Annotated in this window: 100 protein-coding genes, 7 tRNA genes, 1 other RNA gene and 1 pseudogene (1 of these 109 running past the window's edge); 62 read left to right on the top strand and 47 right to left on the bottom strand. The window is 74.7% G+C overall.

Annotated features, from left to right (window positions below):
- The 11 genes and pseudogenes from LGQ04_RS07755 to ssrA form a co-directional block, all read left to right on the top strand.
- Positions 1-399, top strand: partial view of a pilus assembly protein gene (locus LGQ04_RS07755; RefSeq protein WP_229243130.1) — the 3' portion only. Its footprint begins 84 nt before the window's first position; 399 of the gene's 483 nt are visible here — the last part of the coding sequence; the start codon falls outside the window, past its left edge; the stop codon is at positions 397-399.
- Between the two features lie 80 nt (positions 400-479).
- Positions 480-905, top strand: coding sequence for a pilus assembly protein TadG-related protein (locus LGQ04_RS07750; protein WP_229243129.1), 426 nt, complete (start codon positions 480-482; stop codon positions 903-905).
- A 175-nt stretch (positions 906-1,080) separates the two neighbouring features.
- Positions 1,081-1,740, top strand: a complete 660-nt coding sequence (locus LGQ04_RS07745; protein WP_229243128.1) for a hypothetical protein — start codon at positions 1,081-1,083, stop codon at positions 1,738-1,740.
- 131 nt (positions 1,741-1,871) lie between these two features.
- Positions 1,872-3,089 (top strand): DUF916 domain-containing protein, encoded by a 1,218-nt coding sequence (locus LGQ04_RS07740; RefSeq protein WP_229243127.1) that lies wholly within the window; start codon positions 1,872-1,874, stop codon positions 3,087-3,089.
- A gap of 81 nt (positions 3,090-3,170) precedes the next feature.
- Positions 3,171-4,283 carry a peptide chain release factor 2 gene (prfB, locus tag LGQ04_RS07735; RefSeq protein WP_229243126.1) on the top strand — a complete coding sequence of 371 codons (1,113 nt, stop codon included), beginning with the start codon at positions 3,171-3,173 and terminating at the stop codon, positions 4,281-4,283.
- Positions 4,284-4,456: 173 nt separating this feature from the next.
- Positions 4,457-5,137, top strand: a pseudogene (gene ftsE, locus LGQ04_RS07730) (cell division ATP-binding protein FtsE); the annotation flags it as partial.
- 199 nt (positions 5,138-5,336) lie between these two features.
- Positions 5,337-6,248: a permease-like cell division protein FtsX gene (gene ftsX / locus LGQ04_RS07725; protein WP_229243125.1), complete on the top strand. Its 912-nt coding sequence runs from the start codon at positions 5,337-5,339 to the stop codon at positions 6,246-6,248.
- 1 nt (position 6,249) lies between these two features.
- A complete protein-coding gene (locus tag LGQ04_RS07720) occupies positions 6,250-7,689 on the top strand; it encodes a peptidoglycan DD-metalloendopeptidase family protein (protein WP_229243124.1) in 1,440 nt (479 codons plus the stop codon).
- Between the two features lie 137 nt (positions 7,690-7,826).
- The gene (gene smpB / locus LGQ04_RS07715) at positions 7,827-8,297 is read left to right on the top strand and encodes an SsrA-binding protein SmpB (protein ID WP_229243123.1); all 471 of its coding nucleotides are present in this window, start codon (positions 7,827-7,829) and stop codon (positions 8,295-8,297) included.
- A gap of 136 nt (positions 8,298-8,433) precedes the next feature.
- Entirely contained in the window at positions 8,434-8,847 is a 414-nt protein-coding gene (locus LGQ04_RS07710) for a hypothetical protein (protein ID WP_229243122.1), read from the top strand.
- A 128-nt stretch (positions 8,848-8,975) separates the two neighbouring features.
- Positions 8,976-9,342, top strand: a transfer-messenger RNA (tmRNA) gene (gene ssrA / locus LGQ04_RS07705).
- Between the two features lie 99 nt (positions 9,343-9,441).
- Here ssrA and LGQ04_RS07700 read toward each other — a convergent pair.
- Both LGQ04_RS07700 and LGQ04_RS07695 read right to left on the bottom strand, forming a co-directional pair.
- Positions 9,442-9,774, bottom strand: coding sequence for a hypothetical protein (locus LGQ04_RS07700; protein ID WP_229243121.1), 333 nt, complete (start codon positions 9,772-9,774; stop codon positions 9,442-9,444).
- An 85-nt stretch (positions 9,775-9,859) separates the two neighbouring features.
- Complete coding sequence (locus LGQ04_RS07695; RefSeq protein WP_229243120.1) at positions 9,860-10,855, bottom strand: DUF4349 domain-containing protein; 996 nt, start codon at positions 10,853-10,855, stop codon at positions 9,860-9,862.
- Positions 10,856-10,963: 108 nt separating this feature from the next.
- On the opposite strand from LGQ04_RS07695, the gene LGQ04_RS07690 reads away from it, so the two are divergent.
- The 9 genes from LGQ04_RS07690 to LGQ04_RS07650 all read left to right on the top strand — a co-directional run bounded on the left by LGQ04_RS07690 (position 10,964) and on the right by LGQ04_RS07650 (position 20,914).
- The gene (locus tag LGQ04_RS07690) at positions 10,964-11,950 is read left to right on the top strand and encodes a PfkB family carbohydrate kinase (protein ID WP_229243119.1); all 987 of its coding nucleotides are present in this window, start codon (positions 10,964-10,966) and stop codon (positions 11,948-11,950) included.
- 99 nt (positions 11,951-12,049) lie between these two features.
- A complete protein-coding gene (locus LGQ04_RS07685) occupies positions 12,050-13,210 on the top strand; it encodes an ROK family transcriptional regulator (protein WP_229243118.1) in 1,161 nt (386 codons plus the stop codon).
- 204 nt (positions 13,211-13,414) lie between these two features.
- Positions 13,415-14,713: an extracellular solute-binding protein gene (locus LGQ04_RS07680; RefSeq protein ID WP_229243117.1), complete on the top strand. Its 1,299-nt coding sequence runs from the start codon at positions 13,415-13,417 to the stop codon at positions 14,711-14,713.
- A 153-nt stretch (positions 14,714-14,866) separates the two neighbouring features.
- Positions 14,867-15,823 carry a carbohydrate ABC transporter permease gene (locus LGQ04_RS07675; RefSeq protein WP_229243116.1) on the top strand — a complete coding sequence of 319 codons (957 nt, stop codon included), beginning with the start codon at positions 14,867-14,869 and terminating at the stop codon, positions 15,821-15,823.
- Positions 15,820-16,749 (top strand): carbohydrate ABC transporter permease, encoded by a 930-nt coding sequence (locus tag LGQ04_RS07670; protein WP_308016377.1) that lies wholly within the window; start codon positions 15,820-15,822, stop codon positions 16,747-16,749. Before LGQ04_RS07675 ends, LGQ04_RS07670 begins: the two co-directional genes overlap by 4 nt.
- Before the next feature lies 1 nt (position 16,750).
- On the top strand, positions 16,751-17,785 hold the full coding sequence (locus LGQ04_RS07665) for an ROK family protein (RefSeq protein WP_229243115.1): 1,035 nt from the start codon (positions 16,751-16,753) through the stop codon (positions 17,783-17,785).
- Complete coding sequence (gene nagB, locus LGQ04_RS07660) at positions 17,785-18,567, top strand: glucosamine-6-phosphate deaminase (RefSeq protein ID WP_229243114.1); 783 nt, start codon at positions 17,785-17,787, stop codon at positions 18,565-18,567. Before LGQ04_RS07665 ends, nagB begins: the two co-directional genes overlap by 1 nt.
- A 173-nt stretch (positions 18,568-18,740) precedes the next feature.
- Entirely contained in the window at positions 18,741-19,076 is a 336-nt protein-coding gene (locus tag LGQ04_RS07655; protein ID WP_229243113.1) for a DUF3039 domain-containing protein, read from the top strand.
- Positions 19,073-20,914, top strand: coding sequence for a DEAD/DEAH box helicase (locus tag LGQ04_RS07650; protein ID WP_229243112.1), 1,842 nt, complete (start codon positions 19,073-19,075; stop codon positions 20,912-20,914). The genes LGQ04_RS07655 and LGQ04_RS07650 overlap by 4 nt, the downstream gene beginning before the upstream one ends.
- 48 nt (positions 20,915-20,962) lie before the next feature.
- Here the strand turns inward: LGQ04_RS07650 and LGQ04_RS07645 are convergent, their stop codons facing one another.
- Complete coding sequence (locus LGQ04_RS07645; protein WP_229243111.1) at positions 20,963-22,327, bottom strand: nicotinate phosphoribosyltransferase; 1,365 nt, start codon at positions 22,325-22,327, stop codon at positions 20,963-20,965.
- Between the two features lie 120 nt (positions 22,328-22,447).
- Between LGQ04_RS07645 and clpS the strand changes: the two genes are divergently transcribed.
- From clpS to LGQ04_RS07615, 6 genes are all read left to right on the top strand, one after another.
- Complete coding sequence (gene clpS / locus LGQ04_RS07640; protein WP_229243506.1) at positions 22,448-22,735, top strand: ATP-dependent Clp protease adapter ClpS; 288 nt, start codon at positions 22,448-22,450, stop codon at positions 22,733-22,735.
- The gene (locus LGQ04_RS07635) at positions 22,732-23,382 is read left to right on the top strand and encodes a DUF2017 family protein (protein WP_229243110.1); all 651 of its coding nucleotides are present in this window, start codon (positions 22,732-22,734) and stop codon (positions 23,380-23,382) included. The genes clpS and LGQ04_RS07635 overlap by 4 nt, the downstream gene beginning before the upstream one ends.
- 101 nt (positions 23,383-23,483) lie before the next feature.
- On the top strand, positions 23,484-24,287 hold the full coding sequence (gene murI / locus LGQ04_RS07630) for a glutamate racemase (protein ID WP_229243109.1): 804 nt from the start codon (positions 23,484-23,486) through the stop codon (positions 24,285-24,287).
- Positions 24,287-25,117, top strand: coding sequence for an MBL fold metallo-hydrolase (locus LGQ04_RS07625; protein ID WP_229243108.1), 831 nt, complete (start codon positions 24,287-24,289; stop codon positions 25,115-25,117). Before murI ends, LGQ04_RS07625 begins: the two co-directional genes overlap by 1 nt.
- A 91-nt stretch (positions 25,118-25,208) precedes the next feature.
- Entirely contained in the window at positions 25,209-25,970 is a 762-nt protein-coding gene (gene rph, locus LGQ04_RS07620) for a ribonuclease PH (protein WP_229243107.1), read from the top strand.
- Positions 25,967-26,668, top strand: coding sequence for a non-canonical purine NTP pyrophosphatase (locus LGQ04_RS07615; protein WP_229243106.1), 702 nt, complete (start codon positions 25,967-25,969; stop codon positions 26,666-26,668). The genes rph and LGQ04_RS07615 overlap by 4 nt, the downstream gene beginning before the upstream one ends.
- A gap of 16 nt (positions 26,669-26,684) precedes the next feature.
- On the opposite strand, the gene LGQ04_RS07610 is transcribed toward LGQ04_RS07615, so the two are convergent.
- Positions 26,685-27,143: a DUF3054 domain-containing protein gene (locus tag LGQ04_RS07610; RefSeq protein WP_229243105.1), complete on the bottom strand. Its 459-nt coding sequence runs from the start codon at positions 27,141-27,143 to the stop codon at positions 26,685-26,687.
- A gap of 40 nt (positions 27,144-27,183) precedes the next feature.
- Here LGQ04_RS07610 and LGQ04_RS07605 point away from each other — a divergent pair, with 40 nt between their 5' ends.
- A complete protein-coding gene (locus LGQ04_RS07605; protein WP_229243104.1) occupies positions 27,184-28,824 on the top strand; it encodes an ATP-binding cassette domain-containing protein in 1,641 nt (546 codons plus the stop codon).
- A 351-nt stretch (positions 28,825-29,175) separates the two neighbouring features.
- On the opposite strand, the gene LGQ04_RS07600 is transcribed toward LGQ04_RS07605, so the two are convergent.
- From LGQ04_RS07600 to LGQ04_RS07590, 3 genes are read right to left on the bottom strand one after another with little or no spacing between them, the layout of a single operon-like run.
- Positions 29,176-29,745, bottom strand: coding sequence for an NUDIX hydrolase family protein (locus LGQ04_RS07600; RefSeq protein WP_229243103.1), 570 nt, complete (start codon positions 29,743-29,745; stop codon positions 29,176-29,178).
- Between the two features lie 50 nt (positions 29,746-29,795).
- Positions 29,796-31,439 carry a pyridoxal phosphate-dependent decarboxylase family protein gene (locus LGQ04_RS07595; RefSeq protein WP_308016376.1) on the bottom strand — a complete coding sequence of 548 codons (1,644 nt, stop codon included), beginning with the start codon at positions 31,437-31,439 and terminating at the stop codon, positions 29,796-29,798.
- Positions 31,402-32,862, bottom strand: a complete 1,461-nt coding sequence (locus tag LGQ04_RS07590; RefSeq protein ID WP_308016375.1) for an MFS transporter — start codon at positions 32,860-32,862, stop codon at positions 31,402-31,404. The genes LGQ04_RS07595 and LGQ04_RS07590 overlap by 38 nt, the downstream gene beginning before the upstream one ends.
- 110 nt (positions 32,863-32,972) lie before the next feature.
- On the opposite strand from LGQ04_RS07590, the gene trxA reads away from it, so the two are divergent.
- Entirely contained in the window at positions 32,973-33,353 is a 381-nt protein-coding gene (trxA, locus tag LGQ04_RS07585; RefSeq protein ID WP_229243102.1) for a thioredoxin, read from the top strand.
- 250 nt (positions 33,354-33,603) lie between these two features.
- Here the strand turns inward: trxA and LGQ04_RS07580 are convergent, their stop codons facing one another.
- From LGQ04_RS07580 to bcp, 3 genes are all read right to left on the bottom strand, one after another.
- Positions 33,604-36,591, bottom strand: coding sequence for a glycosyl hydrolase (locus tag LGQ04_RS07580; RefSeq protein WP_229243101.1), 2,988 nt, complete (start codon positions 36,589-36,591; stop codon positions 33,604-33,606).
- A gap of 155 nt (positions 36,592-36,746) precedes the next feature.
- Positions 36,747-36,828 (bottom strand) — tRNA-Leu (locus LGQ04_RS07575).
- 110 nt (positions 36,829-36,938) lie between these two features.
- Positions 36,939-37,415 (bottom strand): thioredoxin-dependent thiol peroxidase, encoded by a 477-nt coding sequence (gene bcp / locus LGQ04_RS07570; protein WP_229243100.1) that lies wholly within the window; start codon positions 37,413-37,415, stop codon positions 36,939-36,941.
- 117 nt (positions 37,416-37,532) lie between these two features.
- On the opposite strand from bcp, the gene LGQ04_RS07565 reads away from it, so the two are divergent.
- From LGQ04_RS07565 to LGQ04_RS07525, 9 genes are all read left to right on the top strand, one after another.
- A complete protein-coding gene (locus LGQ04_RS07565) occupies positions 37,533-37,829 on the top strand; it encodes a GroES family chaperonin (RefSeq protein ID WP_229243503.1) in 297 nt (98 codons plus the stop codon).
- Between the two features lie 96 nt (positions 37,830-37,925).
- Positions 37,926-38,001: transfer RNA gene (locus tag LGQ04_RS07560), tRNA-Lys, on the top strand.
- A gap of 105 nt (positions 38,002-38,106) precedes the next feature.
- A tRNA-Lys gene (locus LGQ04_RS07555) sits at positions 38,107-38,179 on the top strand.
- Between the two features lie 211 nt (positions 38,180-38,390).
- The gene (locus LGQ04_RS07550; protein ID WP_229243099.1) at positions 38,391-42,191 is read left to right on the top strand and encodes a metallophosphoesterase; all 3,801 of its coding nucleotides are present in this window, start codon (positions 38,391-38,393) and stop codon (positions 42,189-42,191) included.
- Between the two features lie 101 nt (positions 42,192-42,292).
- Positions 42,293-43,153 carry a tRNA (guanine(46)-N(7))-methyltransferase TrmB gene (trmB, locus tag LGQ04_RS07545; protein ID WP_372470006.1) on the top strand — a complete coding sequence of 287 codons (861 nt, stop codon included), beginning with the start codon at positions 42,293-42,295 and terminating at the stop codon, positions 43,151-43,153.
- Positions 43,154-43,320: 167 nt separating this feature from the next.
- Positions 43,321-43,671, top strand: coding sequence for a DUF485 domain-containing protein (locus LGQ04_RS07540; RefSeq protein ID WP_229243098.1), 351 nt, complete (start codon positions 43,321-43,323; stop codon positions 43,669-43,671).
- Positions 43,668-45,314 (top strand): monocarboxylic acid transporter, encoded by a 1,647-nt coding sequence (locus LGQ04_RS07535; protein WP_229243097.1) that lies wholly within the window; start codon positions 43,668-43,670, stop codon positions 45,312-45,314. Before LGQ04_RS07540 ends, LGQ04_RS07535 begins: the two co-directional genes overlap by 4 nt.
- 56 nt (positions 45,315-45,370) lie before the next feature.
- Positions 45,371-46,906, top strand: a complete 1,536-nt coding sequence (locus tag LGQ04_RS07530; protein ID WP_229243096.1) for a dihydrolipoyl dehydrogenase family protein — start codon at positions 45,371-45,373, stop codon at positions 46,904-46,906.
- Between the two features lie 51 nt (positions 46,907-46,957).
- Entirely contained in the window at positions 46,958-47,875 is a 918-nt protein-coding gene (locus LGQ04_RS07525; RefSeq protein WP_229243095.1) for an ATP-grasp domain-containing protein, read from the top strand.
- Positions 47,876-48,326: 451 nt separating this feature from the next.
- On the opposite strand, the gene LGQ04_RS07520 is transcribed toward LGQ04_RS07525, so the two are convergent.
- From LGQ04_RS07520 to LGQ04_RS07490, 7 genes are all read right to left on the bottom strand, one after another.
- The gene (locus LGQ04_RS07520; RefSeq protein ID WP_229243094.1) at positions 48,327-49,244 is read right to left on the bottom strand and encodes an ABC transporter substrate-binding protein; all 918 of its coding nucleotides are present in this window, start codon (positions 49,242-49,244) and stop codon (positions 48,327-48,329) included.
- Between the two features lie 28 nt (positions 49,245-49,272).
- Positions 49,273-50,010: an ABC transporter permease gene (locus LGQ04_RS07515; RefSeq protein ID WP_229243093.1), complete on the bottom strand. Its 738-nt coding sequence runs from the start codon at positions 50,008-50,010 to the stop codon at positions 49,273-49,275.
- A complete protein-coding gene (locus LGQ04_RS07510) occupies positions 50,007-50,648 on the bottom strand; it encodes an ABC transporter permease (RefSeq protein WP_229243092.1) in 642 nt (213 codons plus the stop codon). The genes LGQ04_RS07515 and LGQ04_RS07510 overlap by 4 nt, the downstream gene beginning before the upstream one ends.
- The gene (locus tag LGQ04_RS07505) at positions 50,645-51,466 is read right to left on the bottom strand and encodes an ABC transporter ATP-binding protein (RefSeq protein WP_229243091.1); all 822 of its coding nucleotides are present in this window, start codon (positions 51,464-51,466) and stop codon (positions 50,645-50,647) included. Before LGQ04_RS07505 ends, LGQ04_RS07510 begins: the two co-directional genes overlap by 4 nt.
- Positions 51,467-51,628: 162 nt before the next feature.
- Positions 51,629-51,701 (bottom strand) — tRNA-His (locus tag LGQ04_RS07500).
- Positions 51,702-51,759: 58 nt separating this feature from the next.
- Positions 51,760-52,413 (bottom strand): oligoribonuclease, encoded by a 654-nt coding sequence (gene orn / locus LGQ04_RS07495; RefSeq protein ID WP_229243501.1) that lies wholly within the window; start codon positions 52,411-52,413, stop codon positions 51,760-51,762.
- Positions 52,414-52,635: 222 nt separating this feature from the next.
- Complete coding sequence (locus LGQ04_RS07490; protein ID WP_229243090.1) at positions 52,636-52,785, bottom strand: hypothetical protein; 150 nt, start codon at positions 52,783-52,785, stop codon at positions 52,636-52,638.
- 263 nt (positions 52,786-53,048) lie between these two features.
- On the opposite strand from LGQ04_RS07490, the gene LGQ04_RS17700 reads away from it, so the two are divergent.
- Genes LGQ04_RS17700 through LGQ04_RS07475 form a run of 3 tightly spaced genes read left to right on the top strand, consistent with a single transcriptional unit; the run spans position 53,049 to position 55,689 of the window.
- Positions 53,049-53,783, top strand: a complete 735-nt coding sequence (locus LGQ04_RS17700) for a phosphatase PAP2 family protein (RefSeq protein ID WP_229243089.1) — start codon at positions 53,049-53,051, stop codon at positions 53,781-53,783.
- Positions 53,784-53,830: 47 nt separating this feature from the next.
- The gene (locus LGQ04_RS07480; RefSeq protein ID WP_229243088.1) at positions 53,831-54,490 is read left to right on the top strand and encodes an ArsR/SmtB family transcription factor; all 660 of its coding nucleotides are present in this window, start codon (positions 53,831-53,833) and stop codon (positions 54,488-54,490) included.
- The gene (locus tag LGQ04_RS07475) at positions 54,487-55,689 is read left to right on the top strand and encodes an MFS transporter (protein ID WP_229243087.1); all 1,203 of its coding nucleotides are present in this window, start codon (positions 54,487-54,489) and stop codon (positions 55,687-55,689) included. Before LGQ04_RS07480 ends, LGQ04_RS07475 begins: the two co-directional genes overlap by 4 nt.
- A gap of 16 nt (positions 55,690-55,705) precedes the next feature.
- On the opposite strand, the gene LGQ04_RS07470 is transcribed toward LGQ04_RS07475, so the two are convergent.
- From LGQ04_RS07470 to LGQ04_RS07450, 5 genes are all read right to left on the bottom strand, one after another.
- Positions 55,706-56,314: an energy-coupling factor transporter transmembrane component T family protein gene (locus LGQ04_RS07470; protein ID WP_229243086.1), complete on the bottom strand. Its 609-nt coding sequence runs from the start codon at positions 56,312-56,314 to the stop codon at positions 55,706-55,708.
- Positions 56,311-56,997, bottom strand: coding sequence for an energy-coupling factor ABC transporter ATP-binding protein (locus tag LGQ04_RS07465; protein WP_372470005.1), 687 nt, complete (start codon positions 56,995-56,997; stop codon positions 56,311-56,313). Before LGQ04_RS07465 ends, LGQ04_RS07470 begins: the two co-directional genes overlap by 4 nt.
- 146 nt (positions 56,998-57,143) lie before the next feature.
- Positions 57,144-58,334 carry a thiolase family protein gene (locus LGQ04_RS07460; RefSeq protein WP_229243085.1) on the bottom strand — a complete coding sequence of 397 codons (1,191 nt, stop codon included), beginning with the start codon at positions 58,332-58,334 and terminating at the stop codon, positions 57,144-57,146.
- Positions 58,331-59,734, bottom strand: a complete 1,404-nt coding sequence (locus tag LGQ04_RS07455; protein WP_229243084.1) for an AMP-binding protein — start codon at positions 59,732-59,734, stop codon at positions 58,331-58,333. The genes LGQ04_RS07460 and LGQ04_RS07455 overlap by 4 nt, the downstream gene beginning before the upstream one ends.
- 4 nt (positions 59,735-59,738) lie before the next feature.
- The gene (locus LGQ04_RS07450; RefSeq protein ID WP_229243083.1) at positions 59,739-60,383 is read right to left on the bottom strand and encodes a biotin transporter BioY; all 645 of its coding nucleotides are present in this window, start codon (positions 60,381-60,383) and stop codon (positions 59,739-59,741) included.
- A gap of 350 nt (positions 60,384-60,733) precedes the next feature.
- Here LGQ04_RS07450 and LGQ04_RS07445 point away from each other — a divergent pair, with 350 nt between their 5' ends.
- Positions 60,734-61,225, top strand: coding sequence for an Hsp20/alpha crystallin family protein (locus tag LGQ04_RS07445; protein ID WP_372470002.1), 492 nt, complete (start codon positions 60,734-60,736; stop codon positions 61,223-61,225).
- Positions 61,226-61,234: 9 nt separating this feature from the next.
- Here LGQ04_RS07445 and LGQ04_RS07440 read toward each other — a convergent pair whose 3' ends face one another.
- The 11 genes from LGQ04_RS07440 to LGQ04_RS07390 all read right to left on the bottom strand — a co-directional run bounded on the left by LGQ04_RS07440 (position 61,235) and on the right by LGQ04_RS07390 (position 75,274).
- On the bottom strand, positions 61,235-62,056 hold the full coding sequence (locus LGQ04_RS07440) for a double zinc ribbon and FHA domain-containing protein (RefSeq protein ID WP_229243082.1): 822 nt from the start codon (positions 62,054-62,056) through the stop codon (positions 61,235-61,237).
- Positions 62,053-63,333, bottom strand: a complete 1,281-nt coding sequence (locus LGQ04_RS07435; protein WP_229243081.1) for a vWA domain-containing protein — start codon at positions 63,331-63,333, stop codon at positions 62,053-62,055. Before LGQ04_RS07435 ends, LGQ04_RS07440 begins: the two co-directional genes overlap by 4 nt.
- Before the next feature lie 71 nt (positions 63,334-63,404).
- Positions 63,405-64,616 carry a protein phosphatase 2C domain-containing protein gene (locus tag LGQ04_RS07430; RefSeq protein ID WP_229243080.1) on the bottom strand — a complete coding sequence of 404 codons (1,212 nt, stop codon included), beginning with the start codon at positions 64,614-64,616 and terminating at the stop codon, positions 63,405-63,407.
- Positions 64,613-66,943 (bottom strand): serine/threonine-protein kinase, encoded by a 2,331-nt coding sequence (locus tag LGQ04_RS07425; RefSeq protein ID WP_229243079.1) that lies wholly within the window; start codon positions 66,941-66,943, stop codon positions 64,613-64,615. The genes LGQ04_RS07430 and LGQ04_RS07425 overlap by 4 nt, the downstream gene beginning before the upstream one ends.
- Complete coding sequence (locus LGQ04_RS07420) at positions 66,940-68,046, bottom strand: hypothetical protein (RefSeq protein WP_229243078.1); 1,107 nt, start codon at positions 68,044-68,046, stop codon at positions 66,940-66,942. Before LGQ04_RS07420 ends, LGQ04_RS07425 begins: the two co-directional genes overlap by 4 nt.
- On the bottom strand, positions 68,043-69,068 hold the full coding sequence (locus tag LGQ04_RS07415; RefSeq protein WP_229243077.1) for a glutamate ABC transporter substrate-binding protein: 1,026 nt from the start codon (positions 69,066-69,068) through the stop codon (positions 68,043-68,045). Before LGQ04_RS07415 ends, LGQ04_RS07420 begins: the two co-directional genes overlap by 4 nt.
- The gene (locus tag LGQ04_RS07410; protein WP_229243076.1) at positions 69,065-70,408 is read right to left on the bottom strand and encodes a GlnX family signal transduction membrane protein; all 1,344 of its coding nucleotides are present in this window, start codon (positions 70,406-70,408) and stop codon (positions 69,065-69,067) included. The genes LGQ04_RS07415 and LGQ04_RS07410 overlap by 4 nt, the downstream gene beginning before the upstream one ends.
- Positions 70,405-72,021: an AAA family ATPase gene (locus LGQ04_RS07405; RefSeq protein WP_229243075.1), complete on the bottom strand. Its 1,617-nt coding sequence runs from the start codon at positions 72,019-72,021 to the stop codon at positions 70,405-70,407. Before LGQ04_RS07405 ends, LGQ04_RS07410 begins: the two co-directional genes overlap by 4 nt.
- Entirely contained in the window at positions 72,018-72,590 is a 573-nt protein-coding gene (locus LGQ04_RS07400; RefSeq protein WP_229243074.1) for a hypothetical protein, read from the bottom strand. The genes LGQ04_RS07405 and LGQ04_RS07400 overlap by 4 nt, the downstream gene beginning before the upstream one ends.
- 65 nt (positions 72,591-72,655) lie before the next feature.
- On the bottom strand, positions 72,656-73,867 hold the full coding sequence (locus LGQ04_RS07395; RefSeq protein ID WP_229243073.1) for a toxic anion resistance protein: 1,212 nt from the start codon (positions 73,865-73,867) through the stop codon (positions 72,656-72,658).
- Positions 73,868-74,014: 147 nt separating this feature from the next.
- Positions 74,015-75,274 (bottom strand): MFS transporter, encoded by a 1,260-nt coding sequence (locus LGQ04_RS07390; RefSeq protein ID WP_229243072.1) that lies wholly within the window; start codon positions 75,272-75,274, stop codon positions 74,015-74,017.
- A 30-nt stretch (positions 75,275-75,304) separates the two neighbouring features.
- On the opposite strand from LGQ04_RS07390, the gene LGQ04_RS07385 reads away from it, so the two are divergent.
- Positions 75,305-76,339, top strand: a complete 1,035-nt coding sequence (locus tag LGQ04_RS07385) for a LacI family DNA-binding transcriptional regulator (protein WP_229243071.1) — start codon at positions 75,305-75,307, stop codon at positions 76,337-76,339.
- 48 nt (positions 76,340-76,387) lie between these two features.
- Here the strand turns inward: LGQ04_RS07385 and LGQ04_RS07380 are convergent.
- A tRNA-Arg gene (locus LGQ04_RS07380) sits at positions 76,388-76,460 on the bottom strand.
- Positions 76,461-76,559: 99 nt separating this feature from the next.
- On the opposite strand from LGQ04_RS07380, the gene LGQ04_RS07375 reads away from it, so the two are divergent.
- From LGQ04_RS07375 to LGQ04_RS07345, 7 genes are all read left to right on the top strand, one after another.
- On the top strand, positions 76,560-78,251 hold the full coding sequence (locus tag LGQ04_RS07375; RefSeq protein ID WP_229243070.1) for a GTPase: 1,692 nt from the start codon (positions 76,560-76,562) through the stop codon (positions 78,249-78,251).
- Positions 78,248-79,834: a P-loop NTPase family protein gene (locus LGQ04_RS07370; RefSeq protein WP_229243069.1), complete on the top strand. Its 1,587-nt coding sequence runs from the start codon at positions 78,248-78,250 to the stop codon at positions 79,832-79,834. Before LGQ04_RS07375 ends, LGQ04_RS07370 begins: the two co-directional genes overlap by 4 nt.
- A 44-nt stretch (positions 79,835-79,878) precedes the next feature.
- Positions 79,879-80,364: a single-stranded DNA-binding protein gene (locus tag LGQ04_RS07365; RefSeq protein ID WP_229243068.1), complete on the top strand. Its 486-nt coding sequence runs from the start codon at positions 79,879-79,881 to the stop codon at positions 80,362-80,364.
- A gap of 118 nt (positions 80,365-80,482) precedes the next feature.
- Positions 80,483-82,165: an energy-dependent translational throttle protein EttA gene (gene ettA, locus LGQ04_RS07360; protein WP_229243067.1), complete on the top strand. Its 1,683-nt coding sequence runs from the start codon at positions 80,483-80,485 to the stop codon at positions 82,163-82,165.
- Positions 82,166-82,526: 361 nt separating this feature from the next.
- Positions 82,527-84,557: a dynamin family protein gene (locus tag LGQ04_RS07355; protein ID WP_229243066.1), complete on the top strand. Its 2,031-nt coding sequence runs from the start codon at positions 82,527-82,529 to the stop codon at positions 84,555-84,557.
- Complete coding sequence (locus LGQ04_RS07350) at positions 84,554-86,287, top strand: GTPase (protein WP_229243065.1); 1,734 nt, start codon at positions 84,554-84,556, stop codon at positions 86,285-86,287. The genes LGQ04_RS07355 and LGQ04_RS07350 overlap by 4 nt, the downstream gene beginning before the upstream one ends.
- A 42-nt stretch (positions 86,288-86,329) precedes the next feature.
- A complete protein-coding gene (locus tag LGQ04_RS07345; RefSeq protein ID WP_229243064.1) occupies positions 86,330-86,830 on the top strand; it encodes an acyl-CoA thioesterase in 501 nt (166 codons plus the stop codon).
- Positions 86,831-86,927: 97 nt separating this feature from the next.
- On the opposite strand, the gene LGQ04_RS07340 is transcribed toward LGQ04_RS07345, so the two are convergent.
- From LGQ04_RS07340 to ptsP, 5 genes are all read right to left on the bottom strand, one after another.
- Positions 86,928-88,475, bottom strand: coding sequence for an SDR family oxidoreductase (locus LGQ04_RS07340; RefSeq protein ID WP_229243063.1), 1,548 nt, complete (start codon positions 88,473-88,475; stop codon positions 86,928-86,930).
- On the bottom strand, positions 88,472-89,455 hold the full coding sequence (locus LGQ04_RS07335; RefSeq protein WP_229243062.1) for a DNA topoisomerase IB: 984 nt from the start codon (positions 89,453-89,455) through the stop codon (positions 88,472-88,474). The genes LGQ04_RS07340 and LGQ04_RS07335 overlap by 4 nt, the downstream gene beginning before the upstream one ends.
- An 85-nt stretch (positions 89,456-89,540) precedes the next feature.
- Positions 89,541-90,419, bottom strand: coding sequence for an acyl-CoA thioesterase (locus LGQ04_RS07330; protein ID WP_372470036.1), 879 nt, complete (start codon positions 90,417-90,419; stop codon positions 89,541-89,543).
- A 129-nt stretch (positions 90,420-90,548) separates the two neighbouring features.
- On the bottom strand, positions 90,549-90,965 hold the full coding sequence (locus tag LGQ04_RS07325) for a globin (RefSeq protein WP_229243497.1): 417 nt from the start codon (positions 90,963-90,965) through the stop codon (positions 90,549-90,551).
- 130 nt (positions 90,966-91,095) lie between these two features.
- Positions 91,096-92,793 carry a phosphoenolpyruvate--protein phosphotransferase gene (gene ptsP, locus LGQ04_RS07320; protein WP_308016373.1) on the bottom strand — a complete coding sequence of 566 codons (1,698 nt, stop codon included), beginning with the start codon at positions 92,791-92,793 and terminating at the stop codon, positions 91,096-91,098.
- Positions 92,794-92,942: 149 nt separating this feature from the next.
- Between ptsP and LGQ04_RS07315 the strand changes: the two genes are divergently transcribed.
- Entirely contained in the window at positions 92,943-93,269 is a 327-nt protein-coding gene (locus LGQ04_RS07315; RefSeq protein ID WP_267494630.1) for a PTS sugar transporter subunit IIB, read from the top strand.
- 31 nt (positions 93,270-93,300) lie between these two features.
- The gene (locus LGQ04_RS07310) at positions 93,301-93,765 is read left to right on the top strand and encodes a PTS sugar transporter subunit IIA (RefSeq protein ID WP_229243060.1); all 465 of its coding nucleotides are present in this window, start codon (positions 93,301-93,303) and stop codon (positions 93,763-93,765) included.
- Here LGQ04_RS07310 and LGQ04_RS07305 read toward each other — a convergent pair.
- Positions 93,732-94,835: a mechanosensitive ion channel family protein gene (locus LGQ04_RS07305; RefSeq protein ID WP_229243059.1), complete on the bottom strand. Its 1,104-nt coding sequence runs from the start codon at positions 94,833-94,835 to the stop codon at positions 93,732-93,734. The two genes, LGQ04_RS07310 and LGQ04_RS07305, sit on opposite strands and share 34 nt — an antisense overlap.
- A 72-nt stretch (positions 94,836-94,907) precedes the next feature.
- Between LGQ04_RS07305 and malQ the strand changes: the two genes are divergently transcribed.
- Complete coding sequence (gene malQ / locus LGQ04_RS07300; RefSeq protein WP_372470001.1) at positions 94,908-97,088, top strand: 4-alpha-glucanotransferase; 2,181 nt, start codon at positions 94,908-94,910, stop codon at positions 97,086-97,088.
- Positions 97,089-97,337: 249 nt separating this feature from the next.
- Here malQ and pepN read toward each other — a convergent pair whose 3' ends face one another.
- Positions 97,338-99,929, bottom strand: a complete 2,592-nt coding sequence (gene pepN / locus LGQ04_RS07295) for an aminopeptidase N (protein ID WP_229243057.1) — start codon at positions 99,927-99,929, stop codon at positions 97,338-97,340.
- 158 nt (positions 99,930-100,087) lie between these two features.
- Here pepN and LGQ04_RS07290 point away from each other — a divergent pair, with 158 nt between their 5' ends.
- Together LGQ04_RS07290 and LGQ04_RS07285 are read left to right on the top strand one after the other, a co-directional pair.
- Positions 100,088-100,774 carry a mycothiol-dependent nitroreductase Rv2466c family protein gene (locus LGQ04_RS07290; protein WP_308016372.1) on the top strand — a complete coding sequence of 229 codons (687 nt, stop codon included), beginning with the start codon at positions 100,088-100,090 and terminating at the stop codon, positions 100,772-100,774.
- A gap of 396 nt (positions 100,775-101,170) precedes the next feature.
- Positions 101,171-102,076: a hypothetical protein gene (locus tag LGQ04_RS07285; RefSeq protein WP_229243056.1), complete on the top strand. Its 906-nt coding sequence runs from the start codon at positions 101,171-101,173 to the stop codon at positions 102,074-102,076.
- A gap of 189 nt (positions 102,077-102,265) precedes the next feature.
- Here LGQ04_RS07285 and LGQ04_RS07280 read toward each other — a convergent pair whose 3' ends face one another.
- Complete coding sequence (locus LGQ04_RS07280) at positions 102,266-104,320, bottom strand: M13 family metallopeptidase (RefSeq protein ID WP_229243055.1); 2,055 nt, start codon at positions 104,318-104,320, stop codon at positions 102,266-102,268.
- Positions 104,321-104,380: 60 nt separating this feature from the next.
- Here LGQ04_RS07280 and LGQ04_RS07275 point away from each other — a divergent pair, with 60 nt between their 5' ends.
- Both LGQ04_RS07275 and LGQ04_RS07270 read left to right on the top strand, forming a co-directional pair.
- Positions 104,381-104,842, top strand: a complete 462-nt coding sequence (locus tag LGQ04_RS07275; protein WP_229243054.1) for a ribose-5-phosphate isomerase — start codon at positions 104,381-104,383, stop codon at positions 104,840-104,842.
- Between the two features lie 73 nt (positions 104,843-104,915).
- Complete coding sequence (locus tag LGQ04_RS07270; RefSeq protein WP_308016371.1) at positions 104,916-105,845, top strand: Fpg/Nei family DNA glycosylase; 930 nt, start codon at positions 104,916-104,918, stop codon at positions 105,843-105,845.
- A 6-nt stretch (positions 105,846-105,851) separates the two neighbouring features.
- Here the strand turns inward: LGQ04_RS07270 and LGQ04_RS07265 are convergent, their stop codons facing one another.
- The gene (locus LGQ04_RS07265; RefSeq protein ID WP_229243052.1) at positions 105,852-107,219 is read right to left on the bottom strand and encodes a GNAT family N-acetyltransferase; all 1,368 of its coding nucleotides are present in this window, start codon (positions 107,217-107,219) and stop codon (positions 105,852-105,854) included.
- A 97-nt stretch (positions 107,220-107,316) separates the two neighbouring features.
- Here LGQ04_RS07265 and LGQ04_RS07260 point away from each other — a divergent pair, with 97 nt between their 5' ends.
- Positions 107,317-107,745 carry an MGMT family protein gene (locus tag LGQ04_RS07260; protein WP_372470000.1) on the top strand — a complete coding sequence of 143 codons (429 nt, stop codon included), beginning with the start codon at positions 107,317-107,319 and terminating at the stop codon, positions 107,743-107,745.
- Positions 107,746-107,796: 51 nt separating this feature from the next.
- Here the strand turns inward: LGQ04_RS07260 and LGQ04_RS07255 are convergent, their stop codons facing one another.
- From LGQ04_RS07255 to LGQ04_RS07240, 4 genes are all read right to left on the bottom strand, one after another.
- Positions 107,797-108,846 (bottom strand): LLM class F420-dependent oxidoreductase, encoded by a 1,050-nt coding sequence (locus LGQ04_RS07255; RefSeq protein WP_229243051.1) that lies wholly within the window; start codon positions 108,844-108,846, stop codon positions 107,797-107,799.
- A gap of 176 nt (positions 108,847-109,022) precedes the next feature.
- The gene (epsC, locus tag LGQ04_RS07250) at positions 109,023-109,658 is read right to left on the bottom strand and encodes a serine O-acetyltransferase EpsC (RefSeq protein ID WP_229243050.1); all 636 of its coding nucleotides are present in this window, start codon (positions 109,656-109,658) and stop codon (positions 109,023-109,025) included.
- Between the two features lies 1 nt (position 109,659).
- On the bottom strand, positions 109,660-110,595 hold the full coding sequence (cysK, locus tag LGQ04_RS07245) for a cysteine synthase A (protein ID WP_229243049.1): 936 nt from the start codon (positions 110,593-110,595) through the stop codon (positions 109,660-109,662).
- A 557-nt stretch (positions 110,596-111,152) separates the two neighbouring features.
- Positions 111,153-111,223, bottom strand: a tRNA-Gly gene (locus LGQ04_RS07240).
- Positions 111,224-111,368: 145 nt separating this feature from the next.
- On the opposite strand from LGQ04_RS07240, the gene LGQ04_RS07235 reads away from it, so the two are divergent.
- From LGQ04_RS07235 to LGQ04_RS07215, 5 genes are all read left to right on the top strand, one after another.
- Positions 111,369-111,442 (top strand) — tRNA-Pro (locus tag LGQ04_RS07235).
- A gap of 176 nt (positions 111,443-111,618) precedes the next feature.
- On the top strand, positions 111,619-113,001 hold the full coding sequence (tig, locus tag LGQ04_RS07230; RefSeq protein WP_229243048.1) for a trigger factor: 1,383 nt from the start codon (positions 111,619-111,621) through the stop codon (positions 112,999-113,001).
- 223 nt (positions 113,002-113,224) lie between these two features.
- A complete protein-coding gene (locus LGQ04_RS07225) occupies positions 113,225-113,872 on the top strand; it encodes an ATP-dependent Clp protease proteolytic subunit (protein ID WP_229243047.1) in 648 nt (215 codons plus the stop codon).
- Between the two features lie 38 nt (positions 113,873-113,910).
- Positions 113,911-114,627, top strand: a complete 717-nt coding sequence (locus tag LGQ04_RS07220) for an ATP-dependent Clp protease proteolytic subunit (protein WP_308016370.1) — start codon at positions 113,911-113,913, stop codon at positions 114,625-114,627.
- 229 nt (positions 114,628-114,856) lie between these two features.
- Positions 114,857-115,343: ClpX C4-type zinc finger protein (locus tag LGQ04_RS07215; RefSeq protein WP_229243046.1), on the top strand; the 487-nt coding region annotated here is incomplete at its 3' end.

Genomic DNA, 115,343 nt, shown 5'->3' with positions numbered 1-115,343 from the left:
GGTCTCGCCCTGGTCCTGCTGCTGCCGGTGATGTACCTGGTGCTCACGCTGGGCCGGGTCCAGGCGGCGACGTTCGCGGTGGAGGGCGCGGCCCGGGAGTCGGCGCGCGCGTTCGTCACGGCGTCGTCGTCGGCGGACGGCGCGGAGCGTGCCGTGGTGGCGGTGGGCCTCGCGCTCGCCGACCAAGGTTTCGACGAGGCGGACCCGGGCAGCGCGCTCGGCGTCTCGTGCTCGGCCGCCGGGTGCCTCGCCCCGGGTGGCTCCGTCGAGACCGTGGTGCGGCTCGACGTCCCCCTGCCGTTCGTCCCCGGGTTCGTCCGGGACGCGGTGCCGTTGTCCGTGCCGGTGGAGGCGCGGCACGTCGTGGACGTCGACGAGTACGCCGCGAGGCGACCGTGAGCGGGCGCCCTGCTCGGCTCCGTTCACGGTTCCGGTCGGATGTCCGGTCTCGGGTCGGGCAGCGCGAGGACGGGCAGGTCATGCTCCTCACGTCGGCCTTCGTCGCCTTCGCCCTGCTTCTCGTGACGGTGGTCGTGAGCGCGACGCAGGTGCACCTGGAACGCAAGCGACTCTTCGACCTGGCGGACTCGCTCGCGCTCACGGCGGCCGACTCGATGACGCACGAGACGTTCTACGTCGGGGCCGCGTCCGTACCCGAGGAGGGCGCCGTGCTCACGCTCACGGACGCCGACGTCCGGGTCGAGGTCGCGACCCATCTGGCGCAGCATCCTGCGGCTCTGGCGGGTCTGACCGACGTGCGGGTCGTGGACGCCTCCACCCCCGACGGCCGGACCGCGGAGGTCGTGCTGACCTCCCGGGCGCGACCCGCGATGATCAGCTGGGTGACGCAGCTCTGGTCAGATGGCATCATCGTGCGTGCGGAGTCTCGCGCGAGAGCGTGGTGAGCCGTCGATCCGTTCGACGACGAACGACCGAAAGAAAGGAACCGGTACGGGGTGCGATGACGCACGCCCCAACCATTCGTTTACTTTCTTAACATTGGTTGACCACTTCTCGTGTCTCTCTGTCAAAACCCATGGTTCGCCGCTATGGTGATCCGGTCCGACAACAACTCCAACGATGGAGAGCAACAACATGAACGCACGAGCAAGGAAGCAGCTCGTCGCCGGGGGTGCCCTCGGTGCGATGCTCATCGGCACGGTCGCCCTGTCGTCCGCCGCCGTCGCAGACCAGGTGGGCGACGACGCGAACGTCGACGTCTCCGTCGAGATCGAGTCCACGGTCGAGCCGGGCAACCTCGCCATGAGCGTGGCCGCCGACGCGACGACGCTGGAGGAGGTCGACTCCTCGGTCGAGGGCACCCGTCAGTTCGACGGCACGCTCCCGGGCGTCACGGTCACCGACACCCGCACCGCGGAGGAGATCCCCGAGGGCAGCGCGTGGTACGTGCTGGGCAGCGCGAGCTCCTTCGTCAACGAGAACGGCGACGAGATCGGTGCCGAGAACCTGGGCTGGACCCCGGCGCTCGTCTCCGAGTCCGAGTCCGGCCTCGTCGACGTCGGCCTGGGTGTCGACCCGGTTCTCGAGGGTGACGGGGGCGGCGACGACGTCGGCCTCGTCGACCAGGACCTCCTGGTCTCCACCTGGGACTCGTCCCTGGCCAACCCCGAGGGTATGTGGACCGCGAACGCCGACCTCACGCTGCGTACGGCTGAGGACGTCGAGGCCGGTTCCTACTCCTCGACGATCACGCTGTCCCTCTTCGAGGACGTCGCCTGATCCGACTCGACGTGTCGCGGCCGGTCACCCGGCCGCACGCCGAGCAGCTCCACGGCGGGTCGCCCCGGCGCCCGGGGTCCCCCCGGGCGACGGGCGGCCCGCCGTCGTCGTGACAGAAGGAAATGCACCCCGTGACCACAGCACGCCACCCCGCGGGCACCTGCGCCGCCGGAACTGCACCACGCCGCCGTCGGGGCCTGCCGCCGCGACCGGTCCGCCGCGGTCTCGCGGCAGTGGCGGCGACGCTCGTCGCACTGCTGCCCGCGGCGACGTCCACCGCCCTCCCCGTCGCGGCCGACGCCGCTGCGGTTCCGAGCAGCACGAGCCTCGCCGCCCATCTCCCGGCCGACACCGAGGACGTCATCACGTGGAGCGTCACGCCCGCGGACGAGGACGGGCCCGACGGCCGCCGCTGGGTCGACCTGGAGGCGGACCCGGGCGCGACCCTCACGGAGCACCTCGCGGTGACGAACTTCGGCGACGTCCCGGCCACCTTCGCGCTCACCGCGGCCGACGGCTACCTGACCGCCAACGGACGGTTCAACATGCTGCCGTCGGACCAGGAGTCCACGGCGGCGGGGACGTGGTTCACCGTCCAGGACGAGGTCGAGGTCGACCCCGACGAGACGGTCGTCGTGCCATACACGATCGCGGTCCCCGCGAACGCGACACCGGGTGACCACCCCGCCGGGGTCGCCGCGTCGATCCGCAGCACCAGCACGGGGGAGGGGGGCACCAACCTCGGTGTCGAGAGCCGGGTCGGCTTCCGCGTGACCACCCGCGTCACGGGCGAGGTGCAGCCCGTGCTCGTGGTCGACGACGTGCGGGCCTCCTACACGCCGTCGTGGAACCCGTTCGCCGCGGGCGACCTGCGGGTGTCCTACGACGTCGTGAACGAGGGCAACGTCCGCCTCGGGGCGGACGGCACCGTGGAGGCGTCCGGCCTGTTCGGGCTGCTGTCGCGGGACGCTGACGCCGAGCCGCTCACGGAGGTCCTCCCGGGCGGCTCGCTGGCGAGCACGGTCGACGTCGACCAGGTGTGGCCGCTCGGGCCCGTGACGACGACGGTCACGCTCACGCCCGTCCCGGTCGCGGACGACGAGATCGAGGCGGCGCTGGACCCGGTGACCGTCTCGGTGACGACGTGGGCGATCCCGTGGCCGCAGCTGCTCCTCGCGGCGATCGTCGTGGTGATCGTCCTCGGCGTCCGCGACGAGCGGCGCCGGCGGCGCAAGCGTCTCGACGCGATGCTGGCCAGGGCCCGGGACGAGGGGCGCCGGTCCGCAGGGGGCGACGACGCGCCGTCGGGCACGTCGGTGAGCACGGGGACGGGCGGCCCGGGCGCCTGAGCGGGCGGCGCGCCGTCGGGCACGGGGTCGCTCCTGCCCGACGGCGCCCGGCACCCGGGTGGTCGCGTAACCTTGAACCTCGTGGCCACCATCGACTTCCCGACCGAGATCAAGGCGCTGCGGAGCACGCTCCAGTCCATCGAGAGCGTGAGCGACCCGGAGGCGCTGCGCGCGACGATCGCCGACCTGTCGGAGAAGGCGTCCGCGCCGGACCTGTGGGACGACCCGGAGGCCGCGCAGAAGGTGACGTCGGCCCTGTCGGCGGCGCAGTCGGAGCTGGACCGGGTGAAGAAGCTCGGGCAGCGCATCGACGACGTCGAGACCCTGGTCGAGATGGGCCAGGAGATGGAGGACGAGGACACCCTCGTCGAGGCGGAGACCGAGGTCGCCGCGATCCGCAAGGATCTCGACCAGCTCGAGGTCCGCACCCTGCTGGCCGGTGAGTACGACGCGCGCGAGGCCGTCGTGACGATCCGCGCGGGCGCGGGCGGCGTCGACGCGGCCGACTTCGCCGAGATGCTCCTGCGCATGTACCTGCGCTGGGCCGAGCGGCACGGGTACGCGACGACGGTGCTCGACACGTCGTACGCCGAGGAGGCGGGCCTGAAGTCGGCGACGTTCGAGGTGAAGGCGCCCTACGCGTTCGGGCACCTGTCGGTCGAGGCGGGCACGCACCGCCTCGTGCGCATCTCGCCGTTCGACAATCAGGGTCGCCGGCAGACGTCGTTCGCCGCGGTCGAGGTGATCCCCCTGATCGAGCAGACGGACTCGATCGAGATCCCGGAGTCGGAGATCAAGGTCGACGTGTTCCGCTCCTCCGGGCCGGGCGGGCAGTCGGTCAACACGACGGACTCGGCGGTGCGCATGACGCACATCCCCACCGGCATCGTCGTGTCGATGCAGAACGAGAAGTCGCAGATCCAGAACCGTGCGGCGGCGCTGCGCGTCCTGCAGTCCCGCCTGCTGCTCGTGCGGCAGGAGGAGGAGAACGCGAAGAAGAAGGAGCTCGCGGGCGACATCAAGGCGAGCTGGGGCGACCAGATGCGCTCCTACGTGCTGCAGCCGTACCAGATGGTCAAGGACCTGCGCACGGAGCACGAGGTCGGCAACCCGTCGTCGGTGTTCGACGGCGACATCGACGACTTCATCGAGGCCGGCATCCGGTGGCGCCGGGGAGCGCAGCAGGCGAGCTGACCCGCGTGAGGCGCACGCGAAGGCGCACGCACGAGCGACCGGGCGGATGACTCGGGCAACGGTCCGATGCGCGATGGTGCGGCGTGTCCGACGCGGCCGCGCGCGAGGGGATGCCTAGTCTCGGGATCGTCCGGCGACTCGTTTCGCTCCCTGACCCGAGAGTTGTGCCTGCCGTGATCCGCTTCGAGAACGTCACCAAGGTCTACGCGCGCGGCGCCCGGCCCGCCGTGGACGACGTGTCCCTGGAGGTCCGGCGCGGCGAGTTCGTGTTCCTCGTCGGCGCGTCCGGCTCGGGGAAGTCCACGTGCCTGCACCTCGTGCTGCGCGAGGAGCGTCCGACGTCGGGCAAGGTGTTCGTCGCGGGCCGCGAGCTCGGGGCGCTGTCGAGCTGGAAGGTGCCGCACCTGCGCCGCCAGATCGGGGTCGTCTTCCAGGACTTCCGGCTCCTGCCGAACAAGACGGTGTTCGAGAACGTCGCGTTCGCGCTCCAGGTGATCGGCAAGAAGCGTCACACCATCGCGATCACCGTGCCGGAGACGCTGGAGATGGTCGGTCTGGCCGGCAAGGAGAAGCGGCGGCCCCACGAGCTGTCCGGCGGCGAGCAGCAGCGCGTCGCGATCGCGCGCGCGATGGTGAACCGGCCGCCGATCCTCCTCGCCGACGAGCCGACGGGCAACCTCGACCCGACCACGTCGCTCGGCATCATGCGGCTGCTCGACCGCATCAACCGCACGGGCACGACGGTCGTCATGGCGACCCACGACCACGAGATCGTCAACCAGATGCGGCGCCGCGTCGTCGAGCTCGACACCGGCCGCCTCGTGCGCGACCAGGCGCACGGCGCCTACGGCGCGCGGGGTCAGGTGATCCCCGACCCGACGGTCCCGCCGGCGCAGGACACGCCCGACGGCGTCCCTGAGCCGCCGCTCGACGGCGAGCCGGAGGAGACCGCGCAGCCGGACGCCCCCGTGTCGACGCCGACGGCGGTCGTACGCCGCGAGAGCGCCCTCAAGGCGCGGCGGCACGCCCGCGCGACGGCGGGGGAGTGACGCCGTGCGCCTCCAGTTCATCCTCACCGAGATCGGGCAGGGCCTGCGTCGGAACCTGTCGATGACGGTCTCGGTCGTGCTGGTCACGTTCGTCTCGCTGACCTTCGTCGGCGCGTCGCTGCTGCTCCAGACGCAGATCGACAAGCTCAAGGACGACTGGTACGACAAGGTCGAGGTGTCCGTCTTCCTGTGCCCCACGGGTTCCGCCGAGCCGACGTGCGCGGGCGGCGAGGCGAGCCCGGAGCAGATCGCCGGGCTGGAGGACGTGTTCGAGGGCGAGCTCGGAGACGAGATCGAGACGGTGTACTTCGAGTCGAAGGACGACGCCTTCGCCGCGTTCACGGAGCGCTACCCCGACGGCTACCTCGGCACCCAGCTCACCGTCGAGGACATGCAGGCCTCGTTCCGGCTGAAGCTCACGGACCCGCAGAACTACGAGGTCGTCAACGACGTCCTCACCGGCCGGGCCGGGGTCGAGGTCGTCGAGGACCAGCGACGCATCTTCGACTCGCTCTTCCTGGCCCTCAACCGGGCGTCCCTCCTGGCCGCAGGACTGGCCGCCGTGATGCTGCTCGCCGCCGTGCTCCTCATCACGACGACGATCCGCCTGTCCGCGCTGAGCCGGCGGCGCGAGACGGGCATCATGCGGCTCGTCGGCGCCTCGAACCTCTTCATCCAGCTCCCGTTCCTGCTCGAGGGGGCGATCGCCGCCGTCGTGGGGGCGCTGCTCGCCGTCGGCGGCCTGTGGGTGGGGGTGAAGTACCTCGTGACGGACTGGCTCTCGCAGTCCGTGACGTGGGTCGCGTACGTCGACGAGGCCGACGTCCTGACGATCGCGCCGGTGCTCGTCGGCATCGCGTTCCTCCTGGCGGCCATCTCCTCGGTCGTCACGCTCAACCGCCACACGAGGGTGTGACATGACCTCCACGCGTCCCGCGCGCACCGGCGCGCCCCGTCCCGCACGCTCCCCGCGCCGCGTCCTCGCGGCGGTCCTCGCCACCGTGGTCCTCGTGACCGCCGGCGTCACCGGGGCCAGCGCGGACGACATCGACGACCGCCGTGCCGCCGCCGAGCGCCGCCAGCAGGAGATCCTCGGCAACCGCGAGACGCTGCAGGCCGAGCTGGAGGGCACCGACGCCCAGCTGCAGCAGGCGGTGCTCGACCTGCAGGAGATCGAGGCGCGGCTCCCCGTCGCGCAGGCCGAGCTCGAGGCCGCGCAGGCGGAGGTCGAACGCACGCAGCGCGAGGCCGAGCTGCTGGCCCAGCGGCTCGAGGACGCGCTCGTGCAGGAGGCGTCGATCAGCCAGGAGATCCAGCAGAGCGCGACCGAGGTCGACGACGCGCGGGCGAGCATCGCGGAGATGGCCCGCAGCGCCTACCGCGGCGCGGGCGACGTGTCGAGCCTCGGCGTCGTCACCGGTGCCCAGAGCACGGAGGAGTTCATCGAGGAGTACGCCGTCTCCACGACGGCGGCGCGCAGCCAGGCCCGCACCCTGCAGGACATGCAGGAGGCCGAGGCCGTGGCGCGCAACCGCGAGGCGCGGCTCACCGCCGTGCGCGAGACGATCGCCGACCTCAAGGCGCAGGCCGACGCGAACGTCGTCGAGGCGGAGGCGGCGCGCAAGGAGGCGGCCGACCGCAAGGCCGAGGTCGAGCAGCTCATCGTCGAGCAGGAGGCGAAGAAGGCGACGATCGAGGACCGCAAGGCCGCGGCGCTCGCCCAGATCGAGCAGAACGAGGCGGACCAGGCCGCGTTGCAGTCCGAGCTCAAGGGCATCATCGCCGAGCAGGCGGAGCGGGACCGGCGGCTCGCGGAGGAGGCGGAGAAGCGGCGCCAGGAGGAGGAGCGGCGCCGCCAGGAGCAGCAGAACCAGGGCGGCGGCTCGGGCAGCGGTTCCGGCGGGAGCTCCGGAGGAGGCAGCGGCGGGGGAGGCGGCGGGACCACCGCGCCGCCGACGTCGAGCGGGTTGTCGTACCCCACCGCCGTCCCGCACATCACGTCGAACTACGGCATGCGCCTGCACCCGACGCTCGGCATCTGGCGACTGCACGCCGGCACCGACTTCCGCGCCTACTGCGGGACGCCGATCATCGCGTCCGCGTCGGGCACCGTCCTGTTCGCGCGCCGCTACGGGGGCCTCGGCAACCAGGTGCTCGTCAACCACGGCATCATGGGGGGGCAGAGCGTCATGACGAGCTACAACCACCTGTCCCGGTTCGCGGTCTCACCGGGGCAGCGCGTCAACAAGGGCGACACCGTCGGGTACTCGGGCAACACCGGGACCTCGAGCGCGTGCCACCTCCACTTCGAGGTGTACGTGGACGGCAACACCGTCGACCCCATGAGCCGCCTCTGAGCGACGGGTTCGCCCGCGGGATAATCGGTACCGGGCGCCGTCGGGCACCCGTACGCTGGTGGGCCGGCGCGCACCGCGCAGCACGCACCACCCTGCCCGGGGACGCGGGCCGAGGACGACGAGGACGGTAGGACGAGATGGCGAAGGACAGCGGCCGCAAGGTCGTCGCCAGCAACCGCAAGGCACGCCACGACTACGTCATCGAGGACGTGTACGAGGCGGGGATCGTCCTGTCCGGCACCGAGGTGAAGGCGCTCCGCATGGGGCGGGCGTCGCTCGTCGACGGGTACGTCGGCGTCGACCGGGGCGAGGCGTGGCTCGAGAACGTCCACATCCCCGAGTACACCGAGGGCACGTGGAACAACCACGCGCCGCGCCGCAAGCGCAAGCTCCTGCTCCACAAGGAGGAGATCCTGCGGCTCGAGGCGAAGGTCCGCGAGAAGGGCCACACGGTCGTCCCGCTGCAGCTCTACTTCCTCGACGGGCGCGCCAAGGTCGAGATCGCTCTCGCCCGCGGCAAGAAGGAGTACGACAAGCGTCAGGCGCTGCGGGAGAAGCAGGACAACCGCGAGGCGCAGCGTGCCATGCGCCAGCGCGAGATGCGCTGACCCGCTGCTGCTCGTCACCGCACCGGACGCGGCCCGGGCGCGCCCGTACCGGGAGTGGTGGGTACGGACGCGGCGTCGTACGGTCGGTGGGTCCGCCCGGCCGGGCGGCCCTCCCCACCGCCGACAGGAGCACTCGATGGTCTCGCTGCGCCAGTACCTCCCGCGTCTCGCCGCCGGGGCGTTCATCCTCAACTCGGGCCTGAGCAAGCGCGGCGCCGACGACGAGACGGCGCGCGGCATCCACGGGATGGCCGCGGGGACCTACTCGTTCCTCGGCGACGTCGAGCCCCAGCAGTTCACCCGGACCCTCTCGACCGCCGAGATCGCCCTGGGTGCCGCCCTCGTCACGCCGTTCGTGCCGACGGCGCTCGTCGCCCCCGCGCTCGGGGCCTTCTCCGCCGGGCTCGTCGGCATGTACCTCAACACCCCCGGGATGACGCGGGAGGACGGAGTCCGGCCGACCGAGCAGGGGACAGGGCTCGCCAAGGACGTCTTCCTGCTTGGCATCGCGGGCGGGCTGCTCGCCGACGTCCTCGGCCGGAAGAAGTAGCCGGACGCGCACGGCCCCGTTCGCCCGCGGAAAAAACCGCGCGACCTGCGCGGTACATCACGTAGGCTGGACCTGCTGCCGCACCACCGGGTCCGCCCGACGGGACGGCAGTGGTTGACAACTGCACAGGGGGTGATCGGTTTCGACGGTGGTCGTGCTTCGAGGAGAAGCGGGCCGAGGATGCAGGCTTATCTCGTTAACGATGTCTGCGAACCACAGGTGCCGATAACAAGCGCACCGACTTCGCCCTCGCCGCCTGAGCGAGCCCCGAAGTCCGTCAGCCCGGGCTAGCTTCCGTCCCGGATCCTGGCGTCATCCAGGAAGCCACTGCTCGTAGCCCTCGTCATCGGGGCTGCGGGGACTTCTAGGTGACTGAGCCCGTCCGCACCTTGTCCGTGTGAGTGCGGGGGCCGAGAAAAACGACAGCGGACTGCGCCCGGAGAAGTCCTCGATCGGCGTCACCGGACCGGGGTTCGATTCCCCGCACCTCCACCAGCGGCACGGCCCGCACCCCGCCCGGGGTGCGGGCCGTCGTCGTCCCCGGCCCTCGCCACGAGCCGGGGACGACGAGCGTCGGCACCTGCCGCGCGCCCGTCACCATCCGTGCCGCGCCCTGACGGCCTCCGCCTCGGCCCCGTCGAGCCACTGCAGGACCAGCGCCCGACCCCCGAGGACCGTGCTGGTCGTCCCGCGGCTCACCGCGGGAGCGTCGGGGTCGTCGCAGTACACGTCCTCGTCACCCGGCGCGTCGAAGCACGCCCGCCACTGCAGCCGCGGCTCGGGGTTGACGTGCCGGGGGAAGGCGTGCGGGCCGACCGTGTCCCAGTGCGTGCAGACCCGCGTCACCAGGTGCCCGACGGCGCGCGCCCCCTCGGTGCGTGGGTCCCCGACCCACAGGCGGGCCACGTCGCCGGGCCGGCTCCGCATCGGGTCCGACGCAGAGGCCGTCGCAGAGGCTGTCGGAGCGGCCGTCGAAGAGGCCGTCGGAGTGGCCTTCCGAGCGGTCGGGGTGTCAGTCACGGTCCGCGCCCACGAGCGGCGGTGCCCCGCGCGCGGGCACGCCCTGCTCCTGCGCCCCGTCGGCATCCGGGTGGACCGGGCCGTCCGGACGCGCCGGGTCGTCGCCCGTCCCGCGCCCCCCGCCTGCGGCACCGCGCCGGGACCGCCGCACCCACCGCACGACGAGGAGCACGACCCCGGCGACGACCAGCCACGGGAGGAGGGCGCCCAGCCCGACGACGAGACCGTTCAGCGTCGAGAGCAGCGCGTTCCACCCGTTCTGCAGCCCACCGAGGAAGCCGCCGGGCGAGAGCTGCTCGACCGGCGTGACCGCGACGACACTCACGTGCAGCGTCGACATCGCGACCTGCTCGCTGAGCGCAGCCCGCTGCGACTGCAGGGACTCGAGGTCCGCCTGCCGCGACGTGAGCTCCTGCTCCGCAGCGAGCAGGTCCTCCGTCGTCGTCGCGTCACCCATCAGGGTGCGCAGCCGGTCGACCGACGTCGACAGCGCCTCGATCCGCGCGTCGAGGTCCCGCGCGGTGCCCGTGACGTCGACCTCCTCGACCGACAGGTCGCGCACCTCGCCGACCTCGCCCAGCGCGTCGATCGTGGCCGTCGTCCGGTCCGCCGGGACCCGGATCGTCATCTCGGCGCTCGCGGGCGCGTCGCCGTCGGCCGCGCTCTGGTAGCGGGACTCCACGCGGCCGCCGGTGCTCTCCGCGAGGCTCGCGACCTCCTCGACCGCGGCGAGCGGGTCCTCGGCGACGACGGTCGCGGAACCGGTGGTGATGACCTCACGGTCCGCCTCGGCCTGGTCGCTCGCCGCGGAGTCGGCGAGACCCGCGCCGTCGTCCTCGGCGACGGACTCCTCGACGCCCCGGTCGTGGGCCGTACCGACGACGGAACCCGCCTCGGCGTCGGACGCCCCCGAGGTGCAGCCCGCGAGCAGGGCGCCGCCGAGCAGGAGGGCGGCGACGACGGAGAGAGGGTTCGGTCGGCGGTGCATGCTGCGAGCGTAGGGGGCCAACACCGCGAAGCGGACACGTCGTGCCGCATCGTGACCGTGTTGTGAACTGGCCGTGATCTGGCGGTCACCGGCGGGCATGATGGGAGCGTGCTCGTGTGCTGCGGACTGCTGACGCTCGACGTCGTGCAGGGGGTCGACCGACTTCCCGGACCCGACGAGAAGATCGTCGCGCGCAGCCTCGACGCGGCCTTCGGCGGCCCGGCCGCCAACGCGGCGGCGACGGCCGTCGCGCTCGGGGTGCCCGCGCGGCTCGTGGCCGCGGTCGGGACCGGGCCGCTCGCCGACGCCGTCCGCGCCGACGTCGCCGCGGCAGGCGTCGAGCTCGTCGAGGCGCTCGGTCCGGAACGAGCGCGTACCGCGGCACCGGCGGTCTCCACGGTGCTCGTCACCGCGTCCACCGGGGAGCGCGCCGTCGTGAGCACGAACGCGAGCGCGCTGGGGCCCGCGGACGTCGTCGACGACCCGGTGGCGCTCCTCGGCGCCGTCGGCCCGGGCGACGTGCTCCTGCTCGACGGGCACCTCCCCGCGGTCGCGGTCCCGCTCGCGCGGCGGGCCCGGGACGTGGGGTGCGTCGTCGTGCTCGACGCCGGCTCCTCCAAGCCGCGCACCGAGGAGATCCTCGCGCTGTGCGACGCCGTCGTGGCCTCCGCGGACTTCGGGCTCCCCGGCGTGGGGGAGGCGGACCTGCTCGACGCGCTCGCCGCGGCGGGACCGGCGTTCGTCGCGCGCACGCACGGGCCCGACCCGGTGGAGGTGCTCGACGACGGCGTCCGCTGCGTCGTCCCCGTGCCGCCCGCACGCCGGGTGGTGGACACGCTCGGTGCGGGCGACGTGGTGCACGGCGCCTTCGCGGCGTCGCTCGCCCAGGGCGCCGGCCCGCGCGAGGCGCTGGAACGCGCCGTCGTCGTGGCCGCGCGGTCGGTGGAGCACGCGGGGGCTCTCGGGTGGGCGCTCGGAGAGTCGCTCGGAGAGTCGCTCGGAGGGGCGCTCGGAGGGGCGCTCGGAGGGGCGCTCGAGAGGGCGCACGGACGGGCCCGCGACGGGTCGGCAGGGACGTTCGGCGACCGGGGCTGAGGACCTCGGTCCCGGCCGGGGGAACGCTCGGCAACGTTTCGGTAACTCCCGTGACGAGCAGGTTGACACCGTCTTAGTAAAGGCGGTCTACTAACAAACATGACGACGGCAGTCACAGGGAACGGCGCACCGCGCCGACGCCTGAGCACAGGGCTCAGGCCGACCGCGAAGGTGCTCCCCGAGCACGCGCGGGCGCACAACCGCTCCCTCGTGCTGCAGCACCTCTTCCACGAGGGCCCCACGTCGCGTGCCGACCTCGCCCGGGCGACCTCGCTCACGCGGGTCACCATCTCCGACCTCGTCTCCGTGCTCATCGCCGAGGGACTGGTGGAGGAGCTCGGTGTCCGTCCCGGGCAGCGCGTCGGCAAGCCCGCCATCCTCGTCGGGATGCGCACGAGCGCCTACCAGATCGTCTCCGTCGACCTCACGGACGACGAGGTCATGCGCGGCGCGGTCCTCACCCTCACGGGCGACTTCGTGGTCCGGCAGAGCCTGGCCGTCGACGGTCGCACGGGCGACGAGCTGGTCGACCTGCTGACCCGGTTCTGCCGCGGCCTCATCGCCGCGGGCACGCAGCCCGTCATCGGCGTGGGCATCGGCTCCCCCGGTGTGGTCGACGCGGACGGCCGGGTCGTCGAGGCGCCGAACCGTCGCTGGTACGACGTCCCCCTCGCGGAGCAGCTCACCGAGCGGCTCGGCCTGGCGGTCCACGTCGCGAACGACGCCAACATCGCCGCGCTGGGGGAGTTCACGTTCGGCGGTGCGTCCGGCACCGGCCTGCTCGTGCTCACCGTGGGCGAGGGTGTCGGCGCGGGCATCATGGTGGACGGCTCGCGCATCCACGGCCACGGCGACGCGGCGGGCGAGCTCGGCCACGTGACCGTCGTCGACGACGGCGACCTCTGCGCCTGCGGGCGCCGGGGCTGCCTGGAGACCGTCCTGTCCGTCCCGGCGCTGCGGCGTGCGGTCGACGGGCTCGACACCGAGGCTGCCGACGCCGCGCTGGCGTCGGTCGGCAGGACGCTGGGCATCGCCCTGGCTCCTGTCGTGAGCGCCCTCAACCTCGCGGAGATCCTCGTCAGCGGTCCGGCGGACCTGCTCGACGGGTCCCTGCGGGAGACGGCGTTCGAGACCATCCGTGCCCGCACGATGCCGGCGATCGGCCGTGATCTGCGGGTCCGCATGGCGACGCTCGACGAAGACGTGGTCCTTGCCGGGGCCGCCGTCCTCGTCCTGTCCGGACAGCTGGGGGTCTCATGAGACCTCGTCGAACCTGACCCCCCTGCCCGACCGGGAGGACCGACCCACGCGGTCCGACCGATCACCACGAACCCCCGGGCACCCCAGTGCAGCACCCGCCCGGTCCGCAGTACCCCTGCACACCGTGAATTACGCAGGGCCCCTGCCACACCTCGGGTGGCGTCACCGACGCCGCCACACAGAAACACCGAGAGGAAGCACCCAGTGAAGAGGAACCGCCTCGTCGCCACCTCCGTGGCGTCGACCATCACCCTGGCACTCGCGCTGACCGCCTGCGGCTCCGGCTCCGGCACGGACGACGACAACGGGTCCGGCGAGGAGACCGCTGCGAGCGGCGAGGTCCGCGTCTGGCTCGTCGGCTCGGACACGCCCGACGCCGCGCGCGAGTACCTCACGACGACGTTCGAGGACGCCAACCCGGGCAGCACGCTCACGATCGAGGAGCAGTCCTGGACGGGCCTCGTCGACAAGCTCACGACCGCGCTCTCCGGCTCGGACAGCCCCGACATCGTCGAGGTCGGCAACACGCAGTCCGCCGCGTTCACCTCGGCCGGCTACTTCCGTGAGATCACCGCCGAGGAGTTCGAGTCCTACGGTGGCGACGACCTGCTCCCCGCGTTCGTCGAGGCCGGCACCTGGGACGAGAAGCACTACGCCCTGCCCTACTACGCGGGCTCGCGCGTCGTGTTCTACTCCCCGCAGGTCACGGGTGACACGCCCGTGCCGACGACGCTCGACGAGTACGTCGACAACGCCAAGGCGATGACGACGGACTCGGTCTCGGGCCTCTACTGGCCGGGCCAGGACTGGTACAACGCGCTCCCGTTCGTCTGGGAGAACGGCGGCTTCATCGCCGAGCAGGCCGAGGACGGCACGTGGGAGGCGGGCTTCTCCTCGGAGGGTGGCCTCGCCGGTCTCGAGCAGGTCGCGGACCTCATGAAGAACGCGTCGCTCGCGCCGAAGGACGGTCAGGAGACCGACCTGCAGGTGCCGTTCTGCGAGGGCAAGGTCGGCTACCTCTCGGCGCCGACGTGGATCCAGTGGTCCATCAAGGCTCCTGAGGACGCCGAGACGCCGGGCTGCGAGTCGACCTACGGCTCCGACCTCACCGCGATGCCCCTGCCCGGCAAGGACGGCGGCACGGCCACCGTCTTCGGTGGTGGCTCGAACCTCGCCGTCGCGTCGAAGTCGAACAACCCGGAGCTCGCGGTCTCGGCCTACGAGATCATGATGAGCGACGAGTACCAGACCATCCTCGCGGAGAACGGCCTCATCCCGGCCAAGACCTCGCTCGCCGAGAAGGTCCCCACGGACAACCCGATCGCCCAGGCCGGTGTCGAGGTGTCGAAGAACACGAAGGTCACGCCCGTGTCGCCCCGCTGGGCCGACGTCGAGGCGCAGAACGTGCTCCAGACGGCGTTCACCCGCATCGCCAACGGTGACGACGTGAAGGCCGTCGCCGAGGAGCTGGACGCCAAGATCGAGGAGATCCTCAACAGCTGAGCCGCCCGGTGCCGCCGCGGGACCCTCGGGGCGGCACCGGACGCTCGGTCCGTCAGGGGTGGGTGCTCCTCCCGGAGCCCCCACCCCTGCGCATGACGCGACCCGTTCGCGTCGCCCGCGCACCACCCGCGCACCCCTCGACGGAGTGAGGAAATGAGCTCAACCACCCTCGAACCCCGGACCGCGTCGCCGCGCGCGGACTCGCGGAAGAAGTCCACGCGGCGCCCTCCGGTCCTCCCGTGGGGCCTCCTCGTCCCCAGCCTCGTCGTGCTGGGGGTCATGGTCGGCTACCCCCTCGTCCGACTGTTCGTCATGTCCTTCCAGGAGTACGAGCGCGCTCAGCTGATGGGCGTGCCGGCGGAGTGGGTGGGCTTCGACAACTACGTCGAGGTCCTCACGGACGTCGACGGCTTCTGGACCGTCCTGCTGCGCAGCTTCGTGCTCATGGTCGTGTGGGTGGCGCTCACCCTCCTCCTGGGCACCCTCGTCGCGCTGCTGATGATGCGCCTCAACAAGGGCTTCCGGACGCTCGTCTCCGTGGGCCTGCTGCTGGCCTGGGCCATGCCGCCGCTGGCCGGCACGATCGTCTGGGGCTGGCTCTTCGACACCGAGTACGGCGTCGTCAACAACCTGCTGACGAAGATCACCGGCGACAACTGGATGGGCCACTCGTGGCTCCTCAACCCGATCCAGTTCTTCCTCATCCTCACCCTGATCATCGTCTGGGGTGCCGTGCCCTTCGTCGCGTTCACGCTGTACGCCGGCCTGACGCAGATCCCTGGCGAGGTCCTCGAGGCCGCGCAGCTCGACGGCACGTCCCCGCTGCAGCGCTTCCGCCTCATCATGGTCCCGTACGTGCGCAGCATCTACACGGTCCTCATCGTCCTGTCGATCATCTGGGACCTGCGGGTGTTCACCCAGGTCTACGCGCTGCAGGGCATCGGCGGTGACCGCGAGAAGACGAACACCATCGGCGTGTACATCTACCAGATGGGCATGGCCCAGGGGCACTACGGCGTCGCCGGCGCGATCGCGGTGATCTTCGTGTTCATCATGCTCGGCATCTCGTTCTACTACGTGCGCCGGACCGTCCGGGAGGAAGAACTGTGAGCACCATCTCCACCCCGGCCGCCCCGGTGCGGCACGCGGCGACCCCCGTGCGGGACGTCCCGCGGCGCAGCAAGGACACGCAGCGCAAGAAGACGGCGAACGTCCTCTACTCGATCCTCGCCGTGATCGTCTTCATCGCGTCGATCTTCCCGGTCTACTGGATGATCAACACGTCGTTCCTGCCGACGAACCTCATCCGCGGAACGGACCTGCACTTCTTCCCGACGCCCGACGTCTTCACCACCGCGAACTACGTGAACGTGTGGACGGACGACTCCCGTGCACCGCTCCCGCCGGCCCTGGGGAACTCCATCGGGGTCACCTTCATCACCCTCGTGGTGACGATGGTCCTCGGCTTCCTCGCCTCCCTCGCCATCACGCGCTTCTCCTTCAAGGGCCGCAAGGCGTTCATCGTCGCGATCCTCGTGGTCCAGATGATCCCGGGCGAGGCCATGATGATCTCGATCTTCCGGATCATCGACGGCTGGCAGATGCTCAACACGATCATGGGTCTGGCGATCATCTACATCTCGGCGGTCCTGCCGTTCACGATCTGGACCCTGCGCGGGTTCGTGCACGGCGTCCCGGCGGAGCTCGAGGAGGCGGCCATGATCGACGGCTGCTCCCGGCCGAAGGCGTTCTGGAAGATCACCTTCCCGCTCCTGGCCCCCGGCCTCGTCGCGACCGGCGTGTTCGCCTTCATCCAGGCCTGGAACGAGTTCCTCATGGCGCTGATCATCATGCAGCGTCCGGAGTCGATGACCCTGCCCGTCTGGCTGCGCACGTTCCAGCAGGCCACGCAGGCGACCAACTGGGGCGCGCTCATGGCCGGCTCGGTGATCGTCGCCATCCCGGTGGTCATCTTCTTCGTCATCGTCCAGGGTCGTATGACCGGTGGTCTCGTCTCGGGTGCGGTGAAGGGCTGACGTGAGCGATCTGAGCACGGCCGCCTCGCTCCCGGGCGAGGTGGCCGGTCCCGGCACCGCCCTGCCCGTGGCACCGACCCCCCGCACCGCGGTGCGGGGCCGGTCGGTGCCGGGGTGGACGGCAGGCCTGGACATCGGGGGCACCAAGGTCCTGGCGACGCTCGTCGACCCGGACGGCGCGTCGCACGAGGCGGTCCGGATTCCCACGACGCTGGGACCGGAAGGCGTCGTGCGGAGCGCCGTCCGCGCGATCGGCGAGGTCGCGCGGCGCGTCGGCGCGGACCCGACGACGCTCGAGGGCGTGGGCATCGGGGTACCGGGTCTCGTCGACCCCGAGGACGGGTCGGTCACGCACGCGGTGAACCTCGGCATCGAGGGGGGCCGCTACCCGCTCGCCGAGCACGTGTCGCGGGAGATCGGCGGCGTCCCGGTCCGCACGGACAACGACCTCAATGTCGCCGCGCTCGGTGCTTCGCACCTGCGGGGGGCCGACGGGTCGGACCTCGCGTTCCTCGCGCTCGGCACCGGGCTGGCGGCGGGGATCGTCCTGGGCGGCGAGCTGCGGCGCGGCGTGAGCGGCGCGGCGGGGGAGATCGGGCACATCCCGATCGACCCGCGCGGACCGCTCTGCGCGTGCGGGCAGCGCGGGTGCGTCGAGGTCTACGCCTCGGGCTCCGCGCTCAGCGCCCGGTGGCCTTCGCGCCACGGGCGTCCCGCCCCGGCCGAGCTGTTCGAGGCCGCCGCGGCCGGTGACGTCGAGGCGCAGCGCATCAAGGACGAGTTCGCGTCCGCGGTGGCGAGCGCGGTGCGGATCCTCGAGCTCACCGTCGACGTCCGGCACGTCGTCCTGGGCGGCGGCGTGTCCGCCCTGGGCGAGCCGCTCCTTGACGCAGTGCGCGCCGCCCTCGTGGCGCAGTCGCGCACGTCCCCGTTCCTGTCGTCGTTGCAGCTCGCGGACCGCGTGTCCCTGGCGCCGCACGACGTCCCCGTGGCCGCGGTGGGTGCCGCCCTCGTCGGCCGTCGAAAGGAGTTCTGATGGAGGTCGTGATCGCCCCGGCGGGCGAGCTGGCGGTGCTGGCTGCGGATGCGATCGAGTCGTTGGTGCGGTCGCGGCCGCAGGCGGTGCTGGGTCTGGCGACGGGTTCGTCGCCGTTGAAGGTGTACGACGAGCTGGTGCGGCGGCACGAGGAGTCGGGTCTGAGCTTCGCGCGGGCGCGGGCGTTCATGCTGGACGAGTACGTGGGTCTGCCGGCGGAGCACCCGGAGCGGTACCGCAACGTGATCGAGACGGAGATCGCCTCGCGGGTGGACTTCGCCCCGGGTGCGGTGCAGGGTCCGGACGGTAACGCGGGGGACCTGGTGGGTGCGTGCGCGGCGTACGAGGCGGCGATCGCGGACGCGGGGGGTGTGGACCTGCAGATCCTGGGGATCGGGACGGACGGGCACATCGCGTTCAACGAGCCGGGGTCGTCGTTGGCGTCGCGCACGCGGATCAAGACGTTGACGGCGCAGACGCGTGAGGACAACGCGCGGTTCTTCGGTGACGACGTGGACCAGGTGCCCCAGCACTGCCTGACGCAGGGGTTGGCGACGATCATGTCGGCGCGGCACCTGGTGCTGCTGGCGACGGGCAAGGGCAAGGCGGAGGCGGTGCACCAGCTCGTGGAGGGTCCGGTCAGCGCGTTGTGGCCCGCGACGATCATGCAGATGCACCCGCACGCGACGGTGCTGGTCGACGACGCGGCGGCCTCGCGCCTGCAGCTCGCGGGCTACTACCGCCAGACGTACGCGTCCAAGCCTGCCTGGCAGGGCCTGTAACCGACGAACCGTTCCTGCGTCGTGCTGTTCCGCACCGGTCGGCCGACGTGCACCCAGCCGCCCGCCGGGCGCCGTGCTCCGCTGCCCCTGGAGCGCAGGCCCCGGCGGGCTCGTGCGTTCGCCGGGACGCTGCGGCCCACGCGTCGTCACCGGCGCGACGTAGACTGCGGACCATGACCGAACTCCGCGCGAGCACGCCCCCCGGGGGTCCCGAGGACCCTTTCCGGAACCCGTCGACCGAGCCCTCCACCGGTACCTCGACGGGCGTCCTCGAGCGTGAGGAGACCCACGAGCAGACCGAGCCGGGCGACCACGAACGCTTCGCGCACTACGTGCGCAAGGAGAAGATCATGGAGTCGGCGATGTCCGGCAAGCCCGTGATCGCGCTCTGCGGGAAGGTCTGGGTCCCGGGCCGCGACCCGAACAAGTTTCCCGTCTGCCCGACGTGCAAGGAGATCTACGACGGACTGCGCGACCCGCAGGACGGCGAGGGCGACTCCGGCAAGTGAGCGGCACTCCCCACCCGTCCGCACCCCGCACGTCCCGTCCCGGCCCGTCGACCGGATCGCCCCAGAGCCCGTCGTCGGCGGCGGCCTCCCACCTCTCTCCGGCCTTCCCGCGCCGCGCCCCCTGGGGTGCGGCGTCGAAGCTGCGCGCGTGGCAGGCGGAGGCGCTCGAGCTGTACCGCACCCGTGAGCCGCGCGACTTCCTCGCGGTGGCGACGCCCGGTGCGGGCAAGACGACCTTCGCGCTGCGCGTCGCGACCGAGCTCCTGGAGCGGGGCGTGGTGCGTCGTGTGACGGTGGTCGCGCCGACGGAGCACCTGAAGCACCAGTGGGCCGACGCCGCGGCGCGGGTCGGTGTGCGCATCGACCCGAACTTCCGCAACAGCCAGGGGCGGCACGGCGCGCACTACGACGGCGTGGCGCTGACGTACGCGCAGATCGCGGCGAAGCCGGCCCTGCACGCGGCGCGGACGACGGCGGAGCGCACGCTCGTCATCCTCGACGAGGTGCACCACGGCGGGGACGCCCTGTCGTGGGGCGAGGCGGTGCGCGAGGCGTTCGAGGACGCGACCCGGCGGCTGAGCCTGACCGGGACGCCGTTCCGGTCGGACACGGCACCTATCCCGTTCGTCGAGTACGAGCGCGGTCCGGACGGCATCCGCCGCTCCCGCGCGGACTACACCTACGGGTACGGCGACGCGCTGCGCGACCACGTGGTCCGTCCGGTGCTCTTCCTCACGTACTCGGGGCAGATGCGGTGGCGGACGAAGGCAGGCGACGAGGTGAGCGCCCGTCTCGGGGAGCCGCTCACGAAGGACATGACCGGCCAGGCGTGGCGGACCGCGCTCGACCCGAACGGCGAGTGGGTGCCGTCGGTGCTCGCGGCGGCGGACAAGCGCCTCACCGAGGTGCGCCGTGCGATCCCGGACGCCGGCGCGCTGGTCATCGCGACGGACCAGACGGACGCCCGCGCCTACGCGGGCCACCTGGCACGCATCACGGGCACCTCGCCGACGGTCGTCCTCTCGGACGACGACGGCGCGAGCGCGCGCATCGAGGAGTTCTCCGACGGCGACCAGCGGTGGATGGTCGCCGTCCGCATGGTCTCGGAGGGGGTGGACGTGCCGCGCCTCGCGGTGGGGGTCTACGCGACGTCGACGTCGACGCCGCTGTTCTTCGCCCAGGCCGTGGGCCGGTTCGTCCGGGCGCGCAAGCGAGGGGAGACGGCGTCGGTGTTCCTGCCGAGCGTCGGACCGCTCCTCGAGCTCGCGAACGGGCTGGAGATCGAGCGGGACCACGCGCTGGACCGACCGCTCACGGCGGAGGAGCAGGGGGAGGGCTTCGACCCGGAAGCCGCCGAGCTCGCCGCGGCAAATCGGGAGGACAAGGCGTCGGGCGAGCTCGTCCAGGGCAGCTTCGAGGCGCTGGAGGCGCAGGCGTCGTTCGACCGTGTCCTGTTCGACGGCGGCGAGTTCGGCACCGGGGCGGACGTCGGTTCGGACGAGGAGCTCGACTTCCTCGGTCTGCCGGGGCTGCTCGACGCAGACCAGGTGACGACGCTCCTGCGTCAGCGGCAGGCGGACCAGATGTCCGCCCGGTCGAAGAACGGCGCGGCGGCGGAGCGGCAGCGCTCCGAGCTGGAGCACCGTCGGGCGGCCGAGCTCCGCAAGGAGCTCCAGCAGCTCGTCTCGGCGTGGGCGCGGCGCAGCGGGCAACCGCACGGCACGGTGCACAACGAGCTGCGTCGGCGGTGCGGCGGGCCGGAGGTGCCGCTCGCCACGGCGGAGCAGCTCGACGCGCGGGTGAGTCTCGTCCGCGGCTGGTTCGTCGGCCGCACGTAGCCGCCCGGGACGTCTCGGCCGACGGGAAGTCTCGGCCGACGGGAAGCCTCAGCCGACGGTGTGCACCACCGTGGGGATCGCGGGGTCGCCGGCGGACAGGCGACGGGCGCCGCGGGGGAGCTCGGCGCGCGCCTCGAGGTGACGCTGGGCGGCGTTCTGCACGCCGTAGGAGCCGAGCCACCGGGAGTCCACGGCGCCGTCGACGACGAGGGGGACGAGGAGGGGGCGGACGTCGCCCTCCTCGGCCTCGGGGTCCCAGTCGCGCACGGCGAGGTCGTGCCCGGTGACGACGACCTCCTCGACGGCGCGCCCGTCGTCGCCGTAGCGGCGTGCGCCGACCTTGCGTCCGCCGGAGCTCGTCTTGGCCGTCGAGGCCTTGGCTACGGGTTGCAGCACCCCACCGGAGTTCTCGCGCGCGACGAGCTTGTAGACCATCCCGCAGGTCGGCGCGCCCGACCCGGTGACGAGCGCCGTCCCGACGCCGTACGTGTCGACGGGTGCGGCGGCGAGCGCGGCGATCGCGTACTCGTCGAGGTCGGACGTCACGGTGATGCGGGTGCCGCGGGCGCCGAGCGAGTCGAGCTGGCGTCGCACCTCGACGGCGAGCGCGCCCAGGTCGCCGGAGTCGAGGCGCACCGCGCCGAGCCCGGTCCCGGCGGCGCGCACGGCGTTCGTGACGCCGCGACGCACGTCGTACGTGTCGACGAGGAGCGTCGTGCCGGGCCCCTGGGAGGCGACCTGGGACGCGAAGGCCGACTCCTCGTCGTCGTGCAGCAGGGTGAAGGCGTGCGCGGCGGTGCCGATGGTGGGCAGGCCGTACCGGCGCCCGGCCTCGAGGTTCGACGTCCCGGCGAAGCCCGCGACGACGGCGGCGCGGGCGGCGGCGACGGCGGCCTCCTCGTGCGCGCGCCGGGCGCCCATCTCCAGGCACGGGCGGTCGACGGCGGCGCTGGTCATGCGCGACGCGGCCGACGCGACGGCGGAGTCGTGGTTGAGGACCGACAGCACGAGGGTCTCGAGCACGACGGCCTCCGCGAAGGTCCCCTCGACGACCATGACGGGGGACTGCGGGAAGAACACCTCGCCCTCGGCGTACCCGGAGATCGACCCGGTGAAGCGGTAGCCGGCGAGGTAGTCCAGGGTGCGCTCGTCGACGACCCCGCGGTCGCGCAGCCAGTCGAGCTCGGCGGTGTCGAAGCGGAAGTCGGCGAGCGCCTCGAGGACGCGGCCGGTCCCGGCGAGCACGCCGTACCGCCGGCCGGCGGGCAGTCGCCGGGTGAACACCTCGAAGAGGCAGTGGCGGTGGGCGGTGCCGTCGGCGAGTGCGGCCTGCAGCATGGTCAGCTCGTAGCGGTCCGTGAGGAGCGCGGTCGAGCGCCGGTGGGCGCCGCTGCCCGGGGCGGGGAGGCTCATGCGGACCAACCTAGGGCACGGCTGCGTCGTGACGGGTGGTGGCGTGCCCACGAATACAGTGGTGGCGTGACCGTGCTGCCCCCGACCTCCCGTCCCGGCGTCCCGTCCGCGTCCCTCACGGTGCCCGACGAGGCGACGCACGTCGACGCGGGTCTCGACCTGGCCGCCGACCGTCCGTGGGTGACGCTGGTGTGGAACGACCCCGTGAACCTCATGAGCTATGTGGCGTACGTCTTCGAGTCGTACTTCGGGTACGCGCCGCCGCGCGCGAACGAGCTGATGATGCAGGTGCACCAGGACGGCCGGGCGGTGGTGTCGTCGGGGCCGCGGGAACGGATGGAGGTCGACGTGCAGGCGATGCACTCGTTCGGGCTGTGGGCGACGATGCAGCGCGAGGACGCGGCGTGAGGCCGTTCCGCGCGGAGTCGCGCGGGTACGTGGCCGAGCTGGAGCCGTCGGAGCGGATCGTGCTCGCGCAGCTCGCGGGCGACGTCGCGCAGATGCTGCAGACGGAGGTGCCGGACGGGCCGGGTGCCGGTCCGGTGCCCGACGGCGCGTGGGTCCCGCCGGGCTGGACGGGCCCGGTCCCGTCGGCCGCGGGGCAGGGGCCGGTGCCGCAGGACCCGGCGGTGCGCCGCCTCCTGCCGGACGCGTCGGACGAGGACGAGGTCGCGCAGGAGTTCCGTCGGCTCACGCAGGACGACCTCGCCGCGCAGAAGGTGGGGCGCCTGGTCCTGCTGGGGCAGATGCTCGTGGACGGCGAGCCGGCGTCGGCGGCGCCGTTCGTGGTGCCGCGCGACGCGGCCCGGCGGGTCGCGGGCGCGCTGACCGACGTGCGTCTCGTGCTCGCCGAGCGGCTCGGCCTGCGCACGGACGCGCAGGTCGAGGGCCTGTACGACGAGCTGGACGCGGAGGGCGACGACGGCCCGGACCTCGACGGCGACGTGGAGGGCCGTGCCGCGCGCCGGTTCCTCGTGAGCGTGTTCCTGCTCTCGGGGCTGCTGCAGGAGTCGCTGGTGGACGGCATGCTGGCGGACCTGAGGGCGGGTCGGTGAGGCGCGTCGCCGTGGCGCGCCGGGGCGTTGTGGGCGCTGCCACACCGTGACGTCGGCCGCACGAGCGGTCGTCGCGTCCGGCCAGCACTAGGCTCGGGCGCGTGAACGACGCTCCCATCGGCATCTTCGACTCGGGCGTGGGCGGTCTGACCGTGGCGCGCTCGGTCCTCGACCAGCTGCCGAACGAGTCCCTGCTGTACATCGGGGACACCGCGAACGGGCCGTACGGGCCGAAGCCGCTCGCCGCGGTCCGGGCGATGGCGCTCGCGATCATGGACCAGCTCGTGGACGACGGTGTGAAGATGCTCGTCATCGCGTGCAACTCGGCGTCGTCGGCGGTGCTGCGCGACGCGCGGGAGCGGTACACGCAGCGGCACGGGCTGCCGGTGGTCGAGGTCGTCCTGCCGGCCGCGCGGCGCGCCGTGGCCGCGACGCGGTCCGGGCGCATCGGCGTGATCGGCACGCGCGCGACGATCACGTCGCGCTCCTACGAGGACGCGTTCGCGGTCACGCCCGGGCTGCACCTGACGACGCAGGCCTGCCCGGAGTTCGTGTCGTTCGTCGAGCGGGGGGTGACGTCCGGGCCCGAGGTGCTGGCCGTGGCGCACGAGTACCTCGACCCCGTGAAGGCCGCCGGGGTCGACACGCTCGTCCTCGGCTGCACGCACTACCCGCTGCTCACGGGCGCGATCTCCTACGTCATGGGCGAGGACGTCACGCTCGTGTCGAGCGCCGAGGAGACCGCGAAGGACGTGTACCGCACGCTCGTCGCGCACGACCTCGAACGGTCGCGCGACGCCGGCCCCCCGGCCCATCGCTTCCTCGCGACGGGCAGCGCGGCGCCGTTCGAGCACCTCGCGCGCCGCTTCCTCGGCCCCGAGGTCCTCACCGTGGAGGCCGCCTGATGCGCCTCGTCACGGTCGGCTGCTCGGGGTCGTTCGCAGGCCCGGGCTCGCCCGCGTCGTCGTACCTGGTCCAGGTGCCTGCGGCGCTCGCGGCGGCCACGGGCCACGAGGAGCGCGACTGGAGCGTCGTGCTCGACCTGGGCAACGGGGCGCTGGGCGCGCTGCAGCGGTTCGTCGACCCGCTGGACCTCGACGCGGTCGCGCTGTCCCACCTGCACCCCGACCACTTCGTCGACGTGTGCGGGCTGTACGTCTACCTGCGCTACCACCCGGAGCGCGGCTCGGCGCGCACGGGCGTGCCGTCGCGGCTGCCGCTCCTCGGCCCCTCGGGCACGGCGCGGCGTGTCGAGGAGGCGTACGGTGCCGAGCCGGGCGACGGGATCACGGGTGAGCTGGCCGTGCGGCCGTGGTCGCCCGGGTCGCCCGTGACCGTGGGGCCGCTCACGCTCGAGCCGTTCCGGGTGCTGCACCCGGTCGAGGCGTACGGGGTGCGGGTCACGGGCCCGTCGTCGGTGCGCCCGGGGGAGCGTGCCGTGCTGGCGTACTCGGGGGACACGGACGCGTGCGACGGCGTGGTGGACGTCGCGCGCGACGCCGACCTGCTCCTGTGCGAGGCCGCGTTCCACGAGGGTCGGGACGACGGCGTGGAGCGCGGCATCCACCTCACGGGTCGTCGGGCGGGGGAGGTCGCGACGGCGGCGCGCGCCCGCCGCCTGGTCCTCACGCACCTGCCGGCGTGGAACGACCCGCAGCGCTCGCTGGCCGAGGCGCGTCGGACGTACGCCGGCCCGGTCGACGTCGCGACGACGGGCGCCGAGTTCCTCGTCTGACCGTGGGTGCGGGGGATTCGTCGTCCCGCCCGCCCCCCGACGACGAATGCCCCGCACTCAGCGGGGAGGGGGTGCTCGGTAGGGTGGGCGCATGACCACCCCCGCACCCTCCGCGCCGGTCGCGCGCGCCGACGGCCGCACGCCCGACCAGCTCCGCCCCGTGACGATCACCCGCCACTGGCTCGACCAGGCCGAGGGCAGCGTGCTCGTCGAGTTCGGCCGCACGCGCGTGCTGTGCGCGGCGTCGTTCACCGAGGGCGTGCCGCGCTGGCGCAAGGGCTCCGGCGAGGGGTGGGTGACCGCCGAGTACGCGATGCTGCCGCGCGCCACGAACGAGCGCAGCCAGCGCGAGTCCGTCAAGGGGAAGATCGGCGGGCGCACGCACGAGATCTCGCGCCTGATCGGGCGCTCGCTGCGCGCGGTCATCGACGTCTCCGCGCTCGGGGAGAACACGATCGTCCTCGACTGCGACGTCCTCCAGGCCGACGGCGGCACGCGCACCGCCGCGATCACCGGCGCCTACGTCGCGCTCGCCGACGCCGTCGCGTGGGGCCAGCGGCACGGTCACGTGAAGTCGGGCGGCAAGCCCGTGCTCACCGACTCCGTCGCGGCCGTCAGCGTCGGGATCGTCGACGGCGTCCCGCTCCTCGACCTGCCGTACGTCGAGGACGTGCGCGCCGAGACCGACATGAACGTCGTCGTCACGGGCTCGGGGTCGTTCGTCGAGGTGCAGGGCACGGCCGAGCACGCGCCGTTCGACCGCGCCGAGCTCGACGCGCTCCTCGACCTCGCCGTGGGCGGGACCGCGCAGCTCACCTCGATCCAGCGCGCCGCGCTCGCGGCGGACGCGTGAGCACGGCGAGCACCGGGCCCGACGCCGCCCGGTCGCCCGAGGGCGCGCGCCTCGTCCTCGCGACGCACAACCGGGGCAAGATCGCCGAGCTGCGCGCGATCCTCGCGGCCGAGCTCGGCGCCCACCCGGGGGTCGCGCTCGCGCCGGACCAGGTCGTCGGCGCGGGGGACGTCGGTGCCCCCGAGCCGGTCGAGGACGGCGTGACGTTCGCCGAGAACGCGCTCATCAAGGCCCGCGCGCTCGTCGCCGCCACCGGGCTGCCGGCCGTCGCGGACGACTCGGGCCTCGCCGTCGACGTCCTCGGCGGCGCGCCGGGCATCTTCAGCGCCCGCTGGGCCGGCCGGCACGGCGACGACCTCGCCAACCTCGAGCTCCTCCTCGCCCAGCTGCGCGACGTGCGACCCGAGCACCGCGGCGCCGCGTTCGTGTGCGCGGCGGCGCTCGTGACCCCCGACGGGCGCGAGGTCGTGCGCACGGGCGAGATGCGCGGCGTCCTGCTCGACGCGCCGCGCGGGACGAACGGGTTCGGCTACGACCCGATCCTCGAACCGCTGGAGCAGCCGGGTGCGACCGACGGGTCCGCGGTGCCCCGCCGCTCCGCGGCCGAGCTCGACCCGGCCGAGAAGAACGCGATCAGCCACCGCGGCACGGCGTTCCGGGCGCTGGCACCGCACGTGGTCGAGGCGCTCGCCAGGTAGTGCCCGGGGCCGCGTCTCAGCGGCCGCCGAGGTCGCGGGCGCGCCGACGGCGCTCGGCGGGGCTCAGCACGTCCACGAGGGCGACGACGCCGCGCCACCCGAGCATCGTCGCCGCGAGGAAGCCGAACGACACGAGCTGGAACGCCGGTGCGACGCCCTGACCGGTGAGGACGCGCAGCAGGATGCCGAGCGCCCACGCGCAGCCCCAGACGACGACGCCCGTGGGCCACACCCGCCACGGGCGTCGCCACGCCCGCGTCACGGCCCAGCCCGCGGCCGCGCCCGCCGCGAAGGGCCACGCGACGTAGAGCAGGCGGACGACCCCCTCGCCCGGGGTGTGCGCGGCGAGACCGCCGGTCGCGAGCGCGAGGACGCACGCGGCGTCGGCCAGGACGGCGAGCAGCACGAGCGGGAGCCGCGGCCGACGCGACGGGGTGCGCGCGGCGGGGGCGAGGGGGCCGGGTGCGGTGCTCATGCCGTGACCGTACCTCTCCCGCGCGGCCTAGGGTTGACCCGTGCACCTCGCCGCCGACGACCTCGCCTTCGCCTACCCCGGTCGCCCCGTCCTCGACGGCGTGACCGTCCGCGTGGCGGAGGGCACCCGGCTGGGGGTGGTCGGCGAGAACGGGACGGGCAAGACGACGCTCCTGCACGTGCTCGCGGGCGACCTCGTCCCGAGCCGCGGCGAGGTGCGGCGCGCGGGCGACCTGGCCGTCGTCGAGCAGGAGCTCTCGGTCGGGCCGGGGCAGACGGTGGGCGACCTCGTGGGGACGACGCTCGCGGGCCTGCGCGCCGTCGCCGCGGCACTCGACGCCGCCGCACGCGACTTCGACCACGACGCGGGCGACCTCGCCGAGCTCACGGCGATCCTCGCGCGCGCCGAGCACCTCGCGGCGTGGGACGCCGACCGGCGGGTCGACGTCGCGCTCTCGCGCCTCGGGGCGTGCCGGGACCGCGACCGCGAGCTCGCGACCCTCTCGGTGGGGGAGCGGTACCGGGTGCGGCTCGCCTGCCGGCTCGCCGAGCGTGCCGAGCTGCTGCTGCTCGACGAGCCCACGAACCACCTCGACGCCGGGGGGATCGACTTCCTCACGGGCGAGCTCGTCGCGTGGCGCGGCGGCGTCGTCATGGTCACGCACGACCGCCGGCTCCTCGACGACGTCGCGACGCAGATCCTCGACCTCGACCCGGCGATGGACGGACGCCCGGTGCTCTACGGGCAGCCGGGCTACCTGTCCTACCGGTTCGCGAAGAACCAGGCCCTGCACCGGTGGCGGCAGCGCTACCGTGCGGAGCAGAAGCGCGCGCAGCAGCTCGCGGCCGTCCTCGACGCCTCGTACGAGGGGCTCTCCGACGAGTGGCGCCCCCCGAAGGGCAGCCAGAAGCACCGCCGCGCCACGCGCGCCCGCATCCACGTCAAGGCGGCCGACCGCCGCCTCCAGCAGCTCGAGGCCGAGGCCGTCGAGGTGCCCGTCCCGCCGCTGCAGCTCGTCTTCCCCGAGCTGCCCGCCATGTCCCCGGGCTGGGACCCGGCCGAGCCCGTCCTCGAGCTGCGCAGCCCCCGCGTCGGCGGGGGGCAAGGTGGCGGGCCGCGCCTCGACCTCCCGGGCACACGCGTCGCGCTGCCGCCGTCGGGCCGCCTGCTCGTCACCGGCCCGAACGGCGGCGGGAAGTCCACGTTCCTCGCGGCGCTCGCGGGGCTCGTCGGGCTGGACCGCGGCACGCGGTCGGTGGTCGACGGCGCGCGGCTGGGCGTCGTCGCGCAGGAGGGCCCCGACCTGCCGCCGGGCGCGGAGGACCGCACCGGGTTCGACGAGTACGCGCGCGAGGCGCTCGACCTGCTCGACGCCGGGCGTCTCGACCCGGACCACCTCGTCCCCGTCGCGTTCCTCGGCCTGCTCGACGATGCGGACCTCGACCGTCCGCTGCGGGAGCTGTCCGCGGGGCAGCGCCGCCGGTTCGACCTCGCGCGGGCGCTGCTCGCCGCGCCGCACGTGCTGCTCCTCGACGAGCCGACGAACCACCTGTCGATCGACCTCGTCGACGAGCTCACGCAGGCGCTGCGCGTGACGCCCGCGGCGGTCGTCGTGGCGACGCACGACCGCCGCATGCGCGAGGACCTCGACGACTGGCCGCGGCTCGAGCTCGGGGGCTGACCCGGCGCCCGCTCCGGGGCGACCGAGAGGGGGTTCCCGAGGTCAGGTGGTCGCCCGGCCCGGCGTCGGGACGAGGGCCTCCGCGAGACCGCGGCCCCAGGCGCGGGCGCGCCCCAGCTCGCCGTCGTCGAGCGGACCCTCGACGTCGCCGACGGAGAAGGACGCGGGGCCGTGAGCAGCCGGAACCCCGCGCGACGGGCCGCGTCGCCCTGCCGCGGCACGGCCCCCACCCACTCGCGCAGTCCCGTCCGCCGGTGCGACACGTCGCCCGTGGCACGCTGCACCGCGTCGGCGCGCGTCGCCGGGCGCGTCATCCCGAACGCGTGCCTCCGGGGCCGGCGGTGCCGCGGGTCAGGGCAGCCGGCCGACGAACGCCATCGCCTGGCGCAGCAGCACCCCCTGGCCGCCGCGCATCTCCAGCTGGACCTCGTCGCTGCACACCTGCTCCGGCGTCAGCCACGCGAGCTCCAGGGCGTTCTGCTGCGGGCGGCAGTCGCCCGACACGGGCACGACGTACGCGAGCGACACCGCGTGCTGGCGCGCGTCGTGGTACGACGTGATGCCCGGGGTGGGGAAGTACTCCGCGACGGTGAACGGCTGCGGCGACGCCGGGACCTGCGGCAGCGCGACCGGTCCCAGGTCCTTCTCGATGTGCCGCAGCAGCGCGTCCCGGATGCGCTCGTGGTACATGACGCGACCGGACACGAGCGCACGCGTCATCATCCCGTCGGGCGCCACCCGCAGCAGGAGCCCGACGGCGACGACGTCGCCCGAGTCGTCCACCCGGACGGGGATCGCGTCGACGTAGACGAGCGGGAGCTGTGCGCGGGCGGCCGCGATCTCCTCGGGGCTGAGCCACCCGGCGGGCCGGGGGTTCTCGTGCGAGAAGTCGTCGGGCGGAAAGTCGGCGGTGTCCGTCACGCCCCTGTTCTACCCCGCGACGAGGCTCGGGGCGAGTCCGCGACGGGGTGTCACGCCGACGGCTGAACCCCGGCCCGCCCGGTGGAGGACGGGTCGGCGACACGCGCGACGATCTCCACGAGCAGGCGCTCCGCCCGCGCCGCCGGCAGCACCTCCATGAGCGCCATGAGGGGCGCGAGCCGGTCGGGCAGCACCGACCCGGACGACGACCCGGACGACCCGGCGCGCTCGTCCCCGCCGGCGCCGGGGGAGAGGACCGCGAGCAGCCCCGCCCAGAGCGCGTCGGACGACGGCGGCGTGCCGGGGTCCGCCGACGCGGCGAGAGCGCCGACCACCGCGGACACGTCCGGACGACCCGTGCCGCGCACCGCGTCCGCGCCCGCGACGAGCGCCGGGACGAGGCCGTCGAGGCCGGACGCCGTCACCGGGGTCACCGTGAGGTGCGTCGTGTGCGGCAGGCGCGTGCCGTCGTCCTGCACGAGCCCGGGCTGCGGCTGGAGCACCCAGCCGCGCGTGCGCACCTCGTCGGCCCACACGTGCGGGTCGACACGACGCGCGGGCGGCACGTCCTCGTCGGTCGCGACGGCGACCAGCGGGCCCGTCGGGTCGCCGACCACGCGCAGGCCCTCGATGCCCTCGACCGCCTCGTGCAGCGCCCGGGTGGCGCGCACGCACCGCGCCGTCAGCGCCGTGTACCCCGGGGTGCCGAGCGCCTGCGACACGGCCCACGCCGCCGCCAGGGGCGCGGCCGAGCGCGAGCCCGACATCCCGGCGTTCACCACCGGGTACCCCGGCCAGCCCGTCGTCGCGAAGAACTGGCGGCGCTGACGGTCGCGCCCGCGCACCAGCAGCACCGACGTGCCCTTGGGGGCGTAGCCGTACTTGTGGACGTCCGCGGAGATGCTCGTCACGCCCGGGACGGCGAAGTCGAACGGCGGCACCCCGCCGCCGCCCGCCGCCTCCCAGAACGGCAGCACCCACCCGCCCACGCACGCGTCGACGTGCACCGGCACCCCGCGCGCGGCCGCCAGGGCGGCGACCTCCGTCACGGGGTCCACGACCCCGTGCGGGTACGACGGCGCGGACACCACCACGAGCGCGACGTCACCCCCGTCCCCGGGCGCCGCGCCCGCGCGGTCGAGCTCGGCCGCGAACGCCGCCGGGTCCGGCAGACCCGACGCCGGGTCCACGGGCAGGGACGTGAGCTCGACGTCGAGGTACGCCGCCGCCTTGCGGAACGCCGCGTGCGCGCTCACCGGTGCCACGACCCGCGGCCGCACACCCGGACGCCGGGCCACGAACGCCTCGCGGGCGATCTTCACCGCGAGCAGGCAGCTCTCCGTCCCGCCCGACGTCACCGACCCCACCACCACGTCCGGGCCGTCCGCCGGCCCGTGCAGCATCTCGCGCGCGAACGCGACGAGCTCGCGCTCCATCACCGCGACGGACGTGAACGTCGTCGGGTCCAGCCCGTTGACCGGCTGCACCGCGCGCGCCGCCGCCGCCGCGAGCTCGTCCAGCTCCGCCACGTCCGGGTCGTACACGTACGACAGCACCCGCCCGCCGTGCGTCGGCGCGTCCGCCGCACGCAGGCGCGCCAGCCGGTCGAGGATGCCGTCGCTGCGCACGGGAACGGGCGGCACGGCCTCGGGAAGGTCAGTCGCGCGGTCGGCGGGCAGGGGCGGTTTCGTCACGGGGCAGCTCCGGTGCTGGGTCGTCGATGTCCCCCCTGCGCAGACCGTACCGCACCAGCGGGACGAGGCTCACGAGCACCAGGACCGCCGGGACCAGCGAGAACGACAGCGCGATGCCGTCGACCGCGCTCCCCGGCTGGGTCGCAGTCTCGCCCGCGCGCGTCGACACGTACCCCGTCACGCCGAGCACCACGGACAGCACCGCGGGACCCAGCGCCATCCCCGTCGTCTCGCCCGCCGTCCACACGCCGCTGAACGCCCCGCCCCGTCCGCCGGTGGTCCGCGCGTCGTGCGCGATGACGTCCGGCAGCATCGCCAGCGGCAGCGCCTGCATCCCCGCGTACGCGACCCCCGCGAGCGCCGTCGGCACGTACAGCCACGGACCCGGCGCCCACAGCATCGGCACCATGCCGAGCGCCGCCGCCGCGAACAGCACCGTCGCGACGACGAACCCGCGCTCCTTCCCGCGCCGCCGTGCGACCCGGGTCCACAGCGGCATGCACAGCAGGGCCGGTGCGATGAGCGCCGCGAAGAGGTAGCTCACGGCCGCCTCGTCGCGCAGCACGTACCGCGCGACGTAGGCCGCACCCGCCAGCATGAGCCCCGTCGCGACCGCCTGGAGGACGAACGTGCCGAGCAGCGCGCGGAACGGGCGCGAGCGCCGCAGCGTGTCGCCCGCCTCCCGGACCGCCGCGAGCCACGCGCCGCCCGACCCGTCCGGCGCGTCCGACCCGTCCGTCGCCGGAGCCGGTGCTGCCTTCGACGGCGCGACCCGTGTCGCCACGAGCATCCCCGCACCGATGACGACGCCGGACACCACCCCCATGACCAGGTACCCCGAGAGCGACTCGCCGTCACCGCGCAGCGCGGGCCCGCCCGCACCGAACAGCAGGATCGCGAACGCCAGCGCCGCCACCCGCCACGCGAGCAGCCGCGTCCGGCCGTCGTACGACGGGACGATCTCCGCGGGCAGCGCGATGTACGGCACCTGGAACAGGCTGAACGCCGTCGCCGCGAGGAGGAACGCGACCAGGACCCACAGCGCCGCCGCCGTCGGGCCCGCCGCCCCCGGCACCGCGAACGTCACGGTGAAGAACACCGGCAGCGCCAGCGCACCCACCGTCATGAGGCGCCGCCGCGACCCCCTCCGCGCCAGGTCACGGTCCGAGGCGCGCCCGATGAACGGGTCGATGACCACGTCCCACACCTTCGCTCCCGTGACGATCAGACCCGCCACCGCCGCCGGCACCGCGAGAGCGTCCGTGAGGTACACCAGGAGCACCAGGCCCGGCAGCGTCGCGAAGCCCCCCGTCCCCACCGACCCCGCGGCGTACCCCGCGATCGTGCGCCGGGTCAGGGACGGCGGCGCCGCGCGGTCGGCGTCCCGGTCGGCGTCGTGCGGGTCGGCGGTGGCTCTCGTCACAGCGCCAGCGTAGGCGGTACCGCCCCGTTCCCCGGCGCGCCCACGGGGAATACCCACGGCGCGCCGGTTGCTGCACCCGATGGAACCCCGACCCCCCAGGAGGACCCCCCATGGCCACGCAGACCCTCACCGAGTCGACCTTCGAGCAGACGATCACCGAGAACGACATCGTCCTCGTCGACTTCTGGGCCGACTGGTGCGGTCCGTGCAAGATGTTCGCCCCCGTCTTCGAGGCGTCGTCGGAGGAGAACCCCGACGTCGTGCACGGCAAGATCGACACCGAGGCCGAGCGCGGTCTCGCCGCCGCCGCGAACATCACGTCCATCCCCACGCTCATGGCGTTCCGCGAGGGCATCCTCGTCTTCTCGCAGCCCGGCGCCCTCCCCGCCCCCGCGCTCAAGCAGGTCGTCGACGCCGTGAAGGGCCTCGACATGGACGACGTGCGCCAGCAGATCGCCGCCGCGGGCGACGGGGAGGCGCAGGACGCCTGACGCTCGTCTCGGGTCGGCGGCACCGGTGCGCGCGTCGGGTCCGGTCAGGGTGCGGGACGGCGCGCGCGGTCGACCATCCGCCGCTCGTGCCTCGCGGCTCCCGCCAGACCCGCCACGACCGCGCGCGCCGTCCCGCACCCCGCCGTCGGCGGTCGGGTCAGTACCGCGACCGCACGCCCGGTCGCCCGAATGATCGGACCGACGAACGGCCCGGCACCTCCGCGAGGTGCCGGGCCGTCGTCGTGCCGGATCAGGTGAACGGGACGATGAGCGTGGCGTCGGGGCCCGTCGTGACGACGGGGCGTGCGGTGCCGAGCACGCTCCAGAGCTCGAGGCGGACGGTGCCGCCGTCGAGGTCGCCCAGGGTGCCCGACGTCGTCACGGGACGGCCGGTGCTCGTGTACGTTTCCGGGCCCGGGACCGGGTCCGTCGCGAAGTAGGCGTACGTCTCCGTGCGCTCCCACGTCCCGTCGCCCGTGAGGTCGTAGCTCACGCGCGCCTGGACGGCGAGACCCACCGTGGTGCCCGCGTCGACGGGCAGCGCGAACGCCGTCGCCCCGCCGTCGTACGACCCCGTGACACCCCGCACCGTGAGGACCGACGGGTCGTGCGGCGTCCCGTCTCGCGTGGCGCCGCCCGCGGACGCGAGCGTGAGCGTCCCCGCCGGTCCCGGTGCGGCGTCGAGCGTCCCCGCCGCGGTCACGTGCAGCACCGGGAAGAGCTCGCCCGGCGGGTCGGTGGGATCGGTCGGGTCAGTGGGATCGGTCGGGTCGGTCGGGTCGGTCGGGTCGGTCGGGTCGGTCGGGTCGGTCGGGTCGGTCGGGTCGGTCGGGTCGGTGGGCGTGCCCGGGCCGCCGACCGCGCTCCCGCCGCTCCAGGTCGTCGCGCCCGTCGTCGCGGTGGCGCCCGGAGCGACGTCGAGGGTCGTGCCGTCGGAGAACGTCACGGTGAGGTCCTGCGCGGACACGTTCGACGCCACGTAGGTCCGGGCGCCGTCGCGCACGAACGTCGCCGCGAGCGGGTGGTCCGCCGTGACGTCCGCGTCCACGGTCCCGAGACGGGCGAGGTTCGCGACCCAGTGGAACGTGTGGGCACGGGACTCGCCCTCCTCGGGCGTCGGGTAGCCCGCCCGGACGTGCGCGAGCGCGGCCTGCGGGTCGCCGAGCGCGAGGAAGTTCCACAGGATGTCCTGCCAGACCGTCGGCGGGCCACCGTTCACGCGCTCCAGGTGGGCGTACAGCTCCCGCACCCGCTCGGGGGAGTACCCGAGGTAGAGGTGGGAGCCCGTGATCGGGAGCGTGTTGATGCCCTGGATCATCTCCGCCTCGGCGCTGAACCATGTCGCGTACGCGCCGCCGTCGCCCCAGACCATCCCGACGGTCTCGTGCTCGAAGCCCTCCGGGAAGGTCGTGCCGTCCACGTCGAGCCAGTACTGGCGGATCGCCGCCGCCTGGGTCGTGTACAGGTAGATCCCGGCGTCGCGGACCTCCCGGTCGCCCGTCGCCTCGCCCCACTGCACCAGCGCGCCCGCGAAGTTCATGCCCTCGGACGACGACTCCTGGTTGTTCCCGGCCGCGAACGCGCCGTGGCCCGACGCCCAGTCGTGGCCCGCGTACACGTCGAAGTCGCGCAGGTACGGGAACCGGGTCTCGTCGCGGTCGTACCCGTTCGCGTCGCGGATCAGCAGGTCGACCATCCCGCCGTAGTCCTGCGCCCACTGCGGGTCGAACCTCGCGAGGGTCGCCGCCGCGGCGACGAAGTATCCGTAGTGGAAGTGGTGGTCGTTGAGCTCGCGGTCCGACCCGTAGGAGCCGGGGTACCCGATGAGCGTGCCCCACGCGTCGTCGTACGCGAACACGCGCGCCGCCTTCCCGGGGGCCGCGGTGAACCAGTCGGTGAGCACGCCGCGCACGGCGTCGAGCGCGGCGTCGCGCTGCCCCGTGCGGCCGAGCTGGTCCGCGATCTCCACGATCCGCGTCGCCCGGCCGAGGGCCTTGCCCGTCCAGTAGGTGTCGTCCCCGCGCTGGTCGAGCGGGTCGGCGGCGACGTCGTCGAGATACGCCTCGAGCTGCGCCCGGTCCGCGCCCGACGACGTCGCGACCGCGGGGACCTCCGGCAGCACGCCCCGGAACACGTCGCGCGTCGTGAACGCGTCGACCCCGGTGAGCACGGTGAGGTCGCCGCGCGCGGACGTGTACGTCGCGTCGAGCGGGTCGCGCGCCGGCGACGTGGACGCGAGGTGCGCCGCCTGGTGGGGGTACAGCGCCGCGACCGTGCCCGACGCCGCGGGCGTGCCGGGCCACGGCGTCGTCGCGAGCGCGTACGTCGTCGTGACGGTCGCCGTCGCCTCGTCGTAGGCGTGCTCCGCCGTCGTCCCCGTCACCGGGGCGTACGCGGCGGACGCGAAGACCTCGGCGAGATCCGCGCGCGCGGAGGGCGCGACGTCGGGCAGCACCGCGACCGAGAAGAACCCGTCACCGCCCAGCGGCGCGGTGAACGTCTGCCCCGAGCGCGACCACGACGACCCCGGCGGCGCGAACGCCACGTAGTCGTGCCCGTTCACCCGCAGGCCGAGCCGCGCGCCGTCGGACAGCCAGACCTCCGGTGCGGCGCTCGCGGTGAGCGTCGCGTCGCCGCCCGTCGCCTCGAACCACGCGAACGGCAGGCCGTGCCCGATCGTCGCGCGCAGGGTGCGCGCGCCGTCGTCCCACACCGGGCTGACCGTCCAGTCCGTCCAGTCGTCGACGGCCACGTGCGGCGCCGCGAGCCCGCTCACCCCGGCGCGCAGGTCCTCGACGTAGGGGTAGTGGTACTCGGAGACGCCCGTCCCGCTGCCGGAGATCGCGGGCGTCGTCGTGGACGAGATGCCGAGCCCCTGCGGACCGGGCTGGTACGACGCCGGGTGGGCGTGCAGCGGCGCGCTCCACGCGCAGTCCAGGCGCTTGTAGGCGAGGGACGTCCACCAGTCGTTCGTCGGCAGGGGGGTGCTCGGCGCGTTCTCGGTGACGAACGCGCGCGGGTCCGCCTCGACGGCCGCGCACCCCTCGGGCGTCGGGCCGACGGTGTCGGTCGTGTACGACCCCGCGCCCACGTCGACGGTGTCCGCCGTGGCCGCCGGGGCCTGGACGACGGCGAGCCCGCCCGCCGCGAGCGCGACCGCGAGGAGGGCCGCGGTCCGGCGTCGGCCGCGCCGGCGTGGACGGGTGGACAGGGCAGGGCGTGCGGTGTCGTCGGGCACGACGTCTCACCTCGGAGGGTCGGGCGCGGCACGTCGTCGTCCCGCGCGGGTCGCCCGGCGTCGTCGCCGGGCCAGGAGGCCCTGGGAGCGCTCCCACGTCCACGCTAGGCCGGTGTCGACCGCTCGCAAGCCGAAGGGAGGGTCGTGCACGAGGGTGCGCGAGGCGGGACTCGAACCCGCACGTCCGAGGACACCAGGACCTAAACCTGGCGCGGCTGCCAGTTACGCCACTCGCGCGCGGGGGTCAGTCTACGGCGCTCGGGCGACCGCTCACCGGCGACCGACGCACCCGCGGCCGAGCGATGCACGTCGACGTGCACCACTCGGCCGCAGGTGCAGCGGTCGCCCTACTTCGGGTCGATGCCGAGGTCGCGGCGCAGCTTCGCGACGTGGCCGGTCGCCTTGACGTTGTACTGGGCGAGCTGGACGGCGCCCTCGGGGTCCACGACGACGGTCGAGCGGATCACGCCGACGACGGTCTTGCCGTAGAGCTTCTTCTCGCCCCAGGCGCCGTACGCCTCCAGCACCGACTTGTCCACGTCGGAGACGAGAGGGAAGGTCAGGTGCTCGGCCTCGACGAACGCGGCGAGCTTGTCCACCGGGTCGGGCGAGACGCCGACGACGGCGTAGCCGGCGCCCTGGAGCGACGCGAGGCTGTCGCGGAAGTCGCACGCCTCGGTCGTGCACCCGGGCGTCCCGGCGGCGGGGTAGAAGTAGACGACGACGCGGGTGCCGCGCAGCTCCGAGAGCGTGACGGTCGAGCCGTCCGCGGCGGGCAGGGTGAAGTCGGGGGCGGCGTCGCCGACGGCGAGACGGGTGGACATGGAGCTCCTTCGGTCCGGGGCACGGGTGTGCTTCCGAGGGTAGGCGACACGGGTAGCGTTGCGACTGTGAGCAAGACGACGTCCCCCTCCGCCCGCCCGGCCGACCTGCCGATCCGGATGCTGCACGACCGCCTCCTCGTCGACCCGGAGACCGACGCGAGCGAGCGGCAGAGCGCGGCGGGCCTCGTCATCCCGGCGACGGCGGTCGGGCCGAAGCGTCTCGCGTGGGCCGTCGTCGTCGCCGCGGGGGAGCACGTGCGCCAGGTCGCGGTGGGGGACCGCGTGCTGTTCGACCCCGACGAGCGCGCCGAGGTGGAGCTCGGCGGCAAGGACCTCGTGCTGCTGCGCGAGCGCGACGTGCACGCCGTCTCCCAGGAGGTCGACGAGGGCGGCCCGACGGGCCTCTATCTCTGACGTCGTCCCGGGCGCGGGACCTGTCGTGCACGTCACAGGTCGCCGTCCCGTGAGGATTTCCGGCGCGGTCACGCGGCTGCTAGTGTTTTCTCTCGCGCGCCATTAGCTCAACTGGCAGAGCAGCTGACTCTTAATCAGCGGGTTCGGGGTTCGAGTCCCTGATGGCGCACCATCGACGACCAGGCCGTCCACCGTTCGTGGGCGGCCTGAATCGTGGGTCAGGACCTGTCCCACGGCGTCGAGCACGGGAGCGTGCGGCTGGTACCGTTCCTCCCGCGCGCCATTAGCTCAACTGGCAGAGCAGCTGACTCTTAATCAGCGGGTTCGGGGTTCGAGTCCCTGATGGCGCACCCCTCGGGCACCTGCCCGGTCGAGGCCGTCCACCGTCCCACGGTGGGCGGCTTTCGTCGTCCCCGCACGCGCCGCCGACCCTTTCCCTCCCGTTCGTCCCGGCTCGTCCGGCTGTTCACCCGCGCGCGGAAGGGTCCGGTGCGGGTGCGGTCGCCCCGGGCGACGGTGGTCGCCGTGCCCTTCGCCTGCCGACCACGAGAGGACACGACGATGCACGCCCACGTGCACACGCACCGCACCCGCAGGAGACGCCCCGCGCTCGCCGCCGCCCTGGCGGCCGGCCTCGCCGCCGGCGTTCTGGTGCCCGCCGCCGCGACCGCGGCACCCGCCGACCCCGACCGGTCCGCGCACGCCGCGGCGGACGGCCCCGAGGAGCCGAGCGGGACGCCCGAGCTCCACCCGACCGCCGGGAGCTACCTCGACGGGACGGTCACCGTGACCGCGCAGCCCGTCCAGCCGGGCGACGCGGTCGCCGAGCTCGCCGTCGACGGCGCGCCGCTCGACGCCGACCCGGTACCCGCGACCGCACGGCTGCTGTTCGACGTCGGCAGCAACTCGATCGAGGCGCGCTACGGCAGCTACGTGCTCGTCAACGGCGAGCGCGTCGACCTCGACCGCGACATGGTGTCCGAGCGCGTCGTGCTCGACGTCCCCGCCGACTGGCTCGTCGAGGGCGCCAACGACGTGCGGTTCGTCGTCGGGACGTACCCCACCTCGTGCGGGGACAACTACGACGACTACGACCTCACGGACGTCTCGCTGGAGCTGCTCGGCGAGGTCGCCGACGGCGGCGCCAACAGGTTCTCCTACTCGTTCGGCGACGGGTCGTGCGGCACGAACACGGGCCGGGTGCGCAGCGCCGACCTCACGTTCGACCTCGCGCAGGACCCCCGGGCCACGACCGGCCTCACGGCGGAGCTGGACACGACGACCCTCGAGAACGGCGCGCACACGCTGAGCGCGACGACGACGGCCGGGCTGTCGGCGACGAGCGCCGTGACCGTGAACAACTCCGCGCCCGGCGCGCCTGCGATCACCCCCGCCGACGGGGCGCTCCTCACCGGGCGCCAGACGATCCTCGCGACACCGCCCGAGGGCGGGGACGCGCCGTCGGGCATCGAGGTCGACGGCACGCCGCTGAGCGCCGTCGAGACCCTCGGTGGCGGGACCTCGGCGTTCGTCTTCACCGTGGGCTCGAACTCCATCGAGGCGCGCTACGTCAACCACCTGCTCGTCAACGGGCAGCGGATCGACCTCGTGGACCGCGACTACGTGAGCGAGACGGTACGGGTCGACGTCCCCAACGGGTACCTCGTCCCGGGTCGCAACGCGATCACCTTCGTGGCGGGGACGTTCCCGACGTCGTGCGGTGACAACCGCGACGACTTCGCCATCTCGGGGATCGGCCTCGAGCCGAGCCACGGCACGGCCACCGGGATCGGGATCGCGCCGTCGTACTCCATGGGCGACGGCAACTGCGGCTCGAGCAGCAAGCCGACCGAGGTCGACCTGCCGTTCGACGTCGTGCTCGACGACGACGCGCCCGCCCACGGTCTGCGCGCCGACCTCGACACCGCGACGCTCGCCGACGGGGAGCACGTCATCACGTCCGCGACGGCGGCGGGCGCGGCCGCGCGCCGCACCGTGACGACGGACAACACCGGCCCCGCGGTCGTGGCGAGCACGCCCGCTGCCGGTGCCGTGCTGGAGGTCGCGACGGCCCTCGCGGTCGAGGTCGAGGACCCCGCGGGCGTGCTCGACGGCCCGCACGTCACGCTCGACGGCGAGACGGTGGAGCCGGGCGCGCCCGTCGGCCCGGGCCTCGAGGCCGGGGACCACGCGCTCGTCGTCACCGCGACGGACGTGCTCGGCAACGAGAGCACGCACGAGGTCGCCTTCACGAGCCTCGGCATCCCCGACGTCCCGACGGACCTCACGCCCGAGGCCGGCACCACCGGCGTCGAGGGATCCGTCGAGCTGGGCGCCCGCGTGGCCGTCCCGGGCGGCGGCGACGTGACCGCGACGTTCTCCCGGGCCGCGACCGCCACCCCCGTCCTCGCGGCGCAGGGCGAGACGTCCACCCTCCCCGCCTCCCTGCAGGTCGAGGGCGAGGAGCCGGCCGCCGTCGACGCCCTCGTCCCGGGCGACGACGCACGGCTCGACTCCCCGCGGTCGCGCGACGTCGCGTACCAGCGGTTCGAGATCGCCGCCGAGGGCGACGTGTCGGGCCAGGTCGTGCGCTGGGACGGCGTCGTCGACCCGCAGCGCCTGGCGACCCTCCACGTGTGGGACGGCGCGGCCTGGACGCCCCTCGCCTCCGCGCGCGGGGCCGTCGAGGGCGCCACCGAGCTCTCCGCGGTCCTCGGGTCGGGGCACGCGCACGAGGGGACGGTCCACGTCCTCGTCACCGCCACCGACCCGTTCGCCGACGACATCGGCGCGGGCGGGTCGACGCAGGAGACGTCGTTCGCCGACCGTGACGGGATCGACTTCTCCCTCGTGCACCTCACGGACACGCAGTACCTGTCCGAGGGCGCGGTCGAGCAGGAGACGGCCGAGGAGCGCGCCGTGTGGCGCCAGGCCTACACCGACGTCACGCAGTGGGTCGCCGACAACGCCGACGACCGCAAGATCGCGTACATGGCCCACACGGGCGACATCATGGAGAACTACACGCGCGTCCCCGCCGACGAGGCGATGGCCGCCCAGGTGCGCGGCGAGTACGAGGTGTCGTCGGCCGCGCAGCGCATCGTCGACGAGGCGGGCATCCCCAACGGCGTGCTCGCGGGCAACCACGACAACCTCACGGGCCAGGACAACGGCCCCGGGGCGCTGTTCAACGAGTTCTACGGCCCGGACCGCTACGAGGCGCTGTCCGCCGGCTGGCGGGACGCGTCGTACGGCGGGCCGTGGCGCGAGGGCGACAACCAGAACCACTACGACCTCTTCACGGCCGGCGGCCTGGACTTCGTCGCGGTGTACCTCTCGTACGGCGTGACGGACGAGGAGGCGGCCTGGGCGGACGGCGTCCTGGAGCAGTTCGCGGACCGCAACGCCGTCGTCCTCACCCACGACTACCTCGTGCCGAGCCCGAGCCCCGACGGTCGCGGGTCCGAGATCTCCACCCCCGACGGGCTGCTCGTGCACCGCAAGGTCGTCGAGCCGAACGAGAACGTGTTCCTCGTCCTCGCCGGCCACCGCCACGGCGTCGGCATCAACGTCCGTCAGGACGTCGGCACCGAGGGCAGCGGTGTCGTCGAGCTCCTCGCCGACTACCAGTTCTACGAGGTCACCGCGCAGGAGGCCGGGCTGACGGAGGTCGGCGGGTACACGCCGGAGGAGGGCCTGCGGCTGGGGGCGAGCTTCTTCCGCCTGCTGCAGTTCGACGTCGACCGGTCCGAGATGATCGTCGACACCTACTCCCCGTGGCTCGAGAACTTCGGCGCGACCGAGTACGACGACGAGCTGCGCTACGACGGCCGCGAGGACGACTTCACCGTCCCCGTCGACCTGACGAGCCGCACCACGACGCTGTCCACGGACGCGGTGCAGCTCTTCGCGCAGGCCGAGGAGGTCGGCTCGGCGACGGTCGCGTCCGGCGAGGTAGCGACGGTCACGTGGGACGGCCTCGAGCCGGGCACGCGGTACGCGTGGTCGGTGACGGCGACGAGCGCCGACGGCGGGCGCGCCGTCTCGCCGGTGCAGTCCTTCACGACCGCGCCCACGACCGACGGCCTGGTGGTCTCCACCACGGCCCGTGCCCAGTGCATGGCCGGTCGCGCTGTCGTCGCCGTGCGCGCGACGAACGACGACACCGTGCCCGTCGACGTCACGCTGACGACGCCGTTCGGCACGCGCACGGTCCCCGGCGTGCAGCCGGGCGCCTCGGCGTACCAGGCGTTCGCCGTGCGGTCCGCGTCGGTCGAGGCCGGCACGGCCCAGGTCGCGGCCGTCGGCGACGGCCGGTCGGTCGCGGTCGACGTCGCGTACGACGCCACGTCCTGCGGCTGACCCCGAGACCGTCGCCCGCCGGGTGACGGACCGCAGACGGGCGGCCCGCGGACCACGGGTCCGCGGGCCGTCCCGCGTGCGGGGCGCCGTACCCTGGTGCGGTGCCCGAGCCCACTCCCGACTCCCTCGCCGAGCCCACGTCCCTGTCCGACTCCGGGACGCCGGCCGACCCGGGGACACCGGTCGACGACCGGCCGCGCTACCGGACGCAGCCCGTGTCGTTCGTGCGCCGCAGCGGCCGGCTCGCCCGGCGCCAGCAGCGCGCGTGGGACGCGCACCGCGACGAGTTCGTCGTGGACGTGCCGCGCGACGTCGCGCGCACGTCCGTCGACCCGGGGTTCGTGCTCGACCCGGCGGCGGTCTTCGGGCGCCAGGCCCGCCTCGTCGTCGAGATCGGCTCCGGGCAGGGCGAGGCGGTCGTCGCGGCCGCCGAGGCCGACCCGGCGACGGACTTCCTCGCGGTCGAGGTGTACGCGCCCGGCCTGGCGCAGACGGTGCTGCGCGCGTCGCAGCGCGGCCTGACCAACGTGCGGCTCGTCCAGGCGAACGCCGCCGAGCTGCTGGCCACGACGCTCCCGCAGGGCAGCGTCGACGAGCTGTGGGTCTTCTTCCCCGACCCCTGGCACAAGTCGCGCCACCACAAGCGGCGCCTCGTGGCGCCGTCGTTCGTGCCGCTCGTCGAGCGGGTGCTGCGCGCGCCGGGGGCAGGCGCCGGATCGGACGGCGGTCCTGCCGATGCGACTGTCGGCGGGGCGGACGCGGGCACCCTGCGCCTCGCGACCGACTGGGCGGAGTACGCCGAGCAGATGCTCGAGGTGCTCGACGCCGCACCCGGCCTGCGCAACGTGCACGGTCCCGGGGGGACCGCGCCGCGGTTCGCGGGGCGGGTGCTCACGGGGTTCGAGCGCAAGGGCGAGGCCGCGGGGCGCGTCATCACGGACCTGGAGTACGTGCGCGCTTGACGCGCTCGCGGCACGCCGACGACGGGTGTTGCGGACAGAAGTGACCTACGGCACATTGTGCCGGGGGTGAGAACGTCGCCCCGAGCACGCGATGGTGCGTGGTGGTCGGCGTCACCCGTGTCGTCACCGGTGTCGTCGCGTGCTCCCCGTGACCCGACGGAGGCGTCATGACCGACGTACCGGCCGCACCCTCACCGGTGCCCGCCGCAGAGACCGACTACCAGCGCGTGCAGCGTTCGCCCGAGTTCCAGGACCTGCGCCGGCGCTTCCGGAACTTCGTGTTCCCCATGACGGCGCTGTTCCTCGTCTGGTACTTCGTGTACGTGCTCCTCGCGACGTACGCGCACGACCTCATGAGCACCCGCGTCTGGGGCAACATCACCGTCGGCCTGCTCCTCGGGCTCGGCCAGTTCGTGTCCACCTTCGCGATCACGATGATCTACGCCCGCTGGGCCAACAAGAGGTTCGACGCCGCCGCCGACGAGCTGCGCCGCGAGATCGAGGAGGACGAGCTGTGAGCACCCGCCTCCTGGCCGCCACGGCGACCGACGTCGGGAACCCCGTCGTCAACGTCTCGATCTTCGCCGCGTTCGTCGCCGTGACGCTCGTCATCGTGCTGCGCGCCTCGCGCCAGAACAAGTCCGCGGCGGACTACTACGCCGGCGGCCGTAGCTTCACCGGCCCGCAGAACGGCACCGCCATCGCGGGCGACTACCTGTCGGCCGCGAGCTTCCTCGGCATCTGCGGCGCCATCGCGATCAACGGCTACGACGGGTTCCTCTACTCGATCGGCTTCCTCGTCGCGTGGCTCGTCGCGCTGCTGCTCGTCGCCGAGCTCCTGCGCAACACCGGCAAGTTCACGATGGCCGACGTCCTGTCGTTCCGGCTCAAGCAGCGCCCCGTGCGCATGGCCGCCGCCCTCGCCACGCTCGCCGTCGTGTTCTTCTACCTCCTCGCCCAGATGGCCGGGGCCGGCGGGCTCGTCGCGCTCCTCCTCGGGATCGACTCCACCGCGGGCCAGAGCGTCGTCGTCGCGGTGGTCGGCGCGCTGATGATCCTCTACGTCCTCGTCGGAGGCATGAAGGGCACCACGTGGGTGCAGATCATCAAGGCCGTGCTGCTCATCGCCGGTGCGGGCGTCATGACGATCTGGGTGCTCGCGCAGTTCGGGTTCAACCTGTCCGACCTCCTGCAGGGCGCGATCGACGCGGCCGGCCCCGGCGGCGAGGCCGTCGTCGAGCCGGGCAAGCAGTACGGGCTCAGCGGCACGACGCAGCTCGACTTCGTCTCCCTCGCGCTCGCGCTCGTCCTCGGCACGGCCGGGCTGCCGCACGTCCTCATGCGCTTCTACACCGTGCCGTCGGCCAAGGAGGCGCGTCGCTCGGTCGTCTGGGCGATCTGGCTCATCGGCATCTTCTACCTGTTCACGCTCGTGCTCGGGTACGGCGCAGGGGCGCTCGTCGGGCCGGAGGAGATCAGCGCCGCACCCGGCGGCGTGAACTCCGCGGCGCCGCTCCTCGCGTTCGCGCTCGGCGGGGAGATCCTGCTCGGCTTCATCTCGGCCGTGGCGTTCGCGACGATCCTCGCGGTCGTCGCCGGACTGACGATCACGGCCGCGGCGAGCTTCGCGCACGACATCTACGCCAACGTCATCAAGAAGGGCGAGGTGAAGCCCGACGGCGAAGTGCGCGTCGCGCGCATCACCGTCGTCGTCATCGGCGTGCTCGCGATCCTCGGCGGCATCTTCGCGCAGGGGCAGAACGTCGCCTTCCTCGTCGCGCTGGCGTTCGCCGTCGCGGCGAGCGCGAACCTGCCCACGATCCTCTACTCGCTGTTCTGGAAGCGGTTCAACACGTCCGGCGCCCTGTGGAGCATGTACGGCGGTCTGATCTCGTGCGTCGTGCTCATCGCGTTCTCGCCCGTCGTCTCGGGCAAGGTCGACCCGGTCACCGGCGCGAGCCTGTCGATGATCAAGAACACCGACGTCGACTTCGCGATCTTCCCGCTGAGCAACCCCGGCATCGTGTCCATCCCGCTCGCGTTCCTCCTGGGGATCCTCGGGACGTACCTGAGCAAGGAGAAGCCGCACCCGGAGAAGTTCGCCGAGATGGAGGTGCGCTCCCTCACGGGGGCCGGTGCGGAGAAGGCCACCGCGCACTGAGCCGCCACGGCGCCCGCCGCTGAGCGACCGGCGGCGGACCGCGTGAGGATGGGTCCATGACCAGCGACCCGCAGGACACGACCGAGACCTTCGACGTCATCGTCATCGGCGGCGGGCCCGTCGGCGAGAACGCGGCGGACCGGGCCGGGCGCACCGGCCTGTCCGTCGCGCTCGTCGAGGCCGAGCTGCTCGGTGGCGAGTGCTCGTACTGGGCGTGCATGCCGTCCAAGACCCTGCTGCGAGCCGGTGCGGTCCGCGCCGAGGTGGCCGGGGTCCCCGGGGTGGCCGACCCGGGGGAGCCCGACGTCGCCGCCGTGCTCGCGTGGCGCGACTCGATGGTGTCCGACTGGGACGACTCCGGTCAGGTCGCGTGGGTCGAGAGCGCGGGGATCACGCTCGTGCGCGGCCTCGGGCGGATCGTCGGCGAGCGCCGCGTCGAGGTGGTCCCCGAGGACCGGGACGCCGACGTCGACGACCTGCCCCCCGCCCGCGTGCTCGTGGCCCGGCACGCCGTCGTCGCCGCGACCGGCAGCGTGCCCGTCCTGCCCGACGTCCCCGGCCTCGCGGACGCGAACCCGTGGACGAGCCGCGAGGCGACGGCCGTCGAGGACGTCCCGGAGACGCTCGCGATCGTCGGCGGCGGGGTCGTCGCCTGCGAGATGGCGTTCGCCCTCACGGACCTGGGCGCGCGCGTCACCCTCCTCGCCCGCGGGGGCCTGCTGGAGCGCACCGAGCCGTGGGCGGGGGAGGCGGTCGCGGCGTCCCTGCGCGACCTCGGCGTGGACGTCCGCCTCGGCGTCTCCACCACCGCGGTCGAGGCCCTGCCCGACGGCGGGTCGCGCCTCTCCCTGGAAGCCTCCGGGCGTGGTGGGGACGACGGGCCCGACGTCACCCCCGTCGAGACCGAGCGCGTCCTCGTCGCGACCGGCAGGGCACCGCGCACGCAGGACCTCGGCGTCGACGTGCTCGGCCTCCGGCCCGGACGAGGGCTCGACGTCGACGACACGATGCTCGTGCGCGGCGTCGACGGCGGGTGGCTGTACGCCGTCGGCGACGTCACCGGGCGCGTCGCCACCACCCACCAGGGCAAGTACCAGGGACGCGTCGCCGGCGACGTCGTCGCCGCACGCTTCGGCGACCCCGCGACCGAGGACGCCCCCACGACCGGTCAGACGCCCCCGCGGACCGGCCAGGACCCCGAGCCGTGGTCGCGCTACGCCGCGACCGCCGACCACGTCGCGTCACCCCAGGTCGTCTTCACCCGCCCCGAGGTCGCCGCCGTCGGCCACACCGAGCAGTCCGCGCGCGACGCCGGTCTCGACGTGCGCGTCGTGCGGTACGACCTCGCGAACGTCGCCGGGTCGTCCGTGCGGTCGACCGACTACGCCGGGACCGCACAGCTCGTCGTCGACGCCGCCCGCGAGGTCGTCGTCGGCGCCACGTTCGTCGGCCCGGACGCCGCCGAGATGCTCCACGCCGCGACCGTCGCCATCGTCGGGGAGGTGCCCCTCGGGCGGCTCTGGCACGCCGTCCCGTCCTACCCGACGGTGAGCGAGGTCTGGCTGCGCTTCCTCGAGGAGTACGGGCTGTGAGGCGCGCCCCCGCCGCTGCTGCGACGCACGGAGTCGCCTAGGCTCGGCCCCGTGACCACGAACCCCCGCGTCGCGCTCGCGACCTGCTCCGTCCTGCCCGACCTCGACGCCGACGACGCCCCCCTCGTGCGGGCGCTCGCAGACCGCGGCGTCGACGCGTCACCCGCCGTCTGGGACGACGCCGAGGTCGACTGGGACGCGTTCGACGCCGTCGTGGTCCGCTCCACGTGGGACTACTCCGCACGGCGCGACGAGTTCGTGGCCTGGGCCGACCGCGTGCCCCGCCTGCTCAACTCCGAGCGGGTGCTGCGCTGGAACACCGACAAGGGCTACCTGCGCGAGCTCGAGGCGGCGGGCGTCCCCGTCATCCCGACGCTCTGGCTCGACCCCGCGCGCAACCTCTCCTCGCGTGCGATCCACACGCGCCTGCCCGCGCAGGGCGACTTCGTCATCAAGCCCGTCGTCAGCGCGGGCGCGAAGGACACCGGCCGGTACCAGTCCGGCGAGGCGCACTCGCGCGGCCTCGCGATCCAGCACGCCAAGAACCTCCTCGTCTCCGGCCGCGAGGTCATGGTCCAGCCGTACGTCACGAGCGTCGACACCGCCGGCGAGGCACGGCTCGTCTTCGTCGACGGCGAGCTGTCCCACGCGGCCCGCAAGAAGACCCACCTCACCGGCCCGCACCGTCCGACCCGCGGGCTCTACCAGCAGGAGGAGTCCTCGGCGTTCGAGGCGTCCGACGAGCAGGCCGACGTCGCGCGCCGGGCCCTGCAGGTGGCGGCCGACGCCGTCGCGGACGGCGACGTGTCGAGCTTCCTCTACGCGCGCGTCGACCTCGTCGCGAGCAACGACGGCGGGCCCGTCGTGCTCGAGCTCGAGCTCACCGAACCGTCCCTGTTCCTCGCCCTCGCCCCCGGCGCGCTGGACCGCTTCGCCGACGCCATCGCTGCCCGGGTGGCTCAGGCCTAGCTTGCCGCGGGGTCGGGACAGGCGCGGGCGGGGTACGGGACCGAGCGGCACGGGGCTGGGAACGGCGCGGACCGGGGCCGACGACGACGGGTCTTCCATCCGCGGCCCTCGTTCCTCGGGCCGCTCCCGCCAGACCCGCCACGACCCGTCGTCGTCGGCCCCGGCCCGCGCCTCGTGCCTGCCTCGCGCCTGACCTCGGCCCGGCACCTGCCGCGAGACCGCGGTGGTGACACGACCGCGAGGCGGGCGGGGCGGGTGGGGTGCGAAGGGCGTCGAGCCGTGCGCGCGAACGCGAGGTGCAAGACCGAGGTGACGGCACGGCAGCCCGAGCACGCCACCCGGCCTGCCCGCCGTGGGTGACCGGCGCATCGAGCGCGTCGACGGAGACGGCACGGCAGCCCGAGCACGCCTCCCGCCCCGCCCGCCGGGGGGCGACCGGCGAACGAGCCGCTCAGGCGAGGTCGTTCTCCGCGAGCCAGTCGGCGGCGATGTCCTCGGACGAGCGCTGCTCCTCGGTCGACTGGACGTTGAGGTCGACGAGGCCCTCGGGCGTGAGGGCGGCGCTCACGGGGTTGATGACGTCGGCGATCTCGTCGGCGACGTCGGCGCTGACGAGCGGCACGACGTTCGACGCGAGGAACAGGCCTTCGGGGTCGTCGAGGGTGACGAGCCCTTCGGTCTGGATGCGGGGGTCGGCGCTGAAGACGTTCGCGATGTTCACGGTGCCCGCGACGAGGTCCTGGACGGTCGTGTCGCCGGTGGCGACGAACGACACGTCGACGCCGTAGACGTCCTGCAGGCCGGTGGGGCCGTAGGGGCGCTGCTCGAGCTCGGCGGGGCCGCCGACGGTGAGGTCGACGTCCAGGCCGGCGAGGTCCGCGAGGGAGCTCACGCCGTTGTCCGAGGCGAACTGCTCGGTGACGTTGTAGGAGTCCTGGTCGGTGGCGGGCGACTGGTCGAGGACGGCCAGGCCGTCGGGGAGCGCGTCCTGGAGCGCCGCGTAGACGGCCTCGGAGGAGGTTGCGGTGGTCTCCGGGTCGAAGTACTGCAGGAGGTTGCCGGTGTACTCGGGGAAGAGCTGGACCTCGCCGCTCTCCAGCGCCGGCATGTAGGCGTCGCGCTGGCCGATGCTGAAGTTGCGCTCGACCTCGAAGCCCTCGGCCTCGAGGGCCTGGGCGTAGATCTCCGCGACGATCTCGTTCGAGTAGTACGCCTGGGAGCCGACGACGATCGTGCCGCCGGCCGAGCCGCCGTCGCCGCCGCCGGAGTCGGCGTCGAGCGGGTCGGAACCGCCCCCGCACGCCGCGAGCGTGAGGGCGGCGGTCGCGGCCGTGGCGAGGAGGGTGGCCCTGCGTGCTGTGGTGCGCATGTGCGTGCCTTTCTGGAGGTCGGGAGGGTCAGGCGGTCGTGGGCTCGGGGGCCGGGCGGCGTCGGCGTCGGCGCTTCGGGGCGTCGTCGGGCGCGCGGCCGGCGGCGACGCCGCGTGGGACGACGACGGTCTGCAGGAGGGCGAACAGGACGTCGAGCACCACGGCGAGGACGACGATGACGAGCGCCGCCCCGAGGATCTGGGAGAAGTCGCGGATCTGGATGCCCTGGACGATGTAGAAGCCGAGGCCCCAGTTGCCGACGTACCCGGCGAGGGTGACGGTGGCGACGACCTGGAGCGTCGCGGAGCGCAGCCCGCCGATGAGCAAGGGGAGGCCGAGGGGGGCCTCGACCTTCCAGAGCACCTGCCGGCCGGTCATGCCGACGGACCGGGCGCCGTCGATCACGCGCCGTTCCACGGCCTCGACGCCCGCGTACGCGCCCGCGAGGATCGGGGGGATCGCGAGGAGCACGAAGGCGGTCGTGGACGCGGCGACCTTGTGGGTCACGCCGAAGACGAGCACGAGGAGGAGCACGAGGCCGAACGACGGCACGGCGCGGGCCGCGCCCGAGAGCCCGACCGCGATCTCGCGTCCCCGGCCGGTGTGGCCGATGGCCCACCCGGCGGGGATCGCGACGAGCGCCGCGAGGACGACGGAGGCGAAGGTGAAGGCGAGGTGCGTCCAGATCGCCTCGGACAGGGGGAGGGCGCCCGTGGCCCGGTCGGGGGAGAAGATCCAGGCGATGGCGTCGGAGAAGAGGGTCATGCGCGCACCGCCCGGGTCCAGGGCATGAGGAGGCGGCCGAGCAGCACGAGCAGCCAGTCGACGAGCAGGGCGATCACGACGACGGCGACGACGCCCGCGAGGATCTCCGCGACGATCTGGCGCTGGTAGCCGTTGGTGAAGAGGTAGCCGAGGTTGTCGATGCCGATGAGGATGCCGACGGTGGCGAGCGAGATGGTCGACACGGCGGTGACGCGCAATCCCGCGAGCACGACGGGGCCGGCGAGGGGGAGGTCGACCTGCCAGAACCGGCGCCAGGGGCCGTACCCGACGGCGACGGCCGCCTGGCGGACGGACGGCTCCACGGAGGCGAGCGCGTCGGCGACGAACCGCGTCATGATCGCGACCGCGTAGATCGTCAGGGCGATGATCAGGTTGACCTCGGAGAGGAAGCTGATGCCGAGGAGCGGCGGCAGGAGCGCGAAGAGCGCGAGCGACGGGATCGTGTACAGCAACCCGACGAGGGTGAGCACGAGCCCGCGCGTCAGCTTGAACCGGAACGCGACCCACCCGGCCGGGATGGACACGAGGAACCCGAGGAGGATCGGCAGGGCGCTCTGGCGCAGGTGCTCGACGGTGAGCCGGCCGATGAGGTCGAGGTTGTCGGCGACCCAGGTCATGCCTCGTCCTCGACGAGCACGCCCTGGGTGCGTCCCGTCGTGTCGACGAGGACGGTCCCGTGGTCGGTGGTCTTGGTGTGCAGGGCGCGCTGCCCGCGCTCGACGCCGATGAAGCTCGCGACGAACTCGTTCGCCGGGGCCTCGATGATCTCGCTCGGCGAGCCCACCTGCGCGACGTGCGCGCCCTTCTCCAGGAGGACCACCTGGTCGCCGAGGAGGAAGGCCTCGTCGACGTCGTGGGTGACGAACACGATCGTCTTGTGCAGCTCCTGCTGGAGGCGCAGCGTCTCCGCCTGGAGCTCGGCCCGCACGATCGGGTCGACCGCGCCGAACGGCTCGTCCATGAGCAGGATGTTCGGGTCGGCGGCGAGCGCGCGCGCCACCCCGACGCGCTGCTGCTGTCCGCCGGAGAGCTGGCTCGGGTAGCGCTCGGCGAGGGCCCGGTCGAGCCCGACGGTGTCGAGGAGCTCCAGGGCGCGCTCGCGCGCGACGGCCTTGGGCGTGCCCTCCAGCCGCAGGACCGTCATGACGTTCGCCAGGACCGTGTGGTGGGGGAGAAGGCCGCCGTTCTGCAGCACGTACCCGATGCCGCGCCGCAGGCGCACCGGGTCCTTGTCGCCGATGGGTTCGCCGTCGATCTCGATGACGCCGCCCGTGGGCTCGACCATGCGGTTGATCATCCGCAGGAGCGTCGTCTTGCCGCTGCCCGAGGACCCGACGAGCACCGTGGTGCGGTGCGGCGGGACGACGAGGTCGAACGTGTCGACGGCGACGGTCCCGTCGGGGTAGGTCTTGCTGACCGAGCGGAATTCGATCACGGGGGGCTGCCTCCCGACAGTCTGGGCGCCGAGGTCCGGGCTTCGGCGTCCCAGCCGATCACACCCGGGGGCAACCCGCGACCCGGTGCGCGGATCGTTATCCGGCGCCGGTCCCCGGAGACGACCGAAGGCCCCTCGCGTGCGAGGGGCCTTCGGCATCGGGGTGAGTAACGGGACTTGAACCCGCGACCCCCTGGACCACAACCAGGTGCTCTACCAGCTGAGCTATACCCACCATGACCGCGTGCCTGCAGCACCGGCCGTCGAAAAGTGTACCCGCTCCGGGGCGCCCGTCAGGACCGTCGCGCGGCGTCCGGGCCCGCGGCGTCTGTGACGGTCGCCACGGCGCCGGGCTCCCCGGTCGTCACGACGGGGCGCGCGACGCTCGTCGCCGTGACCCGTGCGGCGATCTCGCGCGCCGTCGCGGAGTCCGGTCCGGGCTGGGGCACGAACACCGCCTCCCGGTAGTAGCGCAGCTCGTCGATGCTCTCGAGGATGTCGGCGAGCGCGCGGTGCCCGCCCTTCTTCTCCGGGGAGGCGAAGTACGCGCGCGGGAACCACCGGCGCGACAGCTCCTTCACGGACGACACGTCGATGATCCGGTAGTGCAGGTGGGACATGAGCCCCGGCATGTCGCGGTCGAGGAACCCCTTGTCCGTGCCGACCGAGTTGCCCGCGAGCGGCGCCTTCCCCGGCTCGGGCACCCAGGTGCGCACGTAGTCGAGGACACGCTCCTCGGCCTCCGCCAGGGTCAGGCCGCCGGCGAGCTCGTCGAGCAGGCCGGAGGACGTGTGCATCTGGCGCACGAAGTCGCCCATCTGCTCGAGCGCCTCCGCGGGAGGGCGGACGAGGACGTCCACCCCGTCACCGAGCACGGTGAGCTCGGAGTCGGTGACCACGGCGGCGACCTCCACCAGGGCGTCAGCGCCCAGGTCGAGACCGGTCATCTCGCAGTCGATCCACACGATGCGTTCGTCGGGCTTCACAGGACTCACTCGGCACAGCCTAGCCGCGCCGTGCCGAGGGCCCGGTGCGTGCGCACGTCGTGGACGTCGCGCACGAGAAGGCCCCGGCGGCGCGGACCGTGGTGGGTCCGGGCTGCCGGGGCCTTCGGGCGGTGCCGCGACCGGAAGGACCAGGGTCGGTCCCGGGTGCGCGGGCGGTGCGCGTCATGCGGTGCGACGCGGCAGGCGGGCCTGCCGGGTGCGCGCGCTGACGCGGGCGGTGGTGCGACGCAGCTGCTCGCGCCGCAGCGTCTGCTCCTGGAGCTGTTCGCGGCGACTGAGGGTCGCCACGTCGTACGTGATGAAGGGATGCATGGTGCTGCTCTCGTGACGTCGGATCGCTGGGCCTGGCCGGGCCCTCCACCGCCCGGCACGGACCGGACGGACGTCACCGCGGTGTGTCATTACAGAACCACGCGGGCTCGGCGCCCCGCACCCCATTTACGCCCACGGCGTCGCGGGTCCGCGCGCGCGGTGGCGGCCCGTGCCCGACGCCGCCCGCTCGCCCTGCGGGGTGGGGTGGCACTGCGTACGGTCCGGGGGTGGGACGTGCGGGTGGAGACGTGGCGGGCAGAGACGTGGCGGGCAGAGACGTGGCGGGCGAGGACCGGGCGGGCGGCGGTGGAGCACGGGACGGGTCGCCGTCCTGGCTGCGGGTGCTCCTGCTCGTCTGGCCCGGCGTGCTCCTCGTCGTGGGCGGGGCGCTCGGCTTCGCCGCGCTGCTCGACGGGGTGCGGGAGCGCGAGGACCTCGCCGCGGTCGACGACCCCCTCCTGGAGTGGCTGGTCGACCGCCGGACCGCGGGGGTGACCACGGCGCTCACCGTGGTCACCGACGCGTTCGGCCCGTACGTGCTGCCGGTGCTCGTCGCGGTGGGCTGCGTCGTGTGGGCGCGTCGGGCGGGCACGTGGTGGGAGCCCGGGCTGCTCGCGGGCGCGATGGTGCTCTCGACGCTCGTCTCCATGGCGCTCAAGGCGCTCGTCGCGCGTCCCCGCCCGCCCGAGGAGGCGATGGTCGTCGCGGGGCTGGAGCGCTCGTTCTCGTTCCCGTCGGGTCACACGATCGGGGCGGCGACGCTCGTGCTCGTCGGGGGGTACCTGGTGTGGCACCGGCACCACAGCGGGCGGCAGCTCGCGGTGTGGGCGCTGGTCTCCGTCGTGGTCGTCGGGGCCGTCGGGCTGAGCCGGCTGTACCTCGGCTACCACTTCCTCACGGACGTGCTGGCGGGCGTGTGCGTCGCGGTGGCGGTGCTCGGTGTCGTGGTGGTGGTCAGCCGGGTCCGCGACGGGCGCGTGAGGGCCGGGCGCGCATGATCAAGAACTCTTGCGCAAGACTTCTTTAGCGTCGTACCCTGCCGGGCATGAGCGCCCCGCCGCCACGCCGGCCCGACCGCGCGCCGCTCGTCACGTCCGACCCCGAGCGCCTGCGCGCGCTCGCGCACCCGCTGCGCCTGCGCCTGCTCTCGTTCCTCGACGACGAGGGCGAGGCCACTGCGACGCGCTGCGCCGAGGCGACCGGCGAGTCCGTCGCGAGCTGCTCCTTCCACCTGCGCACGCTCGCGCGGTACGGGTTCGTGGAACCCGCCGAGCGGCGCGGTCGCGAGAAGCCGTGGCGCGCCGTCGGGCAGGGACGCCGCACGGCGTTCGACCCCGACGTGCCCGGCTCCCTGCCCGCCGCCGGGGCGGTCGCGTCCGTGCTGCTCGACCAGGAGGTCGCCCGCGTGCGGGAGTGGCTCGCGCGCGCGGCCGGCGACGAGCCCGGCTGGCTCCTCGCCTCGACGCTCACGACGGCGGCGTTCTGGGCCACGCGCGACGAGCTCGACGCCCTCGCCCGCGAGGTCGAGGCGCTCACCGACCGGTTCGTGGGGCGGTGGGACGACCCGGCGCTCCGCCCGCCCGGTGCGCGCCCCGCGCGGCTGCTCGGCGTGGTCAACGCGGACCCTGCCCACCCGGGTCCTGCCCACCCGGATCCTGCCCACGCGGAACCTGTCGACGCCGACCCTGCCGACGGCGCGCCGTGAGCGTGGTGGTGGGACGGGCCGCGCTGCGGACGCGGCCGTTCCGCCTGCTCACCGTCGGCTGGGCGCTGACCAACCTCGCCGACTCCGTCCTCGCCGTCATCCTCGCCGTGTGGGTCAAGGACCTCACGGGATCCACGGGGCAGGCGGCGCTCGTCTTCGCCGCGCTCGGCCTGCCCGCGCTCGTCTCGCCCCTCCTCGGGCAGGTCGCGGACCGGGTGTCGCGCCGCCGGATGCTCGTCGTGTCCTACCTGGTCGGGGCGCTCGCCCTCCTGCTGCTCCTCGCGGTGCGGGGGCCGGGCCAGGTCTGGCTCGTCCTCGCCGTCACGGTGGTCTACAGCGGCGTCGGCTTCGCCACGGCCGCCGCCCAGTCGGGTCTCGTCCGCGACCTGCTGCCGGACGACGCGCTCGCACCGGCGAACGGCCGCCTCACGACGATCGACCAGGTTTTCCGGCTGCTCATGCCGGTGGTCGGCGCGGGCGCGTACGCCGTGTGGGGGCCCGTCCCGCTGGTCCTCCTGGCGTCCGGGGCGTTCGCGCTGGCCGCGGTCGTCGTGGGACGGGTCGCGGCCGTCGAGACGCCGCCCACCCCCGCGGCCGAGCGCGGGTCGCCGCTCGCCGAGGCCACCGCGGGCTTCCGTCACCTCGTGCGCACCCCGCCCCTCGGCGCCCTCACCGTCGCGCTCGTCGTCGCCTTCGCCGCCGTGGGGCTCCTCAACGCGGTGAGCTTCGCGATCATCGAGGACGGGCTGCGGCTCCCGCCCGAGCTGCTCGGGCCGATCTCCTCCGTCCAGGCCGTCACCGCGATCGTCGCCGGGCTCACCGCGGCCCGCCTCGTGGCGCGGTGGGGCGCGCAGCGTCTCGTCGCCCTCGGCCTGATCGTCCTCGCGGCGGGCGTGGTCCCGACGGTCGGGACGAACCTGGTCGCCATCATGGTCGGGCTGGGCGCGGTCGGCCTCGGGGTGACGTGGGCGGTCGTCGGCTTCGTCACCGAGCGCCAGCTCCGCACGCCCCCGCAGTTCCAGGGGAGGGTGTCCGCGGCGACGACCATGCTGCTCAACGTGCCCCAGCTCGCCCTCACGCTCGTCGGGGCGGCGCTCGTCGGCGTCGTCGACTACCGGGCGATGCTCGTCGTCACCGTCGTCGCGATCCTCGCGGGGGGCGTGCTGGCGCTCCGGGGCCGCCGTCCCGCGGGGAGGTAGGCGGACGGGGCGCCGCTCAGTCGTCGAGGCCGCGGGCGCGCAGCGCGTCGCCGACCGCGTCGGCCTGCCGCAGCGCGCCGACCACGAGCGGGACGGCCCAGGCCCGCACGTCGTGCTCGCGCCCGCGTGCACGGCACGCGTCGCACACCCGCTGGGCCAGGGCGGCCACGACGGGGACGCTGCGCACCGCGAGGGACAGCACGAGAGCCGCCCGGTCGACGTCGACCCCGACGTGCCGCAGCGGGCGCAGGCCGCACTCGATCGCCGCGAGGACCGCGGACGAGCGCGTCGTGACGAGCACGAGCCCCGCGAGCGCGACGAGGGCGACGAGCCGCGTGGAGAGGACGACGGCGGGCACGGGGCCCAGCGTGAGCCACTGGACCGCGAGGAGCACCGGCACGACGAGCCGCAGCGGGCGCACCTGGGCCCACGCGGTTCGCGGGCCCGCGCCCGCGAGGGCATAGAGCGCGGCGACGACCACGACCGCGGCACCGACCTCGCGCGGCGCGTCGAGCGTGAGCACGACGCCGCCCGCCACCGCGAGCCCGACGAGCTTGGCCCCGGCGGGGGCGCGATGCAGCACGGACGTGCCCGGGCGGTACGCCCCGCCCACGGCCGGGCTCACGGGGACCGCCGCGCCGTGGCGTCGGCGGCGTCGGTCAGGCGGCGGTAGGCGTCGAGCGCGACGTCGGGCGCACCGTCGGCGACCACGCGTCCGTCGTCCACGACGAGCACGCGCTGCGCGACCCGGGCCACGAGGTCGAGGTCGTGCGAGACGAGCACCACCTGCTGCGGGAGCGCGGCGAGCTCGTCCGCGACGCGGCGGGCGTTGCGGCGGTCGAGCAGCGTCGTCGGCTCGTCGGCCACGACGAGGTCGGGGTCGGTGACGAGCACGGACGTGAGGGCGAGGAGCTGCTTCTGCCCGCCGGACAGCAGGTGCGCCGGGTGGTCGGCGTGCCCGTCGAGGCCGCGGGCGGCGAGCGCCGCCCGGACGCGCTCGTCGCGCGTCGGGCCGGGTGCGGTGCGGCGCAGCGAGTAGGCCACGTCCTCCGCGACGGTCGGCATGACGATCTGCGCGTCGGGGTCGGTGAAGACGAACCCGACGCGCCGCCGCACGGCCGCGCCCTGGCGTCGCGTGTCCAGGTCGTCGACGAGCACGCGGCCGCGCGTGGGGAGCACGAGCCCGTTGAGCAGGCGCGCGAGCGTGCTCTTGCCGGACCCGTTCGCACCCACGATCCCGATGCGCTGCTCGCGCAGCACGAGGTCGACGCCGCGCAGCACGTCGCGCTCGCCGAGACGCACGTGCACGTCCTCGAGCGTCACGACGCAGGGACGCGGACCGGACCCGGGCGCGGACGCTCCGCCGGGCGGGGCTACGTCGGGCGGGGCTGCGTCGGGCCGGGCTGCGTCGGGCCGGGCGTCGTCGGGCCGGGTGGGAGGGCGGCGGCGCCACCTCATCGGACCACCTCGAAGAGCAGGGCGACGCCGGTGCCCCCGCCGACCGCGGCGGTCGCGAGGCCGCGCGTCCCGGCGGGCGCACCGGACCGCACGAGCCGGGAGAAGAGCCGGACGACGGCCACGGCGCCCGTCGCGCCCCACGGGTGACCGAGGGCGAGGGCGCCGCCGTCGGCGCAGACGCGCTCGTCACCGCCGAGGGGGTCGAGGCCGAGCGCGTCGGTCACGGCGAGGACCTGGGCCGCGAAGGCCTCCACGACCTCCACGGCGGCGAGGCTCTCGACGTCCCACCCGGCGCGCGCGAGGGCCCGGAGCGTCGCGGGGACGGGGCCGCGCCCGGGCTCGGCGGGGTCGCAGCCCACCGTCGCCGACGCGACGAGGCGCAGCCCCGGCACGCCGAGCGCGCGGCGCACGCCGTCGGGGACGACCACGACCGCCGCGGCCCCGTCGCTCACGGGGCTCGCGGTCCCGGCCGTCACCGTGCCGCCCGGGCCGAACGCCGCAGGAAGCCGCGCGAGGCGCGCGGCGTCGAGGGTGCGGGCGCGCTCGTCGCGGCGCAGGGGCGGCCGCGTGCCGCCGCTCAGGGTGACCGTCTCGGCGTCGAACGCCCCCGCACGTTGGGCGGCCAGCGCCCGCGCGTGGCTGCGCACGGCGTACGCCTCCTGGCGGTCGCGCGACACCCCGGCGGTACGTGCGAGCGCGTCCGCCGCGGCCCCCATCGAGGGGTCGGCCCAGGGTGCGGGCGTGAACGTGGCCCGCGCGTACGGGAGGTCGGGCCGGTCACGGTGGGCGCGCAGCGGGGCGCGCGACGCGCTCTCGGCGCCGCCCGCCAGGACGAGGTCGGCGTCGCCGGTGCCCACCTGCTGCGCCGCGACGAGCACGGCCGCGAGGCCCGACGCGCACTGGCGGTCCACCGTGAGGCCCGGGACACCGGTGCCCAGCCCGGCGGCGAGGGCGGCGACGCGTGCCACGTTCCCGCCGGGGCCGGTGCAGCTCCCCAGCACGACGTCGTCCGGGTCGCCCGTCGCTCCGGCGGCCCGTGCGTCGGCGAGGGCGGCGTGCAGGACGGCGGCCGCGAGCTCGGTCTCGGTGCGCCAGCGGTGCCCGTGCCCTGCCGTGCCGATCCAGGTGCGTCGGGCCGAGACGACGACGGGTACCCGGTCCGCGGTCGACGTCGCGAGGCCGCTCACGCGAGCGCCGCCAGCCCGCCGGCGGCGCTGTCGGGTGCGCCCAGCGCCTCGCTCACGGCGCCGCGCGCGGCCTTGCCGGAGGGCGTCCGGGGGAGCGCGGGCGTGCCGAACCAGCGGCGCGGACGCTGCGCGGGCGCCAGGGAGGAGCGCGCCACCCGCTCCAGATGCGCCCGCAGGCCCGGGCGCGCGTCGCACTCGACGACGGCGGTGACGACCGACCCGAACCGCCGGTGCGGCGTGCCGACGACGACGACGTCCCGCACCCCCGGGACGGCGCGCAGCACCACCTCCACGTCCTCGGGGACGACCGTCGCGCCGCCCGTGAGGATCGCGCCGTCCCCGCGCCCGCGCAGCACGAGCGGTGCGTGCGGCGGGGCGTCGTCGGGGGCCGGGTCCGCGAGGTCGCCGACCGTGCACCAGCCGTCCTCGCGCCGCAGCGGACCGGTGGCGCGCGCCAGGTAGCCGCGCGCCACCCACGGCGAGCGCACCCACACCTCGCCCAGCCGGGCGCCGGGCAGCGGGCGCACCTCGACGTCGACCTCGGGGAACGGGCGCAGGCCCGCGCCGTCCGGGTCGTGCGCGACGAACGACAGCTCGACGGCGCCGTAGTAGGCGAGCACGTCGACGCCGTGCCCGGCCGCCCGCTCCCGCACGCCGGCGGCCAGCGCCGCGCCGCCGACGACGGCGTGCCGCAGGCGCGAGGGGGCGCCCGCGTCGAGCGCGTCGAGGACGGTGTCGAGCGTGGACGGGACGAGGTGGACGACGTCGCACGACGCGAGCGCCGTCGTCGTCGCCGCCGGGGTGCGCGTCAGGAAGACGCCCGCGCCCACGGCGAGCGTGTGTGCCGCGGCGAAGAACGAGAGCGACGAGGCCAACGGTCCCGGGACGAGGACGACGTCGTGCGGGGTGAGCGCGACGAGGCGGGTGACGTGCTCGAACGACGCCGTCCACGAGCCGCGCGTGCGCACGACGGCGCGGGGTCGGCCGGTGCTCCCCGACGAGAACCCGGCCCACGCGAGGTCGTCGGGGCTGCTCGCCCCCGGGGTGGCGGGCGCGGGCTGGGTGCCCCGGGGGAGCGGCACCTCGACGAACGTCCGCGGGGCGACGACCCGGAGCACCTCCGAGCGCTGCGCGCGGGACCACGCGACGTCGCACACGAGCGGTGTCGCGCCCGCGTGGTCCGCCGCGAGGACCGCGGTGAGCAGGTCGACCGGGTCCGGGAGCGAGACGGCGACGAGGTCGCCCGGGGCGGTGCCGGTCGCCCGCAGGTAGGCCGCGCCCGCACGGACGTCCGCGGCGAGGGCGCCGTAGGTGCGGGACCGGTCGGGCGTGCGCAGCGCGACGCGGTCGCGCAGGGCGGTGTCCGCGGCATGGCGCAGGACCTGCGGGGCGACGGGCACCGGCCTACTCTCCCAGGTGGCGGCGCCGGGCGGGGTGCACCGCCGGGTAGGCGCGCACGACGCCGACCGTCACCGCCGCGGCGAGGACCGCCTTGAGCAGGTCGCCGGGCACGAACACGAGCGAGAGCTGGGCCGTCGTAACGAGCGGGACCCCGGTGATCGCGGCCTGCACGGGGATACCGACGGCGTAGACGGCCGCGACGCCGCCGACCAGGCAGGCCACGAGCACGGGCCAGAACGTCACGCGGCGCAGCCGGTCCACGAGGAGGCCGACGACCGCGGCGCCGAGGAGGAAGCCGACGAGGTACCCCGCGGACGGCCCGGCGAACACCGCGAGGCCGCCACGCCCCCCGGCGAGGACGGGCAGGCCCGCGGCGGCGAGGGCGAGGAACGTCGCGACGGCGAGGGAGCCGCGCCACGCGCCGAGCAGCGTGCCGGCGAGCATCACGCCGAGCGTCTGGAGGGTGACGGGCACGGCGTTGCCGAACAGCGCGATCGACCCGGGTGCACCGAGCACCGCGACGAGCGCCGCGACCGTCGCGACGCGCGCGGCGTCCGCCGTGGTCAGCGCGAGAGGGTGACGGTGCTGCGGGACAGCCGTGCTGGGCTCGGTGCGGGGCTCGGTGCGGGGCGCAGTGGCCTCGGTCACGGGTTCGGCTCCTGTCGTGGGGACGGTGCGACGCGATCGGCCGCGTCGGCCGCCGCGCTCTTTGCGGCGTGCACACACAGCCTCGCGTCCGCAGGATCGTCGGGTCCACGGCGGGTACGACGTGCGCGTGCGCTCGTGGTGCACGAATCCCACAACGGTCTGGAGGTTTCCTCCAACGAGGCCGTCTCCGAGGCGGGGTTCTGTGGAGGTGGGCCACAACGCGCGAGCACCTCTTGGCACTCGACCATGACGAGTGCTAATAGTGGTTCCGTAGCCACCGCGAGGCGCCGCCTCGCGGGACACCGACAGGTCCCGGGCGGTCCGGGACCGTGGACGAGGAGGTGAGGGGTGTGGCTGCGATGATCGACCCGTTCTCGAGCACCCTGGACGCGATGGACCGGCTCGTCGGTCAGCTGAGCTCCGGGCAGCGCCTTCCGGCGGCGTCCGGGGCGATGCCGCTCGACCTGTTCCGCGCAGGTGACCACTACGTGCTCACGATCGACCTGCCGGGCGTCGACCCCGGCACGATCGACGTCTCCGTGGAGGACCGGACCCTGACCGTGCGCGCCGAACGTTCCCCGCGCACGGACTCCGAGGTCCAGTGGCTCGCGCGCGAACGGCCCTCGGGCACGTTCGCCCGGCAGCTCACCGTCGGTCGAGGACTCGCGCTCGACCGGATCACGGCGTCCTACGAGGACGGCGTGCTGACGCTCACGGTGCCGGTCGCCGAAGAGGCGCGCCCGCGCCGCATCGAGGTTGCCCATCGTGGGAGCGGCGGGACGCAGATCTCTGCCGGGACGACCGGGCAGGCGGCGATCGCCGACCGGTCCCCGGAGGGCTGACCGGACGCGTCAGACCTCCCCGGGCAGCGCCCGGCGCACGACGAGCCGCGTCCAGGCGCCCACGTACACGCGGTCGCCGTCGTCGAGCTCGCGGCGCTGCCCGGCGGGGACCGGGTCCGTCGGCAGGGCCTCGCCCGCGGGGGACACGTACGTGCCGTTGGACGACTGCAGGTCCTCCACCCACCAGCGCTGCCCGTCGGTGCTCAGCTGGCAGTGGCGACGCGACACCCCGGTGTCGGCGCCGCAGTCCACCTGCGGGTGGATGCCGCGCGAGACGGACGGGCGGCCCACGAGCACGCTGCGCTCGCGGAGGACGACCAGGCCGGGCAGCCCCGCGGAGGGCATCGGGTCCTCGGGCTGCTGCGCCGCGTACCAGTCGGGGTCGATCCAGATCTCGACGACCCACTGGTCGGGACCCGGCACGGGGGGCGTGGGCAGGTGGCTGCCCGACGCCGGGTCGGTGGCAGGGGCGGCGTCGGGCGCGGCGTCAGGACCGGGCGACGGGGGAGCCGGGTTCGCAGGGCCCCGCGGTGCGGGAGAGCTGCCGGACGGCGGGTCGAGGGACAGCAGGGACGGGGGCTCCACCGGGTCGGGCAGCGCGCCCGTCGTGAAGTCGTAGCCGCAGTTCTCGCAGAACAGCGCCCCGGCGGCCGCCGGCGCGCCGCAGTGCGGGCAGGACGTCGCGGTCGCGGCCGCCGCGGGGGCCTCGACCGGGCCGGGCTGGGAACCCGTCGCGGCCGGGGAGGCACCGGCGTCGATCGGCGCGCCGCAGACGTCGCAGTAGTCCGTCGACGTGGAGGGGTGCCCCGCGGGGCAGAGGACCGCGCTCACCGCCGCACCCGCGTCGTCTTCGTCGAGGCGGTGTCGAGCGCCATCTCGTCGAGCGTCGAGGCGTTGCGCTTGAGCCGGACGGTGCCCTGCTCCTCCGAGTCGATGTCCACGACCTTGCGCAGCCGCGTCGTCGCCTCCGCGTTGCCCGTCTGCTGCGCGAGCTGGACCGCGCGGCCCAGCTTCACGGTGGCCGTCGCCTCGTCGCCCGCCGCCTTCGCGGCGAGGCCCTCCTGGATCACGGACGCGAGCTCCGTCTGCCCCGTGTAGTGCGCCACCTCGGGGTTGATGCGGGTGGTAAGCGACTCGTCGTCGGACCACTTGGCCTTGACCAGACCGGACGACACCACCTCCCCGTTGACGGCGAGCTGCACGCGGGCCGCGAGCTGCTCCGAGCCGACGGGCTTGGACGCGACGCGCACCGCCACGTGGTAGTCGCGCGACTCGTCGCCCCACGAGCCGGTGGGATAGGCGCCCGTGAGCGGGTTGACCTCGGACCGGCGCGTCGTCAGGTCCTCGACCGTCGGGGCGACCTGGCGCACGAACAGGACCTGCGACCCCTGCGGGGCCCACACCCGCAGGTCCGCCGACGCGACGCCGCGCGCCATGGACGTGCGCATGAGCGCCTCGAAGTCGGCGGCGATCTCGCTCGGGTCGGCGATGAGGTCGACGGTCCCGAGGAGCGCCGTCGCGATCTCGCGCAGCTCGTCCACCTGCCAGCGCGACCCGACGCCGCGCGCGTCGCACTGGAAGTGACCCGTGACGTCGCGCACGGCCGCCGAGAGGTTCGCGCGCGGCTCCGACTCGTTCTTGCCGTCGGTGAGGAGGATCGCGTGCCGCTGCGTCGCCTGCGGGACCGTGGCGAAGAGCTGGTCGGCGAGCCGCAGCCACGTGCTCATCGCGGTGCCGCCGCCCGGCGCCATCATGGAGATCGCGCGCTTCGCCTCGGCCCGCGCCCCCGGCTCCATCTGCACCATCGCGACCCGGGCGTTCGGGTAGGGGAACGCCCGGTTGGCGACGTGGCTGCCGCCGACGATCGCGAACCAGGTGCCGTCGAGGATCTGGTCCACCGCGACCTGGGCCGCGTGCTTCGCGGCCTCGATGTTGCGGCCGGACATCGACCCCGACGTGTCGACCATGATGATCTCGGCGACGCCGCCCGCCGACCCGCCGCCCGCCGTGCCCGCTCCCGAGCACGTCACGGTGACGATCGCGTGGACGTCGGTCCCGCCGTCGGACAGGAACTCGTTCTGAAAGACCTCGGCGGAGAACTCGGCCATGGGTGCGACTCCTTCGGTGGTGCGTCTCGGGCAGGCTATCGGGTCGGTCGGGTGGGGGACGAGCGGGCGCCTCAGGGTGCGGGCGCGGCCGCGAGACGGGCGAGCGCGACGGTGATGTTGTCGCGTCCGCCCTGCGCGTTCGCCCAGCGCACGAGCGCGTCGGCGAGCGCGGCCGGGTCGGATCCGTCGCCGCCCGGCGCGCCGCGCACCAGGGCGGCGAGGTCGGGCGCCTCGGAGCAGTAGTTCCACAGCCCGTCCGAGCACACGAGCACCCAGCCCGGGCCGTCCGGCAGGGTCGCGGCGGTGCGGGCCGTCGGGTCCGGCGCGTCGGGGCCCAGCCAGCGCGTGATCGCGTGCGCCTGCGGCGAGGACTCCGCCTGCGCGCGGGGGATGCCCTGCGCGACCATCTCCTGCGCCCACGAGTCGTCCACGCTGAGCTGGCGCGCGTCGCCCGCGTCCGGGAGCCAGTAGGCGCGCGAGTCGCCCACCCAGCCCGTGACGACGAGGGGGCCGTCGACGACCGCCGCGGCGAACGTGCACGACGGCGGGTTGGCCGCGTCGGCCGTCGCGGGGATCGACGCGAGCACGGCGTCGTTGGCGGCGCGGGCCGCCTCGCCGAGCAGCGCGGACCACGCGGCGAGGCGGGCCGTCGTCTCGCCCTCGACCGGCCGCGCGCCCGTCGGCCCGCCCGCCGCGAGCGTGTCGCGCGCCGCGCGGGCGGCGGCGAGGCTCGCGACGTCCGAGTCCGGAGCGGACGAGACGCCGTCGCACACGACGAGCGCCGCGAACGGGCGGTCCGCGCCGTCGGGCGCCGTCGTGCCGGGCGGGGAACCGGTGGCGGCGAGAGCGAGCGCGTCCTCGTTGCGCGCGTGGCGCACGCCGCGGTCGCACACGCCCGCGACCCACGGCACCGGGGACTCCGCCCAGTGGTCCCGCTCGGACGCGGCGGGCTCGCCGCACTCCTCGCAGTAGCCGTCGGGTGCGACGCGACCGCCGCACCGCACGCACGGCCGTCCGGCACCTCCCGTACCGGACCCCGGGACCGTGCCCGACGGCGCGGGCTCGCCCGGCTGCGCGACCTGGTCCGGCAGGACGGGCAGGGGAGCAGGGACCGGGTCCGTGCCGGTCGGCGCGGGCGGGGCAGGGACGGGCGGGGTCGTCGTCGCGAGGGGCAGCCCGCACGCCTCGCAGAACCGCGCGCCGTCGTGCGCGGGCTCCCCGCACGCGGGGCACGCGTCCGGCACGGGTGTGCCCGGTGCCGGGGCCTCGCCGGGCGCGCTCACCGCAGCGTCCAGCGGCGGACGTCGTTGGCGCGGTCGACGAGCGTGATGCGCTCCTCGCGCGAGTCGGTGAGCGCCGCGAGGTCGCGGTACGCGCCCTCGAGGGCGTCGCGCAGCGCGGGCTCGTCCGCGGGCACGCCCGCGATGCGGGTCGTGGGCGACGGGCCGTCCGCGGTGACGGCGTCGAGCGCGGAGCGCAGGACGCCCACGGACAGCTCGGCCCGCTCCCGTGGCGCGATCGACACGCTCTGCACGCTCGCCATCGCGTCCGCCAGGGCCGGCAGCCCCCGGCCCGAGTCCGCGAGCAGGTGGGCGCGCAGCACGCGGGACCCGACGTACGAGCCGCGCGTCGCGGGCACGAGGTCGAGGGCGTGCAGCGCACCGTCCAGGTCGCCGCGCGCGTGGCGGATCCGCACCAGCCCGAACGCCGCAGGTGCGGTGAAGTTCGCGTCCGAGCGCGCGCAGATGACGTACAGCGACTCGGCGATGTCCGGCTCGCCGCTCAGCTCGCACGCCGTCGCGAGGGCGAGCTTCGGTGCGAGCTCGCCCGGCACCTGGCCGTAGACCGCGTTGAACGACGCCCGGGCGGCCACCGCGTCGCCCCGCGCGAGCTCCGCGAGCCCGCCGAGCCACGCCGCGCGCCACTCCCACGGGTCGTCCGCGAGGATCTCGCCGATCGTCGCCCGCACCACGTCGTCCCGGCCCGCCTCGATCGCCGTGCGGGCGCGGGCGAGCCGCACCTCCACGGTGTCCTCGGGGGCGTCGGCGAGCGCCGCGAGGCGCGCGTCGGCGTCGGGCACGTTGACGCCGGCGAGCCAGCTCGCCATGGGGTCGTGATCGTCGGTGCGCAGCGCGGGGAGCTCGTCCCAGGACAGCGGGCGCTCGGCGACGTCCGCCGCGGGCGCCTCGAACAGCACCGACGCCGCCGAGTGCAGCGCGGCGTTCCCGGGCCCGCGGTCGGTGGCGACGACCTCGCGCAGCACGCCCACGAGCTGGGCGCGCATCTCGTCGACGGTCGCGAACCGGTCCGACGGGTCGAGCGCGCACGCCTTCGCGAGGAGACGGTAGAACGAGTCGTACGTCTGGAACACGGGAGTGTCGGCGACCGGCGGCAGCGAGGCGACGTACGTCGTCGTGTTGCCCCGGAAGTCGAGGACGAGCGTCGCGAGGGTCCGCCCGATCGTGTAGATGTCCGACGCCACGGACGGGCCCACCTCGGCGACCTCGGGCGCCTGGTACCCGACCGTCCCGAAGATCGCGGACTGCAGGTCGTCGGCCCGGCGCACGCCGCCCAGGTCGATGAGCTTGACGCCGTCGCCCTGCTGGATGACGTTCTCCGGCTTGAAGTCGCAGAACAGCAGGTCGTGGTCGTGCAGGTACGCGAACGCGGGCAGCACCTCCAGCACGTAGGCGAGGGCCTGGTCCACGGGCAGCGGGTCGATCGTGCCGCCGGCGGCCTCGCGGCGGTCCGTGAGGATGTCCTTGAGCGACGTACCGCCCACGTACTCCATGACGGTGTACCCGGCGCCGTCGTGCATGGCGAAGTTGTAGATCTCGACGATGAGCGGGTGCTCGACCTCCGCGAGGAACTGCCGCTCGGAGATGGCGGCCGCGTACGCGTCGGCGTCGCCCGAGTTGAGCAGGCCCTTGAGCACCACCCAGCGCCCGGACACGTTCTGGTCGCGCGCCAGGTAGATCCACCCGAGACCACCGTGGGCGAGGCAGCCCACGACCTCGTACTGCCCGCCGACGAGGTCGCCGGGGACGAGCTGGGGCGTGAAGTCGAACCGCGTGCCGCAGTGCGGGCAGAACCCCGACGTGCGGCCCGGCGCGCCGTCTCGCCCGCGCCCGACCTTCTCCCCGCACGAGGGGCAGTACCGCTTGCGCTCCGCGACCTCCGGCACCGCCATGACCGCCTGGAGCGGGTCGGTGACGGGTGCGGAGGGCACGGTCGTCAGCCCGGCGCCGAGCCGGTGCCCGCGCAGGCGCGTCGAGGACGTCCCGACGCGCCGCGTCGCCTTCGAGCCGGTCGCCGCGGTGCGTGCGGAGCCGAGCGCGGCCGTGGCGAGACGGCTCGAGCTCGTGCGGCCCGTGCGGGTCGACACCTCGCCGTCCGGGTCGGTGCCCGCAGCGGCGGCGGAGCCGGCGCGGCCCTCGACGAAGCCCGTGCCGAGCATCGCGGACGGCGACGCGGCCGCGGTCGCGACGGTGTCGGGACCGGCGGTCCCGCCGGAGCCGCCCTCCGGCGCCCCGCAGACGTTGCAGTAGCCGTCCTCGATGCTGCCCGGGCAGCCGGGCTCCGAGCACGGGACGGTCGCGGTGGTCGTCACGACGACGCTCCTTCCGGGGTGGGCAGGTCGCGGGTGAGGAACTGGTACTGCTCGACGAGGAACCGGGCGAGCACGACGTCGCACGGCGTGGTCTCGACGGCGTCGCGCGCCTCGGCGAGACCCGAGCGCACGGTGGGGGAGGCCGACCGCCCGTTCGCGTCGGCCTTCGCGGTCAGCTTCTCCAGGCTGTACCGCAGCTCGGCGCGCTCGCGCAGCGGGCGGGCGTAGGCGTCCTCCACGGTCTCGACGGCGCGGGCGACGGCGTCGAGCCGGGCCGCGTAGGCGTCGAGCTCGAACCGCGAGTCGGGCACGGGACCGAGCCGGGAGACGTCGGGGACGGCGAGGCGCGGCGGGTGCGCGACCTCGCGGCGGCAGCGGGCGACGAGGTCCCGCAGCACGGGCTCGCGCGCCGCGAGCGCGTCGCGCCGCTCGCTCGTGCGCGCGCGGTCGCGCGACAGCTCGCGGCGCTGCGCGGAGGCGACGATGAGGTCGCGCTCGGAGCGGGCCACCTCCGCCTCCAGCTCGGCGAGCGGCCCGCCCACGTCGGCGCCCCGTGCGGCCTGCGCGACGAGGTGGTCGAGGCGGCCCCGCAGCGTCGCGACCCGGCCCCGCGCGTCGGCGTCCGACCCCGCGAGGTCCTCGCAGCGCACGAGCTCGGCGCGCACGCCTCGCAGCCGCGCGACCTGGTCGGCCGTGTGCGGGTCGAAGGACAGGCGGGTGCGGAGCTGGACCACGAGCGCGTCGCACAGCTTGACCGCCTCGACGAGCGAGACGAGCGCGGCACCCGAGCCGGAGTCCAGCCGGCCCCACAGGAGCTGGGAGATCTTCTCGCGCGCGACGGCGTCGGCGCGGCCCGAGTCCCACACGGGCCGGATCTCGTCCGCGCGCGAGCGGATCGCCTGCCACAGGGACAGGGCGAGCACGAGGTCGGCCGTGTACGCGTCCGGCGTCGCGGCCGACTGCGCGGCGGCGTCGAGCCGGTCGAGCTCGGTGCGGCGCGCGTCGAGCCACGTCTCGAGCGCGGCGAGGTACGCCAGGAGCTCGGCGGCGGGGATCGCCTCGCCGAGCCGTCCCGGCGCCTCGGGCGCGGCGGGACGGCTCACGGGGTGCGGCCGTAGACCGGGCTCGGGGGAGCGGGGGCGTCGCCCAGCACGCCGAGCCAGCGGTCGTAGCTCGCCTCCCACGTCCCGTCCGACGTCATGCGCTCCAGCACGCCGTTGACGAACCGGACGAGGTCCACGTCCTCGGCGTTGGCGCCCACGCCGTACGGCTCGTCGCTGATCGCCTCGCCCACGACCTTGGCGTACGGGTCCTGCGCGGCGAAGCCCGCGAGGATCGTGTCGTCGCCGGTGATCGCGTCCACCCGGCCCTGCTGGAACAGGACGAGGCACTGCGTGTGCGTCGTCGCGGGGACCGCCTCGATGCCCGCGAACTCGCCGAGCCGGTCGAGCGTCGTCGTGCCCTCGGGCGCGCACACGCGCTGCCCCTCGAGGTCCGCGATGCCGCTCGCGTCCGAGTCGCGCGTCACGAGCACCTTCTGCCCCGCGTGGTAGTACTCGGCCGAGAACGCGATCTGCTCCCAGCGGTCGCAGTTCATCGTGAAGGCCCGGGCGACGAGGTCGACGTCGCCCTCCTGCAGCACCTCGATGCGCTGGCCCGACGTGATGACGCGGAACTGGAGCCGGTCCGGGTCGCCGAAGATCGCGCGCGACACCTCGCGCAGCACGTCGATGTCGAAGCCCTCGATCTCGCCCGAGAGCGGGTCGCGCGACCCCATGAGCAGCGTGTCCGCCGACACCCCGACGCGCAGCACGCCGCGCTCGCGGATCTCGGCCATCGTGCTGCCCGCTGGCAGGGCGTCCGGGGCGGGGAGGTCGCCGTCGGGCGCGTACGACGCGAGCGGGTCCGAGCACTCGGCGGGCGCGGGGGCAGGGGCCGCGCTCTCCGACGCCGACTCCTGCGGCTCCTCGGGCGCGAGGCGCAGGTCGTCCGCGCCGCTGGGGCCCGTGCACGCGGTGAGCGCGAGCGCCGTCGCCGCGAGGGCGGCGGCGAGCGCGCCCGGGCGCCGACGGCGGGCGTCCCGGGCCCGGCGGCGGGGTGCGGTGGTCGTGGCCGTCGTCGTCACCGGTACTCCTCCAGTCGTGCCGCCACGCCGCGCCACGCGAGCACGGCCGCGACGAGCCCGGCCGCGAGCAGCAGCCAGCCCGCCACCGCGGCGCTCGTCGCGCTCGACGCCAGCGCGTCGCGCGTCTGCGCGGCGTTCGTGTCGATGTCCTCGTGGGCCGCGGCGGAGAACGAGTCGAAGGCCGCGTTCGGGCTGTCCGGCTCCGTGCTGGTGGCGAGCGCGACCGCGCCGTCCCAGTCACCGCCGTCGTCCAGGGCCCGGATCTCCTCGTGGCGCAGCACCCACTCGTCGAGCGCGGCCGCCGCCGTGCCGTCGAGGTTGCCCTCCGCCTCGGCGTCCGCGAGGCGCTGCGCGGCGTCGTCCGTCGCCAGGACGAACGCCTCCTCGTACGCCTGCCCCGAGCCGCGCTTGATGAGGGTGAACGCCTCCATCGACTTCGCCTCGTTCGCGAGCGAGTACGCCTGCGACGCCGCGAGCGTCGCCGCGTACGGGCCCGAGCGGACGTCGTCGGCACGCGCGCTCGCCTGGGCGAGGAGGACCGTGCTCACCACCCCGACGACGACGAGCACCGCCGTCGCGGACGCGAGACCCACGTTGAGGACACGGTGGGTGCGTCGTGCCAGCCACACCTGGCACAGCACGAGCACGGCCAGCGCGACGAGCCCTGCCGCGAGCACCCCGAGGGCGCCGCGGACGCCGGCGAAGTCGTCCGCGACACGGTCGGCGTCGTCGAGGACGACCTCGTCGAGCGCGGGCAGCATCTCCTCGCGCAGGATCGTGGACGCCTGGTCCAGGTACGCCGCACCCACCGGGAAGCCCTGCCGGTTCGTCGCGCGCGCCTGCTCGACCAGCCCCGTGTACACGGTGAGGTCGGCCGCGACCTGCCCCAGCAGCTCCGCGTCCGCCCCGTTGCTCCCCGAGAGCGTCGCGAGCCCGGTCGCCGCCTGGTCGACGAGCTCGTCGTACCGGGCGCGCTGCTCCGCGGGCTCCAGCCCGCCCACGAGGAACGCCCCCGTCGCGGTCGCGTCGGCCGCGACGAGCGCGTTGCGCACCTCCTGGACGCCGACGAGCTGCGCGGAGTCCTCGCCCGCCGCGTCGAGGGCCCGGGACTGCACGCTGCCCGCCTGGAACCCGAGCACGCCGAGCACGACCGCCGCGAGCACGCCCAGCGCCATGACGAGGCGCAGGCGGTCCGGCGTGCGGCGCAGCAGACCGTGGGCGCGGGCGCCGACCGTCCCGCCGGAGCCGGCCGGGGAACCGGCGGGCGGCTGCGCCGCGGGTGCCGTCGCCGGGGCGCCGGCGGCTGGCGGGCCCGCGGGGCGGACCGGGGTGGTCGTCATGCGTTCTCCTCGGCGGTGGTGGCGGTGGTGGCGTCGGTGGTGTCGGGCTCGGCGTCGGGCGGGTCGAGCGACGCGAGCAGCGCGGGCGCGCCCTTCCCGTCGACGACGTCCTCGGGGAGGAGGCGGCGCAGCTCGTCCAGGGTCGGGGCGGGCACGTCCCGCAGGCGCCACGCGTGGCGCGCGATCGCGGCGTCGAGCACGTTGCGCGCCCACCGCGCGTTCCCGAAGCCCTCCGTGCGGGGCTGCGCCGCGGCGAGCCGCGCGAACGTCTCCAGCGCCTCGTCCGTCGGCGCGAAGTCGGCGCGTGCCGCCATGCCCGCGAAGATGTCGCGCAGCTCGTCGCCGGTGTAGTCCTCGAACGTGATCGTCGTGGAGAACCGCGACTCGAGCCCTGGGTTCGTCGCGAGGAACTCGCCCATCGGTCCCGGGTACCCGGCGACCACGACGACGAGCTCGTCGCGGTGGTCCTCCATGTCCTTGACGAGCGTGGTGATGGCCTCCTCGCCGTACTGGTCCTCGGCGAGCCCGTACGCCTCGTCGACGAACAGGACGCCGCCGAGCGCGCTCGCCACGACCTCCGACGTCTTCACGGCCGTCTGCCCCAGGTAGCCCGCGACGAGCTCGGAGCGGTCGACCTCGACGAGGTGCCCCTTCTCCAGCAGCCCGAGCGCCCGGTAGATCCCCGCGACGAGGCGCGCGACCGTCGTCTTGCCGGTCCCCGGGTTCCCGAGGAACACGAGGTGGCGCGTGAGCGTCGGGCGTGTCAGGCCCGCCTCCGTGCGCAGCTTCTCGACGCGGAGGAGCTCCGTCTGGCGGTGGATCTCGTCCTTGGCACGCCCCAGCCCGGTGAGCGCGTCGAGCTCGGCGAGCAGCTCCTCGACCGTCGGCGCCGGCTCGTCCGGCTCCTCGTCGGCGTCCGACGGCGCGGGGGCGGCGGAGGGGGTGACGGTGACCGGCGCGACGGTGCCCGGATCGGCGGCCGGGGGCGTGCCGTGCGGGGTCGCCGGCGTGGGCCGGCCGAGCGCGTCGAGGATCGCGGCGACGGTCGGGACCTCGGGTGCCGGACGCCGCAGGCCGTCGAGCGAGCCCTGCCCGGCGAGCAGGTCGCCGAGGTCGAACGGGTCGCGGCCTCCTGCCGCGGGCGCGACCGCCGGCGTCCCCGCACCCTGCCCGGCCGGTGAGGACGGCGGTCCCGAGGGGCCGGGCGTGGCGGCGCCCTGCCCCTGCACCGCGGCGGTCGCCGCCGCCGCGCCGGCGACGTGCGGCCCGGGCGAGCCGAGCAGTGCGGCCGCCCGCGCGACGTCGGCCAGCGCCTGCCCGTAGGCGGCGGCGTGGCGGGACCGTGCCGCGCCGAGCGCGGCGAGGACGTCCGTGGGGGACGAGCGCCAGCGGCGCGCGCTCGACGCGGCCGTGAAGAACGCCCCCGTCGCCGTGGGGTCGTGGCCCAGCGCCGCGAGCCACGCGGCGGGCGCACCCGGCGAGGACTCCGCCACCGCGGCGGCGAGGCGCGCACCCTCGTCCCGGGCGGCGGCCTCGTCCACCCCGGCGGTGCGGGCGGCGGCGTCCAGCGCGTCGAGCGCCGCCCGCAGGTCCGGTGCGGCCGGCGTCGTCATGGCGCCTCCAGACGACCGGGCTCCGCCGGGGGAGCCGCGGACGGCTGCGGCGTGCCCCGGCCCGCGCCCGCGTCGAGCGCGATCGACGAGTCGCGGAACTTCTCCGCGAGGAACGCCCCGTGCGCGACCAGCGCCGCGGCGTCGGCCCGCGAGACCGCGTCGGAGATCTTGTCGAGCGTCACGCCCAGCAGGTCGAGCTGGTCGCACAGCAGCATGAGCGACGTCTTGCCCTGGGCCACCACCCGCCGGTCCGCGAAGTCCCGCGGCAGCCGCAGGTACGCCCCGACGGCCTCCGGCAGGTAGCTCGTGGCCGTCGCGACCACCGTGTGCGCCTGCTGGGAGCCGCCGCTCAGGCGGTCGAGGCGCGGCACCATGTCCTCGACCGTGCCCGTGATGCGGTGCACGCGCGCCGTCACCGCCGGGGGCACCCGGCCCTCGATCTGCTGCTCCACCCGCTCGACGGACGCGAGGATGTCCGCGCTCGTCGGCGGCGGCGGCACGGTGAGCTCGGGCTCGGCCGTGCGGGAACCCCCGCCCAGCCGGGCGACCACGTCGGAGAACCAGCCCATTCAGACGACCATCCAGCTCGGGTTGCGGTGCGGGTACGGGGCGACGGACCGGCGGCCCACGCCGGTCAGAGCCGCCCGATGTCGAGCGAGCCGTTGCCGGCCTGCGACGCGTCCGACCGGCGCGCGCGGTCGAGGTACTCGTTCGCCTTCGTCGTCTCCGTCTCCAGGACGCCGATGGTCTGCGCCATCGAGTCGAGCGCCTGGGTCTTGAACGTCGAGATCGAGTCGAGCGTCGCGTAGATGTTCTGGAACGCCTGCTGGAGCTGGGGCAGGCCCACCGTGGCGCTCGCGGCCTGCGACTGGATCGTCGCGGACTGGTCCGCGAGCATCTTTGACGTCGACGCGATCATGTTCGACGTGGTCGTGTTCAGCGCCGTGATCTGGTCGAGCACCAGCTTCTGGTTCGCGAGTGCCTGCGCCACGATCACGGCGGTGCGCAGCGCCGAGACGGTCGTCGTCGTCGCGCGGTCCACGCCCTTGATGAGCTCCAGGTTGTTCTTCATGATGATGTCCATCGCGAGGTAGCCCTGGATGGACACCGCGAGCTGCGTGAGCAGGTCCTGGTGCTTCTGACGGATGTAGAACAGCACGTCCTCACGCAGCGCCTGGGCGCGCTCGGGGTCCGTGGCGTCGAGCTCGGCGATCTTCGTCGACAGCGCGGTGTCGAGGCGCTCCGCGATGAAGATGTACTGGTTGAGGCGCGCCATCGTGTCCCAGAGGTTCTGCTTCTCCAGGTTGAGCGCCGCGTTGTCCTTGCGCAGCTCGTCCTGCCCGTTGTACAGCGACTGAACGATCGCGTTGAGCTGGGACTGCGAACTCTCGTAGCGGCGGAAGTAGTCCTGGATCTTGCCGCCGAACGGGATGATCCCCAGCAGCTTCTTGCCCACCGACGCCTCGCTCGGGTCGAGGTCCTCGACCGTCCGGCGCAGCTCCAGCAGGGACTTGCTCACCTTCGAGCTCTCCGACATCCCGCCCTCGCGCAGCTCCTTGACGGGCATCTCGAGCATGCGGTTCGACACGTCCGCCGCGGCGCGGATGTCGGCGTCGCCCATCTTGCGCACGTCGTCCGCCTTGGCCGCGAACTCGGGCGAGCGGGTGTCCGTCGTGAGGAGCTGGTCGAGGTACGACCCGACCTTCGCCTCCAGGCCGGGGATCGCGGCCTCGTCGACACGCGGCGCCATCGACGGCGCCTGCGTGGCGGCGACGGGCTTGACGGGCTCGGGCGCCGTGAGCGTGAGCGTCTCGGCGGGGGGCTGGAGCGGTGCTGCCTCGGTCATGTCGGTCCTTCGCTCGTGCGTGCCGTCGGTCGCCGTCGCTGGCGGGGCGGGGGAGCACGGTCCGCACGCCCCCGCCGACCCGGGCGAACCGGGCCGAACCGGCCGGAGCCGGTCCGGCGAGTATATCTACGGCGGCAGGGCCGATCTTTACCCTTTCGGGGTCCGGGACGGGTGAGAACTCCCCATCGTCCGGTCCGCCCACCGGCCGGCGGGCACGGCGGCCACGGTGAGGACGAGGGTGAGGAGCGCGACGGCGAGCATCGCGCCGCGCAGTCCGAGCGCGTCCGCGGCGAACCCCACGTACGCGGGGCCCAGCAGGAAGCCGAGGTAGGCCGTCGTGGCGACGAGCGACGTGGCGCGCCCGCGGTGGCCCGGCCCGACGTGGCGCAGGCCGTGGCTGAGCAAGGTCGGGAAGAGCGTCGCCGTCCCGACCGCGGCCAGGGCGAGCCCGGCCAGCGCGACGCCGAGGCCCGACGAGGTGGCGACGACGACGCTCCCCGCGGTGGCCAACGTCCCGCCGGCGACGAGGAGCACGAGCGGACGGCTCCGCGACAGTGGGGCGACCGTGAACCGCGCGACCGCGGCGGCCGCCGCGAAGGTCGCGGGCGCGAACGACGCCAGCAGGGGCGACGCAGCGAACGTGTCCGTGACGAAGACGGCGCTCCAGCTCTGGTGCGCGTTCTCGGCGGCGTAGGCGAGCGCGCCGACGAGCCCGAGTACCACGAGCGCGAGGACGGGGAGAGCACCGGCGCGCCGTGCGGCGCGGGCCGTGGGTGAGGCGTCCTCGGCCGGAGGGGCCGTGCCGGCGTGCTCGGCGGCGGGTGCCGTCACGCCGACGACCGCGGCGAGCGCGGCGATCACGACCGCCACCGTGGCGAAGGTCGCCGCCGCCCCCGTGGTCGCGGCGAGGAGCGCACCGGCGCCGAGGCTGGCACCGACGACGGCGAGCGAGAAGGCCCCGTGACCACGGCTGAGCGTGGGGCGACCGGTGCGCTCCTCGGCGTCCGCGGCCAGCGTGTTGATCGCGACGTCCGCGGTACCGGAGGCGGCGCCGACCAGCAGCATGCCGGCGGTGACGGACGCGGCGTCGTGCGCGACGAGACCGACGACCACCCCGGCGGCACCCAGCAGTGCGAGCAGGGGCGCCGCGAGGCGCAGACCCCAGCGGTCGAGCGCCCGCCCGGTGAGGAGCATCGCGGGCAGGGCGCCGGCCCCGACGAAGAGCAGCGCCGTCCCCAGCTGGCCCTCGGTCAGACCCGCCTGCGAGCGCAGCGCCGGCAGCGCGGCGCCCCACGCGCCCCAGAAGACGCCGAACGCGGCAAAGGCCGCGTAGGCGGCGAGCGCCGGGCGTCCGGAAAATATGGTGCGAAGAGGGGCGGTGAGGAGCCTCGGCGTGGCGGACGGCATGGGTGTAACGTTACACAGTAGACTGGCCGCATGTCCACAGCGAGGAAGCGGCCGACCGTCAAGGACGTCGCCGCGGAGGCCGGCGTCAGCGTGATGACGGTCTCGTACGCGTTCAACCGGCCCGACCGCGTCGCCGCGCCGACCCGCGAGCGGGTGCTGGATGCCGCGCGTCGCCTCGGCTACCACCGCCCCGACAGCACCGCCCGCGCGCTGCGGTCGGGGCGCACCGGGCAGATCGGGGTGGTCCTGGGGGAGCACCTGTCGTACGCGTTCGACGACCCCCAGGCCTCGGCGTTCCTCGCGGGTGTCGCGGACGTCTGCGTCGACGAGGGCCTCGGCATGGTGCTCATCCCCACGCACGGCACCGGCGCGGACGTCGACCGCGTCCTCGACGCGGCCGTCGACGCCTACGTGCTCTGGACGACGACGGACGACGACCCCGTGCTCGACGCGGTGTGCCGCAGCGGGCGGCCCGGTGCGATCCAGGGCGGCCCGCAGGTGCCGGGCCTCGCGCTCGTCGGCACCGACGACATCGGTGCCGCGCGGGCGGTCGCGGGCGCGGCGCTCGCTCACGGCGACACGCCCGTGGTGATCAGCTTCCCGCTCGACAAGGAGCGTGTTGTCCGTGTCGCGACCGGCGGCGACCTGCCGCCCGACGCCCCGTTCCCTGTCACGCGGCACCGCCTCGAGGGCTACGCTGCCGCCCTCGGCGAGGCGGGCCACGACTGGGCCGCCACCCCCGTCGCCGTCGTCGAGCGCAACGGCCGCGAGCACGGCGAGGCGGCGATGCGCGACCTGCTCGCCCACCTGCCGGCGGACGGCTCGCCCGTCGTGCTCGCCATGAGCGACGAACTCGCCCTCGGCGCCCGCGACGCCTTCGCCGCCGCCGGGCGCACGGCGGCCCTCGCCGGCTGGGACGGCTCGCCGGCGGCGCTCGCGGCCGGGGTCGTCACCGTCGCCCAACCGTTGCGCGAGCAGGGGCGGCTGTGCGCCCGCGCGGCCCTGCGGCCGTCCGCCCCGGTCCCCGCGGTCCGGTGGGAGGTCAGTGACCCGCTCGCGGGATGAGGCCGCCTCGGCCGGGCGGTCGCGGAGCGTCGCGCGCGACGCGGTCGGTGCCCCGAGCAGGACTCGAACCTGCAACCTACGGATTAGAAGGCCGTTGCTCTATCCATTGAGCTATCGAGGCGCGCCGCCATCGTAGTGGGCGCGGGCGCCACCCGGGAGGTCGTGACCGGCGTCGGCGCGTACGTTTTGCGGCGTCGCGCGCAGCAGTCAGGATGAACCCGTGAGCACACCGGACGTCGCGACGGGCGCCGCGCGCCCCCACCCAGGGCCCGGCGAGGCGGGCGCGCGCGGGCCGGCGGCCGGCGGCGAGGACCTCGGCGTCACGGTGCACGACGTCGCGCGCGACCTGCGCCGGGACGTCGCCGCCGTGGACCTCCCGCTCGCGGTCGAGGGCGCGGCGGAGGCCGCGGCGTCGCGCGACCGGCTGCTCACCCAGCTCGACGAGCACCTCCTGCCGCGTCTCAGGGAGCTGTCGTCCCCGGCCGTGGTCGTGGTCGCCGGGTCCACCGGCGCGGGCAAGTCCACGCTGTACAACTCGCTCCTCGGCGAGGAGGTGTCCCAGGCGGGCATCCTGCGGCCCACCACCCGCCAGCCCGTCCTCGCGTTCAACCCGCTGGACGCGGACGTCGTGGTGGAGGGTCCCGCGACGCGCCTGTCGCGTGTCGTCGAGCACGACGGCGTCCCGCGCGGCACCGCCCTGCTCGACGCCCCGGACCTCGACTCGCTCCTCGCGGAGAACCGCGAGACCGCGGGCCTGCTCCTCGAGGCGGCGGACCTGTGGCTGTTCGTCACGACCGCGTCGCGCTACGGCGACGCCCTGCCGTGGAAGGCGCTGGGGCGCGCGATGGAGCGCGGCGCGAGCGTTGCCATGGTGCTCAACCGCGTGCCGCGCGAGACGCTCACGACCATCCGCGGCGACCTTCTCCAGCGCCTGCGCGAGCACGGCATGGACGGTGTGCCGCTGTTCGTCGTGCCCGACGTCGGCCCGCACGAGGGCCTCCTGGAGCGGTCGGTCGTGGCGCCCGTGGCCCGCTGGCTCACGATGCTCGCCGGTCCCGACCGCTCGCGCGCGGTCATCGTGCGCACCCTCAAGGGCTCGCTCGCGGCGCTGCCGGCCTGGGTCACGGGCGTCTCCGACGCGGTCGAGCAGCAGGTCGACGCCGGGCGGCGGCTGCGCGCCGTCGTCGACGCCACCCTCCCGCCGGTGCGCGACCGCGCCCGCGAGTCCGTCGAGCGCGGCGACGTCGCCCGCGGCGCCCTCGACGCGCGGTGGGCCCAGCTCACCGGCGAGAACCGGGTCGACCGGGTCGCCGTGCGCGGCGGCGTCGTACGGTCCACGCGCCGGCGCGGGCGGGCGCGCGAGGCCGCGCTCGCGCCCCTGCGGGACGAGGCGACGTCCGTCGCGCGACGCACCCTCGTCGCGGACGGCGTCGCCGCCCGCGACGCCCTGCGCACGGCGCTCGACGCCGACACCCCGGTGCTCGACGTCGCGGGCGTGCTCGGCGACGGCGACACCGCGGCGCGCGAGCGCGAGCAGGCGGCGGCCGAGCACGTCGAGGGCTGGACCGCCCTCGCGGGCCGGATCGTCGACGACCTCGCGGGCACTGGGACGGGCACGGGCTCCGAGCGGGCCGCGGCGGCCGTCAAGGCCTTCGGCCCCGGCGGGCTCACCGCGCTCCTCCTCGCGGGCGCCGCCGGGAGCGACGACGCGGCCCGCCTCGCCGGCACCGCCCTGGGCGACGAGGCCGACGACGCGCTCGCCGCCCTGCGCGCCGACCTCGCCGACCGCGCCGCCGCGACCGTCGACCGCGAGGCCGAGCCGGTCCGCGCCGCCCTCGACGTGCCCGCGCTCGCCCCGGACGCCGCCGTCGGGCTGCGCCTACGACTCGCCGAGCTCAGGAGACTCCTGTGACGTCCCACGACGCCCAGCTGCGTGCCCGCACCGAGGACCTCGCGCGCGCGGTCGACCTCGCGGGCGACCGCCTCGACCCCGCCGTGGCCGCCCAGGTGCGCGACGCGATCGGCGGGGTGCGCGAGCGGCTCGCGCTCGGCGTCGACCACACGGTCGTCGCGCTGGCGGGCGGCACCGGCTCGGGGAAGTCCAGCCTGTTCAACCGGGCCACCCGGCTCGACTTCGCCGACGTGGGCGTGCGCCGCCCCACGACGGCGCGCGTCACGGCCTGCTCCTGGAGCGACGCCGCGACCGCGCTCCTCGACTGGCTGGAGGTCGACGCCGAGCGCCGCATCACCCGCGCGGGCGAGCTCGACGCCGTCGACGAGACCGCGCTCGGCGGCCTCGTGCTGCTCGACCTGCCCGACCACGACTCGGTCGAGCCCGCGCACCGCACCGTCGTCGACCGCGTGCTGCCCCTCGTCGACCTGCTGGTGTGGGTCGTGGACCCGCAGAAGTACGCCGACGACGCCCTGCACTCCGGCTACCTGCGCCGCTCCACCGGGCTCGAGGGCTCGATGGTCGTGGCGCTCAACCAGATCGACACCGTGCCCGAGAGCCGCCGGGACGCGCTCGTGCAGGACATGGGCCGCCTCCTGGAGGAGGACGGGCTGACGGGCGTGTACGTCACCACCGTGTCCGCGCGCACCGGCGAGGGGCTCGACGAGCTGCGCTCCCTGCTCGAGCAGGCCGTCGCCCGGCGCAGCGTCGCCGCGAGCCGTGTCGCGGGCGAGCTCGACCGGGCCGGGGCGCTGCTCCTCGAGCAGATCCCCGGCGACGTGCCCTGGACCATGAGCGCCGCCGTCGAGGAGGTCGTCGACACGGTCGCCGAGGCGTCGGGCCTCGCCGCCGTCGCGGGCCAGGTCGGGGCGGCCGTGCGCAACGGGTACGGGCGCCCCGAGTTCCCGGCCCCGCAGCCCGACGCCGTCGCCCTGTCGCGCTCGCGCTGGCTCGACCGCGCGGGCGGGGCGCTGCGTCCCGGGTGGCGGCGTGCGCTCGACGCCGCGGTCGCACCCGCCGACGCCGTCGCGACGTCCGTGCGCGACGCCCTCGCGAAGATCCCGCTCGACACGCGCGGTCCGTCCTCCGCACGGCCCACGCGCCGCGCCGCCTGGGCCGCGCTCGCCGTCGGCGTCGTCGCGGGGGTGCTCGCCGTGCTCGGGTCGCTCGGCGTGCTCGACCTGCCCGGCGTGCTGGTCGGCACGTGCGCCGTCGTCGCCGCCGTCGCGGTCCTCGCGGCCGTCGTGTGCTTCCTCGTCGCGATGCAGGTGCGGCGCACCCTCGCGCGGCGCCGGGAGCAGCAGGTCCTCGCGTCGGGGCGCGGTGCCGTCGAACGGGTCGTGCAGGAGGCGATGGGACGGCCCACCCAGGAGCTGCTCGACACGCACCGTCAGGTCCGCGAGCTCGCGCAGGCGGCCCGCGACCGGTCGCCCGCAGCCCCGCTGACCGGCGCCGTACGGTTGCCCACAGGCCCCGGTCTGGGGTCGTCGTCCACAGGCGAGGGCCCGACGTCGGACACCGCCACCGCGCGCACCGCACCCTGAGCCCGTGGCCGGGACCGCCCCGGCCCCGACCTCGGGAGGCACCCATGCACGGTGACGTCACCGTCACGCTCTCCGGCTTCGTCGCGACGACGCCCACCCTGTTCGCGTCCGGGACGGGGACCGACTTCACGAGCTTCCGCATCGCGCGGACCCGTCGCTACCTCGACCGCGAGCGCGGCGAGTGGGTCGACGGCCGGACCCTGTGGTTCACCGTCAAGGCGTTCAAGAACGTCGCGCGCAACGTCGCGACCTCGCTGCACAAGGGCGACCCCGTCGTCGTCACCGGACGCCTGTCCGTCGACGAGTGGGAAGGACCCGACGGCCCGCGCACGAGCCTCGTCGTCGAGGCGACCGCGCTGGGGCACGACCTCACGCTCGGCGAGTCCCGCTTCGCGCGCACGGTCCACCGACGCGAGGAGCCCGGCACGCCCGCCCCCGACGAGCGGGGGAACGAGCCCGGCGACGATCCCGGGGACGAGCCCGACGCCACGCCGGCCACCACCGACGACGAGCACCTCGTCCGCGCGTGACCGGACCGCCGCACGGGCTGCGCGGTCCCGGCACCCGTGCGGCGGCCCGACCGCGTAGTCTGAGTGGTCGAGATTCCTCGACCGATCCCAGACGACCGAAACGGTGGAACGACAGGCTGTGGCTGAGTTCATCTACTCCATGTACAAGGCGCGCAAGGCGCACGGCGACAAGGTCATCCTCGACGACGTCTCCCTGAACTTCCTGCCCGGCGCCAAGATCGGCGTCGTCGGCCCCAACGGCGCCGGCAAGTCCACGATCCTCAAGATCATGGCCGGGCTCGACAACCCCTCCAACGGCGAGGCGCGCCTGTCCCCGGGCTACAGCGTCGGCATCCTGCTCCAGGAGCCGCCGCTCAACGAGGAGAAGACCGTCCTCGGCAACGTCCAGGAGGCCGTCGCGGACATCCTCGCGAAGAAGCAGCGCTTCGACGAGATCTCCGCGCTCATGGCCGAGCCCGACGCCGACTTCGACGCGCTCCTCGCCGAGATGGGCACCCTCCAGGAGGCCATCGACGCCGCCGACGCGTGGGACCTCGACTCCCAGCTCGAGCAGGCCATGGACGCGCTGCGCTGCCCCCCGCCGGACGCCGACGTGTCCGTCCTGTCCGGTGGTGAGCGCCGCCGCGTCGCGCTCTGCAAGCTCCTCCTCGAGAAGCCCGACCTGCTGCTCCTCGACGAGCCCACCAACCACCTCGACGCCGAGTCCGTCCTCTGGCTCGAGCAGCACCTCGCGACCTACCCCGGCGCGATCCTCGCCGTCACCCACGACCGGTACTTCCTCGACCACGTCGCCGAGTGGATCTGCGAGGTCGACCGCGGCCGCCTCTACCCCTACGAGGGTAACTACTCCACGTACCTGGAGAAGAAGCAAGAGCGCCTGCAGGTCCAGGGCAAGAAGGACGCCAAGCTCGCCAAGCGCCTCAAGGAGGAGCTCGAGTGGGTGCGGCAGAACGCCAAGGGCCGCCAGACCAAGTCCAAGGCCCGCCTCGCCCGCTACGAGGAGATGGCCGCCGAGGCGGAGCGCACCAGGAAGCTCGACTTCGAGGAGATCCAGATCCCGCCGGGCCCGCGCCTGGGCAACCTCGTGCTGGAGGCGTCGAACCTGCAGAAGGGCTTCGACGGCCGCCAGCTCATCGACGGCCTGAGCTTCACGCTGCCCCGCAACGGCATCGTCGGCGTCATCGGTCCCAACGGCGTCGGCAAGACCACGCTGTTCAAGACCATCGTCGGGCTCGAGCCCCTCGACGGCGGCGACCTCAAGGTCGGCGAGACCGTCTCGATCTCCTACGTCGACCAGTCCCGCGGCGGCATCGACCCGAAGAAGACGCTGTGGGAGGTCGTGTCCGACGGGCTCGACTTCATCAAGGTCGGCAACGTCGAGATCCCGTCGCGCGCCTACGTCGCGTCGTTCGGGTTCAAGGGCCCGGACCAGCAGAAGCCCGCCGGCGTGCTCTCCGGTGGTGAGCGCAACCGCCTCAACCTCGCGCTCACCCTCAAGCAGGGCGGCAACCTCCTCCTGCTCGACGAGCCCACCAACGACCTCGACGTCGAGACGCTCGGCTCCCTGGAGAACGCGCTGCTCGAGTTCCCCGGCTGCGCCGTCGTGGTCTCCCACGACCGGTGGTTCCTCGACCGGGTCGCGACGCACATCCTCGCCTACGAGGGCACCGACGAGAACCCGGCCAACTGGTACTGGTTCGAGGGCAACTTCGCCTCCTACGAGGAGAACAAGGTCGAGCGCCTCGGCGCCGACGCGGCCCGTCCGCACCGCGTGACGTACCGCAAGCTCACGCGCGACTGAGCCCTTCACGACGGCGCCGGACGGATCCTCCCGTCCGGCGCCCTCGTGTGCCCGGGCTTCTCCGGGTTCGCGGTCGGTCTGTCCGCCCGGCGTGGTCGACGGCTCGCGCGGTCTTCCCTCCGGCCGCTCGTGCCTCGCGGCCTCCCGCCAGACCCGCCAGGACCGCGCGCGCCGTCGACCCCGCCGGGCTCGTCCGTTGCTGGTCCGTTGCTCGTCCGTCGCTCGTCGCGACCTTGCCCACGCTCGGCGTCGTCGGGAGTTGTCAGCGACGGGTCGGTCCGGGGGCCGCCGGGGCGCTGACAGGTCGACGGGGGTGGGCTCTGCGCGCGCCTGGCCTGGGGCGTTGCGGCACACTGGCGGGATGACCGAGCCGCAGCCGCCGCACGACGACGTCCGGGCGGCTGGTGCGGACGGCTCGACGACCGCGGGGCTCGTCGAGGCGCTGGAGGTCCTGCGGGGGCGGCTCGGGGCCCTGCGGCTGCCCCTCGACGTGCCGGGGGTGGAGGGGGCGCGCCACGACCTCGGGCTCGCGGTGGACCAGCTCGACGACTACCTGCTGCCGCGGCTGCGCGCGCACGCCGCGCCCCTGCTCGTCGTGGTCGGCGGGTCGACGGGCGCGGGCAAGTCGACGCTCGTCAACTCCCTCCTCGGGGAGCAGGTGTCCGCGCCGGGCGTGCTGCGCCCGACGACGCGGGCGCCCGTCCTCGTGCACCACCCCCTCGACGCGCGGTGGTTCACCACCGACCGCGTGCTCCCCGGCCTCGCCCGCGTGAGCACGCACGGCACGACCGCGCCCCCCGCGGACGACGCCGCGGCACCCCGGGACCCGGTGCGCTCGCTGCGGCTCGTGGCGAGCGACGCGCTCCCCGCGGGGCTCGCGCTCGTGGACGCGCCCGACGTCGACTCCGTCGAGACGGCGAACCGTGAGCTCGCGGCGCAGCTCCTCGGCGCCGCAGACCTGTGGCTGTTCGTCACCACGGCCGCACGGTACGCCGACGCCGTGCCCTGGGACCTGCTCCACCGGGCCGCCGAGCGACGGGCACAGGTCGCGCTCGTCCTCGACCGGGTGGACCCGGGGGCGGACGCCGTCGCCGACGACCTGCGACGCATGATGGCGGAGAACGGGCTGGGGGAGTCGGCGCTGTTCGTCGTGGGCGAGCACGCCCTCGTCGACGGCCTGCTGCCCGAGCACGCCGTCGCCGCCGTGTCCGGCTGGCTCACCGCGCTCGGTGCGGACGCCGGTGCACGGGAGCGGGTCGCGGTCGCGACGCGCGACGGCGTCGTCGACGACCTCGTGCGGCGCGCGGTCCTCGTCGCGGGCGCCGCGGACGCGCAGGGCGCCACGGACGCGCGGCTGCGTGACGCGGTGACCCGGGCGTACGCCGACGCGGTCGCCCACGTCGACGCCGCGACGAGCGACGGGGCGCTGCTGCGCGGCGAGGTGCTCGCGCGCTGGCAGGACTTCGTCGGGACGAGCGACGTGTTCCGCGCCGTCGAGCAGGGCGTGGGCCGCGTGCGGGACGCCGTCGCGGCGTTCTTCCGGGGCCGGCCGGCGCAGGCGCCGCAGGTCGAGCAGGCCATCGCCCACGGGCTCGAGGCCGTGGTGCTCGACGCCGCGGACACGGCCGCGGAGCGCACCCACGGCACGTGGCACGCGGACCCGTCGGGACGTGCGCTCCTCGACGGGCTCGACCTGTCCCGCTCCTCCGCGGGCGCGCGCACCGCCGTCGCCGCGCAGATCCGCGCCTGGCAGGGCGACGTGCTCGACCTCGTCCGCGACCAGGGCGCGGGCAAGCGGGGCGCCGCGCGGGCGCTGTCGTTCGGCATCAACGGTCTCGGCGTGAGCCTCATGGTCGTGGTGTTCGCCTCGACGGGTGGCATCACGGGTGCGGAGGTGGGCATCGCGGGCGGGACGGCGATCGTCGCCCAGAAGCTCCTCGAGGCGGTGTTCGGCGACGACGCCGTCCGCCGCCTCACCCGCACCGCCCGGGACCGGCTCGCCGAGCGTGTCGGCGCCGTGCTCGACGACGAGGCGCGCCGCTACACCGCCCAGCTCGACGCCCTGGGGACCGCCGACGCCGTCCCGGCCGCCCAGGGCGTGCGGGACGCCGCCCGCGCCGTCGAGCTCGCGGCCCGGTCCGAGCGGGCGTCCCGCCCCGCACCCGTCCCCGCGACGACGGGTCGGCACGCCGCCCGGCCGTTGCGCGGGGCCGGGGTGCCGCCTCCCGCGGACGTACCCGACGAGGCCGAGGCCGCGCGGCCCCGGCTCTGGCGACGCCTGCTCGGGCGTCGCGCACCCGACGCCGCGCCGGGGAGCACCGAGACGGGTGGCACCGAGACAGGCGGGCCCGAGACAGGCGGCACCGTGCCGGGCGGGCTGGAGCCCTCGTGAGCATCGACCTCGACGCCCGCACCACCGCGCTGGAGTCCGCCGCACGCGCCGGCGACGGGCGCCTCGACCCGGCGCTGCTCGCCCGCGCGCGCGACGTCGTGGCGCGGGCCCGCGAACGGGCCGGGCTGTCGGCGGACCACACCGTCGTCGCGCTCGCGGGCGCCACCGGCTCCGGTAAGTCGTCGGTGTTCAACGCCCTCGCCGGGGCCGAGCTCGCGACGGTCGGCGTCCGGCGGCCCACGACGTCCCGCGCGCTCGCGGCCGTCTGGGGCGGGGCCTACGGGGCGGGTGCCCTGCTGGACTGGTTGGAGGTGTCGCGACGCCACGAGATGTCCGCGCCGCTCGCGTCGGGGGACGGGAAGCCCGACGCGCGTCCGGGGGCGTGGCGCGGCCTGCTCCGCGGTGCGGGACGACGTCCGGCGGAGCTCACCGGCGGCCTGGTGCTGCTCGACCTGCCCGACCACGACTCGGTCGTCACGGAGCACCGCGTGCGCGCGGAGCGGCTCGTCGACCGCGCCGACCTGCTCGTGTGGGTGGTCGACCCGCAGAAGTACGCCGACGCGGCCCTCCACGAACGCTACCTGCGGCCGCTCGCGGGGCACGCGTCCGTCGTCGTCCTCGTGCTCAACCAGGTCGACCGGCTCGCCCCGGCGGACGCCGAGGCGTGCCTCGCGGACCTGCGGCGCCTCGCGGCGCAGGACGGGCTGGCCGAGGCGCGCGTCCTCGGGCTCTCGGCCCGCACGGGTGAGGGGATGGACGCCCTGCGCGGGCTGCTGGCCGACGCCGCCGCGCGCCGTCGTGCGGCCGTCGACCGGCTCGCCGCCGACGAGCGGCAGGTCGCGCGCGCCGTCGCCGACGCGTGCGGCGACCCGCCGCCGGAGCGGGCCGGGCAGCGGGCGCGTGCGGGACTGGTCGACGCCTTGGAGGCGGCCGCCGGGGTCCCCACCGTCGTGGCGGCCGTCCGCGGGTCCGCGCTCCGCGACGCCCGCGCGGCCACCGGCTGGCCCGTGACGCGGTGGCTCGCCCGCTTCCGGGCCGACCCGCTGCGCCGGCTCGGCCTCCGACCACGCCCCGGGACGCGCGCACCCGGCTCACGCCCGCGCGACGACGCGGCCGGGCCCGGTCGTGCCGACCTGGCCCGCACGTCGCTCCCCGCGGTCCCGGCCGCGCTGCGGGCCGGCGCCCAGACCGCGGTCCGCGACTACGTGGACGCCGCGACCCGCGGGGTGCCGGACGCGTGGGCGCTCGCGGCGCGTCGTCGGGCCGCGGACGGGACCGCGGAGCTCGCGGACGCGTTGGACGGGGCGGTCGTGGGGACCGAGCTCGACGTGTCGCGCCGCCCGGTGTGGTGGCGCGTCGTCGGGCTGACCCAGTGGGTGCTCCTCGCGGCGCTCATCGGCGGGCTGCTGTGGCTCGGGGTGCTCGCTCTCCTCGCCTACCTGCGGCTGCCCGAGCCGCCGACGCCCGTGCTCACCCTCGGGGGTGCGGGCGCGCCGGAGGTCCCGTGGCCCACGCTCCTCGCCCTCGGCGGGCTGGTCGGGGGCGTGCTGCTCGCGCTCGTCGCACGCGCCCTGGCGGCCGTCGGGGCGCGCCGTCGTGCGGCACGGGCGCGGTCCCGGCTGCGCGACGCCGTGGGCGAGGTCGCGGACCGCGTCGTGCGCCTGCCCGTCGGGGAGGAGCTCTCCGCGCTGGCCCGGTGCCGCAGCGCCGCGCTCGTCGCGGCGACCTGACGGCAGAATGGGCGGGCCACACCCTCGCGAGGAAGGACCCCCATGACCCGCCTGCACGTCCCGGTCGCCCTGCGCTGGTCGGACCTCGACGCCTACGCGCACGTCAACAACGTGGAGATGTTCCGCCTGCTGGAGGACGCGCGCATCACGGCGTTCTGGACGCACCCGGAGGCGGGGGAGTCCGCCTGGCCCACCGCCGTGCTGGAGACCGGGCCGAGCGCCACGAGCCACACGCTCGTCGCGCGCCAGGAGATCGAGTACCTGCGCCCCCTCGCGTTCACGCGCACGCCCGTGCGCGTCGAGCTGTGGGTGGGGCACCTCGGCGGCGCGAGCCTCGACGTCTGCTACGAGGTGCACGACGGCGCGCCCGGCGGCTTCGCGCGCACCGGCCCCACCTCGGGCGGGAAGCCCTACGCGAAGGCGACGACGACGATCGTCGTGGTCGACGCCGCGACGGGCGCGCCCCGGCGGATCACCGACGTCGAGCGCACCGCCTGGGAGGCCTACGTCGAGGATCCGCTGGAGTTCCGTCGCCGCCGCTGACCCCGGCCGCTCGCGTCCGGAGGATGCACTTGCGTCCCGACGATGCACTCGCGTCCGAGCGATGCACCCGGACGTGCAGCACTGGGACGCGGGTGCGTCACTCGGCGTCGGGGGCGCGCGCCGCTGCCTCCGCGGCGGCTGCGACGTTGCGCTGCATGCCCCCGAACACCACACCGTGGAACGGCTTGACGGACCACCAGTAGAGCTGGCCGGCGAGGCCGTGGGGGTGGAAGAGCGCGCGCTGGGCGAAGTACGTGCGGCCGGGACCGCGCGCGTCGTCCGGCGTCGGTCCCGGGGTCCCGGGGTCGCTCGCGTCGTCGAGCTCGGCGGCGGCCTCGTCCACGCGCAGCTCGAGCCACGCGAGACCCGGCAGGCGCATCTCGGCGCGCAGGAGCAGCCGTTCGCCGGGCTCGATCGCCTCGACGCGCCACCAGTCGAGCTCGTCGTCGACGCGCAGGTACCGCTCGTCACGACGACCGCGCCGCAGCCCGGGCCCACCGACCACGCGGTCGAGGAGACCCCGCACCCGCCACGCGAGCGACCACGAGTACCAGCCGCCCTGCCCGCCGATCTCCTCGATCACGCGCCACAGCACGTCGCGGGGGGCGTCGACGACGGTGCGGCGCTCGTCGACGTACAGCGAGCCGCCCGCCCAGTCGGGATCGCTCGGCAGGGGGTCCGACGGCGCGCCCGGCACCGCCGCGGACGACCACCGGGTCGTCACCTCGCCGTCGTGGATGCGCTCGAGCGCGAGCTCGACCGCGCGGTCGAACCCGACGAGCCCGTCCGGCGGGTCCGGGACGTACCGCGCGACGTCGTGCTCGGAGCACACGACCTCGTGCTGGAGCGACTCGACGAGGGGGCGGGCGATGCCGCTCGGCACGGGCGTGACCAGACCGACCCAGTGCGACGACAGCTTCGGGGTGAGCACGGGGACGCTGACGATGCGCCGTCGCGGCAGGCTCGCGACCTTCGCGTACCGCTGCATCATGTCGCGGTAGGTGAGGACGTCGGGGCCGCCGACGTCGAACGCGCGCGACACGTCGGGGGGCATGGACGCCGAGCCGACGAGGTAGCGCAGCACGTCGCGCACCGCGATGGGCTGGATGCGGTTGTCGACCCACTTCGGCGTCGTCATCGCGGGCAGCCGCTCGGTGAGGTAGCGCATCATCTCGAAGCTCGCCGACCCGGAGCCGAGGATGACCGCCGCCTGGAGGACCGTCGTCGGGACGCCCGACGCGAGGAGGATCTCCCCGACCTCCTTGCGCGACGCGAGGTGCGGCGACAGCTCGCCCTCGGGCACGTCGGGGAACATCCCGCCGAGGTAGACGATCCGGCCGACGCCGGCCTCGCGCGCGGCGCGGGCGAACGTCAGCGCGGTGCGCCGGTCGCGCGCCTCGAACGTCGGCCCGGTCCCGAGCGAGTGGATGAGGTAGTACGCGACGTCGCACCCCTGGAGGGCGGGCCGGATCTGGTCGAGGTCGCTCGCGTCGGCCTCGACGAGCTCCACCTCCTCGGCCCAGTCCCGGCCGGCCAGCCGTTCCGGGTGGCGGGCGAGCGCACGGACGGCGATCCCCGCGCGCAGCAGCTCGGGCACGAGCCGTCCGCCCACGTACCCGGTGACCCCGGTGACCGCCGCCCTCATGCGAGGAGCCCCAGGACCTCGCGCTCGGCGCGCGTCTGCGAGCGCGTCGAGCCGATCGTCTCGCCGCGCTCCCACAGGTCGAACAGCCGCGGGTCGATGTACGACGACCGCGCCACGGCCGGGGTGTTGCCGAGCTCGGCGGCGACGTCCCGGACGATCTCCGTCACCACGCGCTTGCGCTTGCGCTCGGACGACGGCGGCGCGCCGACGTCGGCCAGCGCGCGCGCCGCGAGGACCGTGGCGTGCCACGTGCGGAAGTCCTTGGGCGTCGCGTCCTCGCCCAGGCGGTCCTTGATGTCGGCCTGCACGTCCGCGCTCGTCACGTCGTGCCACACCGTCCCCGTGGGCGGCCCCTCGCGCCACGCCAGCAGCTCGACACCACCGCGGCGCCGCTTGAGCGTCGTCACGAGGACGGCGACCTGCGGGTCGTCGACGACGACGTCGCGCACCTGGCCCGACTTCGCGGGGTAGTGGAAGTGCACGCTGCCGTCGCGCCGCACGCGCGCGTGCTCCTTGCGGATCGTCGCGAGGCCATAGCTCTTGTTCTGCTTCGCGTAGACCTCGCCGCCCGCGCGGAAGTACGCGAGGTCGAGCAGCCGGAACGCGAGCGCCAGCACCTTCTCGCGCGGCATCCCGGGCAGGTCGAGGTCGCGAGCGACGCGGCGACGTGCGGACGGGAGGCGGCGGCCGACGTCGAGCACGTGGTCGTGCTTGCGGCGAGCCCGCCGGGCCTGCCACTGCTCGTGGTAGAGGTACTGGCCGCGCCCGGCGGCGTCGCGGCCGAACGCCTGGATGTGCCCGTTGGGGTAGCGGCAGATCCACACGCCGTCCCACGCGGGCGGCACCGCGAGGCGGGTGCACCGCGCGACCTCCTCCTCGTCGACGAGGGGCACGCCACCGGGGTCCAGGAAGACCCAGTCGTCGCCCTTGAGGCGGCGGGAGTACCCGGGCGAGGTCACGGACACGCGGCGCAGTCGCACCCGGTCAGTGTGGGGCGGCTCGCGCCCGGTCGCAGCCCGGGAGGCGCGGCGCACCGGCTGTCAGCGCGGGGAGCCGCACCACGACCTACAGCGCGGGGAGCCGCACCATGCCCTCCTGCGCGATGGACGCGACGAGGACGCCGTCCTGCGTGAAGACGCGCGCCGCACCGAGGCCGCGCCCGCCCTGCGCGCTCGACGCCGACTGCACGTACAGCAGCCAGTCGTCGACGCGCACGTCGCGGTGCCACCACATCGCGTGGTCGAGGCTCGCGATCGACATGCCGGGGGTGACCCAGGAGACGCCCGCCTCCCGCAGCACCGGCTCGAGCATGACCTGGTCGCACGCGTACGCCATGAGCGCACGGTGCAGGAGCTGGTCGTCGCCGACCTCGCCCCGCGCCCGCATCCACACCATCTGGTGGTCCTTCGGCTCGCCGTCGGGCCCCAGGTAGAGCGACCCGCCGACGTGGCGCAGCTCGAAGGCCGAGTGGTGGGACCAGAAGCGCGCGACGGGGTGGTCGATGCCGCCCAGCACGTCGAGGGCCGACGGCACGGAGCGCGGGTCCGGCGCGTCCGGCATCGACGAGGAGTGTTCGATCCCGCCCTGCTCCTCCTGGAACGACGCGATCATCGACAGGATCGGCGTGCCGTGCTGGATCGCGTGCGTGCGCCGTGCGCTGAACGAGCGCCCGTCCCGCAGCCGCTCGACGGCGAGGTCGATCGGCACGTCGAGCACGCCCGGGCGCAGGAAGTACCCGTGCAGCGAGTGGGGGAGCCGGCCCTCGGGGACGGTGCGGCCCGCGGCGAGCACCGCCTGGGCGAGCACCTGGCCGCCGTAGACCCGCCCCGACGGCTGGTGCACGGACACCGCGCGGAAGTGCTCGGGGTCGGCCGCGGAGCCGTCGCCGTCGCCGACCCGGTCGAGCTCGAGCACGTCGAGGAGGTGACGCAGGGGGTTCGGCACCTGCGCGGGCGGGGCGTCGTGCGACGTCGGGCCGGGCGAGGGCGTGCCGGTCGGTGCGGGGGACGAGGCGGGGGTCGGCTCAGGGGTCACGGGGTCGGGCTCCTTCGCGAGGGGGCGGGTGCGGCGGGGTCAGTCCTCGAAGGTGTTGAGGAGCGAGTGCGCCGCGCGCTCCAGATAGTCCCACAGCGTCGCCTCGTGGATCGGGGCGAGCCCGAGCGTGTCGACGCCCGCGCGCATGTGCGCGAGCCACCGGTCGCGCGCGTCGGGATTGACCTTGAAGCCCCCGTGACGCATCCGGAGCCGCGGGTGGCCGCGCTGCTCGCTGTACGTCGTCGGCCCGCCCCAGTACTGCTCGAGGAAGGCCGTGAGGCGCCAGCGCGCGGGGCCGAGGTCCTCCTCGGGGTACATCGGGCGCAGCACCGGGTCCTGCGCGACGCCCTCGTAGAACGCGTCGACGAGCCGCACGAAGGTCTCGTGGCCGCCGACCTCGTCGTAGAACGTCCGGCTCGGCCGGGTCGGCGACGGGGCGGTCGAACCGTTCGACAGGCCGGCGACGGGCAGGGAGGTCCGGGGGGCGGGGTCGGTCGTCACCCCGCCATCATCGCACCGGCGACCCCGCCCCCGGTCCGCGTACCCTGGCCGCGCACCCGGCGCGGAGGTGGCGGGGTGCGCGGCGTCACAGCCCCAGCTCGGCGAGCTGCGGGAGGGCGTCGCGGACCGCGGCACGGGCCGCCACGGCGCTCTCCGCGTCCAGCGCGATCCGCGCCAGGCGGCGGCACTCGTCGAGGTCGACCTCGCGCAGGAGCGCCGCGACGTCCGGGATCGCGCGCGCCGTCATCGACAACGACGACACCCCGAGCCCGACGAGCACGACCGCGAGGACCGGCTGCGACGCGGCCTCGCCGCACACCCCGACCGGGCGCCCCTGCTGCGCGCCGCCGTCGCAGGTCGCCGCGACGAGGCGCAGCACCGCGGGCTGCCACGGGTCGGAGAGCTCGGCGAGCGAGCCGAGGAGCCGGTCCGCCGCCATCGTGTACTGGGTGAGGTCGTTCGTGCCGATGGACGCGAACGCCGCCCGGGCGAGGATCGGGCCGGCCAGGAGCGCCGCGCTCGGCACCTCGACCATGACGCCCGCCACGTCGAGCCCGTGGGCGCGGCACCGCTCCACGAACCACTCCGCCTCCGCGACCGTGGACACCATGGGCGCCATGACCCACACTTCCGCGTCCTCGGCGGCGGCGGCCTGCGCGATCGCGTCGAGCTGGTCCTCCAGGAGGTCGGGCCAGCGCGCGGCCGTCCGCAGCCCCCGCACGCCGAGCGCCGGGTTCTCCTCGTCGTCCACGGACAGGAAGTGCAGCGGCTTGTCCGCGCCCGAGTCGAGCGTGCGGACCACGACCTTGCGGCCGCCGAACTCGCGCAGCACCGTGCGGTACGCCGCGACCTGCTCCTCGACGGACGGCGGCGCCTCCCGGTCGAGGAAGCAGAACTCGGAGCGGAACAGCCCGACGCCCTCCGCGCCCGCCGCGGCGGCCGGCGCCGCGCCGGCCGGGTCCCCGACGTTCGCGAGGAGCTGCACGCGGTGCCCGTCGCGCGTGCGTCCCGTCCCGTCGAACGTCCGCACCTGGCGCGAGCGCGCCCGCGCCGCGTCCACCTGCTCCGGCGAGGGGCGCACCACGACGGTGCCCGCCGCGCCGTCGACCAGCACGAGGTCGCCCGCCGCGAGCGACCCGCTCGCCCCGGCGGCCGCGACGACCGCGGGGATGCCCTTGGCGTTCGCGACGATCGCGGTGTGCGAGGTGGGGCCCGCGCCGTCCGTGACGATCGCGAGCACCCGGGCGGGGTCGAGGGCCGCGGTGGCCGACGGCGCGAGGTCCGGCGCGACCAGCACGAACGGCTCCGCGTGGTCCGGGACGCCCGGTGCCGGCCGGTCGGTGAGCGCCGCCACGAGGCGGTCGCGCACGTCCGCGACGTCGCGCGCCCGCTCCGCGAAGTACCCGCCGAGCTCGGTGAACTGGCGCACCACCTCGTCGGCCGCCTCCCACACGGCGCGCTCCGGCACGAGGTGCTCGTCGAGGACACGGCGCCGCGCGTCGGCCGCGAGGGTCGGGTCCGCCGCCATCGCCGCCGTCGCCTCCAGCACGTCGCGCGTCTCGCCCGACGCCGCCGCGGCGGCCTGCTCGAGGTCCGCGCTCACGTGCCGCGCCGCCTCGTCCACGCGCCGCGCCTCGGCCTCGTGGTCCGCCCGCGGAGGGAGCCGCAGGCCCGGCGACGGCTCCGCGATCGGTTCCGGCATGAGCACGACCGGTCCGGCGACCGTCCCCGGGCACACACCGATGCCCGTGATGACCCGCCGCGACTCGTCCTGGGATCCCACGACTCGCTCCTGTCCTCGGTGCGACGAGCGTCGCACGCGTGCAGACCGGACGACGCGGCAACCCCCCACGCGCAGACGCCAGCACAGGAGTGTTGCGTCCGTGTTCCACCGTGGCGTCGATCCGGTGACAACCGTGCCAGGAGACTAGGCTGTCACCAGGTGGACGGCACCTCGACACCCCGGGTCCGTCGGCCCGATCCCTCCCGCACTCGCCTCAGGAGACGACTTCGATGAGCACCCCCTCGGACACCAAGGCCCAGCAGATCCTCGACGCCCTCGGGGGCCAGCAGAACGTCGTCGACCTCGAGCCGTGCATCACGCGACTGCGTGTCGAGGTGAGCGACCCCCAGCTCGTCGACGAGGCGCGCCTCAAGGAGACGGGCGCGTTCGGCGTCGTCCGCTCGGGTCGCGTGGTCCAGGTCATCGTCGGTCCCGAGGCGGACAACCTCGCGGCCGAGCTCGACGGGCTGCGCTGAGCGGGCGCGGACGAGGGCGGACGGCGCGACGATGACCGCGCCCGTCGAGGTCCGTGCGCCGCTCGACGGGACCGTCGTGGCGCTCGCGGACGTGCCGGACCCGGTGTTCTCCGGGCAGGTCGTCGGCCCGGGCGTCGCCGTCGAGCCCGCGGCGGGCGGCGAGCAGACGGTCGTGGCCCCTGCGGACGGTCGCGTCGCGACGCTCTTCCCGCACGCCTTCGCGCTCGAGACGCCGGACGGGCGCACGGTCCTCGTCCACCTCGGCATCGACACCGTCCGCCTCGGCGGCGAGGGCTTCTCCGTGCGGGTCGCCGTCGGGGACGCCGTCCGCGCGGGCGACCCGCTCCTCACCTGGCGGCCCGACGACGTCGCCGCCGCAGGGTTCGCGACGGTCTGCCCCGTCGTCGCCCTGGAGGCCGTGCCGGGGGCCGTCGTGACGGTGCCCCCGACCGGCACCAGGGTTCAGGCCGGGGACCCCTTGCTGTCCTGGTCCTGAACGAGCAGGGCCGCGGCGGCGGCGCTCGTGGACGGCCCGGCCTGGCCGCGCGGGCTCCCGGCGCCGTCCTGACCCGACTCGTCCTGGCTCGTCCCGCCCGTCCCCTCGTCGTCCGAGGCGGGTGACTGGTCGAGCACGACGACCTGCTGCGCCCCGGCCAGGGGGATGCGCGCGTCGGAGAGCGCGTCGCGCACGGCGGCGCGCAGCGCGCGGCCCACCTCCCACTGCATGGCGGCGCGCGTCTTCATCTGGACCTTGAGCTGCACGGCCTCCGCGGTGAGGTCCTCGATCCCGAGCACCTCCGGCGCCTCGACCACCGCGTCCCCGAGAGCCGGGTCGGCCCGCACGGACTCGGCCGCCTGGAGGAGCAGCGTGCGGACCTGCGCGACGTCGGCGTGGTAGGCGACCCGCACGTCCACCGCCGCACGGCTCCACTCCTGGCTCATGTTCCCCGTGCGCAGGATCTCGCCGTTGCGCACGTACCAGAGGGTCCCGTCGATCGACCGGACCTTGGTGACGCGCAGCGCCACCTCCTCGACCGTGCCGACGACCTCGCCGAAGTCGACGACGTCGCCCACCCCGTACTGGTCCTCCAGGAGCATGAACGTGCCCGAGAGGAAGTCCTTGACGAGGCTCTGGGCGCCGAAGCCGAGCGCGACGCCGGCGATGCCCGCCGACGCGAGGAACGGCGCGATGTTCAGGCCGAGCTCGGCGAGGACCATGAGGACGACGGTCGCACCGATGATGATGTTCGCGGCGGACCGCAGCACCGACCCGATGGTCCGTGCGCGGGCCGCGCGACGGGCCGTCGCGAGCGGGTTCGCGCGCAGCAGCGCCGCGGCCACGTCCGTGTTGCCCAGCCCCTTGATCCGCAGGCTCCGCGTCGACGGGGTGCCCTCGGCGATGTGCTCGCTCACCTTGCGGATCACGCGCCGCAGGAGCGCGAGGGCCACCGCGCCGATCGTGATGATGAGGATGACCCGCAGGGGCACCCCCACGAACCACGTCAGCCACGCGTCCGGGTCGCTCGGGTCGAACGGTTGAGGATCGGTCGTCGGGAGGGGAAGCATCCGGGCAGGCTACCGGTCGCGTCCGGGCACGCCGTGCGAGAGGACGGGCCCGGATGTGGACGTTCTGGCAGGATGCGGTGCGTGAGCGAACCCCAGCAGGAGGACCTGCCCGAGCCGTTGGTGCAGCTGGCGGACGCCCACGGCGTGGCGTCCGACTTCTGGGGCTTCGACGGCGCGAGACGCCAGGTCCGCGCGTCGACCCTCGTCGCCGTCCTCGAGGCGCTCGGCGTCCCCGCGTCCTCGCCGGAGAAGGTCGCCGTCTCGCTGGAGCACTCGCGCGACGACGCGTGGCGCCACATGCTCCCGCCGACGGTCGTCGTGCGGCAGGGCGACGCGGTCCCCGTGCCGGTCCACGTCACCGACGGCGCCGCGGTCGACGTGTGGGTCGAGCTCGAGGCCGTCGCGTCCGCGCGACCCGGCCGGGCCGCCGCCCGTGCACCGCGCGGACGACGCGACCTCGTCCAGCTCGACGACTTCGTCGAGCCGCGCGCCGTCGACGGGCGGACCGTCGGGCGCGCGACGTTCGAGGTCCCGGCCGACCTGCCGCTCGGCTGGCACGACCTGCACGCGACGAGCGAGGGCACGCAGGCCCGGGCGACGCTCGTCGTGACGCCGCGACGGCTCGAGCTGCCCGACGCCGTCGCGCAGCAGCCCGTGTGGGGGTTCATGGCCCAGCTCTACTCGGTGCGCTCGCGCGCGTCGTGGGGCGTCGGGGACCTCGCGGACCTCGCCGACCTCGCGTGGCTCTCCGCCCGCGAGGCCGGCGCCGACTTCCTCCTCGTCAACCCGCTGCACGCCGCCGAGCCGCGCACGCCCATGTCGCCGTCGCCGTACCTGCCGACGAGCCGGCGGTTCGTCAACCCGATCTACCTGCGGGTCGAGGACGTCCGCGAGACCGCGTACCTCTCGGCCGCGGACCGCTCGCTCGTCGAGTGGGCGTTCGACCCCGTCCGCGAGCAGAGCACCGACCCCGGCCCGATCGACCGCGACGCGGCGTGGGAGGCGAAGAAGGCCGCGCTGGAGGTCGTCTTCGCCGCGCCCCGCTCGACCGCCCGCCAGGCGGCGTTCGACGCGTTCCGCGCCGAGCAGGGCAAGGGCCTGGACGACTTCGCGACGTGGTGCGCGCTCGTCGACCACTACGGCGACCGGGACTGGCCGCCCGGCGCCACGGACCCGACGAGCGCGACCGTCGCCGCGCTGCGCGACCAGCTCTCCGACCGTGTCGAGTTCTACTGCTGGCTGCAGTGGGTCGCGGACGAGCAGCTGCGCGTCGCCCAGCGCACCGCGCGCGAGGCCGGCATGGCCGTCGGGATCGTGCACGACCTGGCCGTGGGCGTGCACCCCGAGGGTGCCGACGTGTGGGCCCACCGGTCGGTCCTCGCCACGGGGGTCTCCGTGGGCGCGCCCCCGGACATGTACAACCAGCAGGGGCAGAACTGGTCGCAGCCGCCGTGGCACCCGCGCGCCCTCGAACGGGCCGGGTACGGCCCCTACCGCGACATGCTGCGCACCGTCCTGCGGCACGCGGGCGCGATCCGGATCGACCACGTCATCGGGCTCTTCCGGCTCTGGTGGATCCCCGGCGGCGCGCGCGCCGACGCGGGCGCGTACGTCCGCTACGACCACGAGGCGCTCGTCGGCATCCTGTGCCTCGAGGCGCAGCGCGCCGGCGCGATGGTCGTCGGCGAGGACCTCGGCGTGTTCGAGCCCTGGGTGCGGGACTACCTCGAGGACCGGGGGGTCCTCGGCACGTCCGTCCTGTGGTTCGAGCGGACCGACGACGGCGCGCCCCTGCCCCCCGAGCGGTACCGGCACCTCGCGCTCGCCACCGTCACGACCCACGACCTCCCCCCGACGGCGGGATACCTCGCGGGCGAGCACGTCGAGCTGCGCGAACGCCTCGGCGTGCTCACCGAGGACGTCGAGGACGTCCGGCGCGCGGCGCGCGCGGAGCACGACGCGATGGTCGCGTTCCTGCGCGAACGCGGTCTCGTGGGCGAGGACACCTCGGAGCGCGAGCTCGTCGAGGCCCTGCACCGCCTCGTGCGGCAGACGCCCGCCGTGCTGCTCGGCGTGTCCCTCGCCGACGCGGTGGGGGAGCGCCGCTCGCAGAACCAGCCGGGCACGCACACCGAGTACCCGAACTGGAAGGTGCCTCTCGGCGACCCGTCGGGCAACGTCGTGCTCCTCGAGGACCTCTTCGACAGCGCCCGGCTGCGCTCGCTCGTCGCAGCGATGAACGCTGCTCCGTGAGGGTCGAGTGACCTCGGAGGGGGAGCGGGACGGTGTGGTGCGTGCGCCGTCTACCATCCGCGGCTCGTGCCTCGCCGCTCCCGCCAGGCCCGACCACGACGGCGCACGCACCACACCGTCCCGCTCCCGACCGTCCCCCTCGCGCCTCGAGCGCTGACGGCAGGGACCTGCCCCTGACGGCAGCGACCCGCCCCTGCCGGAGCGGCAGGGACGGGTCGGTGCTCAGCCCTCGTGCTCGGACCTCGGTGCTCAGGCGTCGGTGGCCTGCGCGGCGAGCGCGCGCTCGACGCCCGCGAGGTTCTCGACGACGAGGCGGCGCAGCGCGGGCGCGGCCTCCGCGTTCGCGTCGAGCCAGTCCTGCGTGGCGTCCCGCAGGGCCGCGCTGGCGAGCGGGGCGGGGTACAGACCCGTGACGAGCGCCTCGGCGATGTGGTACGACCGGGAGTCCCACAGCGGCAGCAGCGCGTCGAAGTACGCGCCGACGAGCGGGGCGAGCGCCGCGGGGTCGTTGACGTGCTGGAAGCCCTGCGTCGTCGCGCGGACGATGGCGTTCGGTGCGCCGTCCGTCGCGACGAGGCGGTCGAACGCGGCCCGCTTGGCGTCCGCGGTCGGGACCGTGGCGCGCGCGCGGGCGGCCGACTGCTGACCCGTGGCGGTGGAGTCCGCGGCGAGGGTCTCCTCGATCTCCACGTCGTCCGCGAGGTCGAGCAGCACCAGGCCCTCGAGGATCTCCCACCGCAGGTCGGTGTCGATGTCGAGACCGTCGAGCGCGGCGGAGCCGTCGAGCAGGGAGCGCAGGGCCGCGCCGTGGGTCGGGGTGGACGCGAGGTGCGCGAAGAACTTCACGAGCTGGAACTGCAGGTCGGAGCCCGCCTCGGCCGCCTGCGCGAGGGTCCACAGGCCGTCGCCGACCTCGACGAGCGTCTCGTCACGACGCTCCGGGGCGACGTACGTCTTCGCCGCGAGGGCGAGCTGGTTGAGGGTGGTGCGGATCGTCGTCGACTCGGTCTCGCGCGCGACGTTGCCGAGGACGAGGCGCACGTAGTCGGTCGCCGGCGTCTCGCCGTCGCGCGTCGCGTCCCACGCGGCGCCCCACACGAGAGAGCGGGCCAGCGGGTCCGCGATGTCGGCGAGGTGCTCGGTCGCGACCTGGAGCGACATCTCGTCGAGCCGGATCTTCGCGTACGCGAGGTCGTCGTCGTTGAGGAGCACGAGCTGCGGGCGGTCGAGGCCGAGGAGCTCCGGCACCTCGGTGCGCTCGCCGTCGACGTCGACCTCGACACGGTGGACACGGGACAGGATCCGTCGGCCGTCCACGTCCTGCATGTCGTAGAAGCCGATGCCGAGACGGTGGGGCCGCAGCGTCGGGTGCTCCGCGACCGCGGACTGCAGCACCGCGAAGGACACGACGCGCCCGTGCGCGTCGACCTCGATCTCGGGGCGCAGCGTGTTGACACCCGCGGTCTCCAGCCACTTCGCGGACCACTCGGCGAGGTCGCGGCCGCTCGTCGCCTCGAGCTCGACGAGCAGGTCGCGCAGCTCGGTGTTGCCCCACGCGTGCTTGCGGAAGTACGCGGCGACGCCGGCGAGGAACTGCTCCTTGCCGACCCACGCGACGAGCTGCTTGAGCACGGAGGCGCCCTTGGCGTAGGTGATGCCGTCGAAGTTGACGAACACGTCCTCCAGGTCGTTGATCGTCGCGACGATCGGGTGCGTCGAGGGGAGCTGGTCCTGGCGGTACGCCCAGGACTTCTCCATCGCGGCGAACGTCGTCCACGCCTCGGTCCACTCCGTGGCCTCGGCGGTCGCGAGGGTCGAGGCGTACTCGGCGAACGACTCGTTGAGCCACAGGTCGTTCCACCACTTCATGGTGACGAGGTCGCCGAACCACATGTGGGCGAGCTCGTGGAGGATCGTCACGACACGACGCTCCTTCACGGCGTCCGTGACCTTGGAGCGGAACACGTACGTCTCGGTGAAGGTCACGCAGCCCGCGTTCTCCATCGCGCCCATGTTGTACTCGGGCACGAAGAGCTGGTCGTACTTGTCGAACGGGTACGGGTGCTCGAACGCGGACTCGAAGAACGTGAAGCCCTCGCGGGTCTTGTCGAACACGTACCCGGCGTCCATGTGGTCCGCCAGGGACGCGCGGCAGAACACGCCCAGCGGGATCGTCCGGCCGTCCGACGACGTGAGCTCGCTCCGCTCCACGACGTACGGCCCCGCGACGAGCGCCGTGATGTAGGAGGAGATGCGCGGCGTCGGCTCGAACGCCCAGCGGGAGACCTCGACATCGCCCGCACCCGTGCCCGTCGGGTCGGCGACCGCGCCGAGGGACGTGGGCCGCGGCGTCGGCTGGTTGCTCACGACCTGCCACGCCGACGGCGCCGTGACGGTGAACGCGAACGTCGCCTTGAGGTCGGGCTGCTCGAACACGGCGAAGACGCGGCGGGAGTCCGGCACCTCGAACTGCGTGTACAGGTACACCTCGCCGTCGACCGGGTCGACGAAGCGGTGCAGGCCCTCGCCCGTGTTCGTGTACCCGCAGTCCGCGACGACGCGCAGCTCGTTCTCCGCGGCGAGGCCGGGCAGCGCCACGCGCGAGTCCGCGAACACCTCGGCGGGGTCGAGCGCGCGCCCGTTGAGCACGACCTCGCGCACGCTCGGCGCCACGAGGTCGATGAAGCTCGACGCGCCCGGGGTCGCGGTGAACCGCACCACGGTCGTGGAGGCGAACGTCGTCGCCCCCGTGGTCAGGTCGAGGTCGACGTCGTAGGACTGGACGTCGACGATCCCCGCGCGCTCGATCGCCTCGGCACGGGTGAGGTTCTCTCCGGGCACTGCAACTCCTCGTCTCGGTGGTGGCCGGGTGGGCCGGCGTCGATCATCCCACGGGCGCCGCCGCCGCCCCCCGGGAATACCTGGGCGGCCCGCGGTGTCGGGTACGGGCGAGACCGTGCCGGCCCGCCCGGCGCACCCGACCCGAAGGAGACCCGCCCGTGAGCCTCGCCACGACGTCCGAGCCGACCGTCCCCGCGCCCGCCGACCACGAGGTCGACGACCGGCCCGACGACCGGGCAGCCGCCGCGCAGGTCGCCGACTTCTGGTTCGACCCGCTGTGCCCGTGGGCCTGGATGACGAGCCGGTGGATGGGCGAGGTGGAGCAGGTGCGGGACGTGACGGTGCGCTGGCACGTCATGAGCCTCGCCGTGCTCAACGAGGGCCGCGACCTGCCGGAGACGTACCGCGAGCTCATGGACCGGGCGTGGGGGCCGGTGCGGGTCGTCACGGCGGCGCGCGTCGAGCACGGCGAAGAGGTCGTCAAGCCGCTGTACGACGCGATCGGCACGCGGCTGCACCCGGGCGGCCGGACGGACTACGACGCCGTCGTGGCCGAGGCGCTCGCGGAGGTCGGCCTGCCCGCGTCGCTCGCCGACGCCGCGGCGTCGGACGCGTACGACGCGCAGCTGCGCGCGTCGCACGCCGAGGGAATCGGACTCGTGGGGGAGGACGTCGGCACGCCCGTCGTGGCGTTCGAGGGCACGGCGTTCTTCGGCCCGGTCGTGACCCCCGCGCCGAAGGGCGAGGCCGCGGGACGGCTGTGGGACGGGTGCGTCCTCGTGGCGTCGACGCCGGGCTTCTTCGAGATCAAGCGGACCCGCACGCAGGGGCCCGTCTTCGACTGACCGGAGGGCCGCCGCGGGAGGTGCGGGGTTCGACCGGTGCGGGTGGCCCGTGCCATGCTTCATCGGTCGCGGGCGGGTGCGTCGCCGGCCCGCACCCCCGGTCCCGGTCCCCCCGGGCGGGTCCGTCGAGGAGTCCGCGAGGAGCCCAGCATGTCCCCGAACGCCCCGGTGCCACCCCCTCCGCCGCCGCCCGGTGGCGCCTCGGGGAGCGCACCCGCGTGGGACGCCGCCCGGACCCCTGACCGCCCGGCCGCGCCCCCGACGTTCGCCCCGGCGGGACGGGCGTCCCAGCGTGCTGCGCGCCACACGCCGGCGGACGGCCAGGCGACCGTCGTGCAGCCCGCGGTCCCGTCGGGTGCCGTCCCGCCGGCGACACAGGCGACCACGGTCCAGCGCGTGACCCCGACGACGGGCCTGCCGACCGCGGCGCAGCCTGCGGTCCCCGCGCCGTCGCCCGCCGCGGCACCGGCACCGACCCCGCCGCAGCGCGTGCGGTACGCGACCGAGCCGGGCGGGTACCCCGCACCGGCGGGCCAGGGCTACGGCCCGACCTCGGCGGGCTACGGCGCCGCCCCGGCGGCGGGCGCCGGCTACGGCGCCGGGGCCGGATACGTGGCCGCCCAGCCCGCGTACCACCCGCCGGCGGGACACGCCGCGTCCGCGGCGTCCCCGGCACCCGCCCCTGGTCAGTCGGCCTCGCCGCCCCCGGGTGGGCGGACGACCCGGCGCGACGGCGGGCGTGCGCCCCGGTCCTCGGGACGGCTGAGCGCGGGGTGGATCGCGTTCATCGTCGTCGACGTCCTGCTCGTCATCGGCGCCGTCGTGTTCGCGGTCTCGCTCCTCGGGGGCGGTGACGACCCGGCCGGCGACGGCGCAGGGGGTGCCGCGGCCGCGCCGTCGTCGGCCGCCACGCCGTCGGAGCCGGAGCCCGAGGACGCCGAGGCCGTCCCCACGGTGACGGAGTCGTTCGCGTCGAAGACGCGGAACATCACGTGCGAGATGACCGACGTCGGCGTCACCTGCTCGATCGCGGAGCTCGGCTCCCAGCCCGCCCCGGTGGCCGGCTGCGACGGCACGGTCGGGTACCGCGTGGTGCTCGACGCCGACGGCGTCACGCAGCCGTGCGTCCCCTCGGGCGAGCAGCCGCAGGCCGCGCCGGGCGGTGTCGAGGTGCTGCCCTACGGGAAGTCGAAGACCGTGGGCGGGTTCACGTGCGACAGCGCCGACACGGGCGTGACGTGCCGCGACGACGCCACCGGCAAGGGCTTCACCGTGGCGCGGGCCGGCATCCGGACGCTCTGACCCGCGGCTCCGACAGCGAGCCTGCACCGACGACCTGCACCGACGACGAGGGGCGTCGTGCGTGCGCCGTCTACCATCCGCGGCTCGTGCCTCGCCGCTCCCGCCAGGCCCGACCACGACGTCGCACGCTCCACGCCCCTCGTCGTCGGTCGGCGTCGTCGGCCGGCGTCGTGGGTCAGCGTCCGTGCGTCACCAGATGCGCACCCGCTCCTCGGGCGCGAGGTAGAGCGCGTCGCCGGGCTGCACGTCGTACGCCTCGTAGAACTCGTCGACGTTGCGCACGACGCCGTTGCACCGGAACTCGTTGGGGGAGTGCGGGTCGGTGGCGATGCGCCGCACGACCTCCTCGTCGCGTCCCTTGGCCTGCCACACCTGGGCCCAGCCGAGGAACACGCGCTCGATGCCGGTCAGCCCGTCGACGACGGGAGCCTCGGCGAGCGGTCGGCCGAGCGCGATGCGGTACGCCCTGAGGGCGATGGACAGCCCGCCGAGGTCGCCGATGTTCTCCCCGATCGTCAGGGCGCCGTTGACGTGGGGCCCGTCGGCGGCGAGCTGGGCCGGGCGGTAGGCGTCGTACTGGTCGATGAGCGCCTTCGTCCGCTTCTCGAACTCGTCGCGGTCGGTCGGGGTCCACCAGTCCTCGAGGCGGCCGGCGCCGTCGTACTTCGACCCCTGGTCGTCGAACCCGTGCCCGATCTCGTGGCCGATCACGGCGCCGATGCCGCCGTAGTTCACGGCGTCGTCGGCGTCCGGGTCGAAGAACGGCGGCTGGAGGATCGCCGCGGGGAAGACGATCTCGTTCATGCCGGGGTTGTAGTAGGCGTTGACGGTCTGCGGCGTCATGAACCACTCGTCGCGGTCCAGCGGCCTGCCGATCTTGCCGAGCTCGCGGTCCTGCTCGAACGCGTGCGCGCGGCGCACGTTGCCGACGAGGTCGTCCGCCTCGACGACGAGGGCGGAGTAGTCCCGCCACCGGACCGGGTACCCGATCTTCGGCGTGAACGCCTCGAGCTTGGCCAGCGCCTTCGCCTTGGTGTCGTCGGTCATCCAGTCGAGGGCCTCGATGGACTCGCGGTAGGCCGCGACGAGGTAGGCGACGAGCTCCTCCATCCGGGCCTTGTGGGACGGGGGGAAGTGCCGGGCCACGTACTGCGCGCCGACGGCCTCGCCGAGCGCGCCCTGCACCACGGACACGCCGCGCTTCCACCGTTCGCGCACCTCCTGCGCGCCGGAGAGCGTCCGCCCGTAGAAGTCGAAGTTCGCCTCGACGAGCTCGTCCGTGAGGTACGGCGCGCGCGCGGTCACCAGGTGGTAGAGCGCCCAGAGCTTCCAGTCCTCCAGCGGGGCGGACTCCCACAGGGCGGCGAAGCCGGTCGCGAAGCTCGGCTCCCGCACGACCACGTGGTCGAGCGAGCCCTCGGGCGCGCCGAGCGCGAGGACCCACGCGCGCCAGTCGAACCCGGGCGCCTCGTCCGCCAGCGCGGCGAGCGTCCGCGGGTTGTAGGTGAGGTCCGCGTCGCGGTCGCGCACGACGTCCCAGTGCTCGGCGGCGAGCCTCGTCTCGAGCGCGAGGACGCGCTGCGCGGCCTCCTCGGGCGCGGCACCCCACGTCTCCGACGTGACCCCCGCGAGCGAGAGCATCCGGGCGACGTGCGGCACGTACTTCTCGCGCACGGGCGCGTACTGGTCCTCGCGGTAGTACGCCTCGTCCGGCAGGCCGAGGCCCGCCTGGTGCAGGTAGACGACGTAGCGCTCGGGGTCCTTCGCGTCGTTGTCGACCCAGAACCCGACGGCGCCACCGCCCCCGGTGCGCTGCAGCGCGCCGAGGACGCCGGTGAGCTCGGCCTGCGTCGTGGCGGCCGCGACGAGCGCCATGTCGGCGCGCAGCGGCGCCGTGCCCAGCGCCTCGATGCGGTCGGTGTCCATGAAGCTCGCGTACAGCGCGCCCACCTTGGCGGCGTCCGCGCTCACCTCGGCGTCCCCGGCCGCGACGGCGGCGCCGAGGTCCGTGATGATGTCGCGCACGTCGAGCTCGGCCTGGTCGTGCAGGGCGCGGAACGCGCCGTCCATGGCACGGTCGGCGGGGATCTCGTGGCTCGCCAGCCAGCGGCCGTTGACGTGCCGGTACAGGTCGTCCTGCGGCCGGACGGCCGGGTCGAGGGCGGACAGGTCGATGCCCGAGCCGCGCCCGGCGGGCGTGGTGCCGGGCGCGGACGGCGTGGACGACGAGGAGGTCTGTGTCATGCGTCTCAGGCTACGGCCTCGGCCCCGGATGACGAGGCCGGGCTGCGGCATGATGGGGGCATGCGCGTTCACATCGCCGCCGACCACGCCGGCTACGAGCTCAAGACCCACCTCGCCGAGCACCTGCGTGCCGCGGGCCACGACGTCGTCGACCACGGCGCCCACGAGTACGACGCCGTCGACGACTACCCGTCGTTCTGCTTCGCCGCGGGCGAGGCCGTCGTCGCCGAGCCGGGCTCTCTCGGCATCGTCATCGGCGGGTCGGGCAACGGCGAGCAGATCGCCGCGAACAAGGTCGTGGGTGTCCGGGCGGCCCTCGCGTGGAGCCTCGACACGGCGCGCCTCGGACGTCAGCACAACGACGCCAACGTCGTCGCCGTGGGTGCGCGCCAGCACTCCGTCGACGAGGCCGTCGAGATCGTCGACGCGTTCCTCGCCGAGCCGTTCAGCGGCGACGCGCGTCACCAGCGCCGCATCGACCAGCTCGCGGCCTACGAGGCGTCGCGCGGCGCGTCGGCCTGAGGTGCCGGAGGGCCACACTGTCCACCGGCTCGCGCGCGCCGTCGACGGCCTGTTCGGCGGGCAGGCGCTCGCCGTGAGCAGCCCGCAGGGGAGGTTCGCGAGCGGTGCCGCGGTGCTCGACGGGCACGTCCTCGTCGCGAGCGAGGCGTGGGGCAAGCAGCTCTTCCTCGGGTTCGCGCCGCCCGGCGCCGCCCCGACCGCGCCGGCCGAGCGCTGGCTGCGCGTCCACCTCGGCCTGTACGGCGCGTGGACCTTCGCGGGGGACGGGAGCGCCGCCGTCGTCCACGCGATCGGTGCGCCCCGTCGCCGGGTCGGCGAGCGCGAGACCGTGCTCGCGGGGCCCGGGTCGCCCGGGCCCGACGCCGCGTGGTCGCCCCCGCCGCCGCGCGGGGCCGTGCGCGTGCGGCTGCTGGGCGAGCACGCCGTGGCCGACCTCACCGGGCCGACCGCCTGCGAGGTCCTCACCCCCGAGGAGAAGCAGCGGGTCGAGGCCCGGCTGGGCCCCGACCCGATCCGTGACCCGGACCCGGGTCTGCCCGACCCGCGCGAGGTGTTCGTCGCGGGCGTGCGCCGGTCCCGCACCCCGGTGGGCGTGCTGCTCATGAACCAGGACGTCGTCGCGGGCGTCGGCAACATCTACCGGGCCGAGTCGCTGTTCCGGGCCCGGCTGGACCCGCTGCGTCCCGGTCGCGACGTCCCGGCCGAGGTGCTGCGCGACCTGTGGGACGACCTCGTGCGGCTCATGCACGACGGCGCCCGCACGGGCGCCATCGTCACCACCCGCCCCGAGGACCGCAGCGGGGCCGACGGCGCCCTGCCCGACCCCGGGACGCGTGCCCGGGTGCGCCAGAACACCGACGGCGCACCGGGCGCGGTCCCGGCCGACGAGGCGTTCTACGTCTACCACCGCGACGGCCTGCCGTGCCGGGTGTGCGCCTCGTCCGTCCTGCGCAGCGAGCTCGCGGGCCGCTCGCTCTATCGCTGCCCGGTGTGCCAGGTCTGACGGCGCTCAGAACACCCAGCTGCAGCCGGGTGCCACGGGCCACGCGAACGCCGCGCTCGCACGCGCCAGCGCCCCCGGGGAGTGCTCGGTGACCAGGCCCGCGGCGGCGAGCGCGGCGAGCGTCCGGCCGCCGAGGTACGCCGACCCGAGCTCGCGCACGTCCAGGGACAGGTCTGCCGCGTCGTCGGTCCGCCCGGCCGTCGCCGGCGCGAACGCGTCCCCGCGCACGCGCCAGTGCCCGGCGTTCTCCCCGAGCCGGGCGTCCGTCACGTGGAGCACCACGTCGACGTCGGCCGCGTACCGCCGTGCCGCCAGCGCCGCGGGCACGTCCACCAGCCGCACCCACACGTTGTCGGCGACCCTCGGCGACGCGGAGCGCGGGTCCACGAGCAGGTGCATGACGGCGTCGTCCACCGGCAGGACGAACGGCGTCACCTCGTGCGACAGGTCCAGGTCGCTCAGCACGCCCCACAGCGCCCGCGCGGCAGCCGCGTCCAGCGCGACGACCTCTCCTGTCGCGACCGTCCCCCGCGGCCCCGTCGTCTCCCACGACAGGGTGCGGCGGAACCGCGCGTAGCCGCGCGGCTCCCCGTCGCGCTCGACGATCGCGATGCGCAGCGACTCGCGGCCCTGGCGCATCGCCGCCGGGTCGTCCCAGAACGCGTCCTGGAGCTCCGGCGTCTCCCGCGTCGCCCACCCGGGCCGGTTGAGCGGGCCGCCGGACCCAGGGCCGGTCGGGTCCGCGCCCGCACGCTCGTGCAGGGCCGCGACCAGCTCGCCGTGGCGCGCACGGTCGGCGCGCTCGACGCGGACCGTGCACCGCTCGGCGCCCGGGACGTCGCGCAGGGCCGCGCCGCGCGGCACGGCGACCCGCAGGTCGTCGGCCGCGCTGCCGTAGCCGAACCGGCCGTAGATCGCCGCCTCCGCGGCGAACAGCGCCGAGACGGCCTCGCCGCGCTCGCGGCAGCGTGCCAGGTGGTGGTCGATCATCGCGCTGAGCAGCCCCCGGCGGCGGTGCGCGGGGTGCACCCCGACCCACGTGAGGCCCGCGACGGCCGTCGTGGCGCCCGGGACGGGGAAGCGGGAGAACGGGTAGGACGCGTGCATCGCGACGAGGTCGCGCCGCACGGGCACGGCGCCGTCCACGGGCTCGGCCTCATCGTCCGCGACCTCGCGCACCACGCCGACGACCCGGTCCCACGACAGGGGCGACGGCCGCTGTGCGAGGTCGTCGACGTCGTGCGGGGTGGGGAAGGCCCACGTGTCGAGGTCGAGGACGGCCCGCAGGTCCGTCGCGTCCAGAGGCGTCAGCGCGTGGCCCGGCGGGAGGGAGGTTCGGGCGGGACGGTCGGGGTCGTGGTGCGTCGCGGTCATGCGGGGATCATCGCGGGGTCGGCCCGGTCCGCACCAGGACATTCCGCCCGTGTCCACGATCCCGCGCGGCGGAGGGCGCCGGGCGTAGGGTCCGACGGTGAGCACCGACCGACCGCCCGGCGCCCCCTCGCCGTCCGACGCCGCCCCGGAGCCCGCGCCGGAGCAGGAGCCGGCGACGTCGCCCGCCGCCCAGTACGCGGCGGCCGTGCTCGCGCTCGTCCGGCGCGTCCCGCCCGCCCGCGCGACGACCTACGGCCTGGTCGCGGAGGTCGTCGCCGAGACGCTGCACCGGGGCGGCCCGCGCCAGGTCGGGGCGGTGCTCGCGGGGTCGGCCGGGGTGGACGACGACGGCGCCCCCGTCCCGTGGTGGCGCGTCGTCAACGCGTCGGGCTCCCCGCCGTCGCACCACCTCGACGCCGCCCTCGCGGAGCTGCGTGCGGAGGGGTGCCCGCTCGTGCGCGACGGCCGACGCGTCGACCTCCGCCGGGCCGTGTGGTTCCCCGGCGCCGACGACCCGCCCCCGTGAGTGCGGGGGATCTGTCGTCGGCGGGGGTTCGGGACGACAGATCCCCCGCACTCAGCGGGAGGCGGGGTCCGCGAGGAGGGGTGCCAGCGTCCGCACGGCCGTCGCGTCGCCCTGGACGAGCAGCGTCGTGACGGCGGTGGCGCGCCACGCCTCGAGGTCGCGCGCGATCTTCTCCGCGGGGCCCACGAGGGCGACGTCCTCGACCATCTCGGTCGGCACGGCCGCCGCGGCGAGGTCCTTGCGGCCCGCGAGGTAGTGCGCCTGGATCTCGTCGCACGCCGCCGCGTAGCCCAGCCGGTCCAGCGCGTCCCGGTGGAAGTTCGCCCCCTTGGCGCCCATCCCGCCGACGTACAGGGCGAGGAACGGGCGCACCTGGTCCGCCGCCTGCTCGACGTGCTCGCGCACCACCACGGGAACGGTCGCGCTGATCTCGAAGGCCGCCTCCGAGGAGCGCTCCGGGGCGCGCCGGGCGAAGCCGTCCGCGAGGAGCTCGCGGAAGCTCGCGTCCATGCGCGGGGAGTAGAAGAGCGGGAGCCAGCCGTCGGCGATCTCCGCCGCGAGCGCGATGTTGCGCGGCCCCTCGGCAGCGAGGTGGATCGGCAGGTCCGCCCGCAGGGGGTGCACGGTCGACCGCAGGGCCTTGCCGAGGCCGGTCCCCGCGCCGTCGGGCAGGGGGAGCGGGTAGTGCGGCCCGGGGTTCGTCACCGGGGCCTCGCGCGCCAGGACCTGCCTTACGACGTCGACGTACTCGCGCGTGCGGGCGAGGGGCCGGGCGTACGGCTGGCCGTACCAGCCCTCGACGACCTGCGGGCCGGAGACGCCCAGGCCCAGCACGAAGCGGCCGCCGGAGAGGTGGTCGAGCGTGAGCGCGGCCATCGCGGTGGCGGTGGGCGTGCGGGCCGAGATCTGCGCGACGGCGGTCCCCAGCCGGATCCTCGTGGTGCGGGCGCCCCACCAGGCGAGCGGGGTGAACGCGTCCGAGCCGTACGCCTCCGCGGTCCACACGGAGTCCACGCCGAGGCGGTCCGCGGCGACGACGGCGTCCTCGATGCCGTCGGGGGGCCCGGCGGACCAGTAGCCGGAGTGGATGCCGAGACGCATGGGGGCTCCTCGTCGTCGAGGGGGACAGGGACGTGCGGGCCGGCGGGACCGCCGACAGATATCCGAGACGCAGCGTCTCAGGTACCGCGGTGTCCACCCTAGCGGATCGACCCGCACGACGGAGGGCGCCTCCCCACGGGGGAGGCGCCCTCCGGCACGGCGACCAGCGCGACCGCTCAGATGACGTACTCGATGAGCAGCGCCGGGTCCTCGATGCCGTCACGGACCGCACGGTCGTCCCGCGGGTGGCGCACCCGCGCCGGGACACCGACGGCCACGGCGCCCGCCGGGACGTCCTTGACGACGACGGCGTTCGCGCCCACCTGCACGTCGTCTCCGACCCACACCGGGCCGAGGATCTTCGCGCCCGCACCGACCACCACCCGGTCACCGAGCGTCGGGTGCCGCTTGCCGCGCTTCATCGACCGGCCGCCGAGCGTCGAGGTGTGGAACAGCACGACGTCGTCGCCGACGACCGCCGTCTCGCCCACCACGACCCCCATGCCGTGGTCGATGAACAGTCGGCGCCCGATCCGCGCCCCGGGGTGGATCTCCACCCCGGTCAGCGCGCGCGCCACCTGGGACACGAGCCGCGCCGGCAGGCGCAGCACGGGCTCGCGCCACATGCGGTGCGCGAGGCGGTAGGCCCAGACCGCGTGGACGCCCGGGTAGGCCAGCGCGACCTCGAGCCGGCTGCGGGCGGCGGGGTCGCGCCGTCGTGCGGCCTCGAGGTCCTCGCCGAGGACGCGCAGGAACCTCCGGACCCGGGAGCCGGGGCCGGAGGTCCTGCGCTGGGAGCCGGGGTCGGACACGTCAGTCCAGGAGGTCCGCGTAGAGCACCGAGGACAGGTAGCGCTCGCCGAACGACGGGATGATCGTGACGATGAGCTTGCCCGCGTTCTCGGGGCGCTGCGCGAGCTGCAGCGCCGCCGCGATCGCCGCGCCGGACGAGATGCCGACCAGCAGGCCCTCCTCCTTCGCCGCGCGACGCGCGTACTCGACGGCCGTCTCGGCGTTGACGTCGATGACCTCGTCGTAGGCCGACGTGTCGAGGATCTCGGGCACGAAGTTCGCGCCGATGCCCTGGATCTTGTGCGGACCGGGCGCGCCGCCGTTGAGGATCGGCGACTCCTCCGGCTCGACCGCGACGATCTGCACGCCGGGCTTGCGCTCCTTGAGCACCTGGCCGACACCCGTGATCGTGCCGCCCGTGCCGATGCCGGCCACGACGATGTCGACCTCGCCGTCCGTGTCCGCCCAGATCTCCTCCGCCGTCGTGGCGCGGTGGATCGCGGGGTTGGCCTCGTTGGCGAACTGGCGGGCGAGGATCGCGCCCTCGCGCTCGGCGACGACCTCGTCGGCCTTGTTCACCGCACCCTTCATGCCCTCGGAGCCCGGCGTGAGGATGAGCTCCGCGCCGAACGCGCGCAGCAGGGCGCGGCGCTCCTTCGACATGGTCTCCGGCATCGTCAGCACGACGTCGTAGCCGCGCGCGGCGCCGACCATCGCGAGCGCGATGCCGGTGTTGCCCGAGGTGGCCTCGACGATCGTGCCGCCGGGCTTGAGCTCGCCCGACGCCTCCGCCGCGTCGATGATCGCGACGCCGATGCGGTCCTTCACCGAGTTCGCCGGGTTGTAGAACTCCAGCTTGCCGACGACGGTGGCGCCGGCGCCCTCGGAGAGCGTGTTGAGGCGGACCAGCGGGGTGTTGCCGACGAGCTTCGTGACGTCGTCGTAGATGCGTGCCATGACTTCCTCTTCTGTCGAGGGCTCGGGCGAGCCTAGGGGGATCGTGGTGCTGAGGGTGGTGCTGGGTTCTGCGTGGGGGGTTCTGCGTGGGGCGTCCTGCTCGGGTGTGCTTCCGGTGGAGCGCTGCCGTGGTGCTGCGCCGTGTCCGCGCGGTGACCGGCGGGGTGGCCCCGGCCGGCCGGTGGTCGGGCGCGCGGACGCGCCCGGGCGGCGGGCGGGGACGGGGGAGGGGCGGTCGTCAGCGACAGCCGAGACAGCGACAACAGGAGGTGCGCGCAGGGCGGCGCAGCGACGCGGGACGCGCGGTGCTCGCGGTCATTCCTCGCTCCTCCTGGTCGGGCGTCGCGGCCCCGTCCCGAAGGTCCGGGGGCGACGCGGTCGTCCCGAGGGTATCCGCCTGCGCGGCGAGGCCGCAACGGTGACCGGTCCTCGGGCGGCGAGGTGGCCGGGGGTGCCGACGGGCCTGAGGATGACGAGCCGAGCGGCGAGGGGCAAGAGGCGACGGGGCGCGGACGACGACGGGCGCCCCGCGAGGTGTACGGGGCGCCCGGGCGCGGAGCGGGCGACGGGAATCGAACCCGCGTAGCCAGTTTGGAAGACTGGGGCTCTACCATTGAGCTACGCCCGCCGGGGTCGTGCGGCGGCAACCTTAGCAAACCCGGCACGTCCTGCGGGTCCGGGCACGCCTCCCCGGCCACGTGGTCGTGGTGGCCGCGCCGGGCCGGAGCTCCCGCGCCCACCAGTACACTTGCCCTGCTCGTCCCGACGGGCGACGGGGTGTGGCGCAGGTTGGTAGCGCGTCCGCTTTGGGAGCGGAAGGTCGCAGGTTCAAATCCTGTCACCCCGACAAGTCGGACGTACCGGGCGGCGTGCGCCGAGGTTGAGCACGTGGCGTACCCTTGATGGGTTGCCCGTACGCCCGCGACGGTTCGCCGTCCCCGGCTTCGCCGGAAGTCCGGCGGTCGCGCAGCGCGTCCCGTTGCCGCACGCCGGCTCGCACCGATTCAGTTGGAGACCATCGAAGTGAAGAGCGCCGTCGAGACCCTGGACCCCACCAAGGTCAAGCTGACCGTCGAGGTGGAGTACGACGAGCTCAAGCCGAGCATCGACCACGCCTACAAGCACATCGCGGAGCAGGTGAACATCCCCGGCTTCCGCAAGGGCAAGGTGCCGCCCCGCATCATCGACCAGCGCGTCGGTCGTGCGGCCGTGCTGGAGCACGCCGTCAACGACGGGCTGTCCGGCTTCTACCGCCAGGCGGTCACGGAGTCCGGCATCCGTCCCCTCGGGCAGCCCGAGGTCGACGTGACCGAGGTCCCGATCGACGCCGAGGGCCCCCTGAAGTTCTCCGCCGAGGTCGAGGTGCGCCCCGAGCTCGACCTGCCCGAGCTCTCCTCGCTCGAGCTCACCGTCGACGCCGCCGAGGTGACCGACGAGGACGTCACCGAGCGCCTCGACGCGCTGCGCGAGCGCTTCGGCACCCTCGTGGGCGTCGACCGTCCTGCCGCCGAGGGCGACTTCGTCGTCATCGACCTCAAGGCCGTCATCGACGGCGAGGAGGTGGACTCCGTCTCGGGCGTCAGCTACCAGATCGGCTCGGGCAACATGCTCGAGGGCCTCGACGAGGCGCTCACCGGCCTCTCGGCCGACGAGACGACCACCTTCAGCGCCCCGCTGGCCGGCGGCGAGCACGAGGGCAAGGCCGCCGAGGTCACGGTGACCGCGACGACCGTCAAGCAGCGGGACCTCCCGGAGGCGGACGACGACTTCGCCCAGCTCGCGTCCGAGTTCGACACGCTCGACGAGCTCACGGCCGACCTGCGCGAGCAGGTCGCGGGCGCCAAGACGTCCAACCAGGCCGTCGCCGCGCGCGACGCGCTGCTCGACGCGCTCAACGCCGCCGTCGAGGTGCCCGTGCCCGCGGGCGTCGTCGAGGCCGAGGTGCACCGGCACCTCGAGTCCGAGGGTCGCCTGGAGGACGACGAGCACCGCGCCGAGGTGACCGAGGAGGCCACCACGGCCGTCAAGAACCAGATCCTCCTGGACACCCTCGCCGAGCAGCTCGAGGTCAAGGTCGCGCAGAACGAGCTCCTCGAGTACCTCGTCCAGGCGTCGCGCCAGTACGGGATGGACCCCAACCAGTTCATCCAGTCCCTCGACCAGGGCGGTCAGATCCCCGCCATGGTCGGCGAGGTCGCGCGCTCCAAGTCGCTCGCCGTCGCGCTCCGCCAGATCGAGGTCAAGGACTCGGCGGGCAACGTCGTCGACCTCAGCGAGTTCATCGGCTCGGACGAGGAGGACGCCGCCGAGGAGGCCCCGCTCGACGACTCCGCCGAGACCGCCGAGGACGCGCCCGTCGAGGACGCGCCCGTCGAGGACTCCGCCGAGGAGACCACCAAGGCCTGACGCGCCCACCGCGACGGCCCGCACCCCGACCAGGGTGCGGGCCGTCGTCGTCCCCGGGGACGCGCCCGTCGCCGCATATGCGCCGACAGCGAAAACCCACGCCACCGGGACGAGGACGCAGGCCTCACCGCGTTAGGGTCACTGCAGCACGGCCGCCCCCGGGACCCACCCGGGACGGCCAGGGCAGCGCAGGCGGGGTCGACCCGCGGGAGCGACGAAGGAGATGGAAGTGAACGAGCTGTACCTGCCGTCCGACACGGCCGGGCCGGTGGCACGCACCGAGGGCCCCGGCTTCGGCCTCAACGACTCCATCTACAACCGGCTCCTCAAGGAGCGCATCATCTGGCTCGGCTCGGAGGTGCGCGACGAGAACGCCAACGCGATCTGCGCGCAGATGATGCTGCTCGCCGCCGAGGACCCGGACAAGGACATCTGGCTGTACATCAACTCACCCGGCGGCTCCATCACGGCCGGCATGGCGATCTACGACACCATGCAGTACATCCAGCCCGACGTCGCCACCATCGCCATGGGCATGGCCGCGTCCATGGGCCAGTTCCTCCTGTCGTCCGGCACCAAGGGCAAGCGGTACGCGACGCCCCACGCGCGCGTCATGATGCACCAGCCCTCCGGCGGCATCGGCGGCACCGCGACCGACGTGCGCATCAACGCCCAGCTCATCATGCACATGAAGCAGGTGCTGTCCGAGCTCACGGCCGAGCAGACCGGCAAGCCGCTCGAGCAGATCCTCAAGGACAACGACCGCGACAGCTGGTTCACGGCCGAGGAGGCGCTGGAGTACGGCTTCATCGACCACGTCGTGACGAACGCGTCGTCCGTGACCGGCGGCGGCGGCACCACGGGTTCCTGACCCCGCACCCGGACACCAGACTTCACCGAGGAGAACCCGTGAGCTTCAGCGCCGAGTCCCAGTACCTGTCCACCGCGCAGCGCCTCGCCGGCCCCGCCGCCCGACCCGGCGGCGTCGCGCTCCCCGGGGGCGCGCCGTCGGCCCGGTACGTGCTCCCGCAGTTCGAGGAGCGCACCGCCTACGGCTTCAAGCGCCAGGACCCCTACACCAAGCTGTTCGAGGACCGCATCATCTTCCTGGGCGTCCAGGTCGACGACGCGTCCGCCGACGACGTCATGGCCCAGCTCCTCGTCCTCGAGAGCCAGGACCCCGACCGGGACGTCATCCTCTACATCAACTCGCCGGGCGGGTCGTTCACCGCGATGACCGCGCTCTACGACACGATGCAGTACATCAAGCCGCAGATCCAGACGGTCTGCCTCGGCCAGGCGGCCTCCGCCGCCGCCGTGCTGCTCGCGGCCGGGCAGCCCGGCAAGCGCCTCGCCCTGCCGAACGCCCGCGTGCTCATCCACCAGCCCGCGATGGAGGGCGGCGGCTACGCCCAGGCGTCCGACATCGAGATCCACGCCAACGAGCTCATCCGCATGCGCGAGTGGCTCGAGGACACCCTCGCCCTCCACACGGGCAAGTCCGTCGAGGACGTCCGCCAGGACATCGAGCGCGACAAGATCCTCACCGCCGAGCAGGCGAAGGCGTACGGCCTCGTGGACCAGGTCCTCGAGAGCCGCAAGGCCGTCGCGCTGAACAAGCCCTGACGACCCGCACCACCCCACGACGGCACGCCGCCGCCCCCCGACGGGCGGCGGCGTGCGTCGTCCGGTCACGGTCCGGTCTCGGCGCGCGGCGGATCGGACGTCGCGCGGAGAGCCCACCTGACAACGTGGGCGCCGTGGTGTGGAATGGGGAGAAGACCCCGGACGGAGTCGGTGCGGGCGCAGGGCGCCTCCGGCGGCCGGCCAGGGCACCCGAACAAGGAGACGCGTAGTGGCTCGTATCTCGGACGGCGCCGACCTGCTCAAGTGCTCGTTCTGCGGCAAGTCGCAGAAGCAGGTCAAGAAGCTCATCGCAGGGCCAGGGGTGTACATCTGCGACGAGTGCATCGACCTGTGCAACGAGATCATCGAGGAAGAGCTCGCCGAGGCGACCGAGCTCGGGCTCGTCGAGCTGCCGAAGCCCCGCGAGATCTTCGACTTTCTCGGGCAGTACGTCATCGGCCAGGACGCGGCGAAGCGCGCCCTGGCCGTCGCCGTCTACAACCACTACAAGCGCGTCCAGGCCGGCGAGACCACCAAGGCGTCGGCCACCGACGACCCCGACCACGTCGAGCTGGCGAAGTCGAACATCTTGTTGATCGGTCCGACGGGGACGGGCAAGACGTATCTGGCGCAGACGTTGGCGCGGATGTTGAACGTGCCGTTCGCGATCGCGGATGCGACGGCGTTGACGGAGGCGGGGTACGTCGGTGAGGACG

The organism is Cellulosimicrobium marinum (assembly GCF_020551945.1).
GTDB classification, from domain to species: domain Bacteria; phylum Actinomycetota; class Actinomycetes; order Actinomycetales; family Cellulomonadaceae; genus Cellulosimicrobium; species Cellulosimicrobium marinum.
Note: the sequence above shows the minus strand (reverse complement) of the source record. Positions and strands in the feature narration are given on the sequence as shown.

What these genes read in the sequence shown, in the direction of transcription:
- rph (WP_229243107.1), top strand. Translation starts at nt 25,209, where the DNA reads ATGACCACCCCCGCACCCTCCGCGCCGGTCGCGCGCGCCGACGGCCGC.
- LGQ04_RS07345 (WP_229243064.1), top strand. Translation starts at nt 86,330, where the DNA reads ATGACCCGCCTGCACGTCCCGGTCGCCCTGCGCTGGTCGGACCTCGAC.
- orn (WP_229243501.1), bottom strand. Translation starts at nt 52,413, where the DNA reads ATGACCGGTCTCGACCTGGGCGCTGACGCCCTGGTGGAGGTCGCCGCC.
- LGQ04_RS07700 (WP_229243121.1), bottom strand. Translation starts at nt 9,774, where the DNA reads ATGCGGAGCCGGCCCGGCGACGTGGCCCGCCTGTGGGTCGGGGACCCA.
- LGQ04_RS07310 (WP_229243060.1), top strand. Translation starts at nt 93,301, where the DNA reads ATGACCGCGCCCGTCGAGGTCCGTGCGCCGCTCGACGGGACCGTCGTG.
- LGQ04_RS07480 (WP_229243088.1), top strand. Translation starts at nt 53,831, where the DNA reads ATGAGCGCCCCGCCGCCACGCCGGCCCGACCGCGCGCCGCTCGTCACG.
- LGQ04_RS07225 (WP_229243047.1), top strand. Translation starts at nt 113,225, where the DNA reads ATGGAAGTGAACGAGCTGTACCTGCCGTCCGACACGGCCGGGCCGGTG.
- LGQ04_RS07565 (WP_229243503.1), top strand. Translation starts at nt 37,533, where the DNA reads ATGCTGCACGACCGCCTCCTCGTCGACCCGGAGACCGACGCGAGCGAG.
- LGQ04_RS07510 (WP_229243092.1), bottom strand. Translation starts at nt 50,648, where the DNA reads ATGACCTGGGTCGCCGACAACCTCGACCTCATCGGCCGGCTCACCGTC.
- LGQ04_RS07275 (WP_229243054.1), top strand. Translation starts at nt 104,381, where the DNA reads ATGCGCGTTCACATCGCCGCCGACCACGCCGGCTACGAGCTCAAGACC.
- LGQ04_RS07695 (WP_229243120.1), bottom strand. Translation starts at nt 10,855, where the DNA reads ATGCACCGCCGACCGAACCCTCTCTCCGTCGTCGCCGCCCTCCTGCTC.
- LGQ04_RS07435 (WP_229243081.1), bottom strand. Translation starts at nt 63,333, where the DNA reads ATGGCCGAGTTCTCCGCCGAGGTCTTTCAGAACGAGTTCCTGTCCGAC.
- LGQ04_RS07540 (WP_229243098.1), top strand. Translation starts at nt 43,321, where the DNA reads ATGACCGACGTACCGGCCGCACCCTCACCGGTGCCCGCCGCAGAGACC.
- LGQ04_RS07280 (WP_229243055.1), bottom strand. Translation starts at nt 104,320, where the DNA reads ATGACACAGACCTCCTCGTCGTCCACGCCGTCCGCGCCCGGCACCACG.
- LGQ04_RS07395 (WP_229243073.1), bottom strand. Translation starts at nt 73,867, where the DNA reads ATGACCGAGGCAGCACCGCTCCAGCCCCCCGCCGAGACGCTCACGCTC.
- LGQ04_RS07710 (WP_229243122.1), top strand. Translation starts at nt 8,434, where the DNA reads ATGGTCTCGCTGCGCCAGTACCTCCCGCGTCTCGCCGCCGGGGCGTTC.
- LGQ04_RS07750 (WP_229243129.1), top strand. Translation starts at nt 480, where the DNA reads ATGCTCCTCACGTCGGCCTTCGTCGCCTTCGCCCTGCTTCTCGTGACG.
- LGQ04_RS07490 (WP_229243090.1), bottom strand. Translation starts at nt 52,785, where the DNA reads ATGCATCCCTTCATCACGTACGACGTGGCGACCCTCAGTCGCCGCGAA.
- LGQ04_RS07365 (WP_229243068.1), top strand. Translation starts at nt 79,879, where the DNA reads ATGCACGGTGACGTCACCGTCACGCTCTCCGGCTTCGTCGCGACGACG.
- smpB (WP_229243123.1), top strand. Translation starts at nt 7,827, where the DNA reads ATGGCGAAGGACAGCGGCCGCAAGGTCGTCGCCAGCAACCGCAAGGCA.
- LGQ04_RS07255 (WP_229243051.1), bottom strand. Translation starts at nt 108,846, where the DNA reads ATGCGTCTCGGCATCCACTCCGGCTACTGGTCCGCCGGGCCCCCCGAC.
- LGQ04_RS07305 (WP_229243059.1), bottom strand. Translation starts at nt 94,835, where the DNA reads ATGCTTCCCCTCCCGACGACCGATCCTCAACCGTTCGACCCGAGCGAC.
- cysK (WP_229243049.1), bottom strand. Translation starts at nt 110,595, where the DNA reads ATGGCACGCATCTACGACGACGTCACGAAGCTCGTCGGCAACACCCCG.
- trxA (WP_229243102.1), top strand. Translation starts at nt 32,973, where the DNA reads ATGGCCACGCAGACCCTCACCGAGTCGACCTTCGAGCAGACGATCACC.
- LGQ04_RS07530 (WP_229243096.1), top strand. Translation starts at nt 45,371, where the DNA reads ATGACCAGCGACCCGCAGGACACGACCGAGACCTTCGACGTCATCGTC.
- LGQ04_RS07520 (WP_229243094.1), bottom strand. Translation starts at nt 49,244, where the DNA reads ATGCGCACCACAGCACGCAGGGCCACCCTCCTCGCCACGGCCGCGACC.
- LGQ04_RS07745 (WP_229243128.1), top strand. Translation starts at nt 1,081, where the DNA reads ATGGAGAGCAACAACATGAACGCACGAGCAAGGAAGCAGCTCGTCGCC.
- LGQ04_RS07655 (WP_229243113.1), top strand. Translation starts at nt 18,741, where the DNA reads ATGACCGAACTCCGCGCGAGCACGCCCCCCGGGGGTCCCGAGGACCCT.
- LGQ04_RS07610 (WP_229243105.1), bottom strand. Translation starts at nt 27,143, where the DNA reads ATGAGCACCGCACCCGGCCCCCTCGCCCCCGCCGCGCGCACCCCGTCG.
- LGQ04_RS07625 (WP_229243108.1), top strand. Translation starts at nt 24,287, where the DNA reads ATGCGCCTCGTCACGGTCGGCTGCTCGGGGTCGTTCGCAGGCCCGGGC.
- LGQ04_RS07405 (WP_229243075.1), bottom strand. Translation starts at nt 72,021, where the DNA reads ATGACGACGCCGGCCGCACCGGACCTGCGGGCGGCGCTCGACGCGCTG.
- bcp (WP_229243100.1), bottom strand. Translation starts at nt 37,415, where the DNA reads ATGTCCACCCGTCTCGCCGTCGGCGACGCCGCCCCCGACTTCACCCTG.
- LGQ04_RS07685 (WP_229243118.1), top strand. Translation starts at nt 12,050, where the DNA reads ATGACGACGGCAGTCACAGGGAACGGCGCACCGCGCCGACGCCTGAGC.
- LGQ04_RS07385 (WP_229243071.1), top strand. Translation starts at nt 75,305, where the DNA reads ATGTCCACAGCGAGGAAGCGGCCGACCGTCAAGGACGTCGCCGCGGAG.
- LGQ04_RS07645 (WP_229243111.1), bottom strand. Translation starts at nt 22,327, where the DNA reads ATGAGCCTCCCCGCCCCGGGCAGCGGCGCCCACCGGCGCTCGACCGCG.
- LGQ04_RS07675 (WP_229243116.1), top strand. Translation starts at nt 14,867, where the DNA reads ATGAGCTCAACCACCCTCGAACCCCGGACCGCGTCGCCGCGCGCGGAC.
- LGQ04_RS07410 (WP_229243076.1), bottom strand. Translation starts at nt 70,408, where the DNA reads ATGACGACCACCCCGGTCCGCCCCGCGGGCCCGCCAGCCGCCGGCGCC.
- LGQ04_RS07550 (WP_229243099.1), top strand. Translation starts at nt 38,391, where the DNA reads ATGCACGCCCACGTGCACACGCACCGCACCCGCAGGAGACGCCCCGCG.
- LGQ04_RS07515 (WP_229243093.1), bottom strand. Translation starts at nt 50,010, where the DNA reads ATGACCCTCTTCTCCGACGCCATCGCCTGGATCTTCTCCCCCGACCGG.
- malQ (WP_372470001.1), top strand. Translation starts at nt 94,908, where the DNA reads ATGCGGTGCGTGAGCGAACCCCAGCAGGAGGACCTGCCCGAGCCGTTG.
- LGQ04_RS07390 (WP_229243072.1), bottom strand. Translation starts at nt 75,274, where the DNA reads ATGCCGTCCGCCACGCCGAGGCTCCTCACCGCCCCTCTTCGCACCATA.
- LGQ04_RS07400 (WP_229243074.1), bottom strand. Translation starts at nt 72,590, where the DNA reads ATGGGCTGGTTCTCCGACGTGGTCGCCCGGCTGGGCGGGGGTTCCCGC.
- LGQ04_RS07265 (WP_229243052.1), bottom strand. Translation starts at nt 107,219, where the DNA reads ATGACCGCGACGCACCACGACCCCGACCGTCCCGCCCGAACCTCCCTC.
- LGQ04_RS07340 (WP_229243063.1), bottom strand. Translation starts at nt 88,475, where the DNA reads ATGAGGGCGGCGGTCACCGGGGTCACCGGGTACGTGGGCGGACGGCTC.
- LGQ04_RS07355 (WP_229243066.1), top strand. Translation starts at nt 82,527, where the DNA reads ATGACCGAGCCGCAGCCGCCGCACGACGACGTCCGGGCGGCTGGTGCG.
- LGQ04_RS07720 (WP_229243124.1), top strand. Translation starts at nt 6,250, where the DNA reads ATGACCTCCACGCGTCCCGCGCGCACCGGCGCGCCCCGTCCCGCACGC.
- nagB (WP_229243114.1), top strand. Translation starts at nt 17,785, where the DNA reads ATGGAGGTCGTGATCGCCCCGGCGGGCGAGCTGGCGGTGCTGGCTGCG.